This window comes from Buttiauxella brennerae ATCC 51605 (genome assembly GCF_001654925.1).
Classification (GTDB): Bacteria; Pseudomonadota; Gammaproteobacteria; order Enterobacterales; family Enterobacteriaceae; genus Buttiauxella; species Buttiauxella brennerae.
In genome coordinates this window covers 1-115,343 of sequence record NZ_LXER01000007.1, presented here as the reverse complement: position 1 = coordinate 115,343, position 115,343 = coordinate 1, and the positions used below count along the sequence as shown (strand labels likewise).

General features: G+C 50.9%; 112 protein-coding genes, 2 tRNA genes and 1 pseudogene (1 of these 115 running past the window's edge). 33 read left to right on the top strand and 82 right to left on the bottom strand.

From position 1 onward, the window contains the following. From M975_RS05035 to ldtC, 4 genes and pseudogenes are all read left to right on the top strand, one after another. Nucleotides 1-244, top strand: partial view of an acyltransferase family protein gene (locus M975_RS05035; protein ID WP_064557774.1) — the 3' end only. It extends 830 nt beyond the left edge of the window; 244 of the gene's 1,074 nt are visible here — the last part of the coding sequence; its start codon lies off the left edge, out of view; its stop codon occupies nucleotides 242-244. After that, nucleotides 241-351 (top strand): annotated as a pseudogene (locus M975_RS23305) (glycerophosphodiester phosphodiesterase family protein); the annotation flags it as partial. The gene M975_RS05035 and the pseudogene M975_RS23305, both read left to right, overlap by 4 nt. Nucleotides 352-496: 145 nt before the next feature. Beyond that, nucleotides 497-3,943: a transcription-repair coupling factor gene (mfd, locus tag M975_RS05030; protein ID WP_064557773.1), complete on the top strand. Its 3,447-nt coding sequence runs from the start codon at nucleotides 497-499 to the stop codon at nucleotides 3,941-3,943. A gap of 218 nt (nucleotides 3,944-4,161) precedes the next feature. After that, a complete protein-coding gene (gene ldtC / locus M975_RS05025) occupies nucleotides 4,162-5,082 on the top strand; it encodes a L,D-transpeptidase LdtC (protein WP_064557772.1) in 921 nt (306 codons plus the stop codon). A gap of 141 nt (nucleotides 5,083-5,223) precedes the next feature. Here ldtC and bhsA read toward each other — a convergent pair whose 3' ends face one another. After that, nucleotides 5,224-5,481 (bottom strand): multiple stress resistance protein BhsA, encoded by a 258-nt coding sequence (gene bhsA / locus M975_RS05020; RefSeq protein ID WP_064557771.1) that lies wholly within the window; start codon nucleotides 5,479-5,481, stop codon nucleotides 5,224-5,226. Nucleotides 5,482-5,728: 247 nt separating this feature from the next. Here bhsA and M975_RS05015 point away from each other — a divergent pair, with 247 nt between their 5' ends. After that, complete coding sequence (locus M975_RS05015; protein WP_064557770.1) at nucleotides 5,729-6,361, top strand: TetR/AcrR family transcriptional regulator; 633 nt, start codon at nucleotides 5,729-5,731, stop codon at nucleotides 6,359-6,361. A 35-nt stretch (nucleotides 6,362-6,396) separates the two neighbouring features. Here M975_RS05015 and M975_RS05010 read toward each other — a convergent pair whose 3' ends face one another. Further along, on the bottom strand, nucleotides 6,397-7,290 hold the full coding sequence (locus M975_RS05010) for a siderophore-interacting protein (RefSeq protein ID WP_064557769.1): 894 nt from the start codon (nucleotides 7,288-7,290) through the stop codon (nucleotides 6,397-6,399). Between the two features lie 193 nt (nucleotides 7,291-7,483). Here M975_RS05010 and iutA point away from each other — a divergent pair, with 193 nt between their 5' ends. After that, nucleotides 7,484-9,673, top strand: a complete 2,190-nt coding sequence (gene iutA / locus M975_RS05005; protein ID WP_064557810.1) for a ferric aerobactin receptor IutA — start codon at nucleotides 7,484-7,486, stop codon at nucleotides 9,671-9,673. Nucleotides 9,674-9,812: 139 nt separating this feature from the next. Further along, complete coding sequence (locus tag M975_RS05000; RefSeq protein WP_064557768.1) at nucleotides 9,813-10,841, top strand: Gfo/Idh/MocA family oxidoreductase; 1,029 nt, start codon at nucleotides 9,813-9,815, stop codon at nucleotides 10,839-10,841. Nucleotides 10,842-10,882: 41 nt separating this feature from the next. Here M975_RS05000 and M975_RS04995 read toward each other — a convergent pair whose 3' ends face one another. From M975_RS04995 to hinT, 8 genes are all read right to left on the bottom strand, one after another. Next, a complete protein-coding gene (locus M975_RS04995; protein WP_064557767.1) occupies nucleotides 10,883-11,419 on the bottom strand; it encodes a glycine zipper 2TM domain-containing protein in 537 nt (178 codons plus the stop codon). A 229-nt stretch (nucleotides 11,420-11,648) separates the two neighbouring features. Next, nucleotides 11,649-12,953 (bottom strand): NAD(P)/FAD-dependent oxidoreductase, encoded by a 1,305-nt coding sequence (locus M975_RS04990; RefSeq protein ID WP_064557766.1) that lies wholly within the window; start codon nucleotides 12,951-12,953, stop codon nucleotides 11,649-11,651. Between the two features lie 226 nt (nucleotides 12,954-13,179). After that, entirely contained in the window at nucleotides 13,180-13,722 is a 543-nt protein-coding gene (ycfP, locus tag M975_RS04985) for an alpha/beta hydrolase YcfP (RefSeq protein ID WP_064557765.1), read from the bottom strand. A gap of 42 nt (nucleotides 13,723-13,764) precedes the next feature. Beyond that, nucleotides 13,765-14,790 (bottom strand): beta-N-acetylhexosaminidase, encoded by a 1,026-nt coding sequence (gene nagZ / locus M975_RS04980; protein ID WP_064557764.1) that lies wholly within the window; start codon nucleotides 14,788-14,790, stop codon nucleotides 13,765-13,767. Between the two features lie 15 nt (nucleotides 14,791-14,805). Continuing rightward, entirely contained in the window at nucleotides 14,806-15,636 is an 831-nt protein-coding gene (gene thiK / locus M975_RS04975; protein WP_074388323.1) for a thiamine kinase, read from the bottom strand. Further along, nucleotides 15,614-16,210 (bottom strand): penicillin-binding protein activator LpoB, encoded by a 597-nt coding sequence (gene lpoB / locus M975_RS04970; RefSeq protein WP_425338993.1) that lies wholly within the window; start codon nucleotides 16,208-16,210, stop codon nucleotides 15,614-15,616. The genes thiK and lpoB overlap by 23 nt, the downstream gene beginning before the upstream one ends. Nucleotides 16,211-16,265: 55 nt before the next feature. Beyond that, the gene (locus M975_RS04965) at nucleotides 16,266-16,640 is read right to left on the bottom strand and encodes a YcfL family putative periplasmic lipoprotein (protein WP_064557762.1); all 375 of its coding nucleotides are present in this window, start codon (nucleotides 16,638-16,640) and stop codon (nucleotides 16,266-16,268) included. A gap of 4 nt (nucleotides 16,641-16,644) precedes the next feature. After that, nucleotides 16,645-17,001 (bottom strand): purine nucleoside phosphoramidase, encoded by a 357-nt coding sequence (gene hinT, locus M975_RS04960; RefSeq protein WP_064557809.1) that lies wholly within the window; start codon nucleotides 16,999-17,001, stop codon nucleotides 16,645-16,647. Between the two features lie 370 nt (nucleotides 17,002-17,371). On the opposite strand from hinT, the gene fhuE reads away from it, so the two are divergent. Next, the gene (gene fhuE, locus M975_RS04955; RefSeq protein ID WP_064557761.1) at nucleotides 17,372-19,561 is read left to right on the top strand and encodes a ferric-rhodotorulic acid/ferric-coprogen receptor FhuE; all 2,190 of its coding nucleotides are present in this window, start codon (nucleotides 17,372-17,374) and stop codon (nucleotides 19,559-19,561) included. A 285-nt stretch (nucleotides 19,562-19,846) separates the two neighbouring features. Here the strand turns inward: fhuE and ptsG are convergent, their stop codons facing one another. The 14 genes from ptsG to yceD form a co-directional block, all read right to left on the bottom strand. Next, complete coding sequence (ptsG, locus tag M975_RS04950; protein WP_064557760.1) at nucleotides 19,847-21,280, bottom strand: PTS glucose transporter subunit IIBC; 1,434 nt, start codon at nucleotides 21,278-21,280, stop codon at nucleotides 19,847-19,849. A gap of 300 nt (nucleotides 21,281-21,580) precedes the next feature. Further along, nucleotides 21,581-22,375, bottom strand: a complete 795-nt coding sequence (locus M975_RS04945; RefSeq protein ID WP_064557759.1) for a metal-dependent hydrolase — start codon at nucleotides 22,373-22,375, stop codon at nucleotides 21,581-21,583. Between the two features lie 10 nt (nucleotides 22,376-22,385). Continuing rightward, nucleotides 22,386-23,393: a DNA polymerase III subunit delta' gene (gene holB / locus M975_RS04940; protein WP_064557758.1), complete on the bottom strand. Its 1,008-nt coding sequence runs from the start codon at nucleotides 23,391-23,393 to the stop codon at nucleotides 22,386-22,388. After that, on the bottom strand, nucleotides 23,393-24,031 hold the full coding sequence (gene tmk / locus M975_RS04935; RefSeq protein WP_064557757.1) for a dTMP kinase: 639 nt from the start codon (nucleotides 24,029-24,031) through the stop codon (nucleotides 23,393-23,395). Before tmk ends, holB begins: the two co-directional genes overlap by 1 nt. Next, nucleotides 24,021-25,043, bottom strand: a complete 1,023-nt coding sequence (gene yceG / locus M975_RS04930; RefSeq protein ID WP_064557756.1) for a cell division protein YceG — start codon at nucleotides 25,041-25,043, stop codon at nucleotides 24,021-24,023. The genes tmk and yceG overlap by 11 nt, the downstream gene beginning before the upstream one ends. 10 nt (nucleotides 25,044-25,053) lie before the next feature. Beyond that, entirely contained in the window at nucleotides 25,054-25,854 is an 801-nt protein-coding gene (gene pabC, locus M975_RS04925; RefSeq protein ID WP_064557755.1) for an aminodeoxychorismate lyase, read from the bottom strand. Between the two features lie 112 nt (nucleotides 25,855-25,966). Further along, a complete protein-coding gene (gene fabF, locus M975_RS04920; RefSeq protein ID WP_064557754.1) occupies nucleotides 25,967-27,208 on the bottom strand; it encodes a beta-ketoacyl-ACP synthase II in 1,242 nt (413 codons plus the stop codon). Nucleotides 27,209-27,295: 87 nt separating this feature from the next. Next, nucleotides 27,296-27,532: an acyl carrier protein gene (gene acpP / locus M975_RS04915; RefSeq protein WP_034456161.1), complete on the bottom strand. Its 237-nt coding sequence runs from the start codon at nucleotides 27,530-27,532 to the stop codon at nucleotides 27,296-27,298. Between the two features lie 154 nt (nucleotides 27,533-27,686). Further along, nucleotides 27,687-28,421 carry a 3-oxoacyl-ACP reductase FabG gene (fabG, locus tag M975_RS04910; protein WP_064517911.1) on the bottom strand — a complete coding sequence of 245 codons (735 nt, stop codon included), beginning with the start codon at nucleotides 28,419-28,421 and terminating at the stop codon, nucleotides 27,687-27,689. A 14-nt stretch (nucleotides 28,422-28,435) separates the two neighbouring features. Further along, nucleotides 28,436-29,365 carry an ACP S-malonyltransferase gene (fabD, locus tag M975_RS04905; RefSeq protein WP_064557753.1) on the bottom strand — a complete coding sequence of 310 codons (930 nt, stop codon included), beginning with the start codon at nucleotides 29,363-29,365 and terminating at the stop codon, nucleotides 28,436-28,438. Between the two features lie 17 nt (nucleotides 29,366-29,382). Further along, entirely contained in the window at nucleotides 29,383-30,336 is a 954-nt protein-coding gene (locus M975_RS04900) for a beta-ketoacyl-ACP synthase III (RefSeq protein ID WP_064557752.1), read from the bottom strand. A gap of 82 nt (nucleotides 30,337-30,418) precedes the next feature. Further along, the gene (gene plsX / locus M975_RS04895; RefSeq protein WP_064557751.1) at nucleotides 30,419-31,498 is read right to left on the bottom strand and encodes a phosphate acyltransferase PlsX; all 1,080 of its coding nucleotides are present in this window, start codon (nucleotides 31,496-31,498) and stop codon (nucleotides 30,419-30,421) included. A gap of 11 nt (nucleotides 31,499-31,509) precedes the next feature. Continuing rightward, nucleotides 31,510-31,680: a 50S ribosomal protein L32 gene (rpmF, locus tag M975_RS04890; protein WP_034456167.1), complete on the bottom strand. Its 171-nt coding sequence runs from the start codon at nucleotides 31,678-31,680 to the stop codon at nucleotides 31,510-31,512. A gap of 16 nt (nucleotides 31,681-31,696) precedes the next feature. Beyond that, nucleotides 31,697-32,218: a 23S rRNA accumulation protein YceD gene (gene yceD, locus M975_RS04885; protein WP_064557750.1), complete on the bottom strand. Its 522-nt coding sequence runs from the start codon at nucleotides 32,216-32,218 to the stop codon at nucleotides 31,697-31,699. 265 nt (nucleotides 32,219-32,483) lie between these two features. Between yceD and M975_RS04880 the strand changes: the two genes are divergently transcribed. Then, nucleotides 32,484-33,068 carry a Maf family protein gene (locus tag M975_RS04880; RefSeq protein ID WP_064557749.1) on the top strand — a complete coding sequence of 195 codons (585 nt, stop codon included), beginning with the start codon at nucleotides 32,484-32,486 and terminating at the stop codon, nucleotides 33,066-33,068. 76 nt (nucleotides 33,069-33,144) lie between these two features. Here the strand turns inward: M975_RS04880 and rluC are convergent, their stop codons facing one another. After that, on the bottom strand, nucleotides 33,145-34,098 hold the full coding sequence (gene rluC / locus M975_RS04875) for a 23S rRNA pseudouridine(955/2504/2580) synthase RluC (protein WP_167350525.1): 954 nt from the start codon (nucleotides 34,096-34,098) through the stop codon (nucleotides 33,145-33,147). A gap of 573 nt (nucleotides 34,099-34,671) precedes the next feature. Here rluC and rne point away from each other — a divergent pair. Further along, nucleotides 34,672-37,986 carry a ribonuclease E gene (gene rne, locus M975_RS04870; protein ID WP_064557748.1) on the top strand — a complete coding sequence of 1,105 codons (3,315 nt, stop codon included), beginning with the start codon at nucleotides 34,672-34,674 and terminating at the stop codon, nucleotides 37,984-37,986. A 209-nt stretch (nucleotides 37,987-38,195) separates the two neighbouring features. Here the strand turns inward: rne and flgL are convergent, their stop codons facing one another. The 11 genes from flgL to flgB form a co-directional block, all read right to left on the bottom strand. Further along, nucleotides 38,196-39,161: a flagellar hook-associated protein FlgL gene (gene flgL, locus M975_RS04865; protein WP_064557747.1), complete on the bottom strand. Its 966-nt coding sequence runs from the start codon at nucleotides 39,159-39,161 to the stop codon at nucleotides 38,196-38,198. A 16-nt stretch (nucleotides 39,162-39,177) separates the two neighbouring features. Continuing rightward, entirely contained in the window at nucleotides 39,178-40,839 is a 1,662-nt protein-coding gene (flgK, locus tag M975_RS04860; RefSeq protein WP_064557746.1) for a flagellar hook-associated protein FlgK, read from the bottom strand. Between the two features lie 272 nt (nucleotides 40,840-41,111). Next, nucleotides 41,112-42,053: a flagellar assembly peptidoglycan hydrolase FlgJ gene (flgJ, locus tag M975_RS04855; protein WP_064557745.1), complete on the bottom strand. Its 942-nt coding sequence runs from the start codon at nucleotides 42,051-42,053 to the stop codon at nucleotides 41,112-41,114. Beyond that, the gene (locus tag M975_RS04850) at nucleotides 42,053-43,147 is read right to left on the bottom strand and encodes a flagellar basal body P-ring protein FlgI (RefSeq protein ID WP_064557744.1); all 1,095 of its coding nucleotides are present in this window, start codon (nucleotides 43,145-43,147) and stop codon (nucleotides 42,053-42,055) included. The genes flgJ and M975_RS04850 overlap by 1 nt, the downstream gene beginning before the upstream one ends. A gap of 12 nt (nucleotides 43,148-43,159) precedes the next feature. Beyond that, entirely contained in the window at nucleotides 43,160-43,855 is a 696-nt protein-coding gene (flgH, locus tag M975_RS04845) for a flagellar basal body L-ring protein FlgH (protein ID WP_157093330.1), read from the bottom strand. Between the two features lie 64 nt (nucleotides 43,856-43,919). Beyond that, a complete protein-coding gene (gene flgG / locus M975_RS04840) occupies nucleotides 43,920-44,702 on the bottom strand; it encodes a flagellar basal-body rod protein FlgG (protein WP_064517889.1) in 783 nt (260 codons plus the stop codon). Nucleotides 44,703-44,733: 31 nt separating this feature from the next. Next, nucleotides 44,734-45,489, bottom strand: coding sequence for a flagellar basal body rod protein FlgF (locus M975_RS04835; protein ID WP_064557743.1), 756 nt, complete (start codon nucleotides 45,487-45,489; stop codon nucleotides 44,734-44,736). A gap of 19 nt (nucleotides 45,490-45,508) precedes the next feature. After that, the gene (gene flgE / locus M975_RS04830) at nucleotides 45,509-46,717 is read right to left on the bottom strand and encodes a flagellar hook protein FlgE (protein ID WP_064557742.1); all 1,209 of its coding nucleotides are present in this window, start codon (nucleotides 46,715-46,717) and stop codon (nucleotides 45,509-45,511) included. 27 nt (nucleotides 46,718-46,744) lie between these two features. Next, nucleotides 46,745-47,422, bottom strand: a complete 678-nt coding sequence (gene flgD / locus M975_RS04825) for a flagellar hook assembly protein FlgD (RefSeq protein WP_064557741.1) — start codon at nucleotides 47,420-47,422, stop codon at nucleotides 46,745-46,747. Nucleotides 47,423-47,432: 10 nt separating this feature from the next. Further along, entirely contained in the window at nucleotides 47,433-47,837 is a 405-nt protein-coding gene (gene flgC / locus M975_RS04820) for a flagellar basal body rod protein FlgC (protein ID WP_064557740.1), read from the bottom strand. 3 nt (nucleotides 47,838-47,840) lie between these two features. Next, nucleotides 47,841-48,257 carry a flagellar basal body rod protein FlgB gene (gene flgB, locus M975_RS04815; protein ID WP_064557739.1) on the bottom strand — a complete coding sequence of 139 codons (417 nt, stop codon included), beginning with the start codon at nucleotides 48,255-48,257 and terminating at the stop codon, nucleotides 47,841-47,843. A 152-nt stretch (nucleotides 48,258-48,409) separates the two neighbouring features. On the opposite strand from flgB, the gene flgA reads away from it, so the two are divergent. The 3 genes from flgA to flgN all read left to right on the top strand — a co-directional run bounded on the left by flgA (nucleotide 48,410) and on the right by flgN (nucleotide 49,909). Then, entirely contained in the window at nucleotides 48,410-49,069 is a 660-nt protein-coding gene (flgA, locus tag M975_RS04810; RefSeq protein ID WP_064557738.1) for a flagellar basal body P-ring formation chaperone FlgA, read from the top strand. A 119-nt stretch (nucleotides 49,070-49,188) separates the two neighbouring features. Beyond that, nucleotides 49,189-49,482: a flagellar biosynthesis anti-sigma factor FlgM gene (flgM, locus tag M975_RS04805; RefSeq protein ID WP_064557737.1), complete on the top strand. Its 294-nt coding sequence runs from the start codon at nucleotides 49,189-49,191 to the stop codon at nucleotides 49,480-49,482. Between the two features lie 4 nt (nucleotides 49,483-49,486). Beyond that, entirely contained in the window at nucleotides 49,487-49,909 is a 423-nt protein-coding gene (flgN, locus tag M975_RS04800; RefSeq protein ID WP_064557736.1) for a flagella biosynthesis chaperone FlgN, read from the top strand. A gap of 63 nt (nucleotides 49,910-49,972) precedes the next feature. Here flgN and M975_RS04795 read toward each other — a convergent pair whose 3' ends face one another. The 5 genes from M975_RS04795 to rimJ all read right to left on the bottom strand — a co-directional run bounded on the left by M975_RS04795 (nucleotide 49,973) and on the right by rimJ (nucleotide 54,402). Beyond that, nucleotides 49,973-50,458 (bottom strand): cold shock domain-containing protein, encoded by a 486-nt coding sequence (locus M975_RS04795; protein ID WP_064517874.1) that lies wholly within the window; start codon nucleotides 50,456-50,458, stop codon nucleotides 49,973-49,975. Nucleotides 50,459-50,570: 112 nt separating this feature from the next. Further along, entirely contained in the window at nucleotides 50,571-52,106 is a 1,536-nt protein-coding gene (murJ, locus tag M975_RS04790; protein WP_064557735.1) for a murein biosynthesis integral membrane protein MurJ, read from the bottom strand. Nucleotides 52,107-52,224: 118 nt separating this feature from the next. Further along, on the bottom strand, nucleotides 52,225-53,148 hold the full coding sequence (locus M975_RS04785) for a Gfo/Idh/MocA family protein (RefSeq protein WP_064557734.1): 924 nt from the start codon (nucleotides 53,146-53,148) through the stop codon (nucleotides 52,225-52,227). A gap of 3 nt (nucleotides 53,149-53,151) precedes the next feature. Then, entirely contained in the window at nucleotides 53,152-53,808 is a 657-nt protein-coding gene (locus M975_RS04780) for a YceH family protein (protein ID WP_064557733.1), read from the bottom strand. A 9-nt stretch (nucleotides 53,809-53,817) separates the two neighbouring features. Further along, nucleotides 53,818-54,402, bottom strand: a complete 585-nt coding sequence (gene rimJ, locus M975_RS04775) for a ribosomal protein S5-alanine N-acetyltransferase (RefSeq protein WP_064557732.1) — start codon at nucleotides 54,400-54,402, stop codon at nucleotides 53,818-53,820. 241 nt (nucleotides 54,403-54,643) lie between these two features. On the opposite strand from rimJ, the gene mdtH reads away from it, so the two are divergent. From mdtH to solA, 7 genes are all read left to right on the top strand, one after another. After that, entirely contained in the window at nucleotides 54,644-55,852 is a 1,209-nt protein-coding gene (gene mdtH, locus M975_RS04770) for a multidrug efflux MFS transporter MdtH (protein ID WP_064557731.1), read from the top strand. A 111-nt stretch (nucleotides 55,853-55,963) separates the two neighbouring features. After that, nucleotides 55,964-56,611 (top strand): glutaredoxin 2, encoded by a 648-nt coding sequence (gene grxB / locus M975_RS04765; RefSeq protein ID WP_064557730.1) that lies wholly within the window; start codon nucleotides 55,964-55,966, stop codon nucleotides 56,609-56,611. A gap of 181 nt (nucleotides 56,612-56,792) precedes the next feature. Further along, on the top strand, nucleotides 56,793-57,353 hold the full coding sequence (locus tag M975_RS04760; protein WP_064557729.1) for a lipoprotein: 561 nt from the start codon (nucleotides 56,793-56,795) through the stop codon (nucleotides 57,351-57,353). 135 nt (nucleotides 57,354-57,488) lie between these two features. Continuing rightward, nucleotides 57,489-58,535: a dihydroorotase gene (gene pyrC, locus M975_RS04755; RefSeq protein ID WP_064557728.1), complete on the top strand. Its 1,047-nt coding sequence runs from the start codon at nucleotides 57,489-57,491 to the stop codon at nucleotides 58,533-58,535. 201 nt (nucleotides 58,536-58,736) lie between these two features. Next, a complete protein-coding gene (gene dinI / locus M975_RS04750) occupies nucleotides 58,737-58,982 on the top strand; it encodes a DNA damage-inducible protein I (RefSeq protein ID WP_064557727.1) in 246 nt (81 codons plus the stop codon). 354 nt (nucleotides 58,983-59,336) lie between these two features. After that, on the top strand, nucleotides 59,337-59,591 hold the full coding sequence (gene bssS / locus M975_RS04745) for a biofilm formation regulator BssS (protein ID WP_034456211.1): 255 nt from the start codon (nucleotides 59,337-59,339) through the stop codon (nucleotides 59,589-59,591). 135 nt (nucleotides 59,592-59,726) lie between these two features. Further along, on the top strand, nucleotides 59,727-60,845 hold the full coding sequence (solA, locus tag M975_RS04740) for an N-methyl-L-tryptophan oxidase (protein ID WP_064557726.1): 1,119 nt from the start codon (nucleotides 59,727-59,729) through the stop codon (nucleotides 60,843-60,845). Nucleotides 60,846-60,894: 49 nt separating this feature from the next. Here solA and trhO read toward each other — a convergent pair whose 3' ends face one another. Further along, entirely contained in the window at nucleotides 60,895-61,944 is a 1,050-nt protein-coding gene (trhO, locus tag M975_RS04735) for an oxygen-dependent tRNA uridine(34) hydroxylase TrhO (protein WP_064557725.1), read from the bottom strand. A 231-nt stretch (nucleotides 61,945-62,175) separates the two neighbouring features. Here trhO and M975_RS04730 point away from each other — a divergent pair, with 231 nt between their 5' ends. From M975_RS04730 to M975_RS04720, 3 genes are all read left to right on the top strand, one after another. Further along, entirely contained in the window at nucleotides 62,176-63,096 is a 921-nt protein-coding gene (locus M975_RS04730) for a Kdo(2)-lipid IV(A) acyltransferase (protein WP_064557724.1), read from the top strand. Nucleotides 63,097-63,251: 155 nt separating this feature from the next. After that, a complete protein-coding gene (mdtG, locus tag M975_RS04725; RefSeq protein ID WP_064557723.1) occupies nucleotides 63,252-64,484 on the top strand; it encodes a multidrug efflux MFS transporter MdtG in 1,233 nt (410 codons plus the stop codon). 253 nt (nucleotides 64,485-64,737) lie between these two features. After that, nucleotides 64,738-65,112, top strand: coding sequence for a MysB family protein (locus M975_RS04720; RefSeq protein ID WP_064557722.1), 375 nt, complete (start codon nucleotides 64,738-64,740; stop codon nucleotides 65,110-65,112). Nucleotides 65,113-65,115: 3 nt separating this feature from the next. On the opposite strand, the gene M975_RS04715 is transcribed toward M975_RS04720, so the two are convergent. The 3 genes from M975_RS04715 to mdoG form a co-directional block, all read right to left on the bottom strand. Beyond that, the gene (locus tag M975_RS04715; protein WP_374941789.1) at nucleotides 65,116-65,334 is read right to left on the bottom strand and encodes a YceK/YidQ family lipoprotein; all 219 of its coding nucleotides are present in this window, start codon (nucleotides 65,332-65,334) and stop codon (nucleotides 65,116-65,118) included. 112 nt (nucleotides 65,335-65,446) lie between these two features. After that, a complete protein-coding gene (gene mdoH / locus M975_RS04710) occupies nucleotides 65,447-67,978 on the bottom strand; it encodes a glucans biosynthesis glucosyltransferase MdoH (RefSeq protein ID WP_064557720.1) in 2,532 nt (843 codons plus the stop codon). After that, nucleotides 67,971-69,506: a glucans biosynthesis protein MdoG gene (gene mdoG / locus M975_RS04705; protein ID WP_157093329.1), complete on the bottom strand. Its 1,536-nt coding sequence runs from the start codon at nucleotides 69,504-69,506 to the stop codon at nucleotides 67,971-67,973. Before mdoG ends, mdoH begins: the two co-directional genes overlap by 8 nt. A 294-nt stretch (nucleotides 69,507-69,800) precedes the next feature. Here mdoG and mdoC point away from each other — a divergent pair, with 294 nt between their 5' ends. Further along, a complete protein-coding gene (gene mdoC / locus M975_RS04700) occupies nucleotides 69,801-70,952 on the top strand; it encodes a glucans biosynthesis protein MdoC (RefSeq protein WP_064557719.1) in 1,152 nt (383 codons plus the stop codon). Nucleotides 70,953-71,097: 145 nt separating this feature from the next. Here the strand turns inward: mdoC and M975_RS04695 are convergent, their stop codons facing one another. Together M975_RS04695 and ymdB are read right to left on the bottom strand one after the other, a co-directional pair. Beyond that, nucleotides 71,098-72,585 (bottom strand): phospholipase D family protein, encoded by a 1,488-nt coding sequence (locus M975_RS04695; RefSeq protein ID WP_425338991.1) that lies wholly within the window; start codon nucleotides 72,583-72,585, stop codon nucleotides 71,098-71,100. Further along, nucleotides 72,536-73,060: an O-acetyl-ADP-ribose deacetylase gene (gene ymdB, locus M975_RS04690; protein WP_064557718.1), complete on the bottom strand. Its 525-nt coding sequence runs from the start codon at nucleotides 73,058-73,060 to the stop codon at nucleotides 72,536-72,538. The genes M975_RS04695 and ymdB overlap by 50 nt, the downstream gene beginning before the upstream one ends. 251 nt (nucleotides 73,061-73,311) lie before the next feature. Here ymdB and adiC point away from each other — a divergent pair, with 251 nt between their 5' ends. Both adiC and M975_RS04680 read left to right on the top strand, forming a co-directional pair. Continuing rightward, the gene (gene adiC, locus M975_RS04685) at nucleotides 73,312-74,643 is read left to right on the top strand and encodes an arginine/agmatine antiporter (RefSeq protein WP_064557717.1); all 1,332 of its coding nucleotides are present in this window, start codon (nucleotides 73,312-73,314) and stop codon (nucleotides 74,641-74,643) included. A 12-nt stretch (nucleotides 74,644-74,655) separates the two neighbouring features. After that, complete coding sequence (locus M975_RS04680) at nucleotides 74,656-76,959, top strand: Orn/Lys/Arg family decarboxylase (protein ID WP_064557716.1); 2,304 nt, start codon at nucleotides 74,656-74,658, stop codon at nucleotides 76,957-76,959. Here M975_RS04680 and M975_RS04675 read toward each other — a convergent pair. The 21 genes from M975_RS04675 to csgB all read right to left on the bottom strand — a co-directional run bounded on the left by M975_RS04675 (nucleotide 76,949) and on the right by csgB (nucleotide 92,986). Continuing rightward, nucleotides 76,949-77,563, bottom strand: a complete 615-nt coding sequence (locus M975_RS04675; RefSeq protein WP_064557715.1) for a 4'-phosphopantetheinyl transferase superfamily protein — start codon at nucleotides 77,561-77,563, stop codon at nucleotides 76,949-76,951. The two genes, M975_RS04680 and M975_RS04675, sit on opposite strands and share 11 nt — an antisense overlap. Beyond that, nucleotides 77,554-78,783 carry a beta-ketoacyl-ACP synthase gene (locus tag M975_RS04670; RefSeq protein WP_064557714.1) on the bottom strand — a complete coding sequence of 410 codons (1,230 nt, stop codon included), beginning with the start codon at nucleotides 78,781-78,783 and terminating at the stop codon, nucleotides 77,554-77,556. Before M975_RS04670 ends, M975_RS04675 begins: the two co-directional genes overlap by 10 nt. Beyond that, entirely contained in the window at nucleotides 78,780-79,511 is a 732-nt protein-coding gene (locus M975_RS04665; RefSeq protein ID WP_064557713.1) for a 3-ketoacyl-ACP reductase FabG2, read from the bottom strand. Before M975_RS04665 ends, M975_RS04670 begins: the two co-directional genes overlap by 4 nt. Nucleotides 79,512-79,523: 12 nt before the next feature. Beyond that, entirely contained in the window at nucleotides 79,524-79,982 is a 459-nt protein-coding gene (locus tag M975_RS04660) for a hotdog family protein (protein ID WP_064557712.1), read from the bottom strand. Next, nucleotides 79,975-81,147, bottom strand: coding sequence for a beta-ketoacyl-[acyl-carrier-protein] synthase family protein (locus tag M975_RS04655; protein ID WP_064557711.1), 1,173 nt, complete (start codon nucleotides 81,145-81,147; stop codon nucleotides 79,975-79,977). The genes M975_RS04660 and M975_RS04655 overlap by 8 nt, the downstream gene beginning before the upstream one ends. A gap of 2 nt (nucleotides 81,148-81,149) precedes the next feature. Then, nucleotides 81,150-81,725: a DUF3261 domain-containing protein gene (locus tag M975_RS04650; RefSeq protein WP_064557710.1), complete on the bottom strand. Its 576-nt coding sequence runs from the start codon at nucleotides 81,723-81,725 to the stop codon at nucleotides 81,150-81,152. Then, the gene (locus M975_RS04645) at nucleotides 81,722-84,055 is read right to left on the bottom strand and encodes an MMPL family transporter (protein ID WP_064557709.1); all 2,334 of its coding nucleotides are present in this window, start codon (nucleotides 84,053-84,055) and stop codon (nucleotides 81,722-81,724) included. Before M975_RS04645 ends, M975_RS04650 begins: the two co-directional genes overlap by 4 nt. Next, nucleotides 84,027-84,632, bottom strand: coding sequence for an outer membrane lipoprotein carrier protein LolA (locus M975_RS04640; protein ID WP_064557708.1), 606 nt, complete (start codon nucleotides 84,630-84,632; stop codon nucleotides 84,027-84,029). Before M975_RS04640 ends, M975_RS04645 begins: the two co-directional genes overlap by 29 nt. Beyond that, nucleotides 84,625-85,050 carry an acyl-CoA thioesterase gene (locus M975_RS04635; protein WP_064557707.1) on the bottom strand — a complete coding sequence of 142 codons (426 nt, stop codon included), beginning with the start codon at nucleotides 85,048-85,050 and terminating at the stop codon, nucleotides 84,625-84,627. The genes M975_RS04640 and M975_RS04635 overlap by 8 nt, the downstream gene beginning before the upstream one ends. Further along, a complete protein-coding gene (locus M975_RS04630) occupies nucleotides 85,044-86,738 on the bottom strand; it encodes a glycosyltransferase family 2 protein (RefSeq protein WP_064557706.1) in 1,695 nt (564 codons plus the stop codon). Before M975_RS04630 ends, M975_RS04635 begins: the two co-directional genes overlap by 7 nt. Beyond that, nucleotides 86,729-87,079, bottom strand: coding sequence for a 3-hydroxyacyl-ACP dehydratase FabZ family protein (locus M975_RS04625; protein ID WP_064557705.1), 351 nt, complete (start codon nucleotides 87,077-87,079; stop codon nucleotides 86,729-86,731). The genes M975_RS04630 and M975_RS04625 overlap by 10 nt, the downstream gene beginning before the upstream one ends. Further along, complete coding sequence (locus tag M975_RS04620) at nucleotides 87,066-88,388, bottom strand: AMP-binding protein (protein WP_064557704.1); 1,323 nt, start codon at nucleotides 88,386-88,388, stop codon at nucleotides 87,066-87,068. The genes M975_RS04625 and M975_RS04620 overlap by 14 nt, the downstream gene beginning before the upstream one ends. Further along, nucleotides 88,381-88,947: a COG4648 family protein gene (locus M975_RS04615; RefSeq protein WP_064557804.1), complete on the bottom strand. Its 567-nt coding sequence runs from the start codon at nucleotides 88,945-88,947 to the stop codon at nucleotides 88,381-88,383. Before M975_RS04615 ends, M975_RS04620 begins: the two co-directional genes overlap by 8 nt. A gap of 6 nt (nucleotides 88,948-88,953) precedes the next feature. Further along, on the bottom strand, nucleotides 88,954-89,202 hold the full coding sequence (locus M975_RS04610) for an acyl carrier protein (protein WP_064557703.1): 249 nt from the start codon (nucleotides 89,200-89,202) through the stop codon (nucleotides 88,954-88,956). A gap of 19 nt (nucleotides 89,203-89,221) precedes the next feature. Further along, on the bottom strand, nucleotides 89,222-89,494 hold the full coding sequence (locus M975_RS04605; RefSeq protein WP_064557702.1) for a phosphopantetheine-binding protein: 273 nt from the start codon (nucleotides 89,492-89,494) through the stop codon (nucleotides 89,222-89,224). A 24-nt stretch (nucleotides 89,495-89,518) separates the two neighbouring features. After that, nucleotides 89,519-90,289, bottom strand: a complete 771-nt coding sequence (locus M975_RS04600; RefSeq protein WP_064557701.1) for a lysophospholipid acyltransferase family protein — start codon at nucleotides 90,287-90,289, stop codon at nucleotides 89,519-89,521. Then, nucleotides 90,289-91,011 (bottom strand): beta-ketoacyl synthase chain length factor, encoded by a 723-nt coding sequence (locus M975_RS04595; RefSeq protein WP_064557700.1) that lies wholly within the window; start codon nucleotides 91,009-91,011, stop codon nucleotides 90,289-90,291. Before M975_RS04595 ends, M975_RS04600 begins: the two co-directional genes overlap by 1 nt. Nucleotides 91,012-91,275: 264 nt before the next feature. Next, on the bottom strand, nucleotides 91,276-91,593 hold the full coding sequence (locus M975_RS04590; protein WP_245164307.1) for a hypothetical protein: 318 nt from the start codon (nucleotides 91,591-91,593) through the stop codon (nucleotides 91,276-91,278). Nucleotides 91,594-91,705: 112 nt separating this feature from the next. Next, on the bottom strand, nucleotides 91,706-92,035 hold the full coding sequence (gene csgC, locus M975_RS04585; protein WP_064557699.1) for a curli assembly chaperone CsgC: 330 nt from the start codon (nucleotides 92,033-92,035) through the stop codon (nucleotides 91,706-91,708). Between the two features lie 63 nt (nucleotides 92,036-92,098). Beyond that, nucleotides 92,099-92,482, bottom strand: a complete 384-nt coding sequence (locus M975_RS04580) for a hypothetical protein (RefSeq protein WP_064557698.1) — start codon at nucleotides 92,480-92,482, stop codon at nucleotides 92,099-92,101. 48 nt (nucleotides 92,483-92,530) lie between these two features. Next, nucleotides 92,531-92,986 carry a curli minor subunit CsgB gene (csgB, locus tag M975_RS04575; RefSeq protein ID WP_064557697.1) on the bottom strand — a complete coding sequence of 152 codons (456 nt, stop codon included), beginning with the start codon at nucleotides 92,984-92,986 and terminating at the stop codon, nucleotides 92,531-92,533. Nucleotides 92,987-93,788: 802 nt separating this feature from the next. On the opposite strand from csgB, the gene csgD reads away from it, so the two are divergent. From csgD to csgG, 4 genes are read left to right on the top strand one after another with little or no spacing between them, the layout of a single operon-like run. Then, a complete protein-coding gene (csgD, locus tag M975_RS04570) occupies nucleotides 93,789-94,454 on the top strand; it encodes a biofilm master transcriptional regulator CsgD (protein ID WP_064557696.1) in 666 nt (221 codons plus the stop codon). 4 nt (nucleotides 94,455-94,458) lie between these two features. After that, a complete protein-coding gene (csgE, locus tag M975_RS04565) occupies nucleotides 94,459-94,848 on the top strand; it encodes a curli production assembly/transport protein CsgE (protein ID WP_064557695.1) in 390 nt (129 codons plus the stop codon). Between the two features lie 9 nt (nucleotides 94,849-94,857). Next, a complete protein-coding gene (gene csgF / locus M975_RS04560) occupies nucleotides 94,858-95,271 on the top strand; it encodes a curli production assembly/transport protein CsgF (protein ID WP_064557694.1) in 414 nt (137 codons plus the stop codon). Nucleotides 95,272-95,311: 40 nt separating this feature from the next. Beyond that, a complete protein-coding gene (gene csgG, locus M975_RS04555; RefSeq protein WP_064557693.1) occupies nucleotides 95,312-96,145 on the top strand; it encodes a curli production assembly/transport protein CsgG in 834 nt (277 codons plus the stop codon). A gap of 43 nt (nucleotides 96,146-96,188) precedes the next feature. On the opposite strand, the gene M975_RS04550 is transcribed toward csgG, so the two are convergent. From M975_RS04550 to ghrA, 4 genes are all read right to left on the bottom strand, one after another. Continuing rightward, nucleotides 96,189-96,680: a DUF1097 domain-containing protein gene (locus M975_RS04550; RefSeq protein ID WP_064557692.1), complete on the bottom strand. Its 492-nt coding sequence runs from the start codon at nucleotides 96,678-96,680 to the stop codon at nucleotides 96,189-96,191. 97 nt (nucleotides 96,681-96,777) lie between these two features. Continuing rightward, nucleotides 96,778-97,332: a TorD/DmsD family molecular chaperone gene (locus M975_RS04545; RefSeq protein ID WP_064557691.1), complete on the bottom strand. Its 555-nt coding sequence runs from the start codon at nucleotides 97,330-97,332 to the stop codon at nucleotides 96,778-96,780. 23 nt (nucleotides 97,333-97,355) lie between these two features. Then, nucleotides 97,356-98,093 carry a phosphatase gene (locus M975_RS04540; RefSeq protein ID WP_064557690.1) on the bottom strand — a complete coding sequence of 246 codons (738 nt, stop codon included), beginning with the start codon at nucleotides 98,091-98,093 and terminating at the stop codon, nucleotides 97,356-97,358. Between the two features lie 81 nt (nucleotides 98,094-98,174). Next, nucleotides 98,175-99,116, bottom strand: a complete 942-nt coding sequence (gene ghrA, locus M975_RS04535) for a glyoxylate/hydroxypyruvate reductase GhrA (RefSeq protein WP_064557689.1) — start codon at nucleotides 99,114-99,116, stop codon at nucleotides 98,175-98,177. A gap of 207 nt (nucleotides 99,117-99,323) precedes the next feature. On the opposite strand from ghrA, the gene M975_RS04530 reads away from it, so the two are divergent. Next, nucleotides 99,324-99,411 (top strand) — tRNA-Ser (locus M975_RS04530). 396 nt (nucleotides 99,412-99,807) lie between these two features. After that, a tRNA-Ser gene (locus M975_RS04525) sits at nucleotides 99,808-99,895 on the top strand. A 115-nt stretch (nucleotides 99,896-100,010) separates the two neighbouring features. Here M975_RS04525 and M975_RS04520 read toward each other — a convergent pair. The 3 genes from M975_RS04520 to M975_RS04510 form a co-directional block, all read right to left on the bottom strand. After that, a complete protein-coding gene (locus M975_RS04520) occupies nucleotides 100,011-103,124 on the bottom strand; it encodes an efflux RND transporter permease subunit (RefSeq protein WP_064557688.1) in 3,114 nt (1,037 codons plus the stop codon). 13 nt (nucleotides 103,125-103,137) lie between these two features. Then, on the bottom strand, nucleotides 103,138-104,292 hold the full coding sequence (locus M975_RS04515) for an efflux RND transporter periplasmic adaptor subunit (RefSeq protein WP_064557687.1): 1,155 nt from the start codon (nucleotides 104,290-104,292) through the stop codon (nucleotides 103,138-103,140). Between the two features lie 120 nt (nucleotides 104,293-104,412). After that, nucleotides 104,413-107,523, bottom strand: a complete 3,111-nt coding sequence (locus M975_RS04510; protein WP_064557686.1) for an efflux RND transporter permease subunit — start codon at nucleotides 107,521-107,523, stop codon at nucleotides 104,413-104,415. A 240-nt stretch (nucleotides 107,524-107,763) separates the two neighbouring features. On the opposite strand from M975_RS04510, the gene M975_RS04505 reads away from it, so the two are divergent. After that, entirely contained in the window at nucleotides 107,764-108,381 is a 618-nt protein-coding gene (locus M975_RS04505; protein WP_064557685.1) for a TetR family transcriptional regulator, read from the top strand. A 48-nt stretch (nucleotides 108,382-108,429) separates the two neighbouring features. Here the strand turns inward: M975_RS04505 and chbG are convergent, their stop codons facing one another. The 7 genes from chbG to phoH all read right to left on the bottom strand — a co-directional run bounded on the left by chbG (nucleotide 108,430) and on the right by phoH (nucleotide 114,798). Next, complete coding sequence (chbG, locus tag M975_RS04500; protein ID WP_064557684.1) at nucleotides 108,430-109,191, bottom strand: chitin disaccharide deacetylase; 762 nt, start codon at nucleotides 109,189-109,191, stop codon at nucleotides 108,430-108,432. Nucleotides 109,192-109,236: 45 nt separating this feature from the next. Next, complete coding sequence (locus M975_RS04495) at nucleotides 109,237-110,580, bottom strand: 6-phospho-beta-glucosidase (RefSeq protein WP_064557683.1); 1,344 nt, start codon at nucleotides 110,578-110,580, stop codon at nucleotides 109,237-109,239. Between the two features lie 140 nt (nucleotides 110,581-110,720). Beyond that, on the bottom strand, nucleotides 110,721-111,557 hold the full coding sequence (gene chbR, locus M975_RS04490; protein WP_064557682.1) for a transcriptional regulator ChbR: 837 nt from the start codon (nucleotides 111,555-111,557) through the stop codon (nucleotides 110,721-110,723). Between the two features lie 12 nt (nucleotides 111,558-111,569). After that, nucleotides 111,570-111,917 (bottom strand): PTS N,N'-diacetylchitobiose transporter subunit IIA, encoded by a 348-nt coding sequence (gene chbA, locus M975_RS04485; RefSeq protein ID WP_064557681.1) that lies wholly within the window; start codon nucleotides 111,915-111,917, stop codon nucleotides 111,570-111,572. Between the two features lie 60 nt (nucleotides 111,918-111,977). Next, entirely contained in the window at nucleotides 111,978-113,336 is a 1,359-nt protein-coding gene (chbC, locus tag M975_RS04480) for a PTS N,N'-diacetylchitobiose transporter subunit IIC (protein ID WP_064557680.1), read from the bottom strand. Between the two features lie 86 nt (nucleotides 113,337-113,422). Continuing rightward, on the bottom strand, nucleotides 113,423-113,746 hold the full coding sequence (locus tag M975_RS04475; RefSeq protein ID WP_064557679.1) for a PTS sugar transporter subunit IIB: 324 nt from the start codon (nucleotides 113,744-113,746) through the stop codon (nucleotides 113,423-113,425). Between the two features lie 263 nt (nucleotides 113,747-114,009). Continuing rightward, on the bottom strand, nucleotides 114,010-114,798 hold the full coding sequence (gene phoH / locus M975_RS04470; protein WP_064557678.1) for a phosphate starvation-inducible protein PhoH: 789 nt from the start codon (nucleotides 114,796-114,798) through the stop codon (nucleotides 114,010-114,012). Nucleotides 114,799-115,343 lie beyond the last annotated feature (545 nt).

Here is a 115,343-nt window from a genome sequence, read left to right as displayed (position 1 = left end):
CATTGCGATTTACACCACTCACCGCATCATCATTGAAGCACTGAGTTTGTTTATGATTGGGCAAATTAAAAGCGGGCAGATCTCAGACCCATTACTGCTGGTTGTGTTGTTGGTGTACCCATTTGTCAGCCTCGGAATTTGTACGCTCTCGGGTTTAGGCTTCCGGAAATTATCGCGCGCACTGTTTGGGGATATGTTCTTCTCGCCACCAGCGAAATTAATACCGGCTCCCTCATCTCACTAATTCTTGCGGGTATCAATAGCGAAGACGACTACCAGAAAGCAAAAACGCTGGGCGCTGATGGGGTGCTCGTCGACTCACCAGCAAAATTCGCCACTATCAAAAAGTAACACTTCACTTTAGGGGTAATCAGTTACCCCTAACCTCATCCGTCCTCCCGCTGTTGCTTATACGAAATGATCGCGGATAATAATGAATATCTGAAGTTTATGGCCCGACACGCAAACTGCAACCTGAGAGATTCTGACATCCGCCATGCCTGAAAATTATCGCTATTCCTTACCTGTTAAAGCTGGCGATCAGCGCCAGCTTGGAGAGCTAACCGGTTCTGCCTGTGCAACCGAAGTGGCGGAAATCGTCGAGCGCCATAGTGGCCCGGTCGTGCTGATTGCCCCGGATATGCAAAATGCTTTGCGCCTGCATGATGAGGTAAGCCAGTTTACAGAAAGCCTGGTGGTGAATCTTGCCGACTGGGAAACCCTGCCTTACGACAGTTTCTCGCCGCATCAGGAAATTATCTCTTCGCGTTTATCAACGCTCTACCAGTTGCCAACCATGCAACGCGGGGTGTTGATCCTGCCGGTCAATACGCTAATGCAACGCGTCTGCCCGCACAGCTATTTACATGGCCATGCGCTGGTGATGAAAAAAGGCCAGCGTTTATCACGCGACGACTTGCGCAGCCAGTTAGAACAGGCCGGTTATCGCAGTGTTGATCAGGTTATGGAACACGGTGAATTTGCTACCCGTGGCGCGCTACTGGATTTGTATCCGATGGGCAGCGAGCAGCCTTATCGCATTGACTTCTTCGATGATGAAATCGACAGCCTGCGTGTGTTTGATGTCGATACCCAGCGCACGCTTGAAGAAGTGGAAGCCATCAATTTACTTCCGGCGCACGAGTTCCCGACAGACAAAACCGCCATTGAGCTGTTCCGCAGCCAGTGGCGCGACAAGTTTGATGTGAAGCGCGAACCCGAACACATCTACCAGCAAGTCAGTAAAAATATGCTGCCGGCCGGGATTGAATACTGGCAGCCGCTGTTCTTCAGCGAACCGCTACCGCCGCTGTTTAGCTATTTCCCGAAAAACACCTTGCTGGTCAATACCGGTGATATCGAAACCCATGCTGAACGTTTCTGGCAGGATACTTTCGCCCGTTTCGAAAACCGTGGCGTTGACCCAATGCGGCCATTATTGCCGCCAGAAAACCTGTGGCTGCGCGTCGATGAACTGTTTAGCGAACTCAAAGCCTGGCCGCGTATTCAGCTAAAGACCGAATCGCTGGCCGATAAAGCCGCATTCACCAACCTCGGTTACCACACCTTGCCTGACCTTTCCGTTCAGGCACAACAGAAAGCCCCGCTCGATAATTTGCGTAAATTCCTTGAGTCTTTCGCAGGCCCGGTGGTGTTTTCCGTTGAAAGTGAAGGCCGCCGTGAAGCGCTGGGCGAGCTGTTGTCCCGCATCAAAGTGGCACCTAAACGTATCTACCGTCTTGATGAAGCGGTTGATAATGGCCGTTATTTAATGCTGGGTTCCAGCGAGCATGGCTTTATCGACACCCTGCGCAACCGGGCGCTAATTTGCGAAAGCGATCTTCTGGGCGAACGCGTAAGCCGTCGCCGCCAGGATAGCCGTCGTACCATTAACCCGGACACGCTGATTCGAAATCTTGCCGAGCTGCATACCGGGCAGCCGGTGGTACACCTTGAGCATGGAGTCGGGCGCTATGCTGGCCTGACAACACTTGAAGCAGGCGGCATTACCGCTGAATACCTGATGCTGACCTATCATGGTGATGCAAAACTGTACGTGCCGGTCTCTTCACTGCATTTGATTAGCCGCTATGCAGGCGGTGCCGAAGAAAACGCGCCGCTGCATAAACTTGGCAGCGATGCCTGGTCCCGTGCGCGCCAGAAAGCCGCCGAGAAAGTGCGTGATGTGGCGGCAGAATTACTCGATATTTACGCCCAGCGTGCCGCAAAACAGGGCTTTGCCTTTAAGCATGACCGCGAACAGTATCAACTGTTCTGCGACGCCTTCCCGTTTGAAACCACGCCAGATCAGGCACAAGCCATTAACGCGGTATTAAGCGATATGTGCCAGCCGCTGGCAATGGACCGCCTGGTGTGTGGCGATGTGGGCTTTGGTAAAACCGAAGTGGCGATGCGCGCCGCCTTCCTCGCCGTGGAAAACCATAAGCAAGTTGCGGTGCTGGTGCCAACCACCCTGCTTGCCCAGCAGCATCTCGACAACTTCCGTGACCGCTTCGCCAACTGGCCAGTGCGCATTGAAATGCTGTCACGTTTCCGTACAGCCAAAGAGCAAACGCAAATCCTCGAAGAAGCGCGTGAGGGGAAAGTCGACATTCTTATCGGCACCCACAAGCTGCTGCAAGACGACGTAAAAATGAAAGATCTCGGCCTGCTGATTGTCGATGAAGAGCACCGTTTTGGTGTGCGCCACAAAGAGCGCATTAAAGCGATGCGTGCTGATGTCGATATTCTGACGCTGACCGCCACACCAATTCCGCGCACGCTGAATATGGCAATGAGTGGAATGCGCGATTTGTCGATAATCGCAACCCCTCCGGCTCGCCGACTGGCCGTGAAAACCTTCGTGCGCGAGTACGACAACCTGGTGGTTCGCGAAGCGATTTTGCGTGAAGTGCTGCGTGGCGGCCAGGTTTACTACCTCTATAACGATGTAGAAAATATTCAGAAAGCGGCTGACCGTCTTGCAGAGTTAGTGCCCGAAGCACGTATCACCATCGGTCACGGCCAGATGCGCGAGCGCGAACTGGAACGCGTGATGAACGATTTCCACCACCAGCGTTTTAACGTGTTGGTATGTACCACGATCATCGAAACCGGTATCGATATTCCGACGGCCAATACCATTATTATTGAACGTGCAGACCATTTTGGCCTTGCGCAGCTGCACCAGTTGCGTGGCCGCGTGGGGCGCTCGCATCACCAGGCTTATGCATGGCTTTTGACGCCACATCCAAAAGCCATGACCACCGACGCGCAAAAACGCCTCGAAGCTATCGCCTCACTGGAAGATTTGGGTGCGGGCTTTGCGCTGGCGACTCATGATCTGGAAATTCGTGGTGCGGGTGAATTGCTTGGCGAAGGCCAGAGCGGTTCAATGGAAACTATCGGTTTCTCGCTGTATATGGAAATGCTGGAAAACGCGGTCGATGCACTTAAAGATGGACGCGAGCCGTCGCTTGAAGACCTGACCAGCAGCCAGACGGAAGTCGAACTACGCATGCCTGCCCTGCTGCCGGACGATTACATCCCGGACGTTAATACACGCCTGTCGTTCTATAAGCGTATTGCCAGTGCCAAAACGTCGCATGAACTTGATGAACTGAAAGTGGAGTTGATCGACCGTTTTGGCCTGCTGCCAGACCCGGCGCGCAATTTGCTGGATATCGCCGCACTGCGCCAACAGGCTCAAAAACTGGGTGTGCGCAAAATTGAAGGCAATGAGAAAGGCGGTGTGATTGAGTTTGCCGAGAAGAACAACGTCAATCCAGTATGGCTGATTGGTTTGCTGCAAAAGCAACCGCAGCATTACCGTCTGGATGGACCAACGCGACTCAAATTTATTGAAGATCTCGCCGATCGCAAAGCTCGCATGGAATGGGTACGTAACTTTATGCATCAGCTGGCGCAGAACGCAGCGGCTTAATTCGCACACAAGCGCCTTAGAGCTTTCTAAGGCGCTCACTTTGTAACATTTACACATCCTTTCAATCCGCCAGGATTTCCAGACACCTCTCCCTGTCATAATCATCGATTAACTTTTTTATAACATTAACCATAATTATCATAGGGTTTACCGTGATTACCTCTTTGAGCGTTCTATCATCTCGCAAAGCTCGCGCTATCCGCTGGCTGGCGTCGATTATGCTGGTTAGCGCAACACTGGCCTCTTTTAGTGCGAGTGCTAACTCTTACCCACTGCCGCCTGAAGGCAGTCGTCTGATCGGCCAGAACTTTTTCCATGAAGTGAAAAATGACGGGGGATCGCTTGAATCTATCGCGAAAAAGTACAATGTCGGCTTCCTCGCGTTATTGCAGGCCAACCCCGGCGTTGATCCCTACGTTCCGCGTGCAGGCAGTGTGTTGACCATTCCCCGCCAGATGTTACTGCCGGATGCGCCTCGCGAAGGGCTGGTACTGAATCTCGCTGAGCTGCGGGTTTATTACTACCCGGCAGGCAAAAACAGCGTAACGGTTTACCCGATTGGTATTGGCCAACTTGGTGGCGATACCGTAACGCCAACGATGGTGACGACGGTTTCAGACAAACGCGCCAACCCGACCTGGACGCCGACGGCAAATATTCGTGCGCGTTACCTGGCAAATGGCATCAAACTGCCAGCCGTGGTTCCAGCCGGGCCGGAAAACCCGATGGGCCATCATGCGATTCGTCTGGCAGCCTTTGGCGGTGTTTATTTGCTGCACGGCACTAATGCTGATTTTGGTATTGGTATGCGCGTCAGTTCTGGCTGCATTCGTCTGCGCGATGACGACATCAAAGCGCTGTACAAAAATATGCCAGTGGGCACACCCGTTCGCATTGTTAACACCGCGATTAAAACTTCCGTCGAGCCTGATGGCACACGTTTAGTTGAAGTGCATCAACCGCTGTCGAAAGATATTAATGATGACCCTCAAGTGTTGCCGATTACGCTGACTGAACAAATGAAGCAGTTCCAGGCCGCACCTGAAACCGATGCAACCGTTATGGAACAGGCTATGCAGCACCGTTCCGGAATGCCAATTCACGTTAACGCACACACCGTGGCGACCAACGAAATCTGATTATCTGGAAACTTCAGATAGAAAAAAGGCCTTGTTTTTCAACAAGGCCTTTTTTATTGAACGGGTTTTATCAAGCGGCGCTCAGAGGACCAATACTCAAAATAATTCGAGGGGCAGCAGTGGCAACGCTACAACCAATGCTTATTTATAAATTACTGCAGTACCGTGCAAAGTATTCGGGCCGGTCACAGAAGTGATGCGGTATGAACTTGCACCCATTTGGTCTGCTTTCTCAGCCAGTTGTGATTCCAGTGAACTCAGGTTTGTCCCGGCAGTAGCAGTGATGGTGCCGACTTTTTGTTGGCCGGTTGGCGTTGCCTGAACTTCTACTGCCGCAAAGCTTGCGAAAGAGAGTGAGCTAAGAACAACGGCAGCAATCAGTGTTTTTACGTTTTTCATGTTATTTACCTTGAGCAGATGATTTGGAAGGCCGTTAAGTTATTTACTTAACGATCGATAACTAAATCATAATCGTGATCTGCGTCACACGTCAAATTATTTTTATAACGTTCATTAACTATTTTATAAAAGCACTACTTTTCATAACCATACGATTAAATTATTTTTAATGATTTGGCTCTGGCTACTGCGTGTTATTATTTTTATAATGATCGTTCACTAAACAGACAAAGGTTAAACGGCCATCATGTCCACTGACACGAGTTGCATCAAAAAAAGCCGTGGCCGACCGAAGGTGTTTGACAGGGAAGCAGCACTCGACAAGGCCATGGCTTTGTTCTGGCAACACGGTTACGAAGCCACCTCTATGGCACATCTGGTAGAAGCAACGGGTGCAAAAGCCCCAACGCTTTATGCCGAGTTCACCAATAAAGAGGGGTTATTCCGCGCGGTGTTGGATCGTTATATCGCCCGTTTTGCGCAGAAGCATGAAGCCTGTTTATTCTGCGAAGAGAAGACTCTCGAAGAGGCGCTGGAAGACTATCTTTCTATCGTGGCGAAGTTGTTTACCGATAAAGACACGCCATCAGGCTGCTTTATCATCTGCACCTCGTCGGTACTGGCGGCATCTTCAGAAGACATTTCTGCGGTGATAAAAGCGCGCCACGCGATGCAGGAAGAAACATTAGTGCGCTTTCTGGAAAAGCGTCAGGAAAAGGGTGAGATTCCGGCCACCAGCTGCGTTCGCAAACTGGCTAAATACCTGTGTTGTATAATTCAGGGAATGTCGGTGAGCGCGCGTGAAAACGCAAGCCACGCGGAATTGTTGCAGATAGTCAGCACCACGCTACGGCTGCTGCCAGAACTGAAGAAAATCTAACTATCGGGCGGCGTTTGCCGCCCTTTTCATGGATACTAGCGCTCCCGGCCTTTACTCCAGTAAGCCATAAAATTGATAGCGTCATGGTTAACACCACGCTCACCAATCAAATAGCGGCGTAGCATTTTCACCACGGATGATTCCGCCGCAACCCAGCCGTAAAACGAATTACTGGCGGTTGTCGCCTTATCCCACAGTAATTCACCCTCAGCTTCTTCATTCACTTCTTCCACCACACCTGCCGTTGCTGGCACGCGAACATATTCTCTTACAGCGTTAAGCAGGCACTCACCGTGTGTCGCATTGGATTGTTGGCGTGGCAGCCAGTGAATTTGTGCAAACGCAAACCCGCTCAGATCAACACAGTCGCCCTGCTCCGGAACTTCAAAGAACGCCTGGATTTGTGGTGGCGTTTTCTGAGCTGCCAGCAGTTCCAGAATACCGCGCGCCGCAGGCAATGCGGTTTCGTCGGCAATAATCAGCCCCTGGCGCAAACCCGCAGGGGGGGTCCATTCGTAACCACCGCTGTCTTCCGGGTAGTCGGCATTCGGGGCAACGATTTGTATTTTATCACCGGGTTGCGAGTCAATTGCCCATGCGGAGGCTGGCCCCTCCGTGCCGTGGCTGACGAATTCAACCGTCACTTCCTGCCGCTCCCGGTCAACGTGGCGCAGGGTATAAGTACGCACAATCGGCCGCTTCTCTTTGGGTAATTCCAGCAACAACGGATACCACTGCCCGTGCTCTGGCAAGGCAGGAATGGAGCCATCTTCCGACGGGAACAGCATTTTGATTCGCTGATCGGGCGAATCACATTTCATGTTTGCCACATCCGGGCCGCCAAAGACCAGACTCAGCAATGAAGGTGAAACGTGTGATTTATGCATGAGCTGCACATTAAACAATCTGTAGCCTTGTACCCCTGCCATTTCAGCTCCTTTGCCGTATCGGTGCCGTCAGAAAAAGATAACCCATAGAAATCATGTGATTATTCATAAGATTAATTTGAGAAATACTATCAATTGAGATTGATAATGAGAACCGTTATCGGCAAAATCCAGCTCGTTATTATTTCAAAACATTTTCAAATGTTAATATTTTCCCATCCAAGGAATGATGATGATGCATAAAAACGCGCGCTGGGTGCTTAACCCATTGCTTCTGGCGGTGATGGCTCCGGCTTTCTCACAGCAAACATCCGAAGAAGATATTCTGGTTTCTGCCAACCGAATGCACCGCACGGTGGCAGAAATGGCGCAGACCACCTGGGTTATTGAAGGCACCGAGCTTGAACAGCAGATTCAGGGAGGCAAGGAGCTGAAAGACGCACTTGCACAGTTAATTCCCGGTCTGGATGTCAGCAGCCAAAGCCGTACCAACTACGGCATGAACATGCGCGGCCGTTCTATCGTGGTGTTAGTGGATGGCGTGCGTCTGAACTCGTCCCGTACCGATAGCCGCCAGTTAGACTCTATTGATCCGTTCAATATCGAGCACATTGAAGTGATCTCTGGCGCAACGTCGCTGTACGGCGGCGGCAGTACCGGTGGCCTGATTAACATTGTCACCAAAAAAGGTCAGTCTGAAACTCAGGTTGAATTTGAAACCGGGATCAAGTCCGGCTTCAACAGCAGCAAAGATCACGACGAGCGCGTTGCCAGCGCCATTTCTGGTGGAAACGACCATGCCTCTGGCCGTTTATCCGTGGCTTATCAAAAATTTGGTGGTTGGTTTGACGGGAACGGCGACCAGACGCTGCTTGATAACACGCAAACAGGCCTGCAGTATTCCGACCGCCTGGATGTGATGGGTACCGGAACAATTAATATTGATGAAACCCAGCAATTGCAGCTGGTGACGCAGTATTACAAGAGCCAGGGTGACGAAGATTACGGGCTGAATCTGGGTGAGAATTTCTCCGCGGTGACCGGCACTGGCAAAGCCTTTGTCAGCGACCATCTCAATTCTGACCGTATTCCCGGTACCGAACGCCATCTGATCAGCCTGCAATACTCCAACAATGATTTCCTGGGCCAGGAGCTGGTCGGGCAGGTTTACTATCGTGATGAATCACTGACTTTCTATCCGTTCCCGACCCTGATGCGTAATACCGTGACTAGTTTCTCGGCCTCCCAGCAAGATACCGACCAGTACGGCGCGAAACTGGCACTGACCAGCCAGCCACTCGACGGCTGGCAGATCACTTACGGGGTGGATGCCGATCACGAGAGCTTCACATCGAACCAAATGTTCTTTGATCTCGCAAAAGCCAATGCTTCCGGTGGCCTGAACAACCAGAGCATTTATACCACTGGCCGCTATCCAGGTTACACCATCACTAACCTCGCACCGTTCCTGCAAAGCAGTTATGACATCAACGAACTGTTTACCCTGAGCGGTGGCGTGCGCTACCAGTGGACCGAGAACAAAGTCGATGACTTTGTTGGTTTTACGCAACAACAAGGGATTGCGAACGGCATCGCAAACTCCGCGGACTCTATCCCTGGCGGCAGCACCGATTACGATAATGTGTTATTTAACGCAGGCCTGCTGATGCACATCACTGAGCGACAGCAAGCATGGTTTAACTTCTCACAAGGTGTGGAACTGCCGGATCCGGGTAAATACTACGGCAATGGTACTTACCGCCTGCTGGACGGCCATTACCAACTGGTGAATAGCGTGAACGTCGGGCAGTCAAAACTTCAGGGGATCAAAGTCGATTCTTATGAGTTAGGCTGGCGCTACACCGGTAATAGCCTGCGCAGCCAGATTGCGGCGTATTACTCATTATCTGATAAGTCTATCTCCATTAACCGTGCCGATATGACGATCAATGTTCAGGATGACAAGCGCCGCATCTACGGCGTTGAAGGAGCCGTGGACTACTTCATTCCAGACTCAAGCTGGAGCACGGGTGTTAACTTTAACGTGTTGAAATCCGAAACCAAAGTCGACGGAAAATGGCAGAAATGGGACGTTATTTATGCCAGCCCATCGAAAGCCACCGCTTACGTTGGCTGGGCGCCTGATCCGTGGAGCCTGCGTGTGCAAAGCCAGCAGACCTTTGATTTGACGGATGCCAGCGACAATAAGATCAACGGTTACAACACCGTCGACTTTATCGGCAGCTACGGCCTGCCAGTGGGCAAGCTGAGCTTCAGCATCGAAAACTTGTTGGATAAAGACTACACCACCGTGTGGGGCCAGCGAGCACCGCTGCTTTACAGCCCAACTTACGGCAGCCCTTCTCTGTATGAATACAAAGGCCGTGGCCGCACTTACGGCGTGAATTATTCATTGCTGTTCTAAAGTCACTTCAGCAGGCTGGCTAAAAACCAGCCTGCTTTTTACGCCCATTCACACATTCCCGCTCGACCACCGCGTAATTGTCATTTAAAACATAGGGACTCTAATAATAGATACAGCTTATATATCGTAGGATCTTAATATGTTGGCAGGCATTATTGGTCTGGGTTCAGTCATTGAAACCGCTTATCTTCCGGCATTAAGCCGCATGTCCGTCCCTTCTCTCGAATTATACGGTTATGACGCCAACCCGGAGCGTCAGATTGAAGGTATTCAACGCTGTGACTCTCTCGGAACTCTGCTGTCGAAGCAGCTCGATGTGGTTCTGATAACCACGTCATCGCTTCACCACTTGCCGGTGCTTGAAAAGGTGCTGCAAAGCAAAGTGCCCGCCATTGTCGTTGAAAAACCCATAGCCGCCACCCTGTCACAGCTTGAAAAATTGCAGGCACTGCTCAGCGATCCGCAGAAAGCCAATCGTGTGCTGGCATTAGATCACTGGATGATTCGTACACACGCCAGCAATGACATTGATAGCATCAATGATATAAGCCATATCGAGGCGTTTCTGCTTGAGCCCAGTGGCTTTAATGCCACAGGTGAACCTATCGCCCTGAACTTTGCGACGGGCGAAGCAGACACCCGCCAGTTGCGCCATCCTGACGGCGTGATTGCCGATATCGGTACTCATGTGCTGGCAATGATGCGCGAAACTGTCCACCAGCTCGGCGGTAATGACCAGTTAAACGTGGAATTAAGCTATGCCCGTGACCGGTTGGGGAATGCGATTACAACAGGTGACTTTACGACAGCGGAAGGTGAAGCACTGCTAACCGGCACACTCAGCGACATCCCGTTTACAATGCATCTCAACAAATATGCAGGGCCTGCCGGCGGGCAAAAAGGGATGCGAGTTTACCTTCGTGATGGAACAGTCATTAATATTGACCGCGAAGGGACGAATGAAGTTGTTGAGCAGATTTCTGAACAAGCGACGGAGCGTAAAACTATCGCCGGGCCGTTGTACGACCATTGTTTGCATGATGTGGTGTTTGGGGAGAAGCGCCTGTTTTTGCAGGCTCCAGAAACGATCCCTGCTTACACTCAGCGGCGTATCGCCGAAGTGACCGCGCTACTGGTGTTGCAGCAGCAATTACGCGGCCGTCATTAAGCAAAGGCCCATCTCACAAGATGGGCCTTAATTTATCACCGTTAAATTTTATTCAAAACTAACTGGCCTCTATCATCAAGCGGGATCTGAGTACCTGGGTCTTTATCCATGCGGATTTTACCCTGCTGATCGCCGATGCGGTAAGTCACGTCATAACCCAGCATTTTTTCTGATTTGTCGTAAATGGTTTTACATTTCTGCTGTGTCGTCGTGTAGGTATCACGGTCCTGCATTGCACCCTGCACCTGGTTACCAGCGTAACCGCCACCTAATGCACCGGCCACCGTTGCGACATCTTTACCGCGCCCGCCACCGAACTGATGGCCAATCACGCCACCGGCAACCGCGCCCAGCGCAGAACCGAGAATACGGTTTTCATCCTGAACCGGACGACGATGCGTTACCGCGACGTTGCGGCATTCCTGACGTGGCGTTTTTACCGTTTCCTTGATAGGCGTCGCTGATACGACCTGAGCGTACTGAGGACCACGGTCAAATACATTCATGCTGGCAACAGCCGCCACACCCAGTGCTGCGGCCACACCGATACCCACACCTGCTAACATTGATTTATTCACAGGACATCCTCCTGATTGTGCAATTACTGACAATTTTGCAGCCAGAATGGCCTTTAGACCAATCAGACAACGGATGAAAAATGCGGATTCAGTTGCCTGATCGGGCTGTTTGAGAGAAATCCTAAGCATGATTTGCTCATTTATGGATTTTTATGCTGGAAAGTGGCGTTTAGCGACAGAAATGAAAAACCCGGCACAAGGCCGGGTTTGATTAGCAAACTTAAAACGATCAGTGCAGTTTCAGACGCGGACGGATCACGCGGTTGATACTGCCCACCAGCATCATCAGGCCAGTCTTGAAATAACCGTGAAGTGCAACCTGGTGCATACGGTAAAGCGAGATATAAACGAAACGCGCCATACGCCCTTCTACCATCATCGAACCGCGCATCAGGTTACCCATCAGGCTGCCTACGGTTGAGAACTTAGACAGCGATACCAGAGATCCATGATCTTTATAGGTATAGGCTTTCAGCGGTTTATCTTTCATCTGCGCCAGAATATTGGTCAACACCAGGGATGCCATCTGGTGTGCAGCTTGCGCGCGTGGCGGCACAAAACCACCTTCAGGACGAGCACAAGAAGCACAGTCACCAATCGCATAAATATCAGCATCGCGCGTGGTTTGCAGCGTAGGTTCAGTGACTAACTGATTAATACGGTTAGTTTCAAGCCCACCGATATCTTTCATAAAGTCTGGCGCTTTGATACCCGCAGCCCACACCATCAGATCGGCAGCAATATACTCGCCGTCTTTGGTGTTCAGACCGCCTGCATCCGCAGAAGTCACCATGGTTTGCGTCAGAACACGCACGCCCAGTTTGGTCAGCTCGCTGTGTGCTGCGGCAGAAATACGTGGTGGCAATGCAGGCAGAATGCGCTCGCCCGCTTCAACCAGCGTCACGTTCAGCGCGTCGTTCGTCAGACCTTTGTAGCCGTAGCTGTGCAGCTGTTTCACTGCGTTGTGCAGTTCAGCTGACAGTTCAACGCCCGTCGCACCACCGCCAACAATTGCGATATTAACTTTGCCACTGGCACCCAGGTTTGCAGAATACTTGAGGAACAGATTCAGCATTTCTGAGTGGAAGCGACGCGCCTGGTGTGGGTTATCCAGGAAGATGCAGTTATCTTTTACGCCCGGCGTGTTGAAGTCGTTGGAGGTACTACCCAGCGCCATCACCAGTGTGTCGTAAGGAATTTTGCGTTCAGGAACCAGCAATTCACCTTTATCATCACGCAATTCCGCGAGGGTCAGGGTTTTGCTTTCGCGGTTGATATCAACCACTGAACCAAGCTGGAACTGGAAGTGATGGTTACGGGCATGTGCCAGATAGCTCAGCGCATCCACACCTTCATCCAGTGAACCGGTTGCCACTTCATGCAGCAGCGGTTTCCATAAATGGCTGTGGTTACGGTCGATAAGCGTAACCTTCGCTTTTTTTCCACGACCCAGTTTTTTACCTAACTGAGTGGCCAGTTCAAGTCCGCCAGCACCACCACCGACAATGACAATCTTTCTTAATGGCGTAGTCAAAGTGACCCCCTTAAAATATTAACCAATTGTTAATTAAAGGTTATGAAAATAGCATTTAATTAACAACAAGTTACCGAAACAATCTCAGTAATATGACCAAAGAATAACATGGATGGTGTATTGGTCATACCAAAATTGATGTGCATCAAATTTTTATGCCGAAAAGATAAACAAAAAGGGCCAGCACATGGCTGACCCTTTGGATATATCTCGATTTTACCCTCGGCTAGCCCAGGGTTTTGAACGCTTTTATACGTTGCAAATGCGGTGAGATATTTTTGAATTTATGCGTCTGTTCCTGATCCCATACGATTTCATAGTAAGGATGCAACAATTCTGCGGCACGGGTGTTATCGAGCGCTTCATCATTACGCGACAAAATCGCCAGACAACGATCGCGGTTTTTCTCGCGGAAGTTTTGCACGCATTTCGTCGAAATGTCGCCGTACTCTTCAGGGCGATCGATTTTCCCTTCCATGTTCTCTTGCGGGAACAAATTCGGGTTAAAGATCACCTGACGAATATCGCACAAGAAACCGATACGTTCGGCCCAAAAGCCCCCAAGCCCAACGCCACAAATCAGTGGGCGTTCATCGTCACTAAGTTGCAGCATCTTGTCGACTTCTTTGAGCAGATGCTGCATGTCGTGTTTCGGATGCCGCGTGCTGTAACTGATAAGCCGCACGTCCGGATCGATAAACTGGAGTTGCAGCACCTTTTCATGGTTACCAGGACTGTTAGAGTCGAAACCGTGTAAATAGATAATCATTGCATCCTCACCACACGAATTCAGGCCTTCTGGCCTGAGGAGTTAAAGACCCGCCTTGTGGGCTTGCCACTGCTCATGCAGCGCCTCAAGTTGCTGGTTTGCTGCCTTCCAGCGCGCTGATGACCTCAGCTCCTGACGGGTAAATGAACCTTTATGATACAAATTCGTAACACGCTCTGCTTTGACCGGAGACAGATTATCTAACACGCTCACCGCACCATTACGATTATTGCAGACCAGGATCATATCGCAACCTGCATTCAGTGATGCCTGGCCACGTTCCGCATAGCTACCCATAATCGCCGCCCCTTCCATCGACAAATCGTCAGAGAAGATGACACCGTTAAAGCCCAGTTCACCACGTAACACGGTTTTCAGCCAGTGCGGAGAGCCACTTGCCGGAAGCGGATCAACGTCGGTATAGATAACGTGCGCAGGCATAATCGCATCAAGTTTGTTATCAGTAATAAGCTGGCGGAAGATCTGCATATCGTGTTCGCGGATAAGCGCTTCATCACGCGGGTCACGCGGCGTTTCTTTGTGCGAATCTGCCGTTACCGCACCGTGTCCTGGGAAGTGTTTCCCGGTCGTTTTCATACCTGCGGCATGCATCCCGTCGATAAAGGACGTCGCCATGGCCAGCGCTTTATGTGGGTCTTCATGATATGAACGCTCACCAATTGCCGCGCTGATATGGCCGATATCCAGAACCGGAGCAAAACTGATGTCGATATCCATAGCAATCATTTCGCTCGCCATCAACCAGCCCGCTTCCTGAGCCAGTTTTCCGCCCTGCTCAAGCCCATGTAACGCAGCAAAAGATTGGGCCGCCGGTAGAAGGGTAAAACCTTCACGGAACCGCTGAACGCGTCCGCCTTCCTGATCAACGGCAACCACCAGACGGTTGCGGGAAGCCTCGCGGATTTGACGCACCAGTTCACGCAGTTGCTCGGGATCGTGATAGTTGCGGGTAAACAGAATCAGCCCACCGACCAGGGGGTGTTTTAGAATTTCACGCTCTTCGGCATCCAGCTCAAAGCCTGCCACATCTAACATTACCGGGCCCACATCTACCTCTCTTTATCAATTCTTATCCCGCAGCTGGCTCCAGGCCTCATCTGCAAGAGTTATAAATGTCCTGTCTTGCGTTTGCCGCCAACGGCATTCATACCAGGATGCCATCAACAGGGTCACCCACGGCCGCCAGCGTTCCACCTGCTGACTTAAAGTTGCTATCGAAAGGTGGCTCAATTGCGCGTAGGCGCGTATCAACGGCTGACTCTCAATATTATTGGCCGCGGCAATTGCCGCAAGTTCCAGCGCCACGTCCCCATCACCGGCATATTCCCAGTCGATGAGTTTGATGCCTTCTGGTTGATGCACCAGATTACCGGCATGGACGTCCATATGCAGTGGAGCAAGGCGCAAAGGTTTTGGCTCGCCCTGCTGCTTCATCTTTTTAAGCAACCGTAGCCACTGCAAACTTCTTCGCGCCGGTACCGCGTTTTGCCAGTAGAAATCTAACAAAGGCAACAGACTGATTCGCCAGCCAAAACAGGGCTGATGGTGTAAATCATACAGTAAGGAAGTGAGCGTTTGCAGTGAGGGGAGTTCCGATTTTACTTCTCCACTCAACCATTCGACAATTAGCCAGCCCTGCGCCAGACAAACCGGTATTGACCCAATCCCGTGAGGGATTCTTTTCAGCGCACGATACTGGCGCGCCAGCGATACGCCAGGCATCGGTGCAGTAAGCTGATTGCGTGCGACGTATTCGTGTGCGCCCAGATTGAAATGGAAGCTACCGCCGCTCAGCCCTTCAAGTTGAGAAAAGCAACCGGCGGCCTGAGCCGCCGGAAGATACTTTTCAATCACACTTTGCAGTGTCGAATTATTGGGTTTGTTGTACAGCACCGCTTCCAGACCAAATAATTTCGCCAGTCTGTACCAGCATCAGCTGCATTTTCAGCGTTGGGGCGTTCACATTGCCGCTGGCATTGCTGTACAGCACATATTGCGCGCTGACGTTTCGGGCAATACCAATCGCTTTACTGCGCGAACCGAGGCTGTCTTGCGGCGATAGACCCAGTTGCTGTTTTGCCAGCGAAAGCTGCTGGGCAGAAACCAGGGTAAATTTGCCGTTGTTCGCCAGTGCGCCACGTAACGCTTCGGTAGCAGCAGCGGTTTGCAGTGAACCGTTAGTGCGGTTATTCACGCTATCCACCAGTAATACACCACCCGGTGTAACGCCTTCGGCTTGCAGCATTTTTCCGACCATCGGCTGCATGGTGCTGCCCCAATCATAGCTACGCACTTTCGGGGTAGCTGGAATAGTGGGTTGTGGCTGTTCAATCGGGCCTGGTTGAGACGGCACGGTTGGCACAGTCGGCACGGTCGGCTGTGGTTGAACAGGCTGCTCAGGAACGGGTTTCACTTCTTCCACTGGTGCCGGGGCTTCGCCACGGTTAATACACCCGGATAAAATCATCGCCGCAGCAACAATTACCAGGTATCGATGGATTCCCTTAATCAAAATTCACCCCTTATAAAGAGAGATAAAGACGAACTTTACGTGCGTCTGGATAACTGGCTATTGATGACACAGTAACGCTGGATTTTGCAGGCAGCGTAATGGTGCGAGGTTGCTCGAGAGGATGAATCTCAAGACCTTTTGCGTCATACCAATAGAAACGATAGTTGATGGTGACCGGTTTTGACTGTTCATTATACAGTTGGCTGTTTGAAACAGTTGCACCATTAACACTTGAAATATCTGGTTTTTCAGCACTGATCCCCGCCGCCAGCACCGACGCTTCCATCACCAGAGTTTGCCCGTCGTTGACAGGAATCGAAGGTTTGGAGCTACATCCCACCATCAAAATGACGGTCAGCAGCAATAGCAGCGAGTTAGTTTTCATCAACTTATCCTTTATGTGCCAACATCGGCCCAAGCACACGGCCACCCAACAGGTGCATGTGGATATGGTAAACCTCTTGCCCGCCATGACGATTGCAATTCATGATCAGACGATAGCCATCTTCAGCAATCCCTTCTTGCTCAGCGATTTTTGCTGCGACAGTCATCATGCGCCCCAGCGCCAGTTCATGATCGGCAGTGACGTGGTTGACCGTCGGGATCAGGATATTAGGGATAATAAGGATGTGGGTAGGTGCCTGCGGCGATATGTCACGGAATGCAGTAACTAACTCATCTTGATAAACAATATCTGCCGGAATTTCGCGGCGAATAATTTTACTGAAAATAGTTTCTTCGGCCATGACGTTACCTTTATTCATTAATTGCTGGCTATTTTTGCTGTATCTAATCGCTGTATATACAGTCATGAAAAGACATAGTGTAAGAGTATGAGCGAGTTACTCCTGCTCTTTCAACCTTAACCCATTATTTCTTTATCACTCCTGCACCAATCGAACCCCTGCACTTTCTTAAACCCCGGCTCACTGCGAGATCAAAACGATATTTCATATGAGCTGTAACATATGTTTACAGCTATATCACGAATGAGTATATTTCTCGTTTGCATTTTCATTCGTATCACATAAGTCAAATTGCAAACCACCAATGTACTCAGCAACCGGACTCCTTTGGCTCTGAGGCAAAACTTCCAACAATTTATAAGGGTTTAAAATGTCTTTAACCATTTCTACCAGGGATGGGCAGCGCGCACCTGTCAGTGCTATTTCTATACTGGCATCCTGTATTGCCTTCGCACTCATGCCTTCTACCGCTTTCTCTGCCACGCAAAATGCAGAAGAAACGCTGGTTGTCGAAAACTCGGTGTCTGATACACCCGATGCAGAAGAGAGCGATTACAGTGTTAAAACCACTACCAGCGGAACGAAAATGCTGCTGGTACCACGTGATATTCCACAGTCCGTCAGCATCATGAGTGAACAGCGCATGAAGGATCAGAAGCTGGAATCGCTGGGCGACGTCCTGAAAAACACCATTGGCGTATCCGAGAGCGTCGCCGACTCCGACCGCAGTAACTTCTATTCGCGCGGATTTTTGATAGACAATTATATGGTCGATGGCATCCCAACGCTGTTTGAATCGCGCTGGAACCTGGGTGATGCCCTCACCGATACCGCGATGTATCAACAGATTGAAGTAGTTCGGGGTGCTAATGGCTTAATGACCGGCTCGGGCAACCTTTCTGCCGCCGTGAATATGGTGCGCAAACATGCCGATAGCCGTGAGTTTGAGACCAACGTGTCAGCTGAATATGGCAGCTGGAATAAACAGCGCTATGTTGCTGATATGTCTACGCCGCTGACCGACAACGGTAATATTCGTGGCCGCATGGTGGCGGGTTATCAGGATAACGACAGCTGGCTTGATCGGTACAACCAGAAGAAAAAGTTCTTCTATGGCGTGCTGGATGCCGATTTGACCGAAGCTACCAGCTTCTCAGTGGGTTATGACTATCAGGAAACCAACGTGAATAGCCCGACCTGGGGCGGTATTCCACGCTGGTACACCGATGGCAGTAAAACAGATCCGGACCGCAGCTACAGTACGGCACCTGACTGGGCATACAACGACAAAGAATCGCAGCGTACTTTCGTCACTCTGAAGCAAAAACTGGGCAATGACTGGCAGCTCACCGTGAACGGCACGCACACGGAAATGGACCTCGAGAGTAAGCAGCTGTACCTGGATGGCCTGGTGGATAAGAACACTGGCATGATGGTGAGCCCGTACGGCGCATCCTACCCCTATGTGGGTGGCACGGGTTATAACACGGGTAAACGCAAAGTGGATGCTCTCGATACCTTTGCCAACGGCTCTTATGAACTCTTCGGCCGCCAGCATGAACTCATGGTTGGTACCAGCTACACCAAACAGAACAACACTTATTACAGCTCGTGGGAAAATATCAGCGATACCCAGCTAGGCAATTACAATGACTATGACGGCAACTTCCCGGAAACGAACTGGACGCCATTGAGCCTTGCTCAGGAAGACACCGTTCGCCAGAAGTCTGCTTATATGGCAACCCGTATTACTCTCGCCGACCCTCTGCATGTCATCGTGGGTGCACGTTACACCAAATACAATCTGCATACGCTAACTCAGGAGCTTGAGAAAAATAACACGTCGCCTTATGCCGGTGTTGTGCTTGATATCAATGATGACTGGTCAACATATGCAAGTTATACCTCCGTCTTTAAGCCGCAGACCGAGCGTGACGAGCAAGGGAATTACCTCACCCCAATCACCGGTAACAACTATGAAGCGGGCGTGAAATCAGACTGGATGAATAGCCGACTGACAACTTCACTTGCCATCTTCCGTATCGAGCAAGATAACCTCGCGCAATCGACCGGAAACGTCATTCCTGGCAGCAACGGTGAAACGGCCTACCGTGAAGCTGATGGTACCGTAAGTAAGGGTGTGGAATTTGAGATTAACGGCGCGTTGACTGATGAATGGCAGATGACATTTGGCGCCACCCGCTATATTGCTGAAGACAGCGAAGGTAATGCGGTTAACCCTAACCTACCGCGCACTTCAGTTAAATTGTTCACCAGTTACCGAATCCCAACATTGCGTGAGCTGGTTGTAGGTGGCGGAGTTAACTGGCAAGACCATGTGTGGGCAGATGTACCAGTGCCGGGCGGCACTTTCCGTGCGGAGCAAGGCAGTTACGCACTGGTTGATTTGTTTGCCCGTTACCAGGTCACGAAAGCGTTCTCGGTACAGGCGAACATCGATAACCTGTTCGATAAAACCTACGATACCAATATCGACAGCCGTTCCATCGTGTACGGCGCACCGCGCAACTACTCGGTTAGCGCTAATTACGCGTTCTAGTCTCAATGGCGGATGGCGGATGGCGGATGGCGGATGGCGGATGGCGGATGGCGGATGGCGGATGGCGCAAGATTATTCACCATGCAAAATTGGTTTCAAATCATAGCCTAAATAGTTCAAGTTGCAGGTAGGCGGCAAATGAGCGAATCCCCAGGAGCTTACTAAAGTAAGTGACTGGGGTGAGCGAGTGCAGCCAACACCCCTGCAACTTGAAATATGACGGCTATGGGGTGGCAATAAAAAAGGGAGGCCAATGGCCTCCCTCAGTTCTCCCCAACATCTTAATTAGCTGTTACGGATCCACTCATCCATTTCAGTTTTCAGGTTATCGGACTTAGTACCGAAGATTGCCTGAACACCTGAACCAGCTACTACTACACCTGCCGCACCCAATTTCTTCAGGCCAGCCTGGTCGACTTTAGAAATGTCGGCCACGCTAACACGCAGACGGGTAATACACGCATCCAGGTTAGTGATGTTTTCTTTACCGCCGAAGGCGCTAACCAGAGCCGGTGCCATTTCGCTTGTGGAAGTGGTACTGGTTTCGGTTGTTGCATCTTCACGACCTGGAGTTTTCAGGTCCAGCGCTTTAATCAGCACACGGAACACGGTGTAGTAAATCGCCGCGTAGCACAGGCCAACAATTGGGAACAACCACAGTTTGCTGCTGTTTCCGCTCAGCACGATGAAGTCAATCAGACCGTGAGAGAAGGAAGTACCGTCACGCATACCCAGAAGGATACAGATTGGGAACGCCAGGCCTGCCAACACCGCGTGGATGATGTACAGGATTGGAGCAACGAACATGAAGGAGAACTCGATTGGCTCGGTAATACCAGTCAGGAACGAGGTCAGCGCAGCGGAGATCATGATACCGCCGACTTTTGCACGGTTCTCAGGTTTAGCTGAGTGCCAGATTGCGATAGCCGCAGCAGGCAGACCGTACATTTTAAACAGGAAGCCACCAGACAGTTTACCCGCAGTTGGGTCACCTGCCATGTAACGAGGGATATCGCCGTGGAATACCTGACCTGCAGCATTGGTGTATTCACCAATTTGCATCTGGAATGGAACGTTCCAGATGTGGTGCAGACCGAATGGTACCAGGCAGCGCTCTACGAAACCGTAGATGCCAAATGCCACAACCGGGTTCTGGTAAGCAGCCCACTGAGAGAAGGTCTGAATAGCCGTACCGATTGGAGGCCAGATGAAGGACAACACAACGCCCATGAAGATCGCAGCCAGACCAGAGATGATCGGCACGAAACGTTTACCCGCGAAGAAGCCCAGGTATTCTGGCAGCTTGATGCGGTAGAAACGGTTAAACATGTAGGCTGCAATTGCACCAGAGATAATACCGCCCAGAACACCGGTATCAGCCAGGTGTTTTGTTGCAATCTCGTCAGCAGAAATATGCAGTACCAGTGGCGCTACAACTGCCATGGTTTTAACCATGATGCCGTAGGCAACTACAGAGGCTAAAGCTGAAACGCCATCGTTATTTGTGAAGCCTAATGCCACACCGATAGCAAAAATCAACGGCATGTTGGCGAATACTGAACCGCCCGCTTCCGCCATAACATGAGAAACCACTGCTGGCAGCCAGCTGAAGTTTGCAGAACCGACGCCCAGCAGGATACCTGCGATAGGCAGTACGGATACTGGCAGCATCAGCGATTTACCCACCTTTTGCAGGTTAGCAAATGCATTCTTAAACATAATAGAGAGTGCTCCTGAGTATTTGTGCTTTTTTTACGCGTTATGCGCATCGGACTGGGGGGAGATCCGGTCCATATACAGGCATCTAAGTGCCTTTTGATTTATTACGCAGAGTAAAATAAATCCGCGAAAGTTTGTTTGACGGCTATCACGTTTCTCAAAAACCCATATGAAAAACTTTCATAAGTTTACAAAATGCGTTTCTAAACGTTACAAAAACGGCGTGCACCGCCCTTTTTGAGGCGTTGAACTTTACTCGCTTCGATAATTAATTACGAGCTTTAAAATAACTTAGAATTATCAGGCAGATTGCAAGCGGGATTCAGGAATATGGAACAACGTGGCGAAGTTTTTCGTCGTCGCAACGGCCAATTCCTCAAGTGAAACACCTTTCAGTACCGCCATATATTCCGCCACATCGCGCGTCATTGCCGGTTGGTTTTCCTTACCACGGTGCGGCACTGGCGCAAGATACGGTGAATCAGTCTCCACCAGTATGCGATCCAGTGGCACATAACGCGCCGCATCCCTGAGTTGTTCAGCATTACGGAAGGTCACAATGCCGGAGAAAGAGATGTAAAAGCCCATATCGAGCAATTTTTCAGCAGTTTCTCTGTCTTCCGTAAAACAGTGTAGTACCCCACCGCAGTCTGTCACTTTCTCTTCGCGCAGAATGGCCAGGGTATCGGCACGAGCATCACGGGTATGAACAATCACCGGCTTGTTCAGCTCGCGACCAATCTGGATGTGATGGCGGAATGATTCCTGCTGGCGTGGTTTGGTTTCTGGGGTATAGAAATAATCCAGACCCGTTTCACCCATTGCCACAACGCCAGGATCAGCAGCCAGACGGCGAAGTTCCTCGACATCATAGTCTTCGGCTTGATTTAGCGGGTGTACGCCACAGGAGTAAGCAACGTTATGGCGCTCACCCACCAACTGACGCATATCGCGATAACCTTCAAGCGTCGTCGCAACCGCAAGGCAGAACTTCACATCGCGCGCGGCAGCTTTTTCCAGAACGTCATCAACACTTTTATGAAGAGATTGGTAATCGAGGCCATCAAGATGGCAATGTGAGTCAACCAGGAACATACAGATACTCTTAAAGATGGAATCCAGGAAGGAGTGCACCAGGTTGCATTAAACGCTCCCAGGTGAGTAATTTTTCAGTCAGTAATAATTCGCGGTTTACACCCACCACGCTGAGCAATAATTCACGACAGCTAAACCAGTCATGCAGTATGGCTTGTAACATCGCAGGGGTCGCGCTGTGGGCAAGGCTCATAACCAGAGTTTGCTGGTCATCGTTAGTTAGCCACGCGCCCGCACCTTGCTGACATTTTAGTGCATCAACCAGCACAGAGCATAACCAGTGGATACGAACGGCTGCATCATCACTGTTCATCGCAGGCAGCAATGCCAGCATGTTTTTTGTGGCACAGGCTTCATTGAGTTTGTCGCATAACAGCTGGCGGTGTTTCCACTGTTCTGGCTGCAAAAGAGCCAGAGCGCCCGCAGGTGCGCCTGAACTCAAACGCAAGGCGGCACGCAGCTGTGTGTTATCAAGGGTGATTTCCCGTGCCAGCCAGGCAAGGGCAAAATTTTCGTCCGGTGGAGTCAAATACCAGTACAAGCAGCGGCTTCTGAGCGTGGCGGGTAAACGAGCCGGTTCGCGGCTACCCAGGAAAAACCAGGTGTTCGCTGGCGGCTCTTCAAGCGTTTTTAACAGCGCATTGGCAGCCGCTTCAGTAAGCAGCCCGGCATCTTCAAGCCAGACGACTTTTGCCCCACCCTGCTGAGCATGGCTGTAGAGCTTCTCAGTAATTTCGCGGATGGCATCAATGCCAAGGCTTGATTTGCCCTTCTCAGGCGCAACCACATAGCTGTCCGGGTGTGTACCGGCCTGCATCAACTGGCAACTGCGACACTGGCCGCAGCTTTTACTCCCTTGCGGTTTCTGGCACATCAACCAGCGGGTGAGCGCGTAAATTAACGCGTCATCACCCATACCGGCTAATGAATGAAGCAGTAATGCATGGTGCCCACGCCCGGCCTGATACTGGCTGAGGATTTGCTCAAAAGGCGCGCGTAACCATGGATACCATTTCATTACGCCAGCCCCTTAGCCCACTCAAGTACGGCACTGCGCACGTCTTGTGAAACCTCATCCAGCGATTGTGTTGCATCAATCGTACGGATACGGCTGTCGGCTGCGGCAAGTTCAAGGTAGCGGGCACGAGTACGGTTAAAGAAGTCGATAGACTCCTGCTCGATGCGATCGAGTTCACCACGCGCACGCGCACGTGTCAGGCCCACTTCTGGCGTGACATCAAGATAAATGGTCAGGTCCGGGTAAAAATCACCGAGCACCGTATTACGCAGCGCCATGAGTAATTCTTGATCGATACAACGACCACCGCCCTGATAAGCCTGAGTCGACAAATCATGACGGTCACCGATGACCCATGCGCCACGCGACAGCGCCGGTTTGATAACCGTTTCAACCAGCTGCACACGTGCTGCGTAGAACATCAGCACTTCGGCTTTATCAGTAACGATTTCGTCACCGATACCTTTGTTGTTCAATGTCAGCTCGCGCAATCTTTCCGCAAGAGGTGTGCCGCCGGGTTCACGTGTGAACACCAGATCGGTTACGCCCAGCTCTTTTAAAGTCGCAACGACCACGTTATGCGCGTTAGTTTTCCCTGCTCCTTCGAGCCCTTCAATGACGATAAATTTACTGACCATTCTTATCCTTCAGCGCTTTGATATACACCTGCACAGCCTGGTTATGGCCTGCAAGGTTGGTATTGAATGTGTGGCCGCCCTTTCCATCCGCGACAAAATAGAGATACGGTGTTTTCGCCGGGTGAGCCGCAGCCTGTAGCGAGGCGTTGCCTGGGATCGCAATCGGTCCAGGCGGCATGCCGCTAATCACGTAAGTATTATACGGCGTAGGCGTTTCGAGGTCTTTACGTGACAGTTTACCATTATAGCTTTCACCCATACCGTAAATTACCGTTGGGTCAGTTTGTAAACGCATGCCGATACGCAGACGGTTGATGAACACCGAAGCAACCTGGTCGCGCTCTGCTGCAACAGCCGTTTCTTTCTCAATGATCGAGGCCATCGTCACCAAATCATTTTGAGTTTTATACGGCAGCCCTTCTTTTTTGCCATCCCACGCAACCTGAACCGCTTTGACCATCCGCTCATGAGCACGTTTTAGCAGTGCGATATCTGTCGTATTTGCGGTGTACAGCCAGGTGTCAGGGAAGAACCAGCCCTCGACCCATTCCGGGTGTTCAAATTTTAAGGCTTCGGCAACCGTGGCGTAGCTATCATCTTTAAGCGTGTGCTGAATGTATGGCGCTTCGCGCAATTGCTTCAACCAGTCGCTCAGGCGCGTCCCCTCAACAAAGCGAATCGGGAACTGCGCTTCTTTGCCACTCGCTAACAGTTTGAGCATTTCGCGCACTGTCATTTGCGGCGTAAACCGATAGGTGCCCGCTTTGAACTTAGCCAGATCAGGCTCGACTTTCAGCAGCCACTGGAAAACGCGTGGGCGGTTAAGCAACTTTTCATCATACAGCTGCTTCCCCAGCGCCAGACGACCCGTGCCCGGTTTAAGGGTAAAAATGGTTTCTTGAGCAAGGGTCAGATGGCTGTTGGCTAGCTGGCGGACTTTGTATAAGCCAACGCCTACCGCCACGCCGAATACCACTAACAGCAGCAGAAAGAAACGTAGCATCTTTTTCATCGTTAATCGGTTACTCACAAAGTGGTGCTAAAAATTGATAAAGCTCGCGAGATTCAAATCGCCATAATTCAGCCTGATTCACAGGGACAACCGGCATCAATGCATTGCAAATAAGTAACTCGTCGGCTTGAGCCAGACTTTCAGGACGCTCCCGGACTTGTGTAACTTGCCAGGAAGAGTCTGCAAGGCAGGCAATAATATGCTGGCGCATCGTGCCGTTTACACCAGATTTATCCATATAAGGGGTAAAGACCTGAGATCCTTTACGCCAGAATAAATTAGCGGCACAGCATTCCGTAAGCCACCCATCACTGTCAAGAACCAGAGCTTCCTGGGCTTGCGTCTGTTCAAGATGCGTACGAATCAGCACTTGCTCGAGCCGGTTCAGGTGTTTTATTCCGGCAAGATGGGGGTTAATGCCCAATCTGACAGGGCTTAAGGCAAGGCTAATGCCCTGCTCGCGCCATTGCGGGTAAAACGAAGGATAAGTAGAGACGCAGAGTAGACGTGTCGGATGGAGGCAATTGGCGGCGCTGTATCCACGCCCGCCACTACCACGCGTAATCATCACTTTCAGCACCGCATGTTGTTCAGACGATGCAAGCTGCTGCATTTCACTTTCAAGCAGTGACCATTCGACAAACGGGATAAGGAGTTTTTCACAGGCTTGTTGTAAACGGTCAAGATGCTGCGCCAAAAAGCGCACGCTGCCGTCTTTGACCCTTGCCGTTGTGAAACAGCCATCACCAAACTGCACGGCGCGATCGTTTGCCGGAAGATTTGCCGTCAACTCACCATTGATTAAATACATCATCGTTCCTCAATGTTCCGTGAATTAAGAGTGCCAGTGAGAATGGTGCAGCAAAAGAGGGATATTTAAGATGTATAAAGGGCTCGCAAGCGAGCCCTTTATTATCAGCCAATCAGACCTTTTTAAAGATCAACGAGCCGTTTGTACCACCAAACCCGAAGGAGTTACACAGGGTGTACTCCATTCCTTTTACCTGGCGTGCAACATGAGGAACAAAGTCCAGATCGCAACCTTCGTCAGGATTATCGAGGTTAATGGTTGGTGGAACCACTTGATCACGCAGTGCAAGGATAGAGTAGATTGACTCTACAGCCCCTGCAGCACCCAATAAGTGACCGGTCATAGACTTGGTTGAGCTCACCAGAACACGGTAGGCATCTTCACCAAAAATAGTCTTAACCGCTTGTGTTTCGGCTTTGTCACCCGCTGGCGTTGAAGTGCCATGTGCATTGACATAGCCCACCATGCCAGGAGTAATACCTGCATCACGCAGAGCATTTTCCATAGCCAGTGCAGCACCTGCCCCTGTTTCTGGCGGAGAAGTCATGTGATAAGCATCGCTACTCATACCAAAACCAACGACTTCTGCGTAGATCTTCGCGCCACGTTTCTTAGCATGTTCGTACTCTTCGAGTACCATCATGCCCGCGCCATCACCCAGCACAAAACCATCACGGTCTTTATCCCACGGGCGGCTTGCCGCTTGCGGGTTATCATTGCGGGTAGATAAAGCACGCGCAGCACCGAAGCCACCCACGCCCAACGGAGTACTGGCTTTTTCTGCACCACCTGCCAGCATAGCGTCTGCATCACCATAAGCGATGATACGCGCTGCCTGACCGATGTTATGCACACCAGAAGTACACGCTGTAGCAATGGAAATGCTTGGACCACGTAGGCCGAACATAATGGTCAGGTGACCTGCCACCATATTCACGATAGTCGACGGCACAAAGAATGGGCTGATCTTACGTGGACCACCGTTAACCAGCGAGGAGTGGTTCTCTTCGATAAGACCCAGACCACCAATACCAGAACCAATTGCGGCGCCGATACGGATTGCATTCTCTTCCGTTACTTCCAGACCAGAATCCAGCATGGCCTGGTGGCCAGCAACAATTCCATATTGAATGAAGGCATCCATTTTGCGCTGTTCTTTGCGCGAAATGATGTCGTCACAGTTAAAATCCTTTACTAAGCCAGCAAATTTCGTTGCATAGGCGGTAGTATCGAAATGGTCGATTAGGCTGATGCCACTCTGACCGGCAAGGAGAGCTTTCCAGGTAGACTCTACGGTATTGCCGACAGGAGACAACATGCCCAGTCCGGTCACAACTACACGACGCTTAGACACGTTTGTCCTCCAGGGAGGGAAAAAATAGTACTAGTGGGACAATTAGATAAAACTCAGGCGGTCGAATGACCGCCTGGAGATGTTCACTTACGCTTGGTGACCGTTGATGTAATCAATGGCAGCCTGAACGGTGGTGATTTTCTCAGCTTCTTCGTCCGGAATCTCAGTATCAAACTCTTCTTCCAGAGCCATTACCAGCTCAACGGTGTCAAGAGAATCAGCGCCCAGGTCCTCTACGAAGGAAGCGGAGTTGATAACTTCTTCCTGCTTAACGCCCAGTTGTTCGCCGATAATTTTCTTAACGCGTTCTTCGATAGTGCTCATACTCTTAAATTTCCTATCAAAACTCGCTTTCGCGATGGTTTTCGTAGTGTATAAAATGTTGAAAAAGATGCAACTAAATCCCGGCAGGTCATACCACGATTTTACGCTATTTTGCGGGCATTCGCCCAAATAACGCAAATACTTTGTATCGTGGTTAAACCATATACATTCCGCCATTGACGTGCAGGGTCTCACCAGAGATGTAACCCGCCTCGTCAGAGGCTAAAAATGCAACAGCACTGGCGATTTCTTTTGCGTCGCCTAAACGACCCGCTGGAACTTCCGCCAGTATACCCGCACGCTGGTCTTCCGACAGCGCACGCGTCATGTCCGTTTCAATAAAGCCCGGAGCAACAACGTTTACAGTAATACCACGTGACGCAACTTCGCGCGCCAGAGATTTACTGAAACCGATCAGACCCGCTTTCGCCGCAGCGTAGTTTGCCTGACCAGCATTTCCCATGGTACCAACCACAGAACCAATAGTGATAATACGACCATGACGCTTTTTCATCATAGCGCGCATTACCGCTTTTGACAGACGGAAAACTGATGACAGATTGGTTTCGATGATATCGTTCCATTCGTCATCTTTCATGCGCATTAACAGATTATCACGAGTGATACCGGCATTATTGACCAGAATGTCAACTTCGCCAAATTCTGCGCGAATATTTCCTAAAACAGCTTCAATTGACGCCGGATCGGTCACATTCAGCATGTAGCCTTTACCGTTATCGCCCAGATAATCACTGATCGCTTGCGCACCGCTTTCGCTGGTCGCAGTACCGATAACTTTTGCACCACGGGCCACTAAGGTTTCCGCGATTGCACGGCCAATACCGCGACTTGCGCCGGTTACCAGCGCAATTTTTCCTTCAAAACTCATGGGTTTCCCTCGTCTTATTGCTCGAGCGCAGCTGACAACGCTACCGGCTCGTTAATTGCCGATGCAGTCAGAGTGTCAACAATACGTTTTGTCAGGCCAGTCAATACTTTACCAGGCCCTACTTCCAGCAACTGGGTCACGCCCTGTGCTGCCATAAATTCTACTGATTGGGTCCACTGTACCGGATTGTAGAGCTGGCGAACCAGAGCACTACGGATAGCTTCTGGCGTAGTTTCACATTTCACGTCGACGTTGTTCACAACAGGAACAACAGGCGCGTTGAAAGTGATATTTTCCAGCGCAACAGCAAGCTTATCAGCCGCAGGTTTCATCAGTGCGCAGTGAGACGGCACGCTAACCGGTAATGGCAGAGCGCGTTTTGCGCCGGCGGCTTTACAAGCAGCACCCGCACGCTCTACAGCGTCTTTGTTCCCTGCAATCACAACCTGGCCTGGTGAATTAAAGTTCACCGGAGAAACCACTTCACCTTGAGCGGCTTCTTCACAGGCTTTAGCAATAGACGCATCATCAAGACCGATGATGGCATACATTGCGCCAGTGCCCGCAGGAACCGCTTCTTGCATCAATTTGCCGCGTAATTCAACCAGACGCACTGCATCTGCAAAATCAATGACGCCAGCACAAACCAGAGCAGAGTATTCGCCCAGGCTGTGGCCTGCCATCATTGCAGGGGTTTTACCGCCCTGCTGCTGCCATACACGCCACAGTGCAACAGAAGCTGTCAGCAATGCAGGCTGAGTCTGCCAGGTTTTGTTCAGTTCTTCAGCCGGGCCTTGTTGGGTCAGAGCCCACAAATCATAGCCCAGTGCATCAGAAGCTTCACGGAAGGTTGCTTCAACAACAGGATTAGCTGCTGCGATTTCTGCCAGCATGCCTACCGCTTGCGAACCTTGCCCTGGAAAAACAAAAGCAAATTGAGTCATGGTTAAATCCCTAATAATCAAAAACGAACCAGTGCTGAACCCCAGGTAAAGCCGCCGCCGAAGGCTTCCAGCAATACCAGTTGGCCACGTTGAATTCGACCATCACGCACAGCTTCGTCAAACGCTGCCGGTACAGAGGCCGCAGAGGTGTTACCGTGACGATCAAGGGTCACAACCACATTATCCAATGACATGCCAAGTTTCTTGGCCGTGGCGCTGATAATGCGCAAGTTAGCCTGATGCGGTACCAGCCAATCGAGATCAGAACGATCCAGATTATTCGCCTCAAGTGTCTCATCAACAATGTGTGCAAGCTCGGTCACCGCGACTTTAAAGACTTCATTACCGGCCATCGACAGGTGAATCGAATTTTCTGGATTCACACGATCAACATTCGGTAGCGTCAGCAGTTCACCATAGCTACCATCAGCATGCAGGTGGGTTGAAATGATACCCGGCTCTTCAGAAGCACTCAGTACAACCGCCCCCGCACCATCACCAAAAATAATAATGGTGCCACGATCGGTAGGATCGCAAGTACGAGCCAGCACATCAGAACCAATAACCAGCGCATGTTTTACTGCACCGGACTTCACATATTGGTCTGCCACGCTCAGTGCATAGGTAAAACCAGCGCAAGCGGCAGCGACATCAAATGCAGGGCAGCCTTTAATCCCTAACATTGCCTGCACCTGGCAGGCAGCACTTGGGAAAGCGTGAGTTGAAGACGTTGTGGCAACGATAATCAGCCCAATTTCAGACTTGTCGATTTCTGCCATTTCAAGCGCACGCTCAGCCGCTGCAAAAGCCATCGTTGCAACGGTTTCATCTGGCCCAGCAATTCGACGTTCACGAATACCTGTACGGGTGACAATCCACTCGTCAGAAGTATCCACCATTTTTTCCAGGTCGGCGTTGGTCCGCACGTGTTCAGGCAGATAGCTGCCCGTACCAATAATCTTCGTATACATGTACGTCAGTCACTCTTTGGTAATATACCCGCATTTTCAGATGCAGTTGCGTTAGCTGCGCCCACTCACCCCAGTCACATGGTTAACTATGTTCCTGAGGATTCCTGAACTTGCCGCTTTCCTGCATCCCTAAACCTGCTGGGTAGACAGATTCCAGGCGGGCAGCAATCCTTATTGGGACTTGCCGCTCCACCGCCTGCACTGCCTGTTCAATCGCCACAGCAAACGCTCGCTGATTAGCAGCTCCGTGACTCTTAATCACTGTGCCGCGCAATCCTAACAGACAGGCGCCATTATACTGGTCGGGGTTGAGGTGACTGAATCGCCTGGTCAGGCTTTTTTGTAACCAATGTTTCAATATAATTAGCCACCACGACCTTTTTTTCCCTTCGCCTTGCGATTTCAAAAGCGAAAGGAACATTCTCACAACCCCTTCCATTGTCTTGAGGGTGACGTTTCCGACAAAACCATCGCACACCAGCACATCGGTTTTTCCCGTCAACAACTCATTCGCTTCAAGATAACCAATATAGTTGATAGAAGGCATTGTTTTTAATAACGCTGAGGCATCGCGAATACTATCAAGACCTTTTGTCTCTTCTTCGCCAATGTTCAGCAGCGCGACACGTGGAGAGTTAATGCCGAGGAGTTCCTCCGCCATCACCGACCCCATAATCGCAAATTGCACCAGCATATTACTGTCACAATCCACATTCGCGCCGAGATCTAGCACGACTGTTTTGCCTTTTTGCTGATGCGGTAACACCGTCATCAACGCCGGGCGCTCAATCCCTTCAATTGGCTTGAGCAATAATTTTGCCAGGCCCATCAGGGCTCCGGTGTTTCCTGCACTGACGCAAGCTTCTGCGCGCCCTTCTTTGACTAACTCAAGTGCCACTCGCATTGAGGATCCGCGACTATTGCGGATCGCTTGCGAAGGCCTTGCATCACTGGCAATAACCGACTCAGCAGGAACTATCTGCGCGCGTGAGCGTTTTTCAAAATCAGCTTTGGCAAGTAATGGCGTGATGGCGTCGGGATCGCCGACTAATAGAAGGTTTAGTTGAGAGTTAGAGTCCAGTGCCTGCAATGCTGCAGGCACTGTCACGGAAGGACCGAAGTCCCCACCCATGGCATCTAACGCAAGGGTTAGACGTCTCAAGGTATCGCCAATTACTTAGCGATAACCTTGCGACCGCGGTAGAAACCGTCGGCGGTGATGTGGTGACGCAGATGAGTTTCGCCAGAAACTTTGTCTACGGATACTGCAGCTGTAGTCAGCGCGTCATGGGAACGACGCATGCCACGTTTGGAACGGGTTGGTTTATTCTGTTGTACGGCCATGGACCTTACTCCTCAATTACTTATGCTTTAAACTGGCTAATACGGCAAATGGGTTTGGTTTCTCCGCCTCGGAAGGCAGTTTGCCAAATACCATGTCCGCCTCGGACACTTCACAGTGTTCAGAATCATGCACCGGAACAACTGGCAAGGAGAGGATAATTTCATCTTCAACCAACGCCAAAAGATCGATTTCACCAAATTCGTTGACCTGAACTGGTTCATATCCTTCCGGGAGTGCTTCAGCCTGCTCGTCTTTGACGATCGGGCTAAAACAATACTGCGTGTAAACCTGATGGGCAAACGGCTTTCCGCAACGCTGACATGCCAATGTAACCGAAACCTTCGCATCACCAGTAATAACTGCGAGGCGTTGGTTATCGATGGCAAATGACATTTCGCATTCCACATCAGTGTCTACACTGACTACGAATTCGGCGACACGCTCTACCTGAATAGGGGTGTAAACACCCGTGTAATCAAGGCGTTTTTGAGCCGTACGAACCGGATCGAGAGTCAGGGGTAATTTTACTTTTTGCATAGGGCGCGCATATTAACTTTGTAACGTCATAGAGTCAAAGAAAAAGGCCTCATAACAGCGCCTTTTCTACCCGAATAGATTTCTAATTTCAGGAAGACGGACTGTGTAAAACCCAACGGCACAGAAGACTATGTAGCCAGGTTGAACAAACTCCGCCAACGCACCTGCAATCTGAAAGATAAAGGGTATGCCATTTATTCGCACACATTGCGGTGGCACAGTTTAAAATGCCTTTACTCGGATCGCTATCATTAATGAAAAAAATATGACTCAAATAGTACTGGCCTCAACTTCTCCCTGGCGCCGTGAGTTGCTGGAAAAACTGGAAATACCCTTTACAACCGCGGCTCCACAGGTCGATGAAACCCCGTTAGCTGGCGAAGATGCCCGCCAGCTCGTCATGCGACTGGCACAAGCCAAAGCACAGGCATTGAGCAAGGAATATCCAAATCATCTGATTATTGGCTCGGATCAGGTCTGCGTATTAGACGCAAAGATCGTCGGTAAGCCACACACGGAAGAAAAAGCCGTGGAACAATTGATGATTGCGCGTGACAGTATTGTCACTTTTTATACCGGGCTGGCGCTTTATAACTCCGCAGCAGGGAATTTACAGGTGATTTGTGAGCCATTTGATGTGCATTTTCGCCAACTAAGTGAGCAAGAAATCTGCAACTACGTGCTTAAAGAGCAGCCTCTGCACTGTGCAGGTAGCTTCAAGTGTGAAGGTTTGGGGATCACATTATTCGATCGCTTATCTGGAAAGGATCCCAATACGTTAGTGGGACTTCCGCTGATTAGCTTGTGCGAGATGTTGCGCAATGAAGGGTGTAACCCATTGCTGATGTGATAAAAAAAGGTGGATAAGCACATGCTTCATCCACCTTTTATACGAGAAGCGCAACGCTTACTCGGCAAACAACTAATTAACCTGCGTTACGCAAAACATTCAGGCAACGCTTTAATTGCTCATCCAACGGCGCTTCCACTCGCATAATTTCGCCAGTGTTTGGATGGGTGAAACGCAAGGCCGCTGCGTGCAGGAACAAGCGGTTCAGGCCCGTTCCAGCAAGTTGCTTATCAAATTCACGGTCACCGTATCGGTCGTCAAACGCGATCGGGTGGCCTGCGTGCAACGTGTGCACACGAATCTGGTGAGTACGCCCGGTGATCGGGCTGCAACGCACCAGTGTCGCAAATGCGTAACGCTCTTCAACTTTAAAACGCGTCTCGGAAGGTTTCCCTTCGCTATTGACCCGCACAATGCGCTCGCCGCTTTGCAAAATATTCTTAAGTAAAGGAGCCTGCACCGCTTTCACATGCGATTGCCATTGGCCGCGAACCAATGCCAGATAATCCTTTTGCATCCCTTTTTCACGCAGTTGCTCATGCAGTGAACGCAATGCGGAGCGTTTCTTGGCAACCAGCAAAATCCCGGACGTATCACGGTCCAGACGGTGGACGAGCTCAAGGAAACGCGCTTCCGGACGCAAAGCACGCAAGCCTTCAATCACGCCGAAGCTCAGACCACTACCGCCATGAACCGCCGTACCCGATGGCTTATTCAGCACCAGGATATGGTCGTCTTCATAAACAATCGCAGCCGTCAGCGCCGCCACTTTTTGCAGATGCGGGGAAACCGCCTCTTCTTCACGTTCAGCAACGCGCACCGGAGGAATGCGGATTTCGTCACCGTCCTGAATTTTATATTCAGGCTTGATGCGTTTTTTATTCACGCGCACTTCGCCTTTACGCAAAATGCGATAAATCATACTTTTTGGTACGCCTTTTAAGCGCGCGAGCAAAAAGTTGTCGATACGCTGCCCGGCTTCATCGGAAGAAATGGCAACGATTTGTACTGAAGGTGTCTGAGTTTTCATGGTCGGCGATTCTAAATAGCGTGCGCGGATAGCGCCACTCATTTTTATGTGCTTAACTGAGAAACTGCCTGGTTTTAAGTCGCCTGACTCCTCTTTTTCAAATTTCTGCGACATGCAGCGAAAAAGTGAGTTAAAAAACTGTAAGAAACGAGGCATCAAAGGCAAAAGTCATCTTGCTATAATAAGGTTAGCAATGGAATAATGTTGCGGTTTTCCGTGTTGATACTTGTTAGAACAAGGAATTTGCGGAATTACCAGTTTTGCCTGAATGTTCATCCACGCAGCAATGGCGTAAGACGTATTGAACTTTCATGCAGTTAGCGGGCTGCGGGTTGCAGCCTGGCCGGTAAATGGAATCAACGCTTGCGAAACTTTTCCAAGGCTTGTTCCCACGATAATTGCGCTGTATTTCCGTATGAAATACAGGCTACCGACACTTTGCGCCTCTCAGCAAGCGACAACCGTGAGGTTGGCGACTTAATGCGTTTAGTCACGAGGCCATCGGTTCACTCCCGGTCAGCGTCACCATGCCCGTAGCTCTGTCACCAATGTAAGAATAATGAGTAAGTTACGATGAAAAGAATGCTAATAAACGCGACTCAGCAAGAAGAGTTGCGTGTCGCCCTTGTAGATGGGCAGCGTCTGTACGACCTGGATATTGAAAGTCCTGGCCACGAACAGAAAAAAGCCAACATCTATAAAGGCAAAATCACCCGTATTGAACCAAGTCTGGAAGCGGCTTTTGTAGATTACGGCGCGGAACGACATGGTTTCCTTCCTCTTAAAGAAATTGCCCGCGAATATTTCCCGTCTAATTATTCATCTCATGGCCGCCCAAACATCAAAGATGTTCTGCGCGAAGGTCAGGAAGTGATTGTTCAGATTGATAAAGAAGAACGTGGTAATAAAGGTGCAGCCTTAACCACCTTTATCAGCCTGGCAGGAAGTTATTTGGTACTGATGCCGAACAACCCACGTGCTGGTGGTATTTCCCGCCGCATCGAAGGTGACGACCGTACCGAATTGAAAGAAGCCCTTTCCTCCCTGGAACTGCCAGATGGCATGGGTCTGATTGTACGTACTGCTGGCGTGGGTAAATCCGCTGAAGCACTGCAATGGGATTTAAGCTTCCGCCTGAAGCACTGGGAAGCTATCCAGAAAGCGGCAGAAAATCGCCCGGCACCTTTCCTTATTCATCAGGAAAGCAACGTTATCGTGCGTGCTTTCCGTGATTATTTGCGTCAGGACATCGGTGAAATTCTTATCGATAACCCGAAAGTACTCGAACTGGCTCGCCAGCATATCGGTGCATTGGGTCGCCCAGACTTCAGCAGCAAAATTAAGCTCTACACCGGTGAAATCCCGCTGTTTAGCCACTACCAGATTGAGTCGCAGATTGAATCCGCTTTCCAGCGTGAAGTGCGTCTGCCATCCGGTGGCTCAATTGTTATTGACTCCACCGAAGCGTTAACCGCCATCGACATCAACTCCGCGCGCGCAACTCGCGGTGGCGATATCGAAGAAACGGCCTTCAATACCAACCTTGAAGCTGCTGATGAAATCGCGCGCCAACTGCGTTTGCGTGACCTCGGCGGCCTGATTGTTATCGACTTCATCGACATGACTCCTGTGCGCCACCAGCGTGCTGTTGAGAACCGTCTGCGTGAAGCCGTGCGCCAGGACAGGGCTCGTATCCAGATTAGCCATATCTCTCGTTTTGGCCTGCTGGAAATGTCGCGTCAGCGTCTCTCCCCTTCTTTGGGTGAGTCCAGCCACCATGTCTGCCCGCGTTGTAGCGGTACAGGTACCGTGCGTGACAACGAATCCATGGCACTCTCCATTCTGCGTCTGATTGAAGAAGAAGCGCTGAAAGAGAACACCCAGGAAGTTCACGCGATTGTTCCGGTGCCGATTGCTTCTTACCTGCTGAACGAAAAACGTGATGCGGTAAGCGCGATTGAAACCCGTCAGGGCGGCGTGAAAGCCATCATCGTTCCTAACGATCAGATGGAAACACCACACTACTCCGTACTGCGCGTGCGTAAAGGCGAAGAGACCAAAACGCTGAGCTACATGCTGCCAAAACTGCATGAAGAAGAGATGGCGATGCCTTCTGATGAAGAGTACGCCGAGCGTAAACGCCCTGAGCAACCCGCGCTGGCTACTTTTGTTATGCCTGACGTGCCACCGGCTCCGCCAGAGACGGCCCCTGTTGCAACGCCTGCACCAGTGGCTAAGCCTGCGGTCGCGAAAGCAGTTACAGCAGAACAACCTGGCTTAATTAGCCGCTTCTTTAGTGCGTTGAAAAACCTGTTCGCAGGCGAACCTGGCACCGAAAACAAAGAAGTTCAGGAAGCGAAACCAGCTGAGACTGAAGGCCAACGTCAAGGTCAGGATCGCCGTAATAACCGTCGCCAGAATAACCGCCGTGACCGTAACGATCGTGGCGATCGCAACAACCGCGATCGTGATAATCGTGGCGAAGGCCGTGGTGAAAACCGCAGCGAAAATCGTGATAACCGTGAGCCGCGTGAAAACCGCGATCGCGACGATAACCGCCGTAATCGCCGCCAGGGTCAGCAGCAAAATGCTGAAGTTCGTGAAAACCGCCCGAACGTTGTTGTTGAAGAAGCTGAGAAGCCTAAAGCACGTGACGAGCAGCAGCCACGTCGTGAGCGCAACCGTCGTCGTAGCGATGACAAACGCCAGGCACAGCAAGAAGTTAAAGTTCTGCAGCGTGATGAAGTGGTTGAAGTTGAAGTTGAAGCTGAGACCGAGCAGGAAGAACGCGTCCAGGTTATGCCGCGCCGTAAACAGCGCCAACTGAGCCAGAAAGTTCGCTTCGAATCTGCACAAGATTCTGTTGCGGAAGTTGTGGTGACGCCTGACGTTGCAGAGCCAGCCGCAGCACCTGCTGCCCGTACCGAACTGGCTACCATTCCGTTACCGGCTGTTATCGAGAAATCTGCTGTTGAGCAAGAAGACAACAACGATTCTCGTAACGACTCTAACGGTATGCCGCGTCGTTCCCGTCGTTCACCACGTCACTTACGTGTCAGTGGCCAACGTCGTCGTCGCTATCGTGATGAGCGTTACCCAACGCAGTCTCCGATGCCATTGATCGTTGCTTGTGCCTCTCCTGAACTCGCATCTGGTAAAGCCTGGATTAGTTACCCGATTGCCCGCACTCATGAAGAGAACCAGTACGACAACGTTGAACGTACCCCAGTCTTCGTTTCTCACGAGCAAGAAGTGCCAGAGGTGTTTATTTCACAACCTGTTGCTCAGGAAGTGGCTGCGGTAGCGCAATCTGTTGTTGAAACTGGACATGTTGAAACTGTACGCGTTGAAGCCGCGCCGGTTGAGACTGCCAAAGTTGAAACGACGCATCCGGAAGTGATTGCAACTTCAGTGAACGAACAACCGCATCTGATTGCTGCTCAAGACGACGTTGTCGCAGAGCAAGTCATTGAAGAAGTTGCTCCGGTTCAGGATCACGTTGCTGTAGAAACACAGCAACAACAAGCGGCTGAAATCGCAGAGCAAGCCCCGGTAGTGGTTGAACAGACCGCGCCAGTTGCTCCGGTAGAAGAAGCTAAACCGGTTGAAGTGACTGAAACTGTTGCCGAAGTACAGCCTGAAGCGAAGGCTGTCGTGCCTGAACCACAAGTTGTTGCTCCAACGGTTGCACCGGTAGTGGCTCATGTGACTAAGCATGCAACTGCACCAATGACTAAAGCACCTGCGCCGGAATACGCCCCGGAAGCGCCACGTCAAAGCGATTGGGTCCGCCCAACGTATGACTTCAGTGGTCGCGGTTCTGCTGGTGCCACCAGTGCGACGCACCAGGCAACAGCACCTGCTACACGCCCAAAAAGCGCTGAGTAATCGCTAAGCGTTGCTAAAAAGCCGATCCGGAAACGGGTCGGCTTTTTTATTTCTGTTTATCACCACTAATCTGACCGACACCAGCAATCAGCCTCTTCTCCCAATCGCTTAGCACCAACACCCCCCATTTTCAGGCAAAAAAAAGCCCACTTCGGGGTGATGAAGTGGGCAGATAAAGCGTGCCATAGCACGCCTAAATTGGTGAAACTTTACTTATTCAGCTGGAACAGGGACATTCCCTGCATATCGCTGAACGCTTTATATGAAGCCTGAAGGGCTGCCTGTTGCATCACATAGGAAGAGATTGCTGAGTTCCAGTCAACATCAACCAGGTCACTCATTTGCTGAGACTGTCCCAACGCACGGTCGCTTCCTAACTCATCAAGTTTATCCAACTCATTAAGCTGTGTGCCAAGCTCCGCACGCACCGTCAACACGTTGTTAAGTGAGTTTTTCAGCCCACGGTTGGTTTTATCAATCGCATCGCTTAAAACTTGTTTACCTGCATCATCCAGGTCTTGAGCGGGTTTCCTCAAGGTTTCAATAGCAGAATCAAGCATGTTGAACAAATTGGTTTCGGAATCACCCGTACCTGCTGGCTCCGGCACCGCATTGCTGGTCAGTGAGTTGAAGACTTGCGTACCCGTGTGGCCAATCGTCATGGTGCGCGAAGCATCAACCGACTGAGTCACCGCGGTATCACCGCCTGTATACGTAATGCTATTGGCCCCACCGCTAAACGGTGCTGAGTCCGTTTTATAGCCCGCAAAAATATAGCGCCCGTTGCCATCAGTACTATTGGCAAGGTTGAGGATTTGATTGCGAATACCTTCCAGATCGGTTGCCAGTGATGCGCGGTCGTCATCGCTTAACGTACCGTTACCGGCGTTAACGATTTTTTCCTGCGCAGACTGAATGGCTGTCGTCACCTGCCCCAGCACGTTTTCTTCCAGCGACACTTTTTGCGTGGCAAAGGTACGCGCCAGCGCATACTGGCTGTTTTGTGCCTGAGCCTGAGACAAGACGACGGCTTGCGATGCGGCAATCGGGTCATCAGAAGGTTTGGTGACACGTTTGCCGGTCGACATTTGCTCGCCGTAACGCAGCCACTCACTTTGCGCGTTGGTCACGCCACGCATATTCTGCTGGTACATCATTGCGGTACTGATACGCATACGCCAGATTCCTTAATTAACGGATGGACAGTAACGCATCAAACAATGTTGATGCCGTCTGGAGTACCTGAGCATTCGCCAGGTAATATTGTTGGAAACGCTGCAAGTTACCGTACTCTTCGTCAAGGTTGACGCCAGAGATGGATTGCTGTTGGTTACTCAACTGCGTGACCACGCTATCTTGTGTGGTACTGGTGACTTTCAGGGTGCTGGTTTTGTTACCCACATCACTCACCAGGCTGGCATACGCATCGTTAAACGATTTGTTGCCGTTGACGACTTTACTGCTCTGCAAATCCAACAGCGCCTGAGCATTACGGTTGTCGCTATCGCCCCCCGAAGGATTGGCCGCTAATGCCAACTCGCTTTCGTCGCTAATTAAGACTTTCATATTCACGACAACGTCTGAAACCGGCTTAACAATGAAACTGTCATTCTTCGTTGCAGGCGTACCGCTGATGTCGACTTTTAGCCCGTCGAAACTCAAACTTTTGTTGCCACTGCCATCATCGTCAGCGGTTGCTGAGAATGTCTTGTTGTCCGATAAACGCGTGATTTGCCAGTCAGGATCATTAAAAGCAATTTTGTAATCGCTGGACTGTACCGCCTTGCTGTCAGTCACTTTTGCAGTCAGCGTTGTCAATTGTGAGGCGTTTTTACTGTTGCTTAATACTGACGGGCCGCCGTAATCAAAGAAATCTTTGCCTACCGCACCATTGGCATCGATACCTTTACTATGTTGCTGGTTAATCGCATCAGAAAATGCCAGAGCCAATTGCCCAAGACGATTGCGGGCGCTGTCTAAATCCTGAGAACGGAAGGTCAACACGCCGCCCAGCGAGCCGCTATTGAGCTGGTTTTCTGGGATTTCAGTGGTGCCTGAAACAGGGTCAACATACGCAACAGTGGTACGTGAAGGGTCAGCGCTGGAAGCCACTGCCGCCAGTTTATTGGCTTTATCACCCTGCACCAGGTTTAAGCCGTTCGCGATGGACACGTTATATGTGCCGCCGTCCTGAACGCTAACTTCGACACCCACAATCTGGTTCAACTGGCTCACCAACTGGTCACGTTGGTCGAGCAAATCGTTAGGTGCGGCACCCGCACCCACGCCGGTCAGACGTGAAATCTGATTGTTCAGGTTCGCAATCTGGCTGGCATAATTATTGATTTGTTCCACGCTGCTTTGGATGCTGGTATTCACCTGCTTATCCTGATCGCGCAGATACTGATCGGTCACCTTAAACTGGTTTACCAGACCGTTGGCATTGCCAAGCAGCGCCTGGCGCGCAGCCGGGTCTTCAGAGTTACTGACCAGCGTTTGCAGGCCGGTGAAGAAGCTCTGCATCGTGGTTGCCAGCGTATTGGTGCTGCCCGACAGCATATTGTCAATCTTGGACATCTGCTGATACTGAGTACTCAGACCACTGCTTTGCGTTTGTGCCGCGCGCAGTTGGTTAGTGATGAACGCATCATATTCACGTTGCACACCGCTGACTTGCACGCCATTACCAATCCAACCACCTGCGCCAAGCGTACTTTTCGACTGAGCCAACACGGTAGTCTGGCGGGTATAGCCTGAGACGTTGTAGTTAGAAATGTTGTTACTGACAGTATTCAGTGCCGCCTGGGCAGCACCCAGGCCACTCATGGCACTGTTAATCAGGCTACTGGACATGAAATTTCCTTAGCGCGTTAATCACGATTCCTGTTGATAAGTATCGGCAGCGTCTGGCAACACTTGAGGTGTTAGCTCTAAATAATTCGAGTTGCAGGAAGGCGGCAAGGGAGCAACAAATTTGTCTGGAACAAATTTGAACGCTGCTTGCAGCGTCCCCAAAGGGGTAAGGCCCATGGATGGGCCGCATAATCCTCAGGAGCTTACATAAAGTAAGTGACTGGGGTTTGTGAGTGCAGCCAACGCACCTGCGGCTCGAAGTATGATGAGCTTCAGAATAAATTGGATAAGTCATTGCTATAAGCTTTTGCCACTTTCTCGCCCATCGCTTTCATCTGCTGAATCATGCCCGTCAGCTTGCGAGCATAGTTAGGGTCAGTCGCATAACCCGCGTTCTGCAAGGCTTGTGCGCCCTGCTCTGCGGTATTGGCATTGGTTACGGCGGCGTATCGCGGGTTGCGCGTCAGTAAGCCGACGTAGTCAGAAAGCGCTTCGAGATAGGAGCTATAGACTCGGAATTTAGCTTTCACCTTCTTCGCTTCACCGTTTTCATATTCGGTAGTGGTGATTTCCGTCGTCGGGCCTTTCCAACTTCCCGACGCTTTAACGCCAAACAAGTTAAAACTTGGCTCACCTTTTTCAGTCAGAATTTGGCGCTGCCCCCAGCCTGACTCCAGCGCGGCCTGCGCCAGAATCAGGTGATGAGGAATGCCGCTCTGTTCACTGGCAAGCCTTGCCGGTAATGAAAGCTGCGCCAGGAAGTCTTTACTGTCACCCGTAAGCGGCTCTTCGTTAGAAGGTACTTTTGGAATCGCCTGGCGCACCATTTGCGTTAAGGTCTGGTTCTGGAAAGTGGTCACGGTTTGTAGGTCAAACTTCATCGGCACTTTGCCTGCATCTTCCGATGGGTCAGCGTTGCCGCCCATCTGCTCGACCATCATATCGGCGAGCCCAAGCCCTTTGGAACTGAGCTGCTGGGCGATTTGCTGGTCATAGATGCTGGTGTACATGCGCGTCTGCTCGCTGCTAAACAAGCCATCTTTTGGCAGCGCTTCACGCATGCTTTTCAGCATCATCTGCACGAACATCCCCTCCACCTGGCGGGCAACCGACTTCATGTTGCCCTTAGGATCTTGCCCGGTTTTCGCTTTTAGCTCGTTAAGAGAGTTAGCATCCCACGCAGCATTCGCCAGTGACTGGGTATCGTTAAGCATCAGATGATTTCCACTTTGGCACGTAAACACCCGGCGGTTTGCATTGATTGCAGAATCGACATCAATTCCATTGGTGAAGCACCTAAGGTATTCAGTGCACGAACCACGTTATTCAGATTCGCGCTGGCGTTAACCCGTTGCAGTGCACCGCCGTTCTGACGCAGGTCGATTTGCGTTTGCGGCGTCACTACAGTTTGACCGCCACCGAATGGCGTATCGGGCTGACTCACCTGCGCCGAGCGGTTTACCGTCACAGACAGGTTACCCTGCGCCACAGCACAGGTATTGAGCGTCACTTCCTGGTTCATGACCACCGAACCGGTACGCGAGTTAATAATAACTTTGGCATCCTGCGCGGGCAGGTTGACCTCCAGGTTCTGGATATCTGCCAGCAAACGAACTTGCGAACTGTTACCGGTTGGCACACGAATCTGGATAGTACGGGCGTCTAACGCCGAAGCACTGCCAAACCCTCGCGAGCGGTTGATGGTGTCGGTGATTTGCTGTGCCAGCGTGAAATCGTCGTTGTTGAGTTGCAGGCTGATCATATTGCCGGAGCCAAACGTGCCCGGTAATTCACGTTCGATAACCGCACCGTCAGTGATGCGCCCGCCGTTGAGCTGGTTAACCTGAACGCTGCTGCCGCCGGCAGAAGCTCCAGCACCGCCCACCAGAATATTACCCTGAGCCAGCGCATAAACCTGGCTATCGGCACCTTTCAGCGGTGTCATCAACAATGTGCCGCCACGCAAGCTCTTGGCATTACCCATTGATGAAACCACCACATCAATATTTTGCCCGGAGCGTGCAAACGCCGGGTATTTCGCCGTCACCATAACGGCTGCCACGTTCTTCAGCTGCATGTTGGTGCCCGCTGGAACGGTTATCCCCAACTGTGACAGCATGTTGTTCAGTGTCTGAGTGGTAAACGGCGTTTGTGTGGTCTGGTCGCCCGTGCCATCCAGGCCAACCACCAGACCATAACCAATCAGGGAGTTCTCACGCACACCCTGAACCGTGGTCAGGTCGCGGATACGGTCAGCTTGCGCAAAGGTTGCCACCAGCATCAGCAGTCCGAATAAATATTTGGCCATGTTACCCCTCGCTTACATCGGCGATAAATTAAGGAAGAAGCGTTGCAACCAGCCCATGTTCTGCGCTTCATTGATATAGCCGTTACCGACATATTCGATGCGCGCATCCGCCACTTGTGTGGACGGCACGGTATTGGAGCCACTGATCGTGCGAGGATTCACCACACCTGAGAAACGAATAAATTCGGTGCCCTGATTAATGGCAATCTGTTTTTCACCCACGACGTGCAGGTTGCCGTTTGCCAGCACCTGATCCACCGTCACGGTTAACGTACCGCTAAAGGTGTTACTGGCATTTGCCCCACCTTTGCCGTTGAAACTGTTGCCGCCTGAAGCGTCTACGTCAGCACGGTTGTTACCGAACAAGCCTTCGAGATAACGCGGCGTGACGTCAAAGCCAAAGTTTGTTTTGCCATCACGACTGGCATTAGCCGACGAGCTTTTGCTGGCGCTGACATTTTCCTGAAGCACAATCGTCAGCGTGTCGCCAACGTTACGTGGACGGCGGTCTTCAAACAGGGGTTGATACCCGTAGTTCACCGGTTGTGCTGTCTGGAAAATAGAACCATTGACTACTGGCGCAGGGCCAGGCACTGGTTGGGCCGTTGTTGCCCCTTCAACCAGCGGTTTAGTTGGTATCAGCGCGCAGCCAGTTGTGGCGAGCACCAGACACATCACGATAGGACGGAGAACCATTGGGTTTTGCATTGCTTTCATCTTCAGTTCATTACGCGATTGGATGCCGGCGCGAAAAATCACACCGGCAACCGCCTTACAGTTGCGTCAACTTTTGCAGCATCTGGTCGGTCGTAGAAACAGCTTTACTGTTGATTTCGTAGGCGCGCTGAACCTGGATCATATTCACCAGTTCTTCAGCCACGTTTACGTTAGAGGTTTCAACATACCCCTGGTACAAAAGCCCCGCGCCGTTAAGCCCTGGGGTGCTTTCGTTTGGCGTACCGGACGACTGGGTTTCGGCATACAAGTTCTCGCCCAGGCTTTCCAGACCCGTGTCATTCATAAAGGTGGTCAGGTTGAGCTGCCCAACCTGAACCGGCTGCGCCTGCCCCTGCTGAGTCACACTCACAATGCCATCGCGGCCCACGGTAATCGTCAGAGCATTCGCCGGGATAGTGATCGCAGGCTGAACCTGGAAACCACCCGCCGTCACCAGTTGACCGTTCTGGTCCACCTGGAATGAGCCGTCACGGGTATAGGCGCTGGTGCCATCCGGCAATTGCACCTGGAAAAAACCCTGGCCTTTAATCGCAACGTCTTTGCTGTTGTTGGTCTGCGACAGGTTGCCCTGGCTGTGCAGGCGTTCGGTCGCGACCGGACGTACACCCGTACCAATCTGCAAACCGGATGGCAGCGTCGTCTGTTCAGACGATTGCGCACCAGGCTGGCGAATTGTTTGATAAAGAAGATCTTCAAACACCGCGCGTTGACGCTTAAAACCATTGGTGGAGACGTTTGCCAGGTTGTTGGCAATCACATCCATGTTGGTTTGCTGGGCATCAAGGCCAGTTTTTGCGATCCATAAAGAACTGATCATTTTGAATTCCTGTTAGTTTCGCGGCTGATTATCACGTCATCGACAACAGCTGATTGGCACGCTGTTCGTTTTCATCAACGCTTGAAATAATCTTCATCTGCATTTCAAAACGACGGGCGTTGGAAATCATGTCGGCCATTGCTTCTACGGGTTTCACGTTGCTGCCTTCCAGCACGCCTGGCATCAAAGAGATGCTGGCGTCAGCTTGCAAGGTCGCGCCGCGCGTAGCCTGTGCGGCTGGGCTCAAACGGAAAAACCCGTCGTCACCACGCACCACTTCCAGACCTGTCGCTTTCACCAGTTTCAGGCGGCCAATCGGTGCCACGGTATTAGGCTGGTCGCCCGCATTCAGGGCGGAAATCGTGCCATCCGCCGCGATAGTTATCTGCGCGCCCTGAGGCACGGCAATCGGGCCACCTTCACCCATCACCGGTTGCCCGCCGATGGTCAGTTGCCCGGCAGGACTCACCTGCATATTGCCGTTACGGGTATAAGCTTCAGTACCATCTGCACTTTGTACCGCCAGCCAGCCGTCTTGTTGCAGCGCAACATCGAGCGGGCGTTGGGTGTAATCAAGCTGCCCTTGCGACATATCCACACCCGGTGTTGAAGCGGTCACCAGAGTGCGCGTCGGCAAAGAAAGCCCTTCCACCGGCACGGCACGCAACGCGGTAAGCTGTGCGCGAAAGCCAGGTGTTGAAGCGTTGGCCAGGTTGCTGGCGGTCACCGCTTGTTGATTTAGCGTCTGACTGGCCGCACCCATGGCGGTATAAATTGCGTGATCCATTAAGCTTTCCCGTCAGTGCTTAGCGCAGGTTAACCAGGGTGTTGAGGATCTGGTCCTGAGTTTTGATGGTTTGCGCGTTGGACTGGTAGTTACGCTGCGCAACAATCATGTTGACCAGTTCTTTACTCAGATCAACGTTCGAAGACTCGAGAGCCCCGTTAGTCAGCGTGCCGAAGTTGCCTGAACCCGCGGTACCTAACAGCGCAACGCCTGAGGAGTTAGTCGCCGACCACACGTTGTTCCCTTCAGAAGACAAACCTTCCGGGTTGGCAAAGTTAGACAGCACAATCTGGCCTAACAATTGGGTCTGCTCGTTGGAGTAGTTACCGACAATGGTGCCGTCATCGTTAATCTGGTAGCTCACCAAATCGCCTGGCTTATAACCATTCTGATTCGCAGCAACGATGTTGTTGGAGCCGGTGTTTTGTTGCATGGAGTTCAGGAAGCTGAGATCAAATGTCGCGGGAGTCGCACCATTGATTGCGCCGGTCGTCAGCTTATTGGTGCCACCCGAAGTCAGCGTACCATTTGGGCTAAACACCATTGATGCCCCTGGTGTTACCGGGCTGCCTGCCACACTGCTGTCCTGGGTGTACACATCCCAGGTATTCGCCGTTGACGATTTCACAAAGAACACGTTCATATCGTGGGCGTTACCCTGGCTGTCAAAGACAGTGATAGAACCTTTCTTGTTGTAGGTATCAGAATCGGTCGCACTAAACGGAGATTTTGCAGGCGTTGCGTCCGTCGAGTTCAGGTTGACCTGCATAGATGCGGTGGTGGTGGTTTTTGCCGCCATCAATGTATTCGGGACGGAAAGTCCGGTTGGGTTGGCACCCTGCTGAATAGTTGGCGGCGTGCCAGCTGCCGGATAACCCGTCAGTTGCATCCCCTGCATGTTCACCAGGTTACGGTTGGCATCTAAGGTGAACTGGCCGTTACGGCTGTAAAAGACCGAACCGTTAGTGTCTACCATACGGAAGAAACCATTCTGGCTAATCGCGACATCCAGACCACGACCCGTGTTGGTGGTGGTGCCATCGTTAAAGTCCTGAGTGACGCCTGCAACTTTAACGCCCAGGCCCACTTTTGAGCCTGCGAACATATCAGCGAAAGAAACGCTGCCGGATTTAAAACCGTAGGTGGCTGAGTTGGCAATGTTGTTACCAATCACGTCCAGGTTGGTCGCGGCGGCATTCAGGCCGCTGACCGCTTGAGAAAAGGCCATGTCTTACTCCTGCAAAGGGTTGAAGGCTTAAATAATCTGCCTGATGTCGTCGAGAGTGGAGGTGCCGTAAGTACCGAGGTCGAGCAAGGTCTTGCCGTTACTGAGTGTCACACCGTTGACCATCGCAAAATTAAGCGGCTGAGCAACCAGTTGTGTCCCGCCATTAGAGGCACTGATGGCAACGTTGTAAGCCCCGTCTGGTGCCGTTGTGCCGTCCGTCGTCGTGCCGTCCCATGTGAAGGTATGAACGCCTGCGGTGAGTGCACCAATATCCAGTGTGCGCACCACTTTGCCGGTGTTATCCGTGATAGTTGCGGTGACTTTATCGGCGGCCTGCTGCAACTCAACACCAAACGGCGTGGTCGCCTCTTTGCCTGCCAGAATTTTAGAGCCTGGGATCATCACACCATGACCAATCAAGGCACTCGACTGAACAGACTGGTTATTGGTTAACTGCCCGGAAACCGAACCCAGCGTCGTATTAAGCTTCTCAATACCGCTCACGGTACTGATTTGCGCCAGTTGGGTGGTCAGTTCGTTATTTTGCAGAGGGTTAGTCGGGTCCTGGTTTTTCAGCTGCGCAACCAGCAGCGTCAGGAAGCTACTCTGAAGGTCGGCGCTGCTGCTACCGGTCAGGCTACTGTTACCCGATGTTGCACTGATACCACTGGTCGTGGTGTCATTCATATTAACGGCGATGCCCATCAATCACTCCTTATTGACCAAGAGTCAGGGTTTTCAACATCATGCTTTTCACGGTGTTGAGGACTTCCACGTTGGCCTGGTAGCTGCGTGATGCAGACATGCTATTGACCATCTCACCCACCACATCCACATTTGGCATTTTCACGTAACCTTTGGCATCCGCCAGCGGGTTGCCCGGCTGGAATACCAACTTGTCAGGCTCCTGGCTTTCCTGCACGCCAGTAACTTTCACACCGCCGGTTTCCGCACCTGGGGCGGCATCGACTTCGAATACCACCTGCTTGGCGCGATACGGTTGGCCGTCGGGCCCGGTTGCACTATCGGCGTTTGCCAGGTTACTCGCCGCCACGTTCATACGCTTGGACTGCGCGGCCATCGCTGAACCAGCAATATCAAAAATATTCAGTAAAGCCATTGATTAGCCACCCTGTTGCAGCACAGACATCATGCCCTTGATTTGGCCGCCGAGAACCGTCAGATCTGACTGGTATTTCAGGCTGTTATCGGCAAATTGTGTACGTTCGCGGTCCATGTCGACGGTGTTGCCATCCATGGATGGCTGGTCAGGAATGCGGTAGAGGAGATCAAGCTGTGGGACAGTTTGAGTTTGTGCCGGAATATGGCGCGAAGAGGTAAGAGCAAGCGATACGCCGCTGCCTTCAACGCGTCCTCGGTCCATCACTTTTTTCATTTCACTGGCAAAATCTATATCGCGAGCCTGATAGCCTGGGGTATCGGCATTGGCGATATTCGCTGCCAGAATCTCCTGACGCTGGGCGCGCAAATTTATCGCTTCTTGCTGAAATCGCAGCGCGGCATCCAGTTTGTCTAGCATGTTCCCTCCGCATAATTAGGATTTGTCCGACAGCTTAAAGCCCCTTACGCGTGCGTTATCGTTGGAATAGACACAAAATGCGTCGCTATTTGTCGCCTTGATCAATTCCGTGTGCGGTTAAAATCACTGCAACCTGAACAAGGAGAGACGTCATGAACGGCCTGAAAACCTGGAGCACGATTGCGCTTTTACTGGCATGCCAACCGGCATTCGCCAGTATTCTGGATGCACCTTTGAGCCAGTTTTTTCAGCAGCGTCTGGCGGGAATAAGCGATGAAGTAGCGGTAAAGGTGAAAACCCCCGATGCGCAATTACCCTCCTGCCCACTTCCCGATTTTTCTATGCCGGGTAATGGTCGCCTGTGGGGAACCGTGAGCGTGTTAGCGCGATGCGGGAATGACAAACGCTTTATTCAGGCTGAAGTGCAGGCGACAGGGAATTACGTGGTTGCAGCACAGGCGCTACCGCGTGGCAGCGTGATGAATGAAAGTCAGGTACAACTTAAGCGCGGGCGGCTGGATCAACTCCCTCCGCGCGCCATGTTGGATATCCGCCAGGCAAACGATGCGGTCACACTGCGCGATATCGCTCCTGGCCAGCCCATTATGCTGTCAATGGTGCGCCAGTCATGGCGAGTCAAAGCCGGGCAGCGGGTACAGGTGGTTGCGGCAGGCGAAGGTTTTAGTGTCAACAGTGAAGGCAAAGCACTCAACAATGCGGCTGTTGCGCAGAATGCTCGGGTGCGAATGGATTCTGGTCAAGTAGTGAGCGGAACAGTCGACGTTGATGGGAATATTCTGATTAGCTTATAATATTCAACTGGCGATTAAGAAGGCTATAAAGAATCTGCGGCAACTGCCGATAGTGTGTTAACAGATGATAGATATTGGCAGGCTCAAATGCTGCGAGCCCCCTCGATGAGGATAAAATAATGAGCATTGATCGCACTTCTCCTTTAAAGCCGGTGAGTACCGTACAACCGCGTGAAACGCCAGAAGCTCCGATTCAAAAGAGCCGTCTGGAAAAAAGCACGACCCCAAACAGCACCAATGTGACACTCAGCGACGCGCAGGCTAAGTTAATTCAGCCGGGCAGCGGTGATATTAATATGGAACGCGTTGAAGCACTCAAAACGGCGATCCGCAACGGTGAGCTTAAAATGGATACCGGCAAAATCGCCGATGCGTTAATCCAGGAAGCTCAAAGCTCTATCTCGAGTAATTAATTGCATGAATCGTCTGTTAGAAGTGATGGATCAAATGACTGTGGTGCTCAACTCTCTTAAAGAGGTGATGGACGCCGAGCAGCAACAATTATCCGCAGGCCATGTTAATGGCAGTGCGTTGCAGCGCATTACTGAAGATAAAAGCTCGCTACTTGCGACGCTGGATTATCTCGAACAGCTTCGCCGTGACGCACAAAAAGTTGAAAATACAGGCAGCACGGATATTAGCCAGCGTTGGCAGACGATTACGCAGAAAACGCAGCATTTACGTGATATCAACCAGCATAACGGTTGGTTATTAGAGGATCAGTTAGCGCGTAATGAACAAGCGCTAGCGGTACTCAAGCCGCATCAGGAACCGAATCTATACGGTGCTGACGGGCAAGCGACGACGGTGAGTCGTGGCGGAAAGAAGATTACGATTTAAGTCAGATACAATTTTAAATCAGAAAGAATAAGGGCGGTTTCAAAGCACCGCCCTGGTAACGCGTTAAAGACCCTTCAGAATCTTCATTGTCGCTTCTACATCAATCTCATCTTCCGAAAAGATTAACGTCGTGCCCTGGAACGTGGTCACTGCCAGCTTTTTCAAGGTACGCATCTGACCCTGTTTCGGGTCAACCTTCGGACGAATGCTATTCATCAATGCGCCCACAGACAGCACCGCATTCTCTTTATCAATCTTGGTTTCGGCAGGCACTTCTTCGCTGTAAACCAGGAAGGATTTAATCGAGGTGATTTTCATGCGCTCGCCTGCGATATAAATGTACTTGCTGTCTGGTTCAACCTTCACAGAAAATGCCGACAGGCCTTTGTTGTTCGTCGTTGGCTCGAAAGTGACTGAAGCATCTTTCTTAATCAGTTCAGGGTTGGCGACCTTAATCACATGAAAATAACGATTGTCACCGTTTTCATCTTTGATAAAACCGAAACCTTTATCTTCAAACCAGGTTGTGATTGTCCCGTGCATCGCTATTACCGCCTAATTAATCATTCAATAAGTCAAATTTTGCAGCGCGCAGTTTAATGCAGAATGCGCGTGCCGACTATGTCTTTGGCACATGTCGGCACGATAAATTGCCATCTCGCTACAGAGTGCGTCGGGCAAAATCTTTCACTCTGAAACCGAGGACCGTGAGTGTTGCGAAGTAAGCCGCGATACCCGCCGCAACTACGGCCATTAAGCGCAGTATACGATACGGCATGGTTCCCAGATCCCAGGCCGGCATAATGTGCATCATGCCAACCAACACCGCCGCCATCACAATCACGCCCGCAAACAAACGCCAGAGGAATGCGCCCCAACCCGCTTGCGGCTGGAAAATGTCCTGTTTACGCAATTGCCAGTATAGCAGGCTGGCATTCAGGCAAGCCCCGAGGCCAATGGACAGCGAAAGCCCGGCATGCTTGAGCGGGCCAATAAACGCAAGGTTCATAACCTGAGTCAAAATTAGCGTCACGATGGCGATTTTAACCGGGGTTTTAATGTCCTGGCGCGAATAGAAACCGGGAGCCAACACCTTCACCACAATCAGTCCCATCAACCCGACCGAATAAGCCACCAGCGCACGTTGCGTCATGAGCGCATCGAAAGCGGTGAACTTACCGTACTGGAACAGGGAAACAGTGAGCGGTTTTGCGAGAATACCCAACGCCACGGCACTTGGCAGCGCCAGCAGGAAACATAAACGCAACCCCCAGTCCATCAGGCGCGAATATTCGTCATGATTACCACTGGCGAAACTTTTTGCCAGTGATGGCAGCAAAATTGTCCCCAGCGCAACACCAAGCACCCCGGATGGGAACTCCATCAGACGGTCGGCGTAGTACATCCAGGAAACTGAACCGGAAGCGAGGAATGAGGCAAAAATGGTGTTGATGATTAATGAGATCTGACTGACGGACACACCAAGAATCGCCGGCCCCATCTGCTTGATCACCCGCATCGCCCCTGCATCTTTCAGGTTCACGCGCGGTAAAACCAGCATGCCAATCTTTTTCAGATGCGGTAATTGATACGCCAGCTGCAACACGCCGCCAACGGTTACCGCCCAGGCCAACGCCAGAATCGGCGGGTTAAAATGCGGTGCGGCAAACAACGCAAAGCCAATCATGCTGAGGTTTAAGAATGTCGGGGCAAACGCCGGAACAGAGAAACGGTTCCAGGTATTCAGAATCGCTCCACATAGCGAGGCCAGCGAAATCAGGAAAATATACGGGAATGTTATCCGCAGCAGACTGGAAGTCAGCGCGAATTTATCAGCGGTATCGGCAAAACCCGGTGCGGTAACCAGAATCACCCAGGGTGCCGCAATCATCCCAATGACGGTGACAACCGCCAGCGCAAGCGTCAGCAGACCGGAAACATACGAGACAAATACGCGAGTCGCATCTTCACCCTGCTTACTTTTGTATTCAGCAAGAATCGGGACAAACGCCTGCGAGAAAGCACCTTCAGCGAAAATACGGCGCAAAAGGTTCGGTAATTTAAATGCCACAAAAAAGGCATCCGTCGCCATTCCTGCCCCAAAAACCCTTGCCACAATGGCATCACGTGCAAATCCGAGCACGCGAGAAAACATCGTCATCGAGCTGACGGCGGCCAGCGATTTTAATAGATTCATTTATTATATGGTTCCACAAACATCAACGCCTGCAAGGCAGGCGTTGTTAAGGGGCATTTCGTTCAGGCGCTTAGTCTACCGATACCCAGCCGAATTACTACTATCAGATGTTACCGCGTTATTCGCTCATGGCTTCGCGCCACAATTTCTCAACCACGCGCTGGGCCATCAATGCCTGCTCACCTGCGGTTTCAGGAACTGTCTGATTTGCCACACAATCAAGAAAATGACGCGCACAACCGACAAAACCACGCTGTTCGAGTGTGGTTTGCCAGCCTGGAATGGGGCGATTAACCACACCACTGCCACACTCTTCGCGCCATTCGCGCATATCAGTCACGTCGTATAAACCGCCGTCAGTCACGCCCTGCACCCATTCGCGCTGGCTACCGGCACGGCGATGCATGCTGGTGGTAATTTGTAGGTTGCCACTGGCAAAGTGATGCTCAGCAAATAACATTTGGCCCTGGTCGTTAGTCAACAACGTGCCGCTTTGTAATTGCGCTTCGCCGCCACCCAGCCACAGTGCGGTATCAACCACATGCAGATAATCATCAAGCAACGTAAAACGCAGATCGTTTGGCCCGACGCTATCGGCACGGTGTTTGTCCATACGCACCGAGGCACCATTGGCCAGTTTCGCTTTCAAGTCCTGATACAACGGGGAAAAGCGGCGGTTAAAGCCGACCATCAACGTCCGTTTGTTACGATGAGCCATTTCCACTAAACGTTCAGCGTCGGCCAGATTTTCAGCCAGCGGTTTATCGACACACACATTGACGCCTGCCTGCAATAACTCGCTGACTACGGCGTAATGGCTGCTGGTCGCGCTGTGAACAAACACGGCATCACACTGCGCCGCCAGTTCAGCAATAGAAGGAATATAGGGGATACGCCAGGTATCACAGACTTTCTGCGCTTTCACCTGTGTTGGGGAAAACGCCCCCTGAAGCGTCCAGTCGCTGGAAGCACCCAAAACAGGCAACCATGCTTTTTGGGCAATGCCCCCTAAACCGACAACACCTACGCGAAGTTTAGTCATCAATTAATCTCCGAGATGAGCGAGCAGTGAATCCAGGCGCTGCTTAAGATCGGCAACTTCATTTTCGAGCTGTTCGACACGCGCCGTTAAATCACCAGCAGGGGCAATGCTGCTTTCTGATGCTGATGCTGCAACCTGCGACGCATCAACATCGCCGCTGAAAAGATGCATATAGCGGCTTTCACGTTTGCCAGGTTCACGTGGTAAGCGCACCACAAACGGGCCATCTTCGCGATTGGCAAGATTTTCCAGCGTCGCTTCTACCTGCGCCATATCGCTGAACTCAAACATTCTTCCGGAACGCGTCCGCAATTCGCCTGGCGTTTGCGCCCCACGCAGCAGCAACGCGGTAACCACCGCAACTTCGGCCGCCGAAAGTTTAAGATCGCCAAACTCAGAATTGCAGAAACGTTGTTCGTATTTAGTCACCCGATTGCCAAAGCCGCTGACGGTACGCAAAAAGTGGCGTTTGACCAGCAAATCCAGCGTTTCCTGAACGTCATACTCTTTCAGATCCATCACCGGTTCGCGGTTGGTTTTCTGATTGCACGCCGTCACGACACCGTTGACCGACATAGGGTATTGTTCGGGTGTGGTCACCTGTTTTTCCATCAGACTACCCACCACTCGCGCTTCAACCGCAGTTAACTGATATTTCATTTTTCGTCCTTAACGGCCAGGGATCCATTCTTTGGTGGTCAGCGCGGTCAAAACATGATCCCGCCAGACACCATCAATCAATAAATACTCTTTGGCATAGCCTTCTTTTTCAAAACCAAGGCGCGCGAGAAGGTCACCGCTACGCTGGTTATGCGGCATGTAGTTCGCCATGATGCGATGGATATGCTGGCTACGCTGCATATAACGGATTGCCGTGGTCAGCGCTTCAAACATCAACCCCTGCCCCTGCCATTTTTCGCCAAGGGAGTAGCCCAGATAGCAGGCATGGAATGATCCGCGCACCACATTGGAGAAATTGGCGACGCCAAGGATCTCTTTCTCTTCCGGGTCGAGCAGCGCAAAGTAATAAGCACTGCCGGTCTTATGCATTTCACCAATCATACCCAGCCGCGCCTGCCAACCAGACGGGTAGCAATGGCTGTCATCACGAATCGGCTCCCAGGGTTTCAGGAACTGGCGGTTCTCGGCGTAATAATCTGCCAGGCGCCAGGCATCGCGTTCATACACCAGACGCACCACCAGGCGGTCTGTTACTAAGCGCACTTTCGGCACGTTACTGCGGTAGCCAAACATGTTCACCCTACTCCTCACATCCCACGTTTTTCTGAGCCAACGTAATTACTATACCTGCCCCTTGCGGCGGAAGGAAAACAACAACATGCAGATTTTTCATCAGCTCATACTTTTTTCGATTAATGCGTTCAATCAAAGCACCGGATTGATAAAAAAATATTGTCGCATGCCTCCCTGTCAAAAAACCTGAGAGCAGTGGAGAATAGAGACTTGTCACACTTTTAAGTTCCCTGGAGGGGAGATGTCACGGGTCGCGCAGGCCAGGAGCCTGGGTAAATACTTCTTATTGCTCGATAACATGTTAGTTGTATTAGGCTTCTTCGTGGTTTTCCCTCTTATTTCCATTCGCTTTGTCGACCAAATGGGTTGGGCGGCGTTAATGGTCGGTATCGCGCTGGGCCTGCGGCAACTCACTCAACAAGGGCTGGGGATTTTTGGCGGAGCCATCGCTGACCGACTGGGCGCCAAGCCAATGATTGTCACCGGAATGCTGTTGCGCGCCGTCGGGTTTGCACTTATGGGCATCGCCCACGAACCCTGGGTGCTGTGGTTATCATGTTTTATTTCCGGTATCGGCGGCACGTTGTTCGACCCGCCGCGCGCAGCCCTGGTGGTAAAACTGGTGCGCCCACATCAACGTGGCCGTTTCTTCTCTATTTTGATGATGCAAGACAGCGCCGGCGCCGTCATTGGTGCGCTGCTCGGCAGTTGGTTGCTGCAATATGATTTTCGTCTGGTGTGCGGCGCGGGCGCGGTGATGTTTGTGATTTGCGCCATCGTCAATGCCTGGCTGTTACCTGCATATAAACTGTCTACCATTCGCACGCCAATGCGTGAAGGGATGGGCCGCGTGCTGCGCGACAAACGTTTTGTCACCTATGTGCTGACGCTGGCCGGGTATTACATGCTGGCAGTTCAGGTGATGTTGATGCTGCCGATTATGGTCAACGAAATTGCCGGGACGCCTGCTGCGGTGAAGTGGATGTATGCCATTGAAGCGGCACTCTCATTAACGCTGCTCTACCCGATTGCCCGCTGGAGCGAAAAGCGCTTCCGCCTGGAGCAGCGTCTGATGGCAGGTTTGTTCCTGATGTCCCTTGCCATGTTGCCGATGGGACTGGCTGGCAACCTCCAGCAACTGTTTACCCTGATTTGCGTGTTTTATGTCGGTTCAATCATTGCTGAACCGGCCCGTGAAACGCTGGGAGCTTCACTCGCCGATTCCCGTGCGCGTGGCAGTTACATGGGATTCAGCCGTTTGGGCCTGGCGATTGGCGGTGCATTCGGTTATGCCGGCGGCGGCTGGCTGTTTGACGCCGGGAAAAGCATCAACCAGCCGGAACTTCCCTGGGTGATGTTAGGGATTATTGGCTTCATCACGCTTATCGCCTTGTGGTGGCAATTCAGCCCGAAACCCATCGAGCCCTCAATGCTTGAGCCAGGTAACTAGTTTGCGACACTCACTTTTCTGCTCCATACTCAAAAGTTAACGGATGTTGTCCGATAATAAGAGCCTTTCCCCACAGACCCTTGGGCCAGGCTCTCAATATGGAGGAGTAACATGAAGCTTTATATCTATGATCACTGCCCTTTCTGCCTAAAAGCGCGCATGATTTTTGGCTTAAAGAATATCCCCGTTGAACTGGTCGTTTTACTCAACGACGATGAAGCAACCCCGACGAAAATGATTGGCAAAAAAATGGCGCCAATCCTGCAAAAAGATGACAGTCGCTACCTGCCTGAAAGCATGGATATCGTGCACTATGTCGACAAACTTGATGGTGAACCTCTGCTGACGGGTGCGGCTAACGCGGCTATCAGCGACTGGTTACGCCACGTAAATAGCTATGTCCAACAACTGTTATTACCGCGTATCGCGAAAGCGCCTTTTGATGAGTTTGCCACCCCAGCGGCCAGGGCTTACTTCACGCAGAAGAAAGAGGCGATGATTGGCTCGTTTGCCGACCACCTCACGCATTCCCCGGGCCTGACCAAAAAAATCAGCGATGACTTACGTAAGCTCGATAAACTTATCGTACAACCGAATGCCGTTAACGGTGAGCTTTCTGATGATGATATTCACCTCTTCCCGCTGCTGCGTAACCTGACACTGGTTGCCGGGATTGACTGGCCGAGTCGTGTTGCCGCCTACCGCGATAACATGGCCAAGCAGACGCAAATCAATCTGCTGTCATCCCACGCTGTTTAGTATTTTGTCCGAACGCCCTGAATAATTCGCGTTGCAGGAACACAGTGACTCAGTGCGCCAACACACCTGCAATGCGAATAATGACGGATATTTCATCCTTTTCCTGTAGCACTGCTTGCGCTGGTACGTCATGATACTTTGTGTCAGGATCTGTGACCGACGCAGCATGTTAAGGAAATCCATGAAAAAAATAGTATTAGCTGCAGCCTTGATGCTCAGCGGTTTAGTGGTGGGTTGTAACCAGCTAACGCAGTACACCGTTAGCGAACAGGAGATCAACCAGGCGCTGCACAAACGTAATAACTTCTCTAAAGACATTGGCCTGCCAGGCGTTGCCGATGCCCATATTGTTTTGACTAATTTAGCCAGTGCGATTGGCCGTGAAGAACCGAATAAAATCACGCTGACCGGTGATGCCAAACTGGATATGACGTCTCTGTTTGGCAACCAGAAAGCTAACATCAAGCTGAAACTTAAGGCCCTGCCGACGTTTAACAAAGAGCAAGGTGCTATCTATCTGCAAGAGATGGAAGTGGTAGACGCAACGGTTGAGCCTGAAAAAATGCAGACCATTGTGCAGACCATCATTCCTTATCTGAACCAGTCTCTGCGTAATTATTTCAACCAGCAGCCTGCTTATGTTTTAAACGAAGACAATAGCGCGGGTGAAAAAATGGCGAAGAAATATGCCAAAGGGATTGAAATAAAACCGGGCGAAATCATTATTCCTTTCACTGAGTAAGCACTCAATATTTTGGGGAGGTCACGCCTCCCCAAAGAAAATCTCAACGAAAATGGTGCAAAGCGAAACGTTTGCGCATATCCTTAGTGCCCGGCATAAATCACCGTTTTTTCCTTCCTACGCCGGAGCACTTTCATGACCGTATTACCTCAGGTATTAAAAATTCGCCGCCCAGACGACTGGCATGTTCACCTTCGTGATGGTGATATGTTAAAAACGGTGGTGCCTTATACCAGCGAAATTTATGGTCGCGCGATTGTGATGCCAAACCTGGCGCCGCCAGTGACAACGGTTGAAGCCGCCATTGCTTATCGCCAGCGTATTCTCGAAGCCGTGCCACAAGGGCATAGTTTTGAGCCTTTGATGACCTGCTACCTGACCGACTCTCTGGACCCGAATGAAGTTGAACGCGGGTTTAACGAAGGCGTCTTTACCGCAGCAAAACTCTACCCGGCAAACGCAACAACCAACTCAAGCCATGGCGTGACCAGCACCGCCGCAATCTTACCTGTGCTTGAGCGTATGCAAAAAATCGGCATGCCGCTGCTTATTCACGGTGAAGTGACTCACGCAGACATTGATATTTTTGACCGTGAAGCGCGCTTTATCGAAACCGTCATGGAACCACTGCGCCAACAACTGCCGGAACTGAAAGTGGTGTTTGAACACATCACCACCAAAGACGCCGCACAGTATGTGAAGGAAGGTAACTCCCTGTTAGGCGCAACCATCACGCCGCAACACCTGATGTTTAACCGCAACCATATGCTGGTTGGCGGTGTGCGCCCTCACCTGTACTGCCTGCCGATTTTGAAACGCAGCATTCACCAGGAAGCTTTACGTGAACTGGTTGCCAGCGGTTGCGACCGTGTGTTCCTCGGCACCGACTCCGCACCACATGCGCGCCATCGTAAAGAAGCAAGCTGTGGCTGTGCGGGCTGCTTTAACGCGCCATCGGCCCTTGGTGCTTACGCAACCGTGTTTGAAGAGATGAATGCGATGCAACACTTTGAGGCGTTCACCTCCCTCAACGGCCCGCGTTTCTATGGTTTACCTGTGAATGAAGAAACCATCGAACTGGTACGCACGCCGGTTCAGATGCCTGAAATTATCGAAACCAGTGACGACAGCATTGTGCCGTTCCTGGCCGGTGAACATGTGAGCTGGTCAGTTAAAAAATAATTCTTTTAACGCCCCCTGTTGCATAGCCAACAATATGACTGTATAAATATCCAGTATATTATTAACCCTAAATAATTCCAGTTGCATCGCGGCGGCAAGAGAACGAATCCCGATGAGCTTACATAGGTAAGTGACTCGGGTGAGTGAACGCAGCCAACAAAGGGGCAACTTGAAGTATGACGGGTTCTACAGGGGGCTGTTATGCGTATTGAAGTCACTATTGCCAAAACCACATCTCTGCCGCCAGGCGCGATTGATGCGCTTGCCAACGAACTCTCACGCCGTATTACTCAACATTATCCTGAAAATGTTAACCACGTTCAGGTGCGTTATGCTGCTGCTAATAACCTTTCGGTGTTAGGGGCTAGCAAAGAAGATCGCGACCGCATTAGCGAAATATTACAAGAGACCTGGGAAAGCGCTGACGACTGGTTTGCTGCTGATTAAAACTCATCATGGAAGGTGATCGGCTTAGTATCGAGTCGCTGCTCATTTCTGATAAATAATTCCCTCGTTGTTTATTTTTATGCCGGGTGTCGCCATCCGGTTTTTTTAATTGCCTGCATTTCACTCCTTAAATTATTTCCCACTAACCCTCAATACTCAGAATGTCCTGATTCAATAAAGAATAAGCTGCCGATTTATTGTCCAATTAAACACGTTTATGTAAAAAAAGTGTTGCAGGGTATTTATTTATCCGTCGAAATAGCTTAATCATTGATATACTTAACTGGCTTCACATTAAACAAGCATTAAACCTCACGAACCGTTGTCTTAAACACACGTATAAAAGGGGTTATGATGGAAAAAAATAGTGATGTTATCCAGACCCATCCCCTTATCGGATGGGACATCAGCACCGTTGATAGCTACGATGCGCTGATGCTTCGCCTGCACTACCTGACCTCGAATACGCAAAAGCACGACGAAACTGAAATCGGTCAAACTTTATGGCTGACCACGGATGTTGCCCGGCAATTTATTTCTATTTTAGAAGCCGGGATTGCTAAGATTGAATCCAGTGATTACCAGGTAAACGATTATCGTAAGCATTGATTTTCGATGCTACCCAAATAACGCAAGGCACCGTAGAGGTGCCTTTTTTATTACTCAGGCCGCGCTCAATTGCCAGTCGGCCGAGAATTAATTAACCTGCTATTTACTTTTTGCCAGACAGAAGAGAGAAGCATCATGCATTATGACCTTATCATCGTCGGTAGTGGTTCTGTCGGCGCGGCCGCCGGGTGCTATGCCACTCACTCCGGCCTGAACGTTCTCATGATTGACAGCAACCATCCTCCCCACCAGCAAGGCAGCCACCATGGCGATACTCGCCTGATGCGCCACGCTTATGGCGAGGGGGAAAAGTATGTGCCACTGGTTTTGCGTGCTCAGGCACTTTGGGATGCGTTACAGGAAATCAGCGGCGAGAAACTCTTTCATCGCACCGGGGTGATTAACCTCGGCCCCGCAGATTCAGCGTTTATTTCGACGGTACAAAGCAGCGCACAAACCTGGTCACTGCCGCTTGAAACACTGACAGCGCAAGAAGTGATGACTCGTTGGCCCCAGCTTACCGTTCCGGAAAATTACCTTGGTCTGTTTGAGCCTGATTCCGGCGTGCTGCGCAGCGAAATCGCCGTAGAGACTTATATTCGTCTGGCAAACCAGGGGGGATGTGCACAGCTGTTTAATTGCCCGGTGACGGATATCCGCCATACGGCAGACGGCGTAGCTGTGGTCACGCCTGAAGGCGAATTTACCGCCGATAAGCTATTGGTCAGCGCCGGAACCTGGGTCACGAAACTGTTGCCAGAACTGCCTGTTACCCCGGTGCGTAAAATATTTAGCTGGCATCAGGCTGATGGGCGCTATAGCGAGAAAAACAATTTCCCGGCGTTCACCGCGCAATTGCCCGATGGTAGCCAGTATTATGGTTTCCCGGCCGGTGAAGATAATGAATTGAAGCTCGGCAAGCATAACGGCGGGCAAACCATTTCTGAGCCACATCAGCGCAAGCCGTTCGGCGCTATCGCCACCGATGGCAGTGAAGTGTTCAGTTTCTTACGCCAGGTGATGCCGGGCGTGGGTGTCTGCATGCACGGTGCGGCCTGCACTTACGATATGTCGCCAGATGAAGATTTTATAATTGATACCCTACCAGGCCATGACAATACGCTGGTGATCACCGGACTGAGTGGGCATGGGTTTAAATTTGCATCGGTACTGGGGGAGATTGCCTGCAAATTCGCACTGGGCAATGAGCCTGGCTTTGACCTGACGCCATTCTCGCTTTCGCGGTTTAAATAAAATCACGTTGTGTCGGGTGGATTAGCGTAAGCGACATCCACCCGAAAAGTTACTCGGGATCGGGGATCCCCAACGTGGTATTGAGCGCACCACGCGATTTATTGAAGATCTTGTTACCGTTTTCGCGACCAGCACGACGACGGCGCTGTTCTTCTGGTGACAGCGCCAGCTCCTCGCGACAAATCTCGCTGCAACAACCAGCAAATTTCTCAGCACAGCTCGGGCACTGAATAAACAGCAAATGGCAGCCGTCATTTTTGCAGTTTGTGTGGCTGTCACATGACGTGCCGCACTGGTGGCAATGGGCAATCACATCATCAGAAATTCGCTCGCCCATACGCTCATCAAAAACAAAGTTTTTACCGACAAAACGCACCGGTATCCCTTGCTCACGCGCACGTCTGGCGTACTCGATAATCCCGCCTTCAATGTGGTAAACGTTTTTAAAACCGTTGTGCAGCATCCAGGCACTGGCTTTCTCACAACGAATGCCGCCAGTGCAATACATGACAATCTTCTTGTCTTTGTCATCCTGGAGCATGTCTACCGCTTTGGGTAACTGCTCACGGAAAGTATCCGCCGGGATCTCCAGCGCATCGTGGAAATGGCCCACTTCGTATTCGTAGTGGTTACGCATGTCGATAAACACCGCTTCCGGGTCGTCGAGCATCGCGTTAACGTCAGCGGCCTTGAGATACGAGCCAACGTTGCTGGCGTCGAATGATGGGTCATCAATCCCGTCAGCCACGATACGGTCACGCACTTTCATGCGCAGCACCCAAAACGACTTGCCGTCATCTTCAAGCGCAATGTTCAGACGCACGCCATTGAGCGCAGGGTGAAAACCGTAAAGCGTTTCACGGAACGCATCTACCCGGCTTTGCGGCACACTGATTTGCGCGTTAATCCCTTCATGTGCGAGATAGACACGGCCAAACACATTCAGCGCGATAAACGCCTGATAAAGCGCGTCACGCGTCTTCTGAGCTTCTTCAATGGTGAAATACTTATAGAATGAGATAGTTGTGCGTGGCTCTTCTTCAGCCAACATACGCGCACGCAGTTCATCATTCGATATACGGTTGTGTAACACTGGCATGGTGTTCGCTCGCTATCGTTGATAAGAAAAAAGTGGGCGGCATCATAAAGCAATTATCGTTAATTTACATCCCTGCATTTTGCGCTACATTTCCTTCATCAACCTTTATCACAAGCAACAACTGATGATTTATCAGTCACTCCGCTGCTGTTAATTTTGGCTGACCCGCAAAAAGTGTCACAATAGTCCTACTCAAGAAGATCCGGCATTTGCCGTCACTATAGGTTTTACATGACGAACTTACCGCAATTCTCGCGCGCACTGCTTCACCCCCGCTATTGGGGAATTTGGTTTGGGATTGGCTTACTCTACCTAATTACTCTTCTCCCTTACCCTGTGATTTATCGACTTGGCCGTGGCCTTGGCCAACTCGCCAGGCGCTTTATGAAACGCCGCGTCAGAATTACACGCCGCAATCTTGAACTCGCCTTCCCCCACAAAACCGCAGAAGAGCGCGAGTATTATCTGGAAAAAAACTTTGAGTCCGTCGGCCTTGGCCTGATGGAGACTGGCATCGCCTGGTTCTGGCCAACATCGCGTATCCAACGCTGGTGTGACGTCAGCGGCGTTGAGCAAATTCACGCGGTACAAGCAGCCAAACGCGGCGTACTGTTGATTGGTATTCACTTCCTGACGCTTGAGTTAGGCGCACGCATGTTTGGCATGAATACCCCTGGCATCGGCGTTTACCGCCCGAACGACAACCCCCTGCTGGACTGGCTGCAAACCTGGGGCCGCATGCGTTCAAACAAAAGCATGATCGACCGTAAAGATATTAAAGGCATGATCCGGGCGCTGAAAAAGGGTGAAATCATCTGGTATGCACCAGACCATGACTATGGCCCGCGCAGCAGTGTTTTTGTGCCATTCTTTGGCGTTGATCAGGCGGCGACAACCACCGGTACCTACACGCTGGCACGCATGTCAGGTGCAGCCATTGTCCCGATGGTGCCGCGCCGCAAGCCAGACGGTAAAGGTTACGAGCTGATTATTCTGCCCGCTGAGTTTTCGCCACCGCTGGATACACCGGAAGGCACTGCGTTGTGGATGAATAAAATTATCGAGCAGTGCATTATGATGGCTCCGGAGCAATATATGTGGCTGCATCGCCGCTTTAAAACTCGCCCTGAAGGCGTGCCTCCACGCTACTAACCCCACTATTCGATTCAGTCATAGGGTGACGCTAAGTTGCCCTAAATCGTTCTAAACCAGGGTTTCAGAAACGTTGCCTCCCCGGCGCTTACAGGCGCATAATTAGCAAGGTAATAATTCACCCGCACATCTTCTTTGTACCGAACTGGAGTTTTATGACTCTCCCTGAGAGCACTAGCACTATTAACTGGAAACGAAACCTCACCGTCGCATGGCTTGGATGTTTTCTTACCGGTGTCGCATTTAGCCTGGTCATGCCTTTCCTTCCGCTCTATGTCGAATACCTTGGCGTGACCGGCCACAGTGCTCTGAACATGTGGTCCGGTATCGTTTTCAGCATTACCTTTTTGTTCTCAGCGATTGCATCACCTTTCTGGGGCGGGCTTGCCGACCGCAAAGGCCGCAAAATCATGCTGCTGCGTTCCGCGCTAGGGATGTCCATCGTGATGGTGCTGATGGGCTTTGCGAGCAATATCTGGCAGTTTCTGGCGCTTCGCGCACTGCTAGGCTTGTTGGGTGGGTTTGTGCCCAACGCCAACGCACTGATAGCCACGCAGGTCCCACGCCATAAAAGTGGCTGGGCTCTGGGCACATTATCAACGGGTGGTGTAAGTGGTGCGCTTCTCGGGCCGATGATCGGTGGTTTTCTGGCGGATACTTACGGCTTGCGCCCGGTGTTTTTCATCACCGCAGCCGTTTTGTTTACCTGCTTTGTCTTTACGCTTTTCTGTATTCGCGAACAATTCACCCCTGTGAACAAAAAAGACATGCTGCACGCACGCCAGGTGTTCACTTCACTTAAAAACCCCAAACTGGTGTTGAGCCTGTTTGTCACCACCATGATTATTCAGGTCGCGACCGGTTCGATTGCGCCGATTCTGACGCTCTACGTGCGCGAACTGGCGGGTAATGTCAGCAATCTGGCGTTTATCAGCGGCATGATAGCTTCTGTTCCTGGTGTGGCCGCTCTGATTAGCGCACCGCGGCTGGGTAAATTGGGGGACCGCATTGGGCCGGAGAGAATTTTAATCTGCGCACTGGTTATTTCAGTGCTGCTACTGATCCCGATGTCGATGGTACAAACGCCCATGCAACTCGGTGTACTCCGCTTCCTGCTCGGCGCGGCCGATGGTGCGTTGCTGCCTGCCGTTCAAACGCTGCTGGTCTATAACTCCAGCAACCAGATTGCCGGGCGTATCTTTAGTTACAACCAATCTTTCCGTGATATTGGCAACGTCACCGGCCCGTTAGTTGGGGCGGCAGTCTCAGCCAGTTACGGCTTCCGCACGGTGTTTTTAGTCACCGCCTGTGTCGTACTGTTTAACGCGCTTTACTCATGGATTACCCTGCGCCGCCCCATCGCTCGTACCCGTATTTTGGAAGAGTAACTCTCAAATCCTCTAACCCTCTAATCCTCTAATCCTCTAAGTAATTCGAGTTGAATCACGGCGGCAAGTGAAAGAATCCCCAAGAGCTTACTAAAGTAAGTGACTGGGGTGAGTGAACGCAGCCAACAAAGAGACAACTCGAAGTACGACGAGGATTAAATCTCATACTTGCAACTTTGCGAAGAGCGTCAACAATTAACTTGAAATTGCACCGGAGCGCGTGCTCCCTGACCTGTAACAAAAGGAGATGAGTATGAGTCTATACGCAACGCTGGAAGAGGCCATTGACGCTGCACGCGAGCTTTTCCTTGTAGATAACCCCGAGCTTGAAGAAGAGAGTGCCAGTGTTCAGCAACTGAACATTCAGAAGTACATTCTTCAGGATGGCGACATCATGTGGCAAGCCGAGTTCTTTGCGGATGACAGCGAAGATGGCGAATGTTTCCCGATGCTGAGCGGTGAGGCGGCACAAAGCGTGTTTGATGGTGACTTTGATGAAATCGAGTTACGTCAGGAATGGATCGAAGAAAACACGTTACATGAGTGGGACGAAGGTGAATTTCAACTCGAGCCGCCGCTGGATACCGAGGAAGGGCAGACTGCGGCTGATGAATGGGATGAACGTTAACGCTTATTCATAGGGCCCGTGGCTGGCATCAATGGGCAGCAACAGGGTGTCGAATACCAGTGAAAACGGCAAATCGAGTACCGTGATATAACGCCAGGCGCTATCACGTACATCCCACTGCACACCGGGGTAATACTGGTTACCATGTCCCTGCCCCGGTACTGCACGGCTGATAATACTGCCACAGCCACTCAATACGCAGGCTATCATTATCACGACTATTGCTCTTAACACATTTTCTCTCCTGTCATTTCCGGCCAGAGTATAACCATCCGTCTCTTGAGCGCAAAAAAATGCCGACCCGAAGGCCGGCATTCTCTACACGTTTGACGCTTTACTTCGTCGGTAATGCCTCAGGGTTCAGGCTAACCGTTTTGTAGTTATCAACCCAGGAAGAGTAACGCTCCGGGTTAGACCACACACGGTAATGCAGACGAGACATGGTCACCGGGTCGCTTAACAGCACCAGGCGTCGGTCGCGGTTCAGCTTCTCTGGTGTTTCATTCAGAGCCTGCTCAACATGGCGATCTCGTGCAATTTCCAGCACTTGACTGGCACGGTGACGCGCCGTTGCCATTGCGGTTGCCAGGGCATTAAACGACGGGTTAAACACCGCGTGCATAAAGCCATCATCCAGCGTACGGCTGCGGTTCAGCTTCAGGTAGTTATCGGTATCCACCAGCACCTGCGGAGGAGAATACTCTTCCGGGATCAGGAACAACTTCCAGCGTTTAGTACGCAAACCGATGGTCGCACGGCTCGAAATCACCGACACAAACGGCGACAGAATCAGTGAGAACACGATTGGCGCAAGCCAGAACAGGAAGCGCAAATCCAGCCACGCCATGCCGACTGCCCACACCAGACCCAGCAGCAGCTGAGAACCGTGGCGCATAAATGCTTCGCCCCACGGGGTTGAGTCATCATCACGCTGCGGAGAGTTCCAGACCACTTCCCACCCGAGGAACGCACTGACCACAAACACGGTGTGGAACAGCATACGCACCGGTGCCAGCAGCACAGAGAACAGCACTTCCAGTAGCAGTGAGAGTGTTACGCGCAGGAAACCGCCGAACTCTTTCGAGCCTTTGCACCAAATCAGAATGATACTGAGCAACTTAGGCAAGAACAGCAGCACCATGGTGGACGCAAACAACGCAATCGCCAACTCCGGACGCCACTGCGGCCACACCGGGAACAACTGGCGTGGTTGCAGGAAGTATTGTGGCTCCGTCAACGCATGCACCACCTGCAACGCAGTTGATAATGCGAGGAACATAAACCACAACGGAGCAGACAGATAAGACATTACGCCCGTCAGGAATACCGCACGGTGAACCGGGTGCATGCCTTTTACCAGGAACAGACGGAAGTTCATCAAGTTACCGTGACACCAGCGGCGGTCACGCTTGAGTTCATCCAGCAAGTTCGGTGGCAGTTCTTCATAAGAACCAGGCAAGTCATAGGCAATCCACACACCCCAACCCGCACGGCGCATCAGCGCTGCTTCCACGAAGTCGTGAGACAGGATGGAACCGGCGAACGAGCCTTCACCCGGCAGCGGTGCTAACGCACAGTGCTCAATGAATGGCTTAACGCGGATAATCGCATTGTGACCCCAGTAGTGGGATTCGCCCAACTGCCAGAAGTGCAGACCCGCAGTAAACAGCGGCCCGTAAACACGTGTCGCAAACTGCTGGCAACGTGCATACAGCGTGTCCATACCAGACGCTTTTGGTGAAGACTGAATGATGCCCGCGTTCGGGTTAGCATTCATCAGGCGTACAAGGTTGGTCAGGCAGTCGCCGCTCATGACGGAGTCAGCATCCAACACCACCATGTAGCTGTACTGGTTACCCCAGCGGCGGCAGAAGTCATCAATGTTGCCGCTTTTACGCTTCACACGACGACGACGACGACGGTAGAAAATCTGCCCTTCGCCCTGCACTTCGTTGATAAGTTCCATCCACGCTTTTTGCTCGGCAACACAGATATCCGGGTTGTAGCTGTCGCTTAAGATGTAAACATCGAAGTGCTGCTGTTGGCCGGTTGCTTTGACCGACTCCCACGTCGCACGCAGGCCCGCAAATACGCGGTCTACGTCTTCGTTACAGATAGGCATAATCAACGCGGTACGGTTCGCCGGGTCGATTGGCTCATCACCCACTGTAGAGGCAGAGATACTGTATTTATCCTTGCCCATCAGTAGCTGGAGGAAGCCCATCAACGCGGTCCAGAAACCGGCAGAAACCCAACAGAACAGGATGGCGAACAGAATCAAAATGCCCGTTTGCAGCACATACGGCAGTAGCTGCATAAACGAAACCCAGAGATCCTGGCCAATCATGTCGGAAGGGTTGATCAGTGCCCAGCCCTGGTAAGGAAGAATGGACTTCATATACCAGGTTGCCACTACAGTCTGAGAAATGGTCAGCAGCAGCAGGATGTAACGACGGATGGTTCCGACGGTACGCCATTTCTGCTCAGCGTCAGCCTCTTCTTTCGACATGTAGCGAGGGTTAACTTCACGCCCGCGTAAACGATCCCAGAAACGACCAATCGGGTTGGTGCGCCACGGATCGGGGAACATAGAAGCACGTGTCGCTTTCGGCATTGCCTGCAGCTGTGTACGCCCTTCTTCGTCCTCAATCAGTTGCTCACCACCCAACGATCCAGGCCAGCTTGCTTCAAGCCGGGCCTTTACCGAGGCGAGGGGGGAATCATCGGCTCTGTCATAGTGGTGCCCTTGCGCATCAAGCGCCTCATGCACCGCTTGCAAATCCGATGCAGGTAGAGCCGCCTTCTGCGCAGCAGAAAGCGGAAGTGCATCAATATAATCAGACGCGGTATCAGTAAACTTATTCATTGGCAGGTAGCTGGTAGCTCCAGGTTTCGCTCAACGTTTGATCACCATTGACCAGCGCTGCACGCATTTCAGTCGGTTTCTTGTCATCTTTGACTTTCACACGTACGGTCAAACGCCAGCCTTTAGTGACTGGGTTGTAGCGTACCTGGCTGTCAACGATTTCACCATTGTCACCAATGCTGGTTTGCGCGGTTACCGGCGTATCTTGCGGCAGTTTTTTCATGTCCGCACCGACGTAATCCAGAACAAACGCAATCGTGCCGTCAGGCTGGCGAATCAGATTAGACCGTTTCACATCACCGGTAGAGCGGCGAGTCTGCGCAACGTATGCGTTATCAGGCGCATGCATTTTGTCTTCATCACGGCTAAAGGTAATGGTGTACTTGAAGTTCATCTCTTTACCAGGTTCCGGGAGTTGATCCGGAGTCCAGTAAGCCACGATGTTGTCATTGGTTTCGTCGTTGGTTGGGATTTCAACCAGTTCAACGCGACCTTTACCCCAATCACCTTGCGGCGCGACCCATGCACTTGGGCGCTGATCGTAACGATCGTCCAGATCCTCAAAACGAGAGAACTGGCGGCCACGTTGCAGCAGACCAAAGCCAACCGGATTTTCTGTCGCGAACGAACTCACGGCCAGATGTTTCGGGTTGTTCAGCGGACGCCAAATCCATTCACCGTTACCGGCGTGGATAGACAGACCGTTAGAGTCATGCAATTCAGGACGGAAGTTAGTGCTTGGTGAAGGCTGATGCGGCCCAAACAAGAACATACTGGTCAGTGGAGCAACGCCCAGTTTGCCGACTTTATCGCGCAGATAAACTTTCGACTGTACGTTGACTACGGTGTCACGCCCTGGGGTAATCACAAAGCGATACGCACCCGTTGCACGTGGGGAATCGAGCAACGCATAGAGGGTCAGCGTTTTGTCGCCTGCTTTCGGGCGCTCAATCCAGTATTCACGGAAACGTGGGAACTCTTCGCCAGAAGGCAAAGCTGTATCGATTGCCAAACCACGAGCAGACAGGCCATAAACCTGACCTGAGCCAATCACACGGAAGTAACTCGCCCCGAGCATGCTGACAATTTCGTCGTTCTTATCTTTGCTGTTGATCGGATAGAGCACTTTGAACCCGGCGAAGCCAAGATCTTTCACCGTGTCTTTATCGTGTTTTACATCACCAAAATTAAAGTAATCCGGGTTGTACTTGATCTTATGAACCGCTGTTGCTGTCACTTCATTGATAGCAACAGGGGTGTCGAAGTACATACCCTGATGATAAAACTCAAGCTTAAATGGGGTCTTTAACTTGCTCCAGTAGGCTTTATCGTGATTGAACTGGATCTGCTGATAATCCGCATACTTCATGTCGCGGAAGAGCGAAGGCAGATTGCTTTTCGGTGCTTCGTAGCTTTTGCCCGCTAATGTTTTCGCTTGTTTTGCGACATCATCGATGGTGAAGGCCCAAACCGAGGTGGTATAAAGTGACAGCATGACTGCAGCACCGAGCCCACACATTTTCATCATTTTTAGTTTATGTTTCATATTAACCAGCACATCCCCCTTTGTGTGCTTAAATCAATCCAATCCATTTTAATGGAAACTTCTGCTTTCCGACAACCAATTACCCGCATTGTTCAGCGCGCTGGCTCAGCCTTTAAGCAAAAAAAGACAACTGCTTACGCTTTCGGAGTGCGTCCTGGAGACAGGATGGCACGGTTAGTGTAGGGTTGCCACGGAATTGATACCGTTCGGGACTTCAAGCCTATTGGGATATGTTCTTAAGGATAAGGCGATTCGTCCGATAATGTCTGGAGTATTATGAGTAAAGCACCACAACAACGCGAGTTTTTCCTGGATTCAATTCGGGCCTGGTTAATGCTTCTGGGTATCCCGTTCCATATCTCGCTCATCTATTCAAGCCATCAGTGGCATGTCAACAGCACAGAAGCCTCGTGGGGTTTAACCCTGTTTAATGATTTTATTCACGCCTTTCGTATGCAGGTGTTTTTTGTCATTTCAGGCTACTTCTCTTACATGCTTTTTTTGCGCTACCCGCTAAAACGCTGGTGGAAGGTGCGTGTAGAGCGTGTCGGCATCCCAATGCTCACCGCCATTCCATTACTGACGCTACCGCAATTTTTAATGCTGCAGCATGTCAATGACAAAGCAAAAAACTGGCCGGGTCTGACCCCATACGAAAAATACAACACGCTAGTCTGGGAACTGGTCTCCCATTTGTGGTTCTTGTTAGTGATGGTGGTACTGACCACATTGTGTTTATTTGTCTTCCAGCAAATGAAAGCACGCCTTGCTCCAGGCTCTGAAAATAGACAATCATCATTAACTTTAGGAAAGCTCTCACTCGCTTTCCTCGGGTTTGGCATCTTATACGGCGCAATTCGCCGCACGATTTTTATTATTTACTCGCCAATATTAAGTGATGGGTTGTTTAACTTTGTAGTGATGCAGACGCTCTTTTATCTACCATTCTTCCTGCTGGGTGCAATGTTGTTCGTGCGCCCACAGCTAAAAGCGCTGTTTACCACACCATCGCCATTTTGCGCAGTGGGTGCAGCACTGGCCTTTTGTGCCTATTTGCTGAACCAGCGGTACGGTAGCGGCGATGCCTGGATGTATGAAACCGAGAGCGTGATTACCATGGTGCTGGGCTTGTGGATGGTCAACGTGGTTTTCTCACTCGGCCATAAGCTGCTTAACTTCCAGTCGAAACGTGTTACCTATTTCGTGAACGCATCGCTGTTTATTTACCTGGTTCACCACCCGCTGACTCTCTTCTTTGGCGCGTATATCACGCCGCATATCGCCTCAAATGCGCTGGGCTTTATCACCGGGTTGATTTTTGTCGTGGGGATCGCCGTGATTCTCTATGAAATCCACCTGCGTATCCCGCTGCTGCGCTTCCTGTTCTCAGGCAAGCCGCAGAATGTGGCAGTTAAAGTGACGAGTTAACCCGATCAACAAACAAAGAATAAACTCAAAATAATTCGAGTTGCAGCAAGGCGGCCAGGGAGCAAATCCCCAGGAGCTTACTTAGGTAAGTGACTGGGGTTTGTGAGTGCAGCCAACACAGCTGCGGCTTGAAGTATGAAGAGTTTTATAGAAGCCACTCAATAGGTAGTCGATACACCAACCTAACCAACACCCGTTGCCAAAAACGGGTGTGCGGCTCTTTCTTCCAGACGATTTCTTTGCCTTCACTATTTTCCACCCAATTCACTCGCCCCCACTTATCCAGACGCAGCGCCCAGGCATTCTCTTTCTGACTTTGGGTAAAACGCTGGTGAATATCCTGTGCCAGCGCCTCACTTTCAATTACAAAACCCATCTCGGTATTGAGCATTGCGGAACGTGGGTCAAAATTAAATGAGCCGATAAACACCTTTTGTTTATCCACACTAAACGTTTTGGCATGCAGGCTGGAACCTGAATTCCCTGTTAAGCCACGGTCATGTGGTCTGCGCAGGACATCTTGTTCGGGCTTTAACTCATAAAGCTCGACCCCGTGGCGCATCAGTTTTTTGCGCCAACGCGCATAACCAGCATGAACTACCGCCACATCGTTGGCGGCCAGTGAGTTAGTCAGGATTGCTATTTTTACCCCTTTACGCACAAGCCCCAAGATTTGCGCAATACCCGCGCGAGTGGGCACAAAATAGGCTGAAATAATGTCTATCTCACGCTCAGGCATACCAATCACATTCATCAGGCGTTGCGGCAGTAACGTGTGGTTGCGGGCTCTGCCCTGCCCCTTACGCGGGTCATCGCTGAGTAAGCGCGTTTTCGCCCAATACATTTCCAGCGTGCGGGCGACCAGATTGGTCGCAAACTGGCTGGTCGTGAGGCGGTCCAGATACCGGCGCGCCATCGGGTCGTTACGCCAGTCTTCCGGCAATTGCACCCGTTGCTGCAGGGCATCGGCGTCAACATCCAGCACTTTTTCCAGCGTCGACACACATGAACTTTCCCAGTAACGCAGAAAATCCTGGCTGACTTCGCCGACAACCGGGCCGACGGCCAACACATCTAAGTCTGAAAACAGCGGTTGTTTACCCACACCAAAGTAAGCGTCACCGACGTTACGCCCGCCAATAATGGTGGTTTCACCATCAACGGTGAAGGTTTTGTTATGCATACGACGGTTAAGACGGGCAAAGTCGGTCAGGTAGCCAAAGGCGCGAATCAGGCGAAACGAAAAGGGATTAAACAGGCGGATTTCAATCTGCGGGTGAGCATTAAGCAACTCTAAAATACCATCCAGCCCGTTGGTGTTGTTATCGTCAAGCAACAGCCGCACTTTCACCCCGCGGTCAGCCGCAGCCAGTAACGCGCTAAATAACAGCCGCCCGGACATATCATCCTGCCAGATGTAATACTGCACATCGAGACTCTTCTCCGCCATGCCACACAGCAGATAGCGCGCCGCAAAAGCATCAAGACTATCTGCAAGCGGGTGAATCCCGCTAAGCCCAGGGTGTTCAGCCGTCGTTGGGGTAATCGCTCTCCCAAGACGCGTAGCATGGTGGTTCTTCATGCTAGAGCTGGGCAAGAAGTTGTTGATAAATGCGGGTGTTTTCGTCGTCAAAACAGACAAAAACCACTTGTTCAGGTAGGGGGCGCAGGCCGATATAGCGATACACCGTATCGACAGCTATTTTTGCGGCTTGTTCTTTTGGATAACCGTATGCACCCGTGCTGATGGCAGGAAACGCAATGGTGCGATAGCCATTGGCAGCCGCCAAATCGAGACTATTACGATAGGTTTGTTCAAGCAATTCGGCTTCGTGTTCATCGCCCCCGTGCCAGACCGGGCCAACTGCGTGAATAACGGCCTTAACCGGAATATTTCCCGCCTCGGTAATCACCGCGTGTCCGGGCGCACAGTCACCCTGCTGGCGACGAATCACTTCACAGGCTGCCAATAAAGCAGGCCCTGCAGCATGATGAATAGCCCCATCAACACCACCACCTCCCATCAACGATGGGTTTGCGGCATTCACTATCACGTCAACTTCAACGCGGGTGATATCACCTTGTATCACCGACATTCTTTCGCTCATTGGGAATTCTCCAGTTAGTCTTTGATAGTAGTCTAAACTTACCGAACAGCAGACGTATATCACTTCCTGAGGATTTCACGACATCCCCTAACCTCTGATTTTTTCTCGTTATCTACAAATAAGATCCGTTACACCTGACACATTTTTTATCTGCAGCCGCATCTGTAGAAGGCGTTTACGCTGCAAAAAATGAGATCCGAAATGTGTGTTTTATGCATTTCGGTGGTTACTTTCGTTTCAGGAGAGGTTCTATGGCTAGTGAAGCGCAAAAAGTCGGGTTGGTCCCGGTGATGTTAATGGTGGCAGGCAATATCATGGGTTCGGGGGTTTTCCTGCTCCCGGCAAACCTGGCAGCAACGGGAGGGATTGCCATTTTTGGCTGGATGGTGACGATTATCGGCGCGATATCGTTGTCGATGGTGTACGCCAAAATGTCATCGCTCGATGACAGCCCCGGCGGTTCTTACGCTTATGCCCGCCGCGCATTTGGCCCGTTCCTCGGCTATCAAACCAATCTGCTTTACTGGCTTGCTTGTTGGATAGGTAACGTCGCGATGGTGGTGATTGGCGTCGGTTATCTCAGCTATTTTTTCCCGATGCTCAACCAGCCCTGGCCGCTTACCGTGACCTGTATTGCCATTTTGTGGCTGTTTGTCGGACTCAATATTGTTGGCCCGAAAATGATCACCCGCGTGCAGGCGGTCGCCACTATTCTGGCACTGATCCCAATAGTCGCCGTCGCCGTCTTAGGCTGGTTCTGGTTTAAAAGCGACACCTATATGGAAGCCTGGAACGTCAGCGGCAAAGGCACTTTTGGCGCGATTCAGAGTACTTTAAGCGTCACGCTGTGGTCATTTATCGGTGTTGAGAGCGCCTCGGTTGCCGCAGCGGTAGTGAAAAATCCCAAACGCAACGTGCCCATTGCCACCATTGGCGGAGTATTGATAGCCGCTGTTTGTTACGTGCTTTCCAGTACTGCCATTATGGGCATGATCCCTAACGCCGAGCTGAGACTTTCTGCCTCGCCATTTGGTGATGCCGCACGCATGGCGATGGGGCCAACGGCTGGAGCAATTGTTTCGTTCTGTGCCGCAGCGGGTTGTTTAGGCAGCCTCGGCGGATGGACATTGCTTGCCGGACAAACGGCGAAAGCTGCCGCCGATGATGGTCTGTTCCCACCTATTTTCGCCAAAGTGAATAAAGATCAGACTCCGGTTGCGGGTCTACTGATTGTTGGCGTGCTGATGACCATCTTCCAGCTTGCCAGTATTTCACCGGATGCCACATCGCAATTTGCCGTCGTTTCGTCAGTTTCAGTGATATTCACACTGGTGCCTTATATCTACACCTGTGCGGCATTAATGCTGGTCGGCCAGGGGCATTTGGGCAACCAACGCCTACCTTTCCTGTTTATTACGCTGATTGCCTTTATTTACTGTATCTGGGCTGTGGTGGGTACAGGCGCGACTGAAGTGATGTGGTCGTTTGTTGCCATTATGGTGATTACTGCGATGTACACCGTGAACTACAACCGTCGCCATAAAAACCCCTACCCGCTGGATAAACCCGTGGTTAACGATTAACAGGAGTTCGTTATGCTTGATTTAGGCACACACCAAAAACGCAAAATTCTGGTGGTCGACAGCAGCATTCAGGACGTTAACACCGCCAACGGGCGCGCAGTGGCCGAGCTTATCGAGGCGCTGGAAGAAAACAACTTTGCCGTAATTTCAGCTGCAACCTTTGAGGATGGCATCGCGACGGTTACGTCCGATGCCTCGCTGTGCTGCATCTTTGTGGACTGGACTTCCGGCGGCAATGACGATGAATCCCACAGCCAGGCTTTTGCTCTCCTGCAAACCATTCGCCGTCGCAATAAAAGCGTGCCGGTGCTGTTAATGGCCGAGCACTCTTGCGTCGATACGCTGACGCTCGACTCCATGCGGCTGGTGAATGAGTTCGTCTGGATGCACGAAGACACCGCCGAGTTTATTGCCGCCAGGGCACGCTCTCTTATTCAGCGTTATTATCAACAATTACTGCCACCTTTCACGCGCGCATTATTCAATTACACCTTAGAAAACCCGGAATATTCATGGGCCGCACCTGGCCACCAGGGCGGTGTAGCGTTTACCAAATCAGCGGTTGGCCGTGAGTTTCTCGATTTCTTTGGCGAGAATCTGTTCCGCACAGATACTGGTATCGAACGTGCTGCCATGGGGTCGTTGCTTGACCACAGCGGGCCGATTAAAGCCTCTGAAACCTACGCCGCCGAGGTGTTTGGCGCACACCGTAGTTATTCGGTGTTAAACGGCACGTCGGGTTCTAACCGCGCGATTATGCAAGCGGTGGTGGGCGAATTTGAAATCGCGCTATGCGACCGCAACTGCCATAAATCCATCGAGCAAGGCTTAGTGATGACCGGTGCGCTGCCGGTCTATTTTGTGCCGACGCGCAACCGCTTTGGCATTATCGGGCCGATTCCTAAGCGCCAGTTCACGCCGGAAAGCATTCGTGCGGCGATTGATGCTAACCCGCTGAAACATGAAGTGGTGAGCGACAAACCGGTGTATGCGGTAGTGACAAACTGTACTTATGACGGTATGTGTTACCACGCCGAAGCGGCACAGGAGTTGCTGGCGCAGAGTGTTGACCAGATTCACTTTGATGAAGCCTGGTATGCGTATGCCCGCTTTAACCCAATGTATGAAGGCCGCTTTGCGATGCGTGGCGATCCGAAAGATTTTGACAGCAGCGGACCGACTGTTTTCGCCACCCATTCAACGCACAAACTATTGGCCGCCCTTTCGCAATCTTCTTATATCCACATCCGCAACGGTAAAAAACCGGTCGAACATTCGCGCTTTAACGAGTCGTATATGCTGCAAGCCACCACTTCACCGCTGTACGCCATTATCGCCTCCAACGAAATTGGGGCGGCGATGATGGATGGCGGCCAGGGTGAAGCGCTGACCCAGGAAGTGATCGTTGAAGCGGTGGATTTCCGTCTTGCGCTGGCGAAAGTGCATGCCGCCTTTGCCAAAAATAACGACTGGTTTTTCACACCGTGGAATGCGCCAACCATTACCGATTCGTCGGGTAACGAAGTGCCGTTTGTGAAAGCGTCACGCGAGCAGCTCACTACCGATCCGTCCTGCTGGACGCTAAAGCCGGGTGATAAATGGCACGGTTTTGAACAGCTGGAAGATGAATGGTGTTTACTCGACCCGATTAAAGCCGGGATTCTGGCGCCAGGCATGGGTGATGACGGCAATCTGCTGGAGTCCGGAATACCTGCGGCAATGGTCACCGCGTATCTTGGCGAGCGTGGGATTGTGCCGTCGCGTACCACTGATTTTATGGTGCTGTGCCTGTTTTCCATTGGCGTCACCAAAGGTAAATGGGGCACGCTGATTAACGTGTTGCTGGAGTTCAAAGATGATTACGACAGCAACACGCCACTAAAACGCTGCTTACCCGATCTTATCAGCGCCGATGCCGCGCGTTATGCCGAAATGGGGCTAAAAGATCTGTGTGATGAGATGTTTAACTACATGAAAACCAGCCAGATGGACAAACTCCAGGCGGCGGCATTTGGCAATATTCCGCTACCGGTGAAACGCCCGCGCGTTGCCTTCCAGCAACATATGGCGGGCAATGCAGATCATCTGCCAATCGACCAATTACCAGGGCGTATTTCCGCCGTCGGCGTGATCCCTTACCCACCAGGGATCCCGATTGTGATGCCCGGCGAGAGCTTTGGCAGTAATGATGAACCGTGGTTGCAATACATCCGCAGTATTGCCGAATGGGGCGAGAAATTCCCGGGCTTTGAGAAGGAGTTGGAAGGGGCTGAGATGATTGATGGGGTGTATCACATTTGGGCGCTTAAACAATAATCAGCTCGGGTGCAAAACTTTCAGGAAACGGCTGCTCGCCGCAACACGCGATCAGCCGATTTTCGATGCAAGCATGATGAAGATAACGGTCTGGCGGGCATAGGGTGTGGAGCGGCAAATCCAGCTGGTTCATTTGCCAGACCGTCCCGCCTTGTTGCTTGAGCACCGCTTCGTGCGCGGTCCACATGCGCCAGAACTCCAGCATTTGTTCATCGCCTGGCAACGATTCCAGCCAGTCGCTTAACGGTGCACCAAAACTATGACGGGCAATCGCCATAAAGCGCGCACGCGAGCGGATTTGTTCTATGTCACAACCGACATCCCCTTCCCCCACCAGCACCGCAACGCTTGCCGCGCTATTGCTGATATTAAAAGCGGGCAGCGACGGATGAAACGGTTTGCCGTGCGTGGCCCGTTCTAATTTAGGCAACGGGCCGTCGTTCAGCAGCTTTGCCAGCAAGATTCGAGAGGTCAGCCAGCCTGCACGGCGCACACCCACCGGCGCGTCTTGTAACAGCTCAGGCGACAGCCAGCGTGTGGCGCACGCATCGTCAGACAAACGCGCCACATCACCGAATGCCAGGTGATAACCTGTTACCGCCAACGGCGCATCACCAACGAAGTGTTAATACCACCAAAGGCAAAATTGTTGCTCTGCACAAATTCAGTATCAATTTTGCGGGCTCCACCCATGATGTAATCCAGTTCGCCGCACGCCTCATCCGGTTCGGTCAAATTCAGTGTTTCGGCAAACCAGCCTTCGCGCATCATTTCGATACTCATCCATGCTTCCAGCGCACCACAGGCCCCGAGCGTATGGCCCAGGTAGCTTTTCAGTGATGAGATTGGCGTACTGGCACCATAAATCGCCGCCGTCGCATGGCTTTCAGCAATATCGCCACGATCGGTCGCGGTGCCATGGGCATTGATATAGCCGATATCGCGGGCAGAAACGCCTGCTGACTGCAAGCCACGCTCGATACAGATTTGCATGGTTTCTTTCTGTGGCTGAGTGATGTGCGCGGCGTCGCAGTTAGTATGGAAGCCGACTATCTCAGCGTAAATATGTGCCCCACGCGCCAGCGCATGATCAAGATCCTCAAGGATCAATGTGCCCGCTCCTTCGCCAATCACCAGCCCGTCACGCTGTTTATCAAACGGCGATGGCGTGGTCTTTGGCTGGTCGTTACGCTGACTGGTGGCAAACAGCGTATCAAACACCGCCGCTTCAGAAGGGCACAACTCTTCCGCACCACCCGCCACCATGACGGTCTGGTAACCATGGCGGATCGCTTCCCAGGCATAACCAATCGCCTGACTGCCGGAAGTGCAGGCGCTGGATGTTGGGATCACACGGCCTCGCAAACCAAAGAACAGCCCGGTATTGACGGCGGCAGTGTGCGGCATCATCTGCACATAAGTAGTGCCGGTGATATTGCGCGTGTGTTTTTCGGTCAGCATGGTGGCAAATTCACTCACCGGCCCGGTGCTGCCGGTGGAAGAACCGTAGGCAATGCCCGTATCGCCGCTGGTAAGAATTTTATCGTCCAGCAAACCCGCCTGCATGAGCGCAAGCTCCGTCGCTCTGGTTGCAAGCAGTGAAACACGCCCCATCGCCCGAATGCGTTTACGTGTGTAATGTTCAGGAAGGGTAAAATTGTCGACCGGCGCACCGAGCATAGTGTTCAGCCCATCGTAAACCTGCCACTCAGGCATGTGCCGTACAGCATTTTGACCCGACTTTAAACCCGCGGCCACATCCTGCCAGTTATCACCAAATGCCGTCACGCCGCCCATTCCGGTCACTACCACACGGCGAATCACAACATACCTCCATTGATGGAGATAACCTGGCGCGTAACGTAGCCCGCAACAGGTGACATCAGGTAACGCGCAAGTCCCGCCACTTCTTCGGGCTGGCCCATACGTTGCAGTGGAATCATACGCATCGCTTCAGTAAGCGCCGCCTCTTCCATCTCAATCATGCCGGTATCAATCAAACCCGGAGCAATACAGTTTACGGTGATTTTGCGCTTTGCCAGTTCGATGGCCAGCGCTTTCGTGGCACCAATAATGCCCGCTTTTGCCGCGCTGTAGTTCACTTGCCCCCGGTTGCCCATCAGGCCAGAAACCGACGAGAGCGTAATGATTCGCCCGCCTTTGCGCAGCCCAATCATTGGCATGACACAGGGTTGAATCACATTATAAAAACTGTCGAGATTGGTACGAATCACGCCGTCCCAGTCTTCATCGCTTAACGCCGGGAATGCGCCATCGCGAGTCATACCCGCGTTGTTGACCACGCCCCAATATGCGCCGTGGGTTTCGATGTCAGATTCAATCACGCTGCGGCACTGGCTGCGGTCAGCGCTATCAAACTGCATCACGCGCCCGGTCCCGCCCTGTGCCGTTATTTGCTCAAGCGTATCCAGTGCGCCCGCTTCGTCACGATGATAATGCACCACCACGGCAAAACCGTCAGCGGCTAGCCCCAGAGCTATTGCTTTGCCAATCCCCTTGCTGGCGCCGGTTACTAATACCGTTTGTGTCATCTTGCTATCCCATCAAAATAATTGTTTTAATTCTTTATTATCAGGCTGATAAGTATTAATTCGCCCGCTCGCCAGTACGTTGCCGTCTACGAGAATTTGCCCTTCAAAACTACCAATCTTTTCATCACGCATCAGCAGCGTGACGTGACAATCCAGCACCAAATCATTAGCCATTGCTCCTGCCGGGCAGCGGATCCCGCGCCCGCCCAGCAGCATGCCGACGAGGCTTGCTTCTTCACCGTTATTCATCGCATGCCAGCCTGACCACACGCCCACCGTCTGGGCAATCAGTTCAATGGCAAACCAGCCGGGCAAATTACCGTCAGCATTTAAAAACGGTGCAAGCACCCCAGCGCGGTTGACTGTCACCCGGCAATGCGCACTTTCTTGTTCCACCGCCACTACCGATTCGAGCAGGCACATTGGCGCTTCGTGAGGTAAATAGTGATGGGGGGCAAGAAAATCAGTCATGGGAAACTCCAAAAATCAGGCAGGCATTATTACCGCCAAAAGCAAATGAGTTCGAAAGCATAATTGGTTTAGTGAATGGTTGTGGCGCGGTGAGTAAACCACATGCGGCGAGGGTCAGGTCTTGATGCGCGTCAGTGAAATCTTGCGCAGGCAACAGCAAGTTTCGCGTCAGCAGCAGATAACACAGCACCGCTTCACAAGCCCCGGCAGCGCCTAATGTATGGCCCGTCAGGTGTTTAGTGGAGCTCGCCGGTACGCTTTCACCAAAAATTTGATTCACCACTTTCGACTCAATTTCGTCATTCAGACGCGTGGCGGTGCCGTGCATATTAATATAGCCAATCTCTTCGGCTGAGAGTTTTGCCTCATGCAACGCCATCTTAATGGCGCGAACAGCCCCGACGCCTTCCGGGTGTGGTGCTGACATATGCCAGGCATCTGACGATTCGCCAACCCCCAGCAAACACACTTTTCCCGGCTCTTTGGTCAGTAAAATCAACACCCCAGCTTCACCGATAGTGATACCGTTGCGCCCGGCGCTAAAGGGTTTACAGCGCGCGTTACTCAACGACTCAAGGCTGTCAAAACCGTTGATAGGCATACGGCTCAGCGAATCAGCGCCGCCGACGATAACAGCATCGACCATGCCCGACTCAATCAACCGTTTACCGGTGATCAGCGCGCGCGCACTGGAAGAACACGCCGTTGAGATAGTCAACGCAGGGCCGAACAATTGCAGGTAGTCACTGAGAAAACGCGACGGGTCGCCGAGTTCCTGCTGACCGTAGCGATAAGCCGCAGACGGCGTGCCCGCGTGGCTTGCGCTCACCATGCGGTCACCTTCATCCAGCCCGGAAGTGCTGGTGCCTAGAATGACCGCGACACGCTCGTTTCCGTAGCGTGCGATGGCTTCATCAACCTGCGGGCGAATTTGTGCAAGTGCCGCGAGCAACAAACGATTATTACGGCTGTTATAGTGCGGCATATCGGCAGGAATAGCCGGTAACTCACCCGTCACCCGCCCGACCCAACACTCGCCCTGCTGCAACCAGCCGTCAGTATCCAGCCCCATACCCGGCGCGGTGTTTGCCTGCAAATTTGCGGCGATCTCGTCAAGATTATTGCCCAATGCATTGACCATTCCGGCAGCCGTTAAGGTAATCATAATTAGCTGCTCAAATGTTGAATGTTAATGACGTAGCCGAAACGGTGATGATGCACGCTCACCGGCTGGCGACTTCCGTTACGCGTGAGATACTGGATAGTTTCGATAAGCTCACCCTGGTCGTCGCGCAATTCGCGGCGCGCGTCGATATCTTTCAGCGTCCAGCCCTTTGGCAATTGCGGCTGCCAGGCGCTTATCGGCCAGTAACTCAACATAATATCGGCAAGAACCTGACTGGCTGGAGGTAATTCTGGCAGCGTAATGGATTGTTCAGTCTTGATACCATTCTGATCATAGGTCAGGCGGAATAAACGGATCCCTAACGGCGAAAGCCCTGCCAGCAAGATTTTCTGCTGATCGGCATTGAGTAGCACCATCAACGACTGCGTTTTGCCTTTTACATGCGCGCTCAACAACTGTTGCTCGGTGATGGACGGCGTAATTCCCGGCGCAGGCAGCATCACTAACGTGCCGGGTTTCAACCAGGCCTGCGGCCTGTTGCTATCTTGTTTCGGCGCACTGCACGCGCTGAGAAATAGCGCGCTAAGCAGTAAAACCAGAGTCGGTAATTTTTTCATTTTTCTCTCTTTCCCTCTCCGTGGCCAGATGTCGATAAGGCTAGTGGGGCCGTCAAAAATGCACAGAAGATCCCGCAACTCAGCACAATACCAAAACTTGCGATGGCTTGTGTCTGGCTAAAGACCAGCATGCCTAAGGTGAAAAGTGTAGTCAGCAATGCCACGCTAATGGCCAGCAGCGAAGTCATCGGCGTGCCACGTGGGTTACTAAAGAATAATGTGTAATTGATACCGATACCTAGCACCAGCACTAACGCCAGCAATGAGAACAGGTTCAGCGCATGACCGCTAAAGGCAAGTGCTGCAAGCCCGCCGCCCAGCGATAACAGCGAAGGCACCACATTGAGCAAACCGCGTTTTACGCCAAGCCGCAACACGTAGCTGAGCGCAATCACCACCACAGCCGCCGCCAGTAAACCCGCCAACAAGCTGCGGAAATGGCTGAACAGTTCATTGAACATCACTTTTCGGTCAACCCAACTCACACCCGGGATTTTTGCCGCAATCTCGCCGAGGGCCGCACTGTTATAAACACCGCTCACCGGCACCAGCGCGCCGCTTTTGCCATCGGGCAGAGACAACCACAACAAGCGCCAGCCGCTACTGATAACACTTTTTTGCCAGATATCGGGCGTGACCGCCATTTGCTGTAGATTTGGCGCGCTGACAGTGATGCCGCTTTCAGCAAGGCGTTTTTGTAACACAGGCGCGGCTTCGCTCAGCAAACGTAAATCAGCCTGTTGCTGCTCAAGAGAGGCGAGCGGGATCATGCGGTAACTGCCGATGGCTTTGCTTTTTTGCGCGGCATCCAGTTCAGGTGCGAGCTTTTCCAGCCGTTGCAGCGTTTGCTCGGCAGTATCGCCGTAAACCACGAACCATTTTTGGTCCATCCCCTGCCCGGTTAACGCAGTTATTGCCTGCTCTTCCTGCACCAAATCCTTTGGCAGTGCCTGGAAGCTGGCGATATCGTCATTAATTTTTAAAGAGGCTATTCCGACAAGACTCATGACCAGCAACGCGAGCGGTACCCCAATGCGCACCGCTTTTTTGTGCTGCCATGCGTCAAGCCACGCAGTGAGCAACCGGCTGCACGGCACGGGCCTTACGGGTAAACCGCGCACCGCAAACGGATACCAACACACCACGGTCAGGCAGGAGGCTATCAAACCGCTGGCGGCAAACACCGCCAGTTGGCGAATCCCAGGGAACGGTGCGAGGATCATAATCAGGTAAGCAATAGCCGTCGTCGCCAGTGCCAGTAGTAAAGCAGGAAGCACTTTGCGCAGGCTTTCAATCGGCGAGTTTTCCCCGCCATGTACCATGCGTTCGGTGAGGTAATACAACGTGTAATCGGCCGAAACCCCGACGATGCTCATGCTCATCACCAGCGTCATCAGGTGCAATTCACCAAAGCACAGCAGCGTGATAGCGGTGCCTGCCAGTGCGCCGATGGCGACCGATGTGGCACACAATAGCAAGGGCCGTACCGAGCGAAACACCGCAAGCACCAGCAACAGCACGCCAATCACTGTCGCCAGTCCCAGCGTTGAAACATCGTGCTTTGCCTGCTGGCTCGCATAATCGCTATAAAATAGCGTGCCGCGTGACATCACCTCAGCCTGCGGAAAATGCTGCTTGAGGTTGTTGTGCAAAACCCGCAATTGCTCAACGGCTGCACGCCCTTGCTGCATATCAAACGACGAACCTTTCAGCTCACCGTGCAACAAATACCAGTAGCGCCCCTGTTTATCACGCGCCACCAGCCAGCCGTTTTGCAGCCGCATCTGGCTGGCAGTTTGTTGCAGCGCCAATTGCGAACCACGCACCAGCATCAGCGGATCGTTAGCCAGCTCTTTTCCACTGACACCCGAAAACGCTGAATAGAGTTGCGACAACACCCACTGTGCCTGCGCTTCTCCGCCATTTTGCAACCGGCTGCGGGTCTGGTTATCAACCAGACCATTGCGATGCTCGAAGTAGAATTTCCCCCACTCTTGCTGGCCTTTGGCATCCATCGGCCCCTGCACATTTTGCAGGAACGGTTGCTGTTGCAGTTGCGATTGCCACCACTGGGCTGCAGCGGGATCCGCCGTGTTACCGGGGCTTACCATCCACATCATCTGCCGATCAAGACGCTGTAAAAAACCGTTCTCAATTTGCGGCGGGATTTTCCCCAGGCTACTGGCAGGCAGCAGCGACAACACGCTGCTATCCAGCCGGGCCTTCGGCAACAAAGTGCACAACAGCGCGACCAACAGAGTGACGATGGCAAGCCAACCCCACGCAAGGCGGCGGTGCATATCAGAATGCGAAGCGCTGCTGCTCTTCATGGGTCAGTTTTCGTGGTTCCGGTCGGTGGTCGCTAAAGGTGATTTCAGTGAAATCGCCCTGCAAATCATTCAGCGCAATGCGATTAAGGTACTTATCGCCCTGCAAAGTAATGGTGCTAAACAGCTTATCGAGCGGCGTGGTGACAGGCGTTAATACCAGTTGCCACTTGCCGTTACCCTGGTCGGTAAACGCGCTGGTAAAGTTCTCATCCAGCACTTTACGGTCTGCCTCGAATAAAGCTCGCAGAAGGTGATTGAACTGAAACATTTGCGGGTTGCTGTCGGCGGTAATCACTTGTGGCGCCTGGCTACCCATGATTTGCGCCATATGGCGGTCATCAAGCACCAGTGTCATCGGGAAGGGGTGCTGTTGCTGCCACCACAAACCTTTATTTTTTGCGATCAGCACTTCACCGCTGGAGTGCAGCGGTTGCGCCATTCCGCTGATTTGGCGCTCTTGCTGGAATTTCGCCCGCACCACAGACTGCGAGGCAAAAGTGCTACGCACATCATCAAGGGTTATTGCGCTCGCCGTACAACTGATAAACAGCAAGGCTATTAAAATAATCTTATTCATGACTCAAGCCCATGCGTTCAAAAAGAATCTGAGGGGAGACAAAACAAAGCTCTCCACTTGTTGCCTCAACGGCAACCTGAATGGTGTAACCCGACGTGGTCCGTTTGCCGCTTTCGGCATCAACAATTTCGTAGCCGATTTTCAGGCGGTTTTCATATTCCAGCACGCTGGCACGCACCAGAATCTGTTGTTCGAATTTTACTGCATTTCGATATTTAACCCGCGTATCAACGACCGGCCAGACATAACCGGACTCACTCATGGCGCGGTAGCCATAATCAAACTGGTTCAGTAACGCTTCTCGCGCCACTTCAAAGTAGCGAAAATAATTACCGTGCCACACAACCCCCATCGCATCGACATCATGGAATGGGACTTTGATGCTGATCTCCACGGTAAAACGTGGGTCATTTAACATCCGGACTCCTTTTCTGGCGGCAATTGCCAGAAATCATAAAAATTAAACCAATCGAGCGGCGAGCGCAGCGCGTAAAACTCAAGACGCCGCGCGTAATGATCAATATGTTCTTGTAACGCTTGCTGCCGCGTAGCGCGCGGTAATAAAAGCGGGTCGGCAACATGTTCTGCGTGGATGCGCAATTTGCCCTGCTCGCGCAGCACCATCATCAGAATGACCGGGCATCGTAATGCGGCAGCCAAAATAAACGGCCCCTGCGGGAACGGGGCCGGGCTGCCCATAAACGGGCTCCAGCACACACGCCGTTCACCGCCGCGTTGCGGGTTGACGGCAAGCCGATCACCGACAATCGCTACCCACTCGCCGGCATCCAGTTTGTCTTGCAACAGCATCGCGGTTTCCGGGCCGATGTGGCTTACCGGCAGCAAATTCACCCCGGCCTGCGGCGCTATTTCTTCGATTATCTGGCGAAAACGCTGCGCGTGGTCGGTAAACACCAGCGCATTAATAATAAGCCCGGCTTCAACTTGCGCCAGCGCACGGCTGGCTTCGATATCGCCGAGATGCGCCGCAAGAATGAGCTTCCCCTGCCCAGCCTGCGGCTGCAAAACTTCGCGACTACCGGGCGCAAATTCGATATCACGCCCCCAGATAATATCGCCGCGCCAGGCAGCAATTTTGTTCAGCATTGCATCGCCAAATCGCAAAAAATGGCGATAGCTGTTTAACCCTTCCGGCAAGGCAATTTGTTGCCGTTCGGCCTGTTGGCGCACGCGGGCCAGCCACTGTTGTGACGCATTTCGCTGCGTGCTTCCTGTGAGCCACATCCATGCCACTACCGGGTAAAGCAGCGCGTTAAACGCCCTGCGACCTAAGCGCTGGTAGATATTCAGCATCAGACGCATTCCCGCCAACCCTTTACGCTCAGGCACTTGCGCCCAGTGAGCACTCTGACGGCGGCGAGAAAGCAGCGCCGGAATGCGCGGCAACATGCCAAAAAACAACCGGGTATGCATCCAGGAAATGCGCACGTTATCGCCCAGCGCATCAAAATGCGACACGCCATCCGGCGGGTAAACCACACGGGTGCGTAAGAACCGGCTGTCGGTGCCTGCCCAGTACAAACGCACCATGATTTCAGTGTCAAAATCCATCCGTTTACCGGGCGGTTGTTCTGCAATAACCGCAAGTGTTGCCGCGAGTGGGTAGACCCGGAAACCGCACATGCTGTCTTTTAGTGACAGTGATAAGGTTTCAATCCATACCCATACATGCGTGATATAACGCCCATACAGGCGCGATTTCGGTACGGAGTCGTCATATTCCGGCATGCCAGAAATCAGGCTTTCGGGGTGCGCACGCGCTTCATCTAAAAAACGCGGTACATCTTCAATGCAATGTTGCCCGTCGGCATCAAGCTGGATGGCATGCGTAAAACCCGCCAGCTGTGCCGCTTTCAGCCCGACTGTGACCGCCTCCCCTTTTCCCTGGTTGGTTGCCAATGGGATAAGCGTGACGCCGGTTAATTGTGCTAGCTGCTGCCTGGTTGCCGCCTCGCTGCCGTCATCAACAATAATGCATGGCAGGCCGAAGGGTTGCAGGCGAGCCAGCACTGAAGCCATCGTCGCGCCGTGGTTATAACAGGGGATCACCACGCAGGGGCGAAAAGCCGCAGGCGTTACGGACATAATTTAATTTTCCCACTGCTGGCCGGAACGCTGACCCCATCCTTTAAAACGGTATATGTAAAACTCAGCACGCTGCGTGAAGTGTCCCATTGCAGGTTCAACTCCAGCTCGTTTTCAGGAACAATCGGACGCTGGAATTTAACGCTATCAATCGCGCTAAAACGCATGCCTGGTGCAAGTTCTTCGCCATAGGCCATCACCCAATCAAGTTGGGCAACACCAGGTAATATCGGCTGAGTGGGGAAATGCCCCGCAAACCAGCTTAATGTCGCCGGAACGCTCAACCGCAGGGATAATGTCCCCACCTCTGGTTGCGCGCGCTGTAACTCAACGGGTTTCATCAAATAACTCCTGTAATTGCGCCCATGATCGCTTGCTCTGGCTGTTGAGAGGAATGCGCTCGACGATGCGCCAGTAGCGCGGAATAGCTATCGGTTCAAGCCAGGCCCGGAGCGCTTCGCGCCAGTGTTGCTTATGGGTATTATCGGACTGTGGCGCGACCACCACTGCCCCAAGAGCAATACGGTTGCCACGTACAACCGGCACCACAGCAACATCATTAATACCGGGCAATGCCAGCAGTCGCCGTTCAATTTCACTGAGTGAAACTCGTTTTTCCTCGATTTTAACGATGCGGTCGCGGCGCCCTGATAAACGGAAACGCCCTTGCGCGGTAAATTCGAGAATATCGTCGAGTGGCCTGCATCCTTCGTGAATCAGCGGCGACTCAACCCACCAGCCATCTTCTTGTTCGGTAAAGCACACCGCCGGAAAAGGCTGCCATTCAGGTGCTGGCTGCGAGTGTTCACGCCACGCCAGCACGCCAGTTTCGGTGGTGCCATAGATTTCTGACACCGCTGTTTTGAGCCATAAACGCGCCTGAAGCGCGGTGTCGTCATCAAGTTTTCCAGCAGCAGAAATCACCCGTTTAAAAACCGGCGCAGCCAGGTTTCCATCTAGCCGTTTGAGAAAGGCCGGGCTGCTGATAAACAATAAAGGATGAAGCGAGTGTGCAGCCAGTTGCTCAGGGAAATGTATCATTGCCGCATCACCCGGCAGCCCAAGCGACATTGGCAGCATCACGCGGAACGTGAAACCGTAGAGATGCTGGTGCGACACCGAGCCGACCACGCGGCAATCGCCTGAATTGTCGCCCCATAAGGTAGCGAGCCAGGCAATCTCTTCATCCAGCGCCCGCACCGTTTTAAAAATTTGAGCCGGTTCTCCGGTTGAGCCAGAGGTGAAAAACACCACGCCGGCATCTGCCGTAACGGCCTCAAACGGTTCAATGGCCTTACAAGCTAACACTTGAGGGTTCATCACCCGGCAACTGAGATTAAGCGGCGTATCGCTCAGCACGCCACAGAAATGCATTTGCTGTTCCCGCAGCTGTGCTTCACGGCTGTGACCCGGAAGCACCGGCGTTTTTCCAGCATGAAGCGTGGCCAGCAGCGCGGCGATAAAGTCGTAACTATTGTCAAAACACAGCGCCCAGCGCTCGCCTGGCTGAGTTTTGAGCCAGCTATAGATACGCTGCACATCATTGATTAAGTCTGCCTGTGTAAAACAGTGCGGCCCTTCAAACGCCACAATATGTTGCGGATGGCGGCGGCTACTTAACCAGAGCGCCAGAGGCAAAGGATTATTCATAGCGGCGTTTCACTCGTTGGCGTACCAACCATTCGCAGGCAAATAACAAGCCCATCAGCAGGTAGCTCACCATTGCGTTCCACAGCGTCCACCAGTGAACATTGCCTACAAGGCACGTCAAAAGCGACACGCTGCCATTAAAGATGAAGAAAATGCACCACACTTGCGTCACCCGGCGGGTGTAACGCACACCCGCGGGAGGAAGATTCTTTTCTGTTATGCGGGCCAGGCGCTCAATGACCGGCATGCCGCTAAGCAGCGACGCGCCAAAAAGCACCAGCATCACCACATTGACGACCACCGGGTACCACAGTAAAAGCTGCGCCTCACGCATCCAGATACTGGCGAGCGATAATACCGCTCCCGCAAGCGCCAGCCCTTTAAATGCCCGGCTTAATGCGCCTGTTTTGCCGCGCAGCGTGCATAAACGCAGCACAAAGCACAGCGCCAGTATCGGTAATAGAATGTGTAATTCTGGATATGACAGTGCCAACCAGACGGCAAAGGGCCAGCCGATGACGGCTAGCCCTCCAGCAATACTTAGCGCACGTTTTACCAGCACGCTTTATGACTCGCTATGTAAACGCTCAACCGCGTCTACGACATCCTGTACGGTGCGAACCGTTTTGAAATCTTCCGGTTTGATTTTCTTACCCGTGCGTTTTTGTAGATGTACGACCATATCTACCGCATCGATGCTGTCGAGATCCAAATCTTCGTAAAGACGGGATTGCGGGGTAATTTGTTCTGGAGACAGTTCAAATAACTTAACCAGTAACCCGGTGACTTCCTGATAAATATCTTCTTTATTCATAGCGTACTCGTGGTTTCAATCAGGCGCTGTGCGCAGGGTTTTGACTGCTAATAAAGGAGGCAAGATTCGCTACAGAATAAAAATGTTCGCGCATCGCTTCGTTTTCGGCGGATAACACCACTCCATAACGTTTTTTAACCGCCAGACCCAATTCCAGAGCATCAATGGAATCAAGGCCCAGACCGTCATTACCGAATAATGCGGCCTCACTTTCAATCTCATCAACACTCACCTCTTCGAGATTCAGGGTGTCGATAATGAGTTGTTTAATATCGGTCTCTAGAGATTCCATATAACCATCCGAGTCTTAAAGCTCTTAAAAAGAGTCAGGAACCAGCTCCTGACTTAAATATTGGCTAAGACGGCGCGCCGCAAGCGCGGGCGCATCGTCGTCGTTTGCCATAAAACTTTGGCTTGCGATCCGTTGTTTAACACTGACGGTAATCATCGGCCTGCGCTTTGGAATTTGATACCAACGACTGTGTTTATCCAGATACCGCTGGTCGCAATAAATATGTACCAGGCGCAATTCGCACCCGCTTCGCACGGCAATATTGGCCGCACCACGCTGAATCACCAGCGGTTGCCCGGGGCGCGTGCGCGTCCCTTCCGGGAAAATCAGTATCGCCTCTCCTGCAGCCATGCGTTGCTGGCTTTCAGGTAGCAATGTTTCGCCCTGGCTGTTAATCAGGTAATCCGCCGCGCGAATCACGCCACGGAAACAGGGATTTTTCACCAGACTGGCCTTCACCAGGCAGCCAATATGCGGCGCCTGAGAGGCAATAAATACGTAATCCAACAGCGTCGGGTGGTTGGCGACAATCAAACATCCATGATCGTTGGCGAGTTGACCGCAATTTTCAAAGCGATAATCAAACACGCCAAGCGCTCGCCCAATGCGTAAAAATAACCGGAAGCTCGCTGAGATGCTGCGACGCGCTATCTCGCGGCGTTCGCCATTATCGCGAACAAACAGTAACAGCAAGTTAAACCACACCAGGGAAAGCAACAGCCCACCGCTGCCAAACAACACAAACAACCAGCCGGTCATCAATACGCGCCAGCACCATTCAATGCGCTGCCACATTATTGACGGCTCCAGCACCAGGACATCCGTTCCCCGTTGAGTGTGAAAGTTCGCTCTTCGCTAAGCCAACCATGCAAAAATGCCAGCCCTTGCGGTAAAGCAGAGGCATCTGAGGTACTGCGAGGCGCGGTTTCACACTCAATCTGCGGCCCGGCTTCCAATAGTAATGCCACGGCAAACGGGATGTTAAGTATCTCATCGCCCAAATGTGGGTGGTAAAACTCAGGAATTAGTCCGTCGAAATCTACCAACATCACGCGCGGGTAGCCTGCGTGATGTAAAGATGCCACTTCAAATAACGCCTGTGCAAAGCTGTCTAAACCTGCAGAAACGGAGGACGACACCAACGCTTGTTTTGACGCAATCGTTGTGTTGCCCACCGCAGAATTATGTACCGACATGGCAAAATCCGTCGGCGACAGGCTTTCTTTATTTGCCAGCGCACTCAAAATACGGAAGTTTTTTTCAAGCTCCCCGTGGCGACTGGAGAAAACCAGTGCATCAACCTGCTGGCGCGACAAAATGGCCAGCGCACAATCCACCGCCAGGCGGCTTCCTGACGCCAGGCGCCGTGCGGTCATCATCGGTAAATGGCGGCTTTTGGCGAGTGGCGCTGAAATAGTAATATCCGCTGTAGTTTTTCCCCATGCCTGCCATTCATCTTTCTCAGACAAACCGGGGGCACAAGCCTGCCAGTCGGCAAGGTTAAACGCTAACTTCATTCTCAGTACCATTCTTCATCTGCGAAGCCCCGCCAGATATATCTCTTCGGGTTCATGCCGACTATAAAATTAGTCTTAATTTAAGGGATTTTCCCCAGGCCGCCGGACTCTTGTGCGTGACGAGTTCACCAACGGCGGGGAATAGTAACAAAAAAGGCAGTGAAATAAATATATGCCCTAAATAAGTCGGGCTGTATCAAGTCAGAATGTGAATGAATAGAGGGGAGTCGATTTCAACGGCCTGCAATATGCAGGCCATTGTTTCTAGCGGTATGTGACTTCCACAACAGCCAGTTTATGTTGGGGATCAAGGTAATGCATTTTTGTCGAAAACGGCGCATCACTATTGGATGTGAAATTATTGAGCTGATTGAATGCGACCGTTTGTACGGCCGGTTTGCCGTTCTGTTGGCAAGAGAATTTAACCGCCTGGCCTTGGCCTTGATGCAACAGATTGCAGCCATCTTCTACTATAGCGCCCTGAAAATGAATGACACCATCGCTGGCATACGCATTGAGTACAGGGAAAACGAGCACTAGCACGGGCAACAACATGAGACGTTTCAAGTTTACTGTTTTCACACTATGGACTCCTCAACTGAAGTGGTATGAGGGTTATCGGCACAAGACATAGGTCACTACAGTTAAACTTTGGTATATAGATGAAACAAAATCTACATACTCGAAACATTTATTAAACATTACCCGGTGGCGCCCACTCTTTTTCCAGATGGATATCTTTTCCATCCGACACCGTCACCGTAATGGTGACATTATCTCCAGGAGAGATATTCATGCTCATCCGCGTTAGCCTGGCAGGTTCATTCGCTTTTATAAAAATATTCCCGCTTTGGCTGCTGTTGCTTTGCCCGGACTGGCCGGAACGTAGCGCGGTGAATTTGTAGGAACACTGGCAGTCTTGAGTGAGCGTAGCGACAGGCACGATGGTGTACATATCGCCCTGCTGCTGGGTATCGAAAGTCAGCTGATTACTGAGCGCGACTAATAAAAGTAATGTGTGCATAGTTTCTCCCAATAAAAAGAACAGGGCATAAAGACCCTGTTCTTTTTTTGTCTGGATTAGCAGTTAGTGCTGATAGACATTGGCCTGATTACCCCAGCCAGACTGGATCACCTCTGCAGAAGCACCCGTTGTAGCTTGTGTCACATTGGCACCGTTAAAGTTACCGAATTGTTTAACATCCAGGTCGGCACGAGTACTTGCCTGAACAACATTAGCCTGGTTATTATTACCGCTTTGCAGTAGATCAAGGCTGCTGGATTTTGAACTTTGGTTAACGTTAGCGCCGTTAAAATTACCAAGTTGAGTCACAGTTAGACCTTGATTGGTATCACCCAAATTACCATGGCTACCACTACTACCATGGCCGCTCTGATAGATTGAACCAGCCAGTGCACTTCCCGAAACCACCAATGCTGCTGCGATTGCTGCTACTTTAATAAAGTTCATGGTGAAACTCCCATCGGATTGATAATTTAAGCCCAAATAGCTAGTGTATTATCTTTGGACAACACGGACTGCCATTTGTGACCTTACTTGCACTACTACTGCGGTATAACCAGTACCCGTTTGGATAATATTTGCTTTATTACCAGAACCTATCTGTTTAATTAAAGCAGTATTACCCGAAGATGTTTGCTGAATATCTGCATCGTTGGCACTACCAACTTGCGAAATATAAGCAAGATTATAACTCCCTGATTGTTCAACATTAGCTCTGTTAGATGAGCCTGTCTGAGAGACCAGTGCTAACTGCTTGCTTCCATGCTGGTCAACGTTGACATTATTATAATTGCCAGCCTGACCAATAATCGCGGCCTGATTTAGCGATGATCGAGTTAATTCGTTCATCGCAAAGTTATATTCTGATCTGGCAAGATCGGCATTATTTGCAAGAACATAACCAGGCGCTCCCAACAATGCTAACATCACAAGTAACGATCTGTTCTTCATGTTGTCACCCTGGGCCGAAATGCTTCTACTAAATACATCTGAACCATTCACATATTTACGTTGACATATTTACTGTGTTAACGATAACGAAGAAAAGTTATCTCTGCGTTACGAAAATGAGTATGTCTGGCGATACATTTAAAATATCTCACCCGCATGTTGTATTTTTATATTTCCACTCATTACAAAGTATGAGTTACATAAAAAAAACCCAAACACAACAACAGGTTTAGAATTGTTCTTTTAAATTCGTTTGTGAATTTTTAAAATCATCACATTAATCAAGCCAGGATTTGCCGTTTGGTTGGGCTAATCGACAGTCTGTTAGTAATTTTTAGACACCATCGTCACGAAGCTGAGTTTTCTTAAGACAGAGGCAAAGTGAGAGTGTAACGCTGATCGTTTACATATGTTAAGAGCTTATCACTTCAAATTTAAATCTAAAATACAATTATAAATCATATAGTTGTAATCATTTGTGTGATTTATAAAACTGTGCAATTTATAATAAATGTACAACTTTAGTATTAAAACTAAATATCAAAAAAATCTCATCGCAACATTTTAATATCTACAGTTACATTCCGTAACAGCTTTAACACTTGCTTTAAGATTAGTACCCGCTAGATTGAATTCAGCAGTAACATTTTGTTTAACACATTAAGTCAGGGCGCAACTTAGCGTTATTTGACAGTGTTATATTAATTTCAAACACAGCAGTGCAGCACCTATCAGTACTTCTGGTGAATTAACTTTCTGTTAATTCAGCTGATTGATGCGCAAACTCGGATGGAGTTTCATCATGTTTAATGAAGTCCATACAATAAATAGTCAGGCGTTAAGTGCTCAGTCGTTATTGTTGATCACAAAACCCTCGCTACAAGCTACTGCGTTATTACAGCATTTAAAATCCTCACTCTCTATAAATGGGAAACTTCATAATATTCAACGATCTCTTGAAGATGTCGTCGGTAATGTTGTGGTGCTTTTCGATATGGTGGAGGCCGATAAAAAGCTGATTAACTATTGGCAAGATAACTTAAGTCGTAAACATAACAGCATTAAGTTGTTGTTATTGAACACTCCTGAAGAGTATCAATTTCGTGACATCGAAAACTGGCCACATATAAATGGGGTGTTTTATATGTCAGAGGAAGAGCCACGAGTGGTGGAAGGTATCCGTGGTGTAATGGATGGAGAATGCTATTTCTCGCAAAAGTTAGCCAGCTATCTTATTAATCACTCAGGGAATTATCGTTTCAATAATGTTGAGTCCTCACTACTGACTCACCGTGAAAAGGAAATACTTAATAAATTGCGTATTGGCGCATCGAATATCGAAATCGCTCAGTCGTTATTTATAAGTGAAAACACGGTAAAAACGCATCTCTATAACCTTTTCAAGAAGATATCCGTAAAAAATCGCACTCAGGCGGTTTCCTGGGCAAACGATAATCTCAGGCGATAAGGCGATGAAATTACAAACTGCTTTGCTACTGGCGTCAGTACTCGCTTGCGCCTCTGGGGGCGCACGTGCCGTAGAAGTGGAAGTTCCCGGATTGTTGACGGATCACACCGTTTCTTCTGTAGGGCATGAGTTTTATCGTGCCTTTAGTGACAAGTGGGAAAGCAGTTTTACCGGAAACTTAACGATAAATGAGCGGCCCAGTGCCCGTTGGGGAAGCTGGATAACCATTACGGTCGATCAGGATGTTATTTATCAGGCTTTTTTATTCCCCTCAAAACGTGATTTTGACAGAAATGTCACTATTGCACTGATCCAAACCGATGAAGCAATTAAACGCCGGCAAATTGATAAAACATTATTGAGTACCGGTGATTTAACCAGCGACGAATTTTAGGAGGCTGTCATGCGTATCACTCATGCAGTTTTATCTTTACTGCTGATATCCCCTTTGTCCTGGGGAGGAAATATGACTTTTCAGTTTATAAACCCTAATTTTGGTGGCAACCCCAATAATGGGTCCTTTTTACTTAATGAGGCGCAGGCTCAGAATTCCTATAAAGACCCCAGCTCAGCTGATTTTGGTTATACCGCGCCCTCCGCACTGGATAACTTTACTTCTGCTATTCAGTCGCAACTACTCGGTGGGCTATTGACCAATATAAATACCGGTAAACCAGGTCGAATGGTCACAAACGACTTTATCGTCGATATTGCTAACGTTGATGGGCAGCTACGACTTAACGTAACTGACCGTAAAACCGGGCAGATTTCAACAATTGATGTTTCAGGATTACAAAATAACGCTACTAATTTTTAGTGGGCTTTAAACGACAAAAAAGTATTTAAGGATAAACATTATGCAGCGCTTACTTCTCATCGTAGCAGTGTGTTTATTAAGTGGTTGTTTAACCGCGCCACCTAAAGAAGCTGCCAAACCTACATTATTACCTCGGGCACAAAGTTATCGTGATTTGACCCATTTACCACCAGCAAAAGGTAAATTGTTTGTCTCGGTTTATAATATTCAAGATGAAACCGGGCAATTTAAACCCTACCCAGCAAGTAACTTTTCTACAGCTGTACCGCAAAGTGCGACCTCTATGTTGGTCACCGCTTTGAAAGACTCGCGTTGGTTCGTTCCGCTAGAACGCCAGGGCCTGCAAAATCTGTTAAACGAACGTAAGATCATTCGTGCAGCACAAGAAAATGGGACCGTGGCCGAAAATAACCGTATGCCTTTGCAGTCTCTGATTGCGGCAAACGTGATGGTTGAAGGCTCGATTATCGGTTATGAAAGTAATGTGAAATCGGGTGGTGTTGGCGCACGGTACTTTGGTATCGGTGGTGAAACACAATACCAACTGGACCAAATTGCGGTGAACCTGCGTGTTGTAAACGTCAGTACCGGTGAAGTCTTATCATCGGTGAATACCAGCAAAACGATTTTGTCTTATGAAGTGCAGGCCGGGGTATTCCGTTTCGTGGATTACCAACGACTGCTGGAAGGCGAGATTGGTTACACCACCAACGAACCGGTGATGATGTGTCTGATGTCAGCAATTGAAACAGGTGTTATCTATCTGGTTAATGATGGTATTAACCGCGGCTTGTGGGATCTGCAAAATCCGAAAGATGTTGATAACCCGGTCCTGGCTAAATACAGAGAGCTATCTGTTCCTCCGGAATCCTGATAATTACCAGGCAAAAAAAAACCAGCTTCGGCTGGTTTTTTATTTATTCGGATAAAGACTCAGTGATGACTTGAGTTTCAGATTTCGCTCTTCGCGCCGCAAGCCACAGCCCACTGTTTTTCATCGCAAAACCAAACACCAAACCAAGCAGCAAAGAAGGCACCACAATTCGCCATTCGCCCTGATTGGCAAAGGTCGCACACGCACCGATAAATGTTCCCGGCACAAATGACAACAGCATGTGTTTTGCCTGAACGCACATCAGGAATGCCACGACACCAGTCACCATGTAACCCAGAATCTCCATGTGTGGAGCCAGCGCGCTGCCGTGAATGATGACCTGCGCCCAGAGTACACCGCTACATAGCGTGCATGCAGAAATGAAAAGCCCCTTGATACCACCCTGCGGACATGCAAAGTACGCGGTACAACCAAGGAAACCCGCCCAACTGAGAAGGCCGAGACTCACCGCAACCCAACCCCAGAGGCCTGAGAGAATACCGGTGGTCAATGCCAGAGAAATAAGTATGTTCATAGCGGCATATCATAGCAGAGCCTTATAGCTCGACTACGATCTGCCGCACATTTTTTGTAGATCTAAACTCAACGTTACATTTTAAATGTGACTTACATCACTCTTCATTAGCTTCTTCTAACTCGTCACGCATTGCCTGGATGGCTTCACGGCTGATCAACGCCAGAGTGCGGTAAAACGCAGTGGTCGAGTGTGCCTCGACTTTGCCGAGGAATGTGCCCGCCCACGGCATCAGGTAATCGTCAAATAAACGCACCTGCGCTTCGAACTCATCTTCTTGAGACTGATCTTCCAGCCACGAAGCGGCCAACAACAAGGTGCCAAAATGATCGGCTGGCGTTTCGGCAAGGGGCATGCCGCGCTGCTTGAGGAACTCACGCACTTCACCTTCGCTGGTGCCCGCTTCCCAGGCTGAACGGTACGGCGGCACGCTGCACTCTTCGCCGACAAACAGCGCATTATAATCCGCGGCTAACTGCTGTGGATCGCAGCTTTGTTGCAGGCGAACCAGCAACTCATCTTGTTCCAGCGGCCAGTGATCTGCCAGTTTGCCTTCGCGGATCATCGTCAACAGTGGCACCAGAAGCGGATCCTGAGGTTGACGGTAGAACAGCGAACCTAAAATGCGGCAAATAATTGAAAACTCATTCATGCTAACGATCCATTAAGTAGAAATTAAAGTGTGGAAAATTCTTCGATTGGTGCCATACCGCGAGACTCGAGGAAACCAAGCATACGGCCGACTGAAACATTCAGAATACGATCTTCCGGGAACTCAACTTCGGCCAGAATTTTGCGGCATTCATCGAAGTCACCGAGGGTAAATGCAGTATGGGAGTCAGAACCCAACGCTAACCAACCTCCGGCATCGCGTACTGCGGCGGCAATCGCACGGCAGTTCGGGCCACTGCCCTTGCGCGAATGCGTAAACGAGGAGTTATTGAGTTCCAGGGCGACATTATACTTTGCCGCAGCCTGTGCAATGGCAGGGATATCAACCGGGAATTTTGGGTTGCCCGGGTGGCTGATGATGTGGACATTGCCACTCGCCATGGCAGCAATCATCGCCTCAGTATGGGTCGCGCTATCTTGCGGAGGGAAAACAGGCTCATGGAAACCGGCGATAATCAGATCCAACGAATCCAGCATCGGGCCAGTACAGTCGATGTCGCCAGCGGTATTTTTAATGTTGGCTTCGATGCCACGCAAAATACCCACACCATTTACGACCCGCGGCCAAATGCGCATATTCACAAAATGCCAGTAATGGGGCGCATCTGCCATGTCAGGGCCGTGATCCGTTATTGCAAAGAGTTTGATACCCTTGCTTTGAGCAATCGCGATGTAGTCATGAAGGGTGCTATAGGCGTGGGTACTGGCGACAGTGTGCATATGCAGGTCAACGGGATACATGGCTCTCTCCTTTTATCTCTTTCCCGCAAGGATAGCAGTTATCTCCCTGGTTTTTTAGCCCGGCTCTGGCCGGGCATCGCATTAATAACCGTTATGCAACGAGACTTGTCCGCTCGGTGATTCACCGTTCTCAATTTGACGGATCGTTTTCGCGATATATTCCATCGCTTCTTGAGGCCGTGTCACCGCCGCCAGGTGAGGCGTAATGGCTATGCGTGGGTGCTTCCACAATGGGCTATCCACTGGCAGCGGCTCTTTAGCAAACACGTCGAGCATGGCGCCTTTTACTTTGCCGCTTTCAAGCGCTGCCAGCAGATCGTTTTCGACCAGGTGCACACCACGCGCCAGGTTCATCACATAAGCATCGTTTGCCAGTTGGTTAAGCAACTGGTGATTGATAATGCCCACGGTTTGCGGCGTATTTGGCAACAGGTTAATCAACACGCGCGTGCCATTAAGGAAATCGCCCAGTTGTTCGTGGCCTGCAAAACTGGTGATACCGGGATAATTTTTATGACTGCGGCTCCAGCAACGCACCGGGAAACCCCATGCCGCCAGGCTTTGCGCAACTTTGCCACCCAACACACCCGCGCCGAGCACACCAATCGTAAAGTCTTCGCGACGATAATCTTCCAGCGGCAGCCATTTTGCTTGTTGCTTTAATGCCTGGTAATCATCAAACCGGCGGAACCAGTGCAGTACCTGGCTGACGGCATATTCCTGCATTTGCAGCGCCATGCCGGTGTCTTCAAGACGAAAGAGTGGAACACCGTTTGGCAGCATATCCGGGTGAGCCTGAAGTTTACTGAGGATTGAATCCACGCCCGCACCTAACGCAAACACCCCTTTCAGCGCCTGACGCCCACTGAGCATTTCTACCGGCGGGTGCCAGACCAGCGCGTAATCAGCAGGCTGGTCATCTCCAGGATGCCACTGGCGAACCCTTGCTTCTGGAAGTTGTTTTTGCATCCCATCCAGCCAGGATTGCGTCTCAAATGTCGGGTGGTGAAAAATAATATCCATGCTTTCTCCATTTATTCTTAGACTTAGCTGCAAGAGCTTAACAATACATAAGATGCATGTAATAAAAAACCAGCGTGTACTGCTGTTTTAAGAAGCAAGTTGTTTGAAGTTTGGCTAAACACGCCGGAATTAATGAAAAGTGGATTGACGCAGCCAACACTTTTCCCTACATTAGCGCCCGTTCCAGTAGTCAAGGAACAACAAAACGGTGAGGTGTCCGAGTGGCTGAAGGAGCACGCCTGGAAAGTGTGTATACGGCAACGTATCGAGGGTTCGAACCCCTCTCTCACCGCCATATTCCAAGAGAAAGTCTGAATTCACATTCAGACTTTTTTTTCGCCCGAAACCCGTGGAGAGATGGGTGAGAACCCTCGACCCGAGGTTCGACAAATGCGCCAGCATTTGGACGTCAGGGGCGCTTGCGGCCATGACGCCCGTAGGGCAAGCGCAGCGCAGTCAGCCCCTCTCTCACCGCCATATTCCAAGAGAAAGTCTGAATTCACGTTCAGACTTTTTTTGCCTGTCATTTGTGTAAAATCCCATCAAAATTTCTTCGCATGTTGTTTAAACACGCTTATCGTTCACACCTTGACCAAACGGTACAGAATCAGAAGATTAAACTTGACCGAATGGGCTTCAATCCCTATAGTACCGCCCCGTTGCCGCCTGATATTGGCAACAGAAACAAAACGGTGAGGTGTCCGAGTGGCTGAAGGAGCACGCCTGGAAAGTGTGTATACGGCAACGTATCGAGGGTTCGAACCCCTCTCTCACCGCCATATTCCAAGAGAAAGTCTGAATTCACGTTCAGACTTTTTTTTCGTCTGTCATTCACCAAAACAAACATAAAAAAACCCGAACCTAAGTTCGGGCTTGATCGTTCCACTCTACATTCTACTCTGACTTGCCCTTACTAAATCGTGCTCGTATCACCACAAAGAATACCGGTACGAAGAAGATGGCCAGTAAGGTCGCTGAGAGCATCCCGCCCATAACACCAGTACCTACAGCGTTCTGAGCGCCACTGCCCGCACCGCTGCTTAATACCAACGGCATAACCCCCAGAATAAACGCCAACGACGTCATCAGGATTGGACGCAGTCGCATACGAACCGCATCAAGCGTGGCCTCGATTAACCCTTTGCCTTCTTTTTCCATCAGGTCTTTAGCGAACTCCACAATCAGAATGGCGTTCTTAGCCGACAGGCCGATTGTCGTTAACAGTCCCACCTGGAAATAAACGTCATTATTCATTCCCCGCATCGCCGCGGCTAACAGCGCCCCGACCACACCCAGTGGCACCACCAGCATGACAGAGAACGGAATCGACCAGCTTTCATAGAGTGCGGCCAGGCACAAGAACACCACCACCAATGAGATGGCATAGAGCGCAGGCGCCTGATTCCCTGAAAGCCTTTCCTGATACGACATTCCGGTCCAGTCATAACCAATACCGGTTGGCAATTTAGAGGCAAGATCTTCCATTAATACCATTGCCTCACCGGTACTTTTACCCGGTGCCGCCTCACCCAACAATTCCATAGATGGCAGACCGTTATAGCGCTCGAGGCGTGGTGAGCCATACATCCAATGGGCAGATGAAAACGCCGAAAGCGGAGCCATTTGCCCATTGCTGCCACGCACGTACAAATTGTCGATATCCTGCGGCAACATGCGGAAACGGGCGTCAGCTTGCACATACACCTTCTTCACGCGGCCATGATCGATAAAATCGTTCACATAGGTGCCGCCCAGTGCGCTGGCAATCGTCTGGTTGATGTCCGCAATGCTGATACCGAGTGACTGCGCTTTCTCCTGATCGATTTCTAACTTGTACTGCGGAGTATCTTCCAGCCCGTTCGGGCGAACACGCGTCAACATATCAGGATGTTTGGCCACCATCCCCATCAGTTGGTTACGCGCAAGCGTCAGTTGTTGGTGCCCAAGGTTTGCCTGGTCTATCAGCTCAAAGTCAAAACCTGTGGCCGTGCCCAGTTCCATAATTGCCGGTAAGTTAAACGGGAATATCAGACCATCGCGAATTTTGCTGAAAGCTTTGGTGGCACGTTCAACAATGGCGCCGACAGCATTCTCCTTGCCGGATCGTTCATCCCAGGGCTTCAGGCTAATAAATGCAATCCCGGAGTTTTGCCCCTGCCCGCTGAAGCTAAAACCGTTTACGGTAAACACGGACTCAACGTTGGCTTTTTCGGTATCAAGATAGTAATGCGTTATCTGATCGAGCACTTTCTGCGTTCTTTCTTGCGTTGCGCCGGCAGGCAACTGTACCATCGTCATAAACACACCCTGATCTTCTTCGGGTAGGAATGATGTTGGCAAACGCAGGAAGAGAACCGCCATTCCGGCAACAATAATCAGATACAGCAGCAGATAACGCCCGGTGTTACGCAGAATATTGCTGACGCTGTCAGTGTAGTGATGTGCACTCTGGTTGAATTTATCGTTAAACCAACCAAAGAACCCCGTTTTTTGATGCGCCTGTGGATCAACAGGTTTTAACAATGTGGCGCAAAGTGCGGGGGTCAGGATAAGCGCAACCAATACGGACAACGCCATCGCCGAAACAATCGTAATCGAGAACTGGCGATAGATTGCCCCAGTCGAACCACCAAAGAAGGCCATCGGAATAAATACCGCCGACAGCACCATGGCAATCCCGACCAGTGCGCCCTGAATCTGGCCCATCGATTTCTTCGTCGCTTCTTTCGGTGAGAGATTATCCTCAACCATCACGCGCTCAACGTTTTCCACCACCACTATCGCATCGTCCACCAGCAAGCCTATCGCCAGGACCATACCGAACATAGTGAGCGTATTTATTGAATAGCCAAACGCGGAAAGAACAGCAAATGTTCCCAGCAACACCACCGGTACAGCGATGGTGGGAATTAAAGTCGCACGGAGGTTTTGCAAGAAGAGGTACATCACCAGGAAAACCAGGATGATGGCTTCAAACAGCGTTTTCACCACTTCATGAATGGAAATCTTCACAAACGGAGTGGTGTCATACGGGTAAACGACTTTCATTCCCTGCGGGAAGTAAGGTTGCAGTGAGGCCAGTTTTGCCTTAATGCCCGCTGCGGTATCCAGCGCATTCGCACCTGTGGCAAGTTTAATACCCAGGCCAGCAGCGGCCTGACCATTAATTTTCGCCACCGTATTGTAGTTTTCACCGCCTAACTCAATGCGTGCCACATCACTAAGATGAACGACCGAGCCATCCGGGTTCACTTTCATCGTGACCTTGCCAAATTCAGCCGGGTCCTTTAAGCGAGTCTGTGCAATGATCGAAGCGTTAAGCTGCTGATTTTTAACCGCAGGCGTGCCACCGAGCTGCCCTGCGGCAACCTGGTCGTTCTGCATTTTTAGCTGATTGACAACATCACCTGGGTTGAGCTGATATTTGTTCAGTGCATCAGCATTCAACCAGATACGCATCGCGTACTGCGCGCCGAACAGTTGCACGTCCCCGACGCCATTGGTACGGCTGATGGTATCTTTGATGCTCGAAGCTACATAGTCGGAAATATCATCCTGCGTCAGCGACGGGTTATCAGAGATAAAACCGGCAACCAGCAAGAAGCTGCTTGAGGATTTTTCTACGCTAATGCCCTGCTGCTGCACTTCTTGCGGTAAAAGCGGCATAGCCAGTTGCAGTTTGTTCTGCACCTGAACTTGCGCAATATCCGGGCTGGTACCTGATTTAAAGGTCAGAGTAATGGTCACGCCACCCGCAGAATCACTGGTGGAAGACATGTACATCAGGTTATCGATACCGTTCATGTTCTGTTCAATAACCTGCGTCACGGTATCCTGCACCGTTTGAGCATCCGCACCTGGGTAAGTCGCGGTTACCGCAACCGCCGGTGGTGCAATCGTCGGATACTGCGCGATGGGCAGCTGCAGAATGGCCAGTGCGCCCGCGATCATCAAAATGATCGCCAGCACCCAGGCAAAGATTGGTCGTTCAATAAAAAACTTAGCCATGCTCCAGAATACCTCAGCGAGTTTGGGCGGCAGCGCTGTCCGGCACTATCTGAACAGCCACTCCAGGACGCACGCGTTGAAGCCCACTGACGATGATTTTGTCACCCGGCTTAACGCCTTTGGTGACGAGCCATTGATCGCCAATCGCCTGCGGTGCAGTGACTTCACGGACTTCAGCTTTATTGTTTTCAGCGACAACCATCACCGTGGCATCACCGCGTGGGTTACGGGTTACGCCTTGTTGCGGCACCAGCATCGCTTCAGGCTGAATGCCTTCGTCAATTTTTGCGCGCACATACATGCCCGGCAGCAATTGGTGCTGTGGATTCGGGAACACAGCACGCAAGGTAATCGAACCGGTGGTCTGATCGACCGTGACATCGGAGAACTCCAGTTCACCGTTTTGCGGGTAAGGCTGGCCATCTTCCATCAGCAGTTGTACGGCGGTTTTGCCGTTGGGCTTTTGCAGACTGCCCTTCTCAACGGCCTGCTTTAACTGCATAAAATCGTTACTCGATTGGGTGACATCCACATAAATCGGATCGAGTTGCTGCACCGTCGCCATCGATGAAGCCTGGCCATTGGTGACCAACGCCCCTTCGGTGACATTCGATTTACCAATACGCCCGTCGATAGGTGATGAGACTTTGGTGTATGCAAGATTAATACGCGCGTTTTCCACATCTGCTTTTGCCGCTTTCACTTCAGCGTCAGCCTGTTGAGCACTGGCGATGGCCTGATCGTAATCCTGCTGGCTGATATATTTTGTGCCAAGCAGCGGCAGGTAACGTTTTACGGTTAAATGTGCGATATTCGCAGCCGCTTGTGCCTTGGCAAGTGAGCCTTGCGCACTGTTCCAGGCCGCCTGATAAGGCGCCGGATCTATCTGATACAGAGAATTGCCGGCCGCAATATCACTGCCTTCAACAAAATTACGCTTCAGGATAATGCCGCTAACCTGTGGGCGAACTTCAGCGACACGGAAGGCGTCAGTTCGCCCTGGAAGTTCAGTCGTCACAGCCAACGGCGCTGCTTTAACGGTATACACATTGACTTGCGGCGCAGGCGCTTGCGCCTTTTCATCGCCTTTATCATTACAACCCGTTAATACTCCCGCTGTGAGTAAAAGCACAGAAGGCAGGATGATGAACTCACCGTATTTCTTCATTACTATTCCTTAATAAAACAAAGCGTACTGGCATCCGTAAGCGCGGCACCAGGCCAGACTCTTGAAGTAAAAACTTGCCGCCGATGCGCAAATGCAAACCTCACCGGCGACGTATTCCTGTTATTTCGCCTTACCGAAGCGACGGCTTATCACGACAAAAAATACCGGGACAAAAAACACGGCTAACAGCGTGGCGGAAACCATCCCGCCCATCACACCGGTACCCACGGCATTTTGCGCACCACTCCCTGCCCCACTGCTGATCACCAGCGGCATGACGCCGAGAATAAAGGCCAGCGAAGTCATTAAAATTGGGCGCAGGCGCATACGCACCGCGTCGAGCGTGGCCTCAATTAACCCTTTGCCTTCTTTGTCCATAAGATCTTTGGCGAACTCGACGATAAGAATTGCGTTCTTTGCCGACAGGCCGATGGTGGTCAACAACCCGACCTGGAAATAGACGTCGTTATTCAAACCGCGCAGCGATGCGGCCAGCAGTGCACCCACCACGCCGAGCGGCACCACCAACATGACCGAGAAAGGAATTGACCAGCTTTCATACAGTGCGGCCAGGCATAAGAAGACGACGAGTAAAGAGATGGCATACAACGCAGGTGCCTGGTTGCCGGACAAACGTTCCTGATAAGACATACCGGTCCAGTCAAAACCAATCCCGGCAGGTAATTTCGCTGCCAGATCTTCCATCAACAGCATGGCTTCACCGGTACTCTTACCGGGCGTAGCTTCTCCCAGGATCTCCATGGAAGGCAGACCGTTGTAGCGCTCAAGACGCGGGGAACCGTAAATCCAGTGAGCGTTTGCAAACGCGGAGAATGGCACCATTTGCCCACTACTGCCACGCACATACCAGGTGTTGATATCTTGTGGCAGCATGCGGTTGGACGCGCGACCCTGGAGGTATACTTTTTTCACGCGCCCATGATCGATGAAATCATTGGCGTAAGTACTTCCCAGGCCGGTAGCAATGGTTTGGTTGATATCTGAAATGCTAACACCCAGCGACTGCGCCTTTTCCTGGTCGACTTCCAGCTTAAATTGTGGTGTGTCTTCCAGACCGTTTGGACGCACACGCACCAGCATATCCGGGTGTTTTGAGATCATACCCAGTAACTGGTTTCGAGCCTGCGTCAATGCTTTGTGGCCCATGCTCGCCTGGTCGATCAATTCAAAATCGAACCCGGTCGCCGTACCCAATTCAGTGATTGCAGGCAGGTTAAAGGCGAACACCATTCCGTCGTGAATCTGGCTAAAGGCACGCGTAGCGCGGCCAACAATCGCCTCGACTTCATTCTCCTTACCCTTGCGCTTATCCCAGTCTTTCAGGCGCACAAACGCCAGGCCGTTATTCTGCCCTTTACCACTGAAACTGAAGCCGTTAACGGTGAATACCGATTCGACGTTGGCTGATTCTTTGGTCAAATAGTACTGGGTGATCTGTTCCATGATTTTCTCAGTTCTGGCCTGAGTTGCCCCTGCGGGCAGCGTCACCATGGTGAGGAACACACCCTGATCTTCCTCGGGTAAAAATGAGGTCGGTAAACGCAGGAACAAAAGCGCCATGCCAACCACAATCAGCACGTACAGCAGCATGTAACGCCCGGTACGGCGCAGGATCAGTTTCACACTGGAGGTGTAATGGTTTGTGCTTTGCTCGAAGCGGGCATTAAACCAGCCAAAAATCCCGGTGGTTTTGCCGTGGCTACCTTTGGCAACAGGCCTGAGCAGTGTCGCGCACAATGCCGGTGTCAGGATCAGCGCAACCAGGACAGATAACGCCATTGCTGAAACAATGGTGATTGAGAACTGGCGATAGATAACCCCGGTTGAGCCACCGAAAAATGCCATTGGAATAAACACCGCCGACAACACCATGGCGATACCGACCAGCGCTCCTTGTATCTGCGCCATCGATTTTTGGGTTGCTTCTTTCGGCGGCAATCCCTCTTCCACCATCACGCGTTCAACGTTTTCCACCACCACAATGGCATCGTCCACCAGCAAGCCTATCGCCAGAACCATGCCGAACATCGTTAAGGTATTGATGGAGTAACCAAACGCAGAAAGCACGGCAAAGGTGCCCAACAAAACAACCGGCACGGCAATCGTGGGAATCAAGGTGGCACGGAGGTTCTGCAAAAACAGATACATGACCAGGAACACCAGAACGATGGCTTCCAGCAGCGTTTTAAACACTTCGCGAATGGATATTTTGATGAATGGCGTAGTGTCATAGGTGTACACCACGTTCAACCCGTGCGGGAAATAGGGTTGCAGCCGCGCCATTTGTTCCTGCACCGCTTTGGCGGCGTCCAGAGCATTGGCACCGGTTGCTAATTTAATGCCCAGACCTGCGGCTGGCTTGCCGTTATAGCGGGCGATAACGTTGTAGTTTTCTCCACCCAGTTCGATGCGACCGACATCACGCAATTCAACTTTCGCACCGTTGGGTTGCACTTTCAGGAGAATGTGGCCGAACTGTTCCGGGTCACGCAGACGAGTCTGAGCAATAATTGACGCATTGAGCTGTTGGTCAGCAACTGCTGGCGTTCCACCGAGCTGCCCGGCTGCTACCTGCGCGTTTTGAGTTTTGATCTGGTTAACCACATCAAGCGTGGTTAACTGGTATTTATTCAATTCATTAGGATCAAGCCAGATGCGCATCGCGTATTGAGCGCCAAAAAGCTGCACATCCCCTACCCCGGCCGTGCGACTGATAGGGTCTTTGATATTGGACGAAATATAGTCAGCAATATCATCCTGACTCATGCTGCCATCCTGAGAAATAAAACCGGCAACCATCAGGAAACTACTGGAGGATTTTTTCACGCTGATCCCCTGTTGCTGCACTTCTTGTGGCAACAGAGGCATGGCGAGCTGAAGTTTGTTTTGCACCTGGACCTGAGCAATATCAGGATCGGTGCCTGATTTGAAGGTCAGTGTTAAACCCACGCTGCCTGAGGCATCGCTGGTTGAGGACATGTACATCAGGTTATCCAGTCCGTTCATATTCTGTTCAATGACTTGCGTCACTGTGTCCTGAACGGTACTGGCATCAGCACCTGGATACGTTGCGTTAATAGCTATCGCAGGCGGGGCAATTGTCGGGTATTGAGCTACCGGCAAACTGATGATGGACAGCACACCAGCAAGCATCAAAATGATCGCCAGCACCCAGGCAAATATAGGGCGCTCGATAAAAAACTTCGCCATGTAAAAAAGTTCCCTGTTATAGGTCTGACGGGGTAATGCATATAAAGATGGTCAGCTTAACAGAGGCTTCGTCGATTAATTATTCACGGCTGTATGTATAAATCTTATATTCCAACGCTGGACATAGAAAAATTTAGAGCACACAATAATTCGCGTTCTAAATAGATTAACAACAAATAGAAAAACAATGTTTAAACCTGTTAATTCTTGTAACTAATATCCACAAAGAGTTAATTTAACATGGCAAGAAAAACCAAACTGGAGGCGCTTAAAACGCGTCAACATCTGATCGATGTCGCGATCACACTATTTGCTAAAAATGGCGTATCCACGACCACACTTGCCGATATTGCCGACGCAGCGGGCATGACCCGTGGCGCCATTTACTGGCACTTTGACAGCAAAGTGTCACTGTTTAATGAAATCTGGAATACACAAACCTGTATCTCTCAGGAAATAAGAAGAAAGCTCAAGTCTCAAATACCTGATGACGATTTTCAGTTATTACGTGAAATCTTTATAGAAACTTTAAAGGTGATCTCCTCAGACCGTCGCCAGTATGAGTTATTACAAATTCTTTACCATACGTGTGAGTTTTCTGGAGAAATGTATTCTGAAAGGGAAATAAGAGAACGCTTCTGGTTTAATCGTGAAAGGATGAGCAAAATTTTACGCAGTTGTATTTCAAAAGGAAAGATCCCTTTAAATACCAATGTTGACCTCACGATAACCATCATTCACGGTTATTTTAGTGGGATCATTAAAAACTGGCTGATGCAGCCGGAAAACCTCAACCTGTATGAGCAAGCGCCCGACGTGGTCGACAACCTTTTCTTGATCCTCAAAAAATCAGCCTGATAAAAAGGGCAACGGTTTTCGCCGTTGCCCTGCTGGCAATAATACCCTTTAAAGATCTGTAAACGTTCCCAAACGGTAACCATGCTCTGCTATCGCGTACTTCAGCGAAGAGGAGGTCAGTACGTCCAGTTCAGCTAGGCGCGGATAGCAATATTTGCTCGCAAGGATAGTGTTATCAATAAATGATGGGTGGCACATTATTTCTAATGATTGCTCACCACGCGCCATGGCGCGATCCAGCGTATTGAGGAACAGCGTTTCTGAGATGGCGTCGCCATAAAAGCTGCTGTCAAACCCCTGTGGCGCTTTAACGCCTTCGCGCACTAACCCGGCAGAAAGTGCAGCTTCATAGTCAAAACGAACAGGAATCCCCTTCTCTTTGGCAAAGGCCTCAACGATCGGGTAGATCTGCGCAATCATATGCACATGGTGATGGCTGTCGATGTGCGTCGGCATGCGGCCAAATAGCTCGATGAATTTCGCAAACTGGCATTCCAACTCATGCTCAATTTCTGCCAGCGGCAGCGTATCTTCTTCAGCCCGTTGCCAGATCCATTTACCCAGCTCGCCTTTTTCATCTACCAGGCCCGGCATGGCAGAAAGTGGTCGCCCTAAGGTCAGCACAAAGTGCATGCCAACAGCAAGGCCGGGGTGTTTAGCACTGAGCGCAACAGCGTGTTCAATCCCCTGCCCGTTAACCATCGCGGTAGTTGACGTCACAACACCGTTAACGAATGCGTCGATGATGCCGTAATTTTGCGCCTTACATAGCCCAAAATCGTCCGCGTTAACAATTAATAACTTGTCCATTATCGCCTCGGTAAGCTGCCTTCCCTTTGCAGGGAAGGCGTCCAGTTATTTAAATTCAGCGATCGCTTTAGCAAAGTTTGGCAGATTAGCTTCATGCGCGAGCAGCATATCGCGGGCAATTTTCTCGGCGTCTTTATCTGAATGGATAAGCGGGCTCAAATTGAGCGCCAACAGAACGTCGTTAAAGTTGCCGCTTAAAGCCGCTTCACTTGCAGCAACTTCAAACCCTTTGATGGTGTAGATAAGGCCTAACACTTTCTCATCAAAATGAGTAATGCGCGGCGACGGAGTTGCGCCATCACGACCGATGGTACAGGTCATTTCAACCGCCCAGTCCGCAGGGATGTTATCAACATGACCGTGGTGCGGCACGTTAACGTAATGCTCGCTTTGCTTGTCGTTGTAGATATCGCTGATCACTTCGCAGGCCGCGTCAGAGTAGTAAGCCCCGCCACGCAGTTCCAGTTCTTTAGGTTTCACATTCAGGGCCGGATCTTTATAAAGCTCGAACAGCTGTTTTTCGACTTTCTGAACAACCGTGGCACGTGCGCCACCTTTGTAGAACTCACCCATTTCGATGGCCAGCATCTCTTTTTGCTTGAAGTAATAAAGCAAGTAAGAACATGGCAGCAGTCGAAGTGAACGAATCAGGCCTTCGCTAAACGGCAAATCAAAGATGTTTTTCACGGAACCCGCAGTCAGCGTACCGGAGGCCACGCCATCGAGCAGTTCATCAAAACGGGAAGTCCCGTTAACAATGACATCTTTGATGAACACCATGTGGTTCAGGCCGAACAGGTCAATGTTCAGTTCGTCCGTTGGTGCGAGTTTCAACACATCTTTAATGAACATTTTCATGCCCACTGGAATGTTGCAAACACCAATGAATTTTTTAAAGTCGGTGTGGCGATATACCGCTTCGGTAACCATACCGGCTGGGTTGGTGAAGTTAATGACCCATGCGTCAGGGCAGATTTCTTTAACGTCGTTGATGATGTCGAAAATCACCGGAATAGTACGCAGGCCTTTGAACAACCCGCCAGCTCCGTTAGTTTCTTGGCCCAGATAGCCATAACTTAACGGGATACGCTCATCCAGTTCGCGGGCTTTAAGCTGCCCGACACGCAATTGCGTGGTAACAAAATCGGCATCAACCAGAGCTTCGCGGCGGTTCAGGGTTTTATATAAAGCAATCGGTACGCCGGCACGTTCAATCATACGCAAACAGAGATCAAAGATAATATCTTGTTTCTCTTTACCTGCCTCAACATCAACCAGCCATAATTCAGTAATCGGCAACTCTTCGTAACGTTTAATAAAACCTTCGAGTAATTCAGGGGTATAGCTGCTACCACCACCGATTGTGACAACTTTCAATTTTTTACTCATGAGGACTCCGGTACAAGTTTATTGCACTGTAAATTAAGACAGCGATATAGATGTATTATTGAAGGTTATATGCCGCACTTATAACATGGGATATGTTTACCAACCTTCACTAATACATTCACAATGGATATGAATAATGACTATTTAATACTGTATAACTGTTTCCGATAATGTTGCGGTGTAAAAGAAGTTAACTTCTTAAAGTTTTTAATAAACATACTGGCACTACTATAACCTGACTCGAAGGCAATATCGGTGACAGAATAGTTGGTAATCTCTAGCTGCTTCTTCGCAAAATCAATTCTTATCTCATTGATAATTTGCATTGGCGTTTTGCCGTAATGGCGTTGTGTGGCGCGGGTTAAGTACTCTTGTGACTTACCGGACAACCCAACCATATTCACTAAAGCTTTATCGCCAAACATCAACTTGCCATGCATCTGCTCAACAGTATTTTTCAGCCAGCCTGGGATATCACCGCCAGACTCAGATTCTTTATGATGGCGCAGACGATTCACAATATAAAACGTCACCATCTCGAGAAATTCACTGAACTCCCCTTGTCGGAAGTTTAATGAGGCCGTCACAGATTCAATGTAAGTCAGAAATTCATTTTTAATCTGATAAACCTGCGAAGCAATAAAACATGCCGGAAATAACGGTAAATAATGCTGTTCAAAAAAAGCTTTGCTGATACCCACATTCAGAATTCGGGTGGCACCAAAATCATAAAAACTTTGATGATAAGAACCGAGTGGAATGAAGACAAAACTCCCTCTTTCCAGTAGCACACGTTTACCGTTGATTTCCTGGTAATAACGCCCTGTCAGCACTACCGTAAATTCGTAATAATCATGCTGGTGCAGCCCGGAGACACTTTCGACTTTGTTGTGGATGAACATGTGGAAATGTTGACCATCAAAAAGTTGGCTCTCGCGTGCCGTGTTGATTTCCATACTGATTACCGGTGGCTGCATAGGGACTCCAACTTATTTTATTTTTTCGTGAAGCTCAATAAGTTCTGTAACCAACTCACGGGCAAGCATCGAGGTCATCAGGTGGTCTTGTGCATGAACCAGTACCAGACTCACTTTAGTTTTGCCTTCACCCTGATCACCTTCAATCAGCTTGGTTTGCACCAGGTGCGCGGCGTTCAGTGCTTCACGAGACTGCGCCATCAACTCCCAGGCTTTTTCAAAATCGCCTGTTTTCGCGATTTTCAGTGCGCCGTATGCAAGGCTGCGAGCCTGGCCTGAGTTGATGATTAAACCCATCACGACTTCTTCAAGATCGTCGGTATCCACTTCGCTTTCTACAACATTGTCTAAGTCAAACATCACATTCTCTCCCGGTATTTTAAAGTGGCTGGGGGCAAAATCCCGCCCCCAGCCTAAGTTTTAGAATTTCAGTGCATTAGCAATATCTTCTTCGCTTTCTTCTTCTTCGATTACAGCCTGCGCTTTGTTAGACAGGATAACGAATGGCATGTAGACACATGTCGCGACACCCAGGTTAAACAGAGCAACTAACAGTGCTGCGATACTACCGTTACTGTTGAAGAAGGCGCCCAACCCGGTTGGCATTGTCCACGGAGCCAGGTTGGTGACCGGTGGAATAATCCCCAGCGAGTAAGCCGCAAGCGTGATAGCTGCCAGAATCGGCTGCACCAGTACAAACGGGATAAACATAACCGGGTTCATGATGATTGGCAGACCGAACAGGATAGGTTCGTTAATCTGGAAGATGCCTGATGGCAGTGCCAGTTTCGCAACCTGACGGTGATCGGCGCGGCGTGAAACCATGAAGATGGCGATAATTAAACCCAGTGTCGCACCAGAACCACCCAACAGGATGTAGGAGTCGAGCATTGGTTTCGCCCAGAAGTGGAACTGTTTGCCTGCATCAATCGCAGCCTGTACAGAACCGTACTGGTTGTAGAGAGCGATGTTTTCCAGCGCCCATGGGGTCATGATGCCGTTATCCAGCGCGGTAAGCGCCAGTGAACCATGCACACCGAAGAACCACAGCAGGGAGTTGAAGATAACGTACGCCCAGCCCACTACCGCACCCATCGACGCCAGCGGTGTAGAGATGGAATCCATAATGATCTGGTGGAAGTTGCTACCGTGATTCGCCAGCACCCAGGAAATAATCCCGAAAATAGACAGGATGAGGAAACCTGGAATTAATGCTGAGAATGACCGTGATACCGAAGTCGGTACGCTATCAGGCAAAGTAATAACCCAATTGCGGCGGATAACGAAAGTAAATAGCTCCGCAACGACCAGACCAATAACAATACCGGAAATTATATTCTGACCCCCTAACCAGTTCGCACCGACAGCATAAGCTTCGCCAACGCTATATGGCGTTACGGTCATAAATGCTGCAACGGATAATAAACCGGCAGCAAGTGGATCAACCTTGCGTTCCTCAGCAAGCGCCATACCAATGAAAAAAGGAGCCATTAGCGACATAATACCCAATGTGCCGTTATACACATTGCCGCCAATGGCTTTTAACCCATTAAGGGTTTCAATGGTCGAGGGATCTAAGCGAATACCTAAGGAATAGAAAAAGGAACCGGCGCCAAAACTTAGAAAGACGTTATTGATTAATACAAACATGGCCCCGGCAAGGGTCAATGGCATTAATTTGATGAAACCATTTTTAATTGCGTTGACGTGCGGTTGCTTCCCAATTTTCACTGCGAAAGGAAGCAATATCTTTTCAAGTGAATCAATGACTTTACTCATTTGTAATTTCCTTTATTGCCGCAAGAGTCTTGCGGCCAGGTTGTGTAAGGTCGTTCTTTGACGGAAAAATAAAACAAAATATAAAATTAATTATTTGCTGCCTTCTTGATAGATGCGACTGCTGCTTTCAGTACGCCTAATCCATCAATTTTGCCGTACATTGCTGAATCAATAACTTCTACCGGTTTACCCGGTAATACTTTTTGAATTTCTGGAAGCATATAAGCGATTTGCGGCCCGAGTAATACCAGATCCGCATCCTTGCCCTTTTCAGCAGCCAGCGTTTCAGGCCACGCTTCGATAATGACTGGCACTTCATACTTCTCTGCCTGCGCCTTCATTTTTGATACCAGTAATGAGGTGGACATTCCGGCAGAACAAAATAGGTAGATACGTCTTTTAGTCGTCATAATAAATGCCTCACGTTGCAACAGTCTGCATGTCGGAAATCAGCACAACCCACGCCTGCAAAAGGGACTGATTGGAAAGTTCTGATTCTTTTCTTGTTGGGATAAGTATACGGCAACACGTCGGCGGGGAATAATTATGGGGAGTCTAAAATTGTCTCTCCTTGACTATCCGTTTTGATACCCTTCACATTTCGGGTAAATAATTCGCGCAAAGAAAAAAGCCCAAACAGAGTTTGGGCTTTACAATCAATTTACACCTGGAATCAGTCGTAGGCATTCAACGTGCGCTGGCAAAGGGCTGAGCGCACACAATCTTGTTTGCCAAAACGGACAACACCGACCATATCATCTTCTTCAAAACGTTGCAGAGCATCGCTCAGACCGGACTGAACGCCGCGTGGCAAATCACATTGTGTGATATCGCCATTGACGATGACCGTCACGTTTTCCCCAAGGCGCGTTAAGAACATTTTCATTTGCGCTGCGGTGACATTCTGCGCCTCATCAAGGATAACCACCGCATTTTCGAAGGTACGTCCGCGCATATAGGCGAACGGCGCAATCTCTACTTTGCCGATTTCGGGACGCAGGCAGTACTGCATGAAAGACGACCCTAAACGTCGCACCAGAATGTCATAGACCGGGCGGAAATAAGGGGCGAATTTTTCCGAAATATCCCCAGGCAAGAAGCCGAGATCTTCGTCAGCTTGCAGGACTGGTCGGGTAACAATGATCCTGTCGACATCCTTATGTATCAGGGCCTCAGCGGCTTTCGCCGCGCTGATATACGTTTTACCGCACCCAGCTTCGCCGGTGGCAAAGATCAGCTGCTTTTTCTCTATGGCATTAAGATAGTGCTGTTGAGCCTCATTTCGCGCCGCTATTGGTGAGTTATCACGGCAATCCCTGGCCATGCCGATAGATTCAACGCCGCTCATCTGCACAAGCGATGTGACCGATTCCTCTTCGCGTTGCTTGTGGCTACGCGAATCCCGTCTCAGCACACGTTTTGCTTCACGACGAGCTTTGATCACTGCTTTCTGTCTTCCCATGGATGGCACCTTACAGTTGGTTTCATTTCCCGCGTCACGATCAGGTGCGCGATTATGCTTACTAACGGATGAGGTTTGGCTTCCTTTTAAGCCATGAACTGCCGGTTGAGAGGATGCACCAGTTAGACGCGTGACGCCGCTTAGCGCATCGTTAATACGTTGAGGTGTTGTGGAATCAAGATATTTAGCGGTGAAGATAACGAAGCCGGAGGAGAGGCCTCCGCGCTGGTTGGTGCGGGTAAGATGTTTTTTCAATCGTCCAGTACAGGACCCTACCATTCGCGATCTCCAATGTGATTGAAATTCACAGCCGGGAACTACCGCTCGTGCTTTAAGTACATCAAATTTTATCTTAATTGCAACACTTATTTTACTTTAATTCAACATTAGCGTTTCGTCATGTGCTAGTCAAAGTTATGACATAAAAAAATGTCATTTTTATTTCAATGATATAGGCAGATGAAAATTGATTGAATTATAGGCAGGCAAATTGTTAGCAAATGAAAAATTAGCAGGGGAAGGATTGCCCTCACCCCAACCCTCTC

Coding starts and splice junctions, on each gene's coding strand:
- mfd (WP_064557773.1), top strand. CDS start 497: ATGCCTGAAAATTATCGCTATTCCTTACCTGTTAAAGCTGGCGATCAG.
- ldtC (WP_064557772.1), top strand. CDS start 4,162: ATGCTGGTTAGCGCAACACTGGCCTCTTTTAGTGCGAGTGCTAACTCT.
- bhsA (WP_064557771.1), bottom strand. CDS start 5,481: ATGAAAAACGTAAAAACACTGATTGCTGCCGTTGTTCTTAGCTCACTC.
- M975_RS05015 (WP_064557770.1), top strand. CDS start 5,729: ATGTCCACTGACACGAGTTGCATCAAAAAAAGCCGTGGCCGACCGAAG.
- M975_RS05010 (WP_064557769.1), bottom strand. CDS start 7,290: ATGGCAGGGGTACAAGGCTACAGATTGTTTAATGTGCAGCTCATGCAT.
- iutA (WP_064557810.1), top strand. CDS start 7,484: ATGCATAAAAACGCGCGCTGGGTGCTTAACCCATTGCTTCTGGCGGTG.
- M975_RS05000 (WP_064557768.1), top strand. CDS start 9,813: ATGTTGGCAGGCATTATTGGTCTGGGTTCAGTCATTGAAACCGCTTAT.
- ycfP (WP_064557765.1), bottom strand. CDS start 13,722: ATGATTATCTATTTACACGGTTTCGACTCTAACAGTCCTGGTAACCAT.
- lpoB (WP_425338993.1), bottom strand. CDS start 16,210: ATGATTTTATCCGGGTGTATTAACCGTGGCGAAGCCCCGGCACCAGTG.
- M975_RS04965 (WP_064557762.1), bottom strand. CDS start 16,640: ATGAAAACTAACTCGCTGCTATTGCTGCTGACCGTCATTTTGATGGTG.
- hinT (WP_064557809.1), bottom strand. CDS start 17,001: ATGGCCGAAGAAACTATTTTCAGTAAAATTATTCGCCGCGAAATTCCG.
- fhuE (WP_064557761.1), top strand. CDS start 17,372: ATGTCTTTAACCATTTCTACCAGGGATGGGCAGCGCGCACCTGTCAGT.
- ptsG (WP_064557760.1), bottom strand. CDS start 21,280: ATGTTTAAGAATGCATTTGCTAACCTGCAAAAGGTGGGTAAATCGCTG.
- M975_RS04945 (WP_064557759.1), bottom strand. CDS start 22,375: ATGTTCCTGGTTGACTCACATTGCCATCTTGATGGCCTCGATTACCAA.
- holB (WP_064557758.1), bottom strand. CDS start 23,393: ATGAAATGGTATCCATGGTTACGCGCGCCTTTTGAGCAAATCCTCAGC.
- tmk (WP_064557757.1), bottom strand. CDS start 24,031: ATGGTCAGTAAATTTATCGTCATTGAAGGGCTCGAAGGAGCAGGGAAA.
- yceG (WP_064557756.1), bottom strand. CDS start 25,043: ATGAAAAAGATGCTACGTTTCTTTCTGCTGCTGTTAGTGGTATTCGGC.
- pabC (WP_064557755.1), bottom strand. CDS start 25,854: ATGTATTTAATCAATGGTGAGTTGACGGCAAATCTTCCGGCAAACGAT.
- acpP (WP_034456161.1), bottom strand. CDS start 27,532: ATGAGCACTATCGAAGAACGCGTTAAGAAAATTATCGGCGAACAACTG.
- fabG (WP_064517911.1), bottom strand. CDS start 28,421: ATGAGTTTTGAAGGAAAAATTGCGCTGGTAACCGGCGCAAGTCGCGGT.
- fabD (WP_064557753.1), bottom strand. CDS start 29,365: ATGACTCAATTTGCTTTTGTTTTTCCAGGGCAAGGTTCGCAAGCGGTA.
- M975_RS04900 (WP_064557752.1), bottom strand. CDS start 30,336: ATGTATACGAAGATTATTGGTACGGGCAGCTATCTGCCTGAACACGTG.
- rpmF (WP_034456167.1), bottom strand. CDS start 31,680: ATGGCCGTACAACAGAATAAACCAACCCGTTCCAAACGTGGCATGCGT.
- yceD (WP_064557750.1), bottom strand. CDS start 32,218: ATGCAAAAAGTAAAATTACCCCTGACTCTCGATCCGGTTCGTACGGCT.
- M975_RS04880 (WP_064557749.1), top strand. CDS start 32,484: ATGACTCAAATAGTACTGGCCTCAACTTCTCCCTGGCGCCGTGAGTTG.
- rluC (WP_167350525.1), bottom strand. CDS start 34,098: ATGAAAACTCAGACACCTTCAGTACAAATCGTTGCCATTTCTTCCGAT.
- rne (WP_064557748.1), top strand. CDS start 34,672: ATGAAAAGAATGCTAATAAACGCGACTCAGCAAGAAGAGTTGCGTGTC.
- flgL (WP_064557747.1), bottom strand. CDS start 39,161: ATGCGTATCAGTACCGCAATGATGTACCAGCAGAATATGCGTGGCGTG.
- flgK (WP_064557746.1), bottom strand. CDS start 40,839: ATGTCCAGTAGCCTGATTAACAGTGCCATGAGTGGCCTGGGTGCTGCC.
- flgJ (WP_064557745.1), bottom strand. CDS start 42,053: ATGCTTAACGATACCCAGTCACTGGCGAATGCTGCGTGGGATGCTAAC.
- M975_RS04850 (WP_064557744.1), bottom strand. CDS start 43,147: ATGGCCAAATATTTATTCGGACTGCTGATGCTGGTGGCAACCTTTGCG.
- flgH (WP_157093330.1), bottom strand. CDS start 43,855: ATGCAAAACCCAATGGTTCTCCGTCCTATCGTGATGTGTCTGGTGCTC.
- flgG (WP_064517889.1), bottom strand. CDS start 44,702: ATGATCAGTTCTTTATGGATCGCAAAAACTGGCCTTGATGCCCAGCAA.
- M975_RS04835 (WP_064557743.1), bottom strand. CDS start 45,489: ATGGATCACGCAATTTATACCGCCATGGGTGCGGCCAGTCAGACGCTA.
- flgE (WP_064557742.1), bottom strand. CDS start 46,717: ATGGCCTTTTCTCAAGCGGTCAGCGGCCTGAATGCCGCCGCGACCAAC.
- flgD (WP_064557741.1), bottom strand. CDS start 47,422: ATGGGCATCGCCGTTAATATGAATGACACCACGACCAGTGGTATCAGT.
- flgC (WP_064557740.1), bottom strand. CDS start 47,837: ATGGCTTTACTGAATATTTTTGATATTGCTGGTTCAGCGATGGCCGCG.
- flgB (WP_064557739.1), bottom strand. CDS start 48,257: ATGCTAGACAAACTGGATGCCGCGCTGCGATTTCAGCAAGAAGCGATA.
- flgA (WP_064557738.1), top strand. CDS start 48,410: ATGAACGGCCTGAAAACCTGGAGCACGATTGCGCTTTTACTGGCATGC.
- flgM (WP_064557737.1), top strand. CDS start 49,189: ATGAGCATTGATCGCACTTCTCCTTTAAAGCCGGTGAGTACCGTACAA.
- flgN (WP_064557736.1), top strand. CDS start 49,487: ATGAATCGTCTGTTAGAAGTGATGGATCAAATGACTGTGGTGCTCAAC.
- murJ (WP_064557735.1), bottom strand. CDS start 52,106: ATGAATCTATTAAAATCGCTGGCCGCCGTCAGCTCGATGACGATGTTT.
- M975_RS04785 (WP_064557734.1), bottom strand. CDS start 53,148: ATGACTAAACTTCGCGTAGGTGTTGTCGGTTTAGGGGGCATTGCCCAA.
- M975_RS04780 (WP_064557733.1), bottom strand. CDS start 53,808: ATGAAATATCAGTTAACTGCGGTTGAAGCGCGAGTGGTGGGTAGTCTG.
- rimJ (WP_064557732.1), bottom strand. CDS start 54,402: ATGTTTGGCTACCGCAGTAACGTGCCGAAAGTGCGCTTAGTAACAGAC.
- mdtH (WP_064557731.1), top strand. CDS start 54,644: ATGTCACGGGTCGCGCAGGCCAGGAGCCTGGGTAAATACTTCTTATTG.
- grxB (WP_064557730.1), top strand. CDS start 55,964: ATGAAGCTTTATATCTATGATCACTGCCCTTTCTGCCTAAAAGCGCGC.
- M975_RS04760 (WP_064557729.1), top strand. CDS start 56,793: ATGAAAAAAATAGTATTAGCTGCAGCCTTGATGCTCAGCGGTTTAGTG.
- pyrC (WP_064557728.1), top strand. CDS start 57,489: ATGACCGTATTACCTCAGGTATTAAAAATTCGCCGCCCAGACGACTGG.
- dinI (WP_064557727.1), top strand. CDS start 58,737: ATGCGTATTGAAGTCACTATTGCCAAAACCACATCTCTGCCGCCAGGC.
- bssS (WP_034456211.1), top strand. CDS start 59,337: ATGGAAAAAAATAGTGATGTTATCCAGACCCATCCCCTTATCGGATGG.
- solA (WP_064557726.1), top strand. CDS start 59,727: ATGCATTATGACCTTATCATCGTCGGTAGTGGTTCTGTCGGCGCGGCC.
- trhO (WP_064557725.1), bottom strand. CDS start 61,944: ATGCCAGTGTTACACAACCGTATATCGAATGATGAACTGCGTGCGCGT.
- M975_RS04730 (WP_064557724.1), top strand. CDS start 62,176: ATGACGAACTTACCGCAATTCTCGCGCGCACTGCTTCACCCCCGCTAT.
- mdtG (WP_064557723.1), top strand. CDS start 63,252: ATGACTCTCCCTGAGAGCACTAGCACTATTAACTGGAAACGAAACCTC.
- M975_RS04720 (WP_064557722.1), top strand. CDS start 64,738: ATGAGTCTATACGCAACGCTGGAAGAGGCCATTGACGCTGCACGCGAG.
- mdoH (WP_064557720.1), bottom strand. CDS start 67,978: ATGAATAAGTTTACTGATACCGCGTCTGATTATATTGATGCACTTCCG.
- mdoG (WP_157093329.1), bottom strand. CDS start 69,506: ATGATGAAAATGTGTGGGCTCGGTGCTGCAGTCATGCTGTCACTTTAT.
- mdoC (WP_064557719.1), top strand. CDS start 69,801: ATGAGTAAAGCACCACAACAACGCGAGTTTTTCCTGGATTCAATTCGG.
- ymdB (WP_064557718.1), bottom strand. CDS start 73,060: ATGAGCGAAAGAATGTCGGTGATACAAGGTGATATCACCCGCGTTGAA.
- adiC (WP_064557717.1), top strand. CDS start 73,312: ATGGCTAGTGAAGCGCAAAAAGTCGGGTTGGTCCCGGTGATGTTAATG.
- M975_RS04680 (WP_064557716.1), top strand. CDS start 74,656: ATGCTTGATTTAGGCACACACCAAAAACGCAAAATTCTGGTGGTCGAC.
- M975_RS04665 (WP_064557713.1), bottom strand. CDS start 79,511: ATGACACAAACGGTATTAGTAACCGGCGCCAGCAAGGGGATTGGCAAA.
- M975_RS04660 (WP_064557712.1), bottom strand. CDS start 79,982: ATGACTGATTTTCTTGCCCCCCATCACTATTTACCTCACGAAGCGCCA.
- M975_RS04655 (WP_064557711.1), bottom strand. CDS start 81,147: ATGATTACCTTAACGGCTGCCGGAATGGTCAATGCATTGGGCAATAAT.
- M975_RS04650 (WP_064557710.1), bottom strand. CDS start 81,725: ATGAAAAAATTACCGACTCTGGTTTTACTGCTTAGCGCGCTATTTCTC.
- M975_RS04645 (WP_064557709.1), bottom strand. CDS start 84,055: ATGAAGAGCAGCAGCGCTTCGCATTCTGATATGCACCGCCGCCTTGCG.
- M975_RS04640 (WP_064557708.1), bottom strand. CDS start 84,632: ATGAATAAGATTATTTTAATAGCCTTGCTGTTTATCAGTTGTACGGCG.
- M975_RS04635 (WP_064557707.1), bottom strand. CDS start 85,050: ATGTTAAATGACCCACGTTTTACCGTGGAGATCAGCATCAAAGTCCCA.
- M975_RS04630 (WP_064557706.1), bottom strand. CDS start 86,738: ATGTCCGTAACGCCTGCGGCTTTTCGCCCCTGCGTGGTGATCCCCTGT.
- M975_RS04625 (WP_064557705.1), bottom strand. CDS start 87,079: ATGAAACCCGTTGAGTTACAGCGCGCGCAACCAGAGGTGGGGACATTA.
- M975_RS04620 (WP_064557704.1), bottom strand. CDS start 88,388: ATGAATAATCCTTTGCCTCTGGCGCTCTGGTTAAGTAGCCGCCGCCAT.
- M975_RS04610 (WP_064557703.1), bottom strand. CDS start 89,202: ATGAATAAAGAAGATATTTATCAGGAAGTCACCGGGTTACTGGTTAAG.
- M975_RS04605 (WP_064557702.1), bottom strand. CDS start 89,494: ATGGAATCTCTAGAGACCGATATTAAACAACTCATTATCGACACCCTG.
- M975_RS04600 (WP_064557701.1), bottom strand. CDS start 90,289: ATGTGGCAGCGCATTGAATGGTGCTGGCGCGTATTGATGACCGGCTGG.
- M975_RS04595 (WP_064557700.1), bottom strand. CDS start 91,011: ATGAAGTTAGCGTTTAACCTTGCCGACTGGCAGGCTTGTGCCCCCGGT.
- csgC (WP_064557699.1), bottom strand. CDS start 92,035: ATGCACACATTACTTTTATTAGTCGCGCTCAGTAATCAGCTGACTTTC.
- M975_RS04580 (WP_064557698.1), bottom strand. CDS start 92,482: ATGAACTTTATTAAAGTAGCAGCAATCGCAGCAGCATTGGTGGTTTCG.
- csgB (WP_064557697.1), bottom strand. CDS start 92,986: ATGAAGAACAGATCGTTACTTGTGATGTTAGCATTGTTGGGAGCGCCT.
- csgD (WP_064557696.1), top strand. CDS start 93,789: ATGTTTAATGAAGTCCATACAATAAATAGTCAGGCGTTAAGTGCTCAG.
- csgE (WP_064557695.1), top strand. CDS start 94,459: ATGAAATTACAAACTGCTTTGCTACTGGCGTCAGTACTCGCTTGCGCC.
- csgF (WP_064557694.1), top strand. CDS start 94,858: ATGCGTATCACTCATGCAGTTTTATCTTTACTGCTGATATCCCCTTTG.
- csgG (WP_064557693.1), top strand. CDS start 95,312: ATGCAGCGCTTACTTCTCATCGTAGCAGTGTGTTTATTAAGTGGTTGT.
- M975_RS04550 (WP_064557692.1), bottom strand. CDS start 96,680: ATGAACATACTTATTTCTCTGGCATTGACCACCGGTATTCTCTCAGGC.
- M975_RS04545 (WP_064557691.1), bottom strand. CDS start 97,332: ATGAATGAGTTTTCAATTATTTGCCGCATTTTAGGTTCGCTGTTCTAC.
- M975_RS04540 (WP_064557690.1), bottom strand. CDS start 98,093: ATGTATCCCGTTGACCTGCATATGCACACTGTCGCCAGTACCCACGCC.
- ghrA (WP_064557689.1), bottom strand. CDS start 99,116: ATGGATATTATTTTTCACCACCCGACATTTGAGACGCAATCCTGGCTG.
- M975_RS04520 (WP_064557688.1), bottom strand. CDS start 103,124: ATGGCTAAGTTTTTTATTGAACGACCAATCTTTGCCTGGGTGCTGGCG.
- M975_RS04515 (WP_064557687.1), bottom strand. CDS start 104,292: ATGAAGAAATACGGTGAGTTCATCATCCTGCCTTCTGTGCTTTTACTC.
- M975_RS04510 (WP_064557686.1), bottom strand. CDS start 107,523: ATGGCGAAGTTTTTTATCGAGCGCCCTATATTTGCCTGGGTGCTGGCG.
- M975_RS04505 (WP_064557685.1), top strand. CDS start 107,764: ATGGCAAGAAAAACCAAACTGGAGGCGCTTAAAACGCGTCAACATCTG.
- chbG (WP_064557684.1), bottom strand. CDS start 109,191: ATGGACAAGTTATTAATTGTTAACGCGGACGATTTTGGGCTATGTAAG.
- M975_RS04495 (WP_064557683.1), bottom strand. CDS start 110,580: ATGAGTAAAAAATTGAAAGTTGTCACAATCGGTGGTGGTAGCAGCTAT.
- chbR (WP_064557682.1), bottom strand. CDS start 111,557: ATGCAGCCACCGGTAATCAGTATGGAAATCAACACGGCACGCGAGAGC.
- chbA (WP_064557681.1), bottom strand. CDS start 111,917: ATGTTTGACTTAGACAATGTTGTAGAAAGCGAAGTGGATACCGACGAT.
- chbC (WP_064557680.1), bottom strand. CDS start 113,336: ATGAGTAAAGTCATTGATTCACTTGAAAAGATATTGCTTCCTTTCGCA.
- M975_RS04475 (WP_064557679.1), bottom strand. CDS start 113,746: ATGACGACTAAAAGACGTATCTACCTATTTTGTTCTGCCGGAATGTCC.
- phoH (WP_064557678.1), bottom strand. CDS start 114,798: ATGGGAAGACAGAAAGCAGTGATCAAAGCTCGTCGTGAAGCAAAACGT.